General features: G+C 55.7%; 92 protein-coding genes and 1 riboswitch (2 of these 93 cut by a window edge). Of the genes, 15 read left to right on the forward strand and 77 right to left on the reverse strand.

The window, feature by feature from the left end:
* The 6 genes from ACZF99_RS18215 to ACZF99_RS18240 all read right to left on the reverse strand — a co-directional run.
* Window positions 1-203 carry the beginning of an ABC transporter permease gene (locus tag ACZF99_RS18215; RefSeq protein ID WP_483606480.1) on the reverse strand. It extends 739 nt beyond the left edge of the window, so 203 of the gene's 942 nt are visible here — the first part of the coding sequence; its start codon is at window positions 201-203; its stop codon lies beyond the left edge, outside the window.
* A gap of 229 nt (window positions 204-432) precedes the next feature.
* Window positions 433-2,193 (reverse strand): extracellular solute-binding protein, encoded by a 1,761-nt coding sequence (locus tag ACZF99_RS18220; protein ID WP_483606482.1) that lies wholly within the window; start codon window positions 2,191-2,193, stop codon window positions 433-435.
* Window positions 2,194-2,367: 174 nt separating this feature from the next.
* Entirely contained in the window at window positions 2,368-4,179 is a 1,812-nt protein-coding gene (locus ACZF99_RS18225; protein ID WP_483606483.1) for a cache domain-containing sensor histidine kinase, read from the reverse strand.
* Window positions 4,176-5,810 carry a response regulator transcription factor gene (locus tag ACZF99_RS18230; RefSeq protein WP_483606484.1) on the reverse strand — a complete coding sequence of 545 codons (1,635 nt, stop codon included), beginning with the start codon at window positions 5,808-5,810 and terminating at the stop codon, window positions 4,176-4,178. The genes ACZF99_RS18225 and ACZF99_RS18230 overlap by 4 nt, the downstream gene beginning before the upstream one ends.
* Window positions 5,811-6,005: 195 nt before the next feature.
* Window positions 6,006-6,875, reverse strand: a complete 870-nt coding sequence (locus ACZF99_RS18235; RefSeq protein WP_483606485.1) for a diguanylate cyclase domain-containing protein — start codon at window positions 6,873-6,875, stop codon at window positions 6,006-6,008.
* A gap of 19 nt (window positions 6,876-6,894) precedes the next feature.
* Complete coding sequence (locus tag ACZF99_RS18240; protein ID WP_483606486.1) at window positions 6,895-7,977, reverse strand: GGDEF domain-containing protein; 1,083 nt, start codon at window positions 7,975-7,977, stop codon at window positions 6,895-6,897.
* A gap of 157 nt (window positions 7,978-8,134) precedes the next feature.
* Between ACZF99_RS18240 and ACZF99_RS18245 the strand changes: the two genes are divergently transcribed.
* Window positions 8,135-11,236: a hybrid sensor histidine kinase/response regulator gene (locus tag ACZF99_RS18245; protein WP_483606487.1), complete on the forward strand. Its 3,102-nt coding sequence runs from the start codon at window positions 8,135-8,137 to the stop codon at window positions 11,234-11,236.
* A gap of 21 nt (window positions 11,237-11,257) precedes the next feature.
* On the opposite strand, the gene ACZF99_RS18250 is transcribed toward ACZF99_RS18245, so the two are convergent.
* The 11 genes from ACZF99_RS18250 to ACZF99_RS18300 form a co-directional block, all read right to left on the reverse strand.
* Window positions 11,258-12,427, reverse strand: a complete 1,170-nt coding sequence (locus tag ACZF99_RS18250) for a response regulator (protein ID WP_483606488.1) — start codon at window positions 12,425-12,427, stop codon at window positions 11,258-11,260.
* A gap of 443 nt (window positions 12,428-12,870) precedes the next feature.
* Window positions 12,871-13,773 carry a transposase gene (locus ACZF99_RS18255; RefSeq protein ID WP_483606489.1) on the reverse strand — a complete coding sequence of 301 codons (903 nt, stop codon included), beginning with the start codon at window positions 13,771-13,773 and terminating at the stop codon, window positions 12,871-12,873.
* A 263-nt stretch (window positions 13,774-14,036) separates the two neighbouring features.
* Complete coding sequence (locus ACZF99_RS18260; RefSeq protein WP_483606490.1) at window positions 14,037-14,744, reverse strand: PIG-L deacetylase family protein; 708 nt, start codon at window positions 14,742-14,744, stop codon at window positions 14,037-14,039.
* 45 nt (window positions 14,745-14,789) lie between these two features.
* On the reverse strand, window positions 14,790-15,665 hold the full coding sequence (locus tag ACZF99_RS18265; RefSeq protein WP_483606491.1) for a carbohydrate ABC transporter permease: 876 nt from the start codon (window positions 15,663-15,665) through the stop codon (window positions 14,790-14,792).
* Complete coding sequence (locus tag ACZF99_RS18270; RefSeq protein WP_483606492.1) at window positions 15,665-16,567, reverse strand: carbohydrate ABC transporter permease; 903 nt, start codon at window positions 16,565-16,567, stop codon at window positions 15,665-15,667. The genes ACZF99_RS18265 and ACZF99_RS18270 overlap by 1 nt, the downstream gene beginning before the upstream one ends.
* Window positions 16,568-16,578: 11 nt before the next feature.
* On the reverse strand, window positions 16,579-17,871 hold the full coding sequence (locus ACZF99_RS18275) for an ABC transporter substrate-binding protein (RefSeq protein ID WP_483606493.1): 1,293 nt from the start codon (window positions 17,869-17,871) through the stop codon (window positions 16,579-16,581).
* Between the two features lie 65 nt (window positions 17,872-17,936).
* On the reverse strand, window positions 17,937-18,899 hold the full coding sequence (locus ACZF99_RS18280) for a GNAT family N-acetyltransferase (protein ID WP_483606494.1): 963 nt from the start codon (window positions 18,897-18,899) through the stop codon (window positions 17,937-17,939).
* A gap of 25 nt (window positions 18,900-18,924) precedes the next feature.
* Complete coding sequence (locus tag ACZF99_RS18285; protein ID WP_483606495.1) at window positions 18,925-20,094, reverse strand: serine hydrolase domain-containing protein; 1,170 nt, start codon at window positions 20,092-20,094, stop codon at window positions 18,925-18,927.
* A gap of 534 nt (window positions 20,095-20,628) precedes the next feature.
* On the reverse strand, window positions 20,629-22,272 hold the full coding sequence (locus ACZF99_RS18290) for an MDR family MFS transporter (RefSeq protein WP_483606496.1): 1,644 nt from the start codon (window positions 22,270-22,272) through the stop codon (window positions 20,629-20,631).
* Between the two features lie 18 nt (window positions 22,273-22,290).
* Window positions 22,291-22,728 (reverse strand): MarR family winged helix-turn-helix transcriptional regulator, encoded by a 438-nt coding sequence (locus ACZF99_RS18295; RefSeq protein WP_483606497.1) that lies wholly within the window; start codon window positions 22,726-22,728, stop codon window positions 22,291-22,293.
* A gap of 202 nt (window positions 22,729-22,930) precedes the next feature.
* Entirely contained in the window at window positions 22,931-25,966 is a 3,036-nt protein-coding gene (locus ACZF99_RS18300; protein WP_483606498.1) for a glycoside hydrolase family 2 TIM barrel-domain containing protein, read from the reverse strand.
* Between the two features lie 115 nt (window positions 25,967-26,081).
* Between ACZF99_RS18300 and ACZF99_RS18305 the strand changes: the two genes are divergently transcribed.
* Window positions 26,082-26,963, forward strand: a complete 882-nt coding sequence (locus tag ACZF99_RS18305; protein ID WP_483606499.1) for a helix-turn-helix domain-containing protein — start codon at window positions 26,082-26,084, stop codon at window positions 26,961-26,963.
* 37 nt (window positions 26,964-27,000) lie between these two features.
* On the opposite strand, the gene ACZF99_RS18310 is transcribed toward ACZF99_RS18305, so the two are convergent.
* From ACZF99_RS18310 to ACZF99_RS18340, 7 genes are read right to left on the reverse strand one after another with little or no spacing between them, the layout of a single operon-like run.
* Window positions 27,001-27,978, reverse strand: a complete 978-nt coding sequence (locus tag ACZF99_RS18310; protein ID WP_483612829.1) for a pectinesterase family protein — start codon at window positions 27,976-27,978, stop codon at window positions 27,001-27,003.
* Between the two features lie 36 nt (window positions 27,979-28,014).
* Complete coding sequence (locus ACZF99_RS18315) at window positions 28,015-28,932, reverse strand: dienelactone hydrolase family protein (protein WP_483606500.1); 918 nt, start codon at window positions 28,930-28,932, stop codon at window positions 28,015-28,017.
* Between the two features lie 15 nt (window positions 28,933-28,947).
* Window positions 28,948-30,546 (reverse strand): glycoside hydrolase family 43 protein, encoded by a 1,599-nt coding sequence (locus ACZF99_RS18320; protein ID WP_483606501.1) that lies wholly within the window; start codon window positions 30,544-30,546, stop codon window positions 28,948-28,950.
* Window positions 30,543-31,928: a glycoside hydrolase family 28 protein gene (locus tag ACZF99_RS18325; protein WP_483606502.1), complete on the reverse strand. Its 1,386-nt coding sequence runs from the start codon at window positions 31,926-31,928 to the stop codon at window positions 30,543-30,545. The genes ACZF99_RS18320 and ACZF99_RS18325 overlap by 4 nt, the downstream gene beginning before the upstream one ends.
* A gap of 15 nt (window positions 31,929-31,943) precedes the next feature.
* Window positions 31,944-33,041, reverse strand: a complete 1,098-nt coding sequence (locus ACZF99_RS18330; RefSeq protein WP_483606503.1) for a glycoside hydrolase family 88/105 protein — start codon at window positions 33,039-33,041, stop codon at window positions 31,944-31,946.
* A gap of 50 nt (window positions 33,042-33,091) precedes the next feature.
* On the reverse strand, window positions 33,092-34,654 hold the full coding sequence (locus ACZF99_RS18335; protein ID WP_483612831.1) for an extracellular solute-binding protein: 1,563 nt from the start codon (window positions 34,652-34,654) through the stop codon (window positions 33,092-33,094).
* A gap of 41 nt (window positions 34,655-34,695) precedes the next feature.
* The gene (locus tag ACZF99_RS18340; protein ID WP_483612833.1) at window positions 34,696-35,631 is read right to left on the reverse strand and encodes an ABC transporter permease; all 936 of its coding nucleotides are present in this window, start codon (window positions 35,629-35,631) and stop codon (window positions 34,696-34,698) included.
* Window positions 35,632-35,940: 309 nt separating this feature from the next.
* Here ACZF99_RS18340 and ACZF99_RS18345 point away from each other — a divergent pair, with 309 nt between their 5' ends.
* On the forward strand, window positions 35,941-36,825 hold the full coding sequence (locus ACZF99_RS18345; protein ID WP_483606504.1) for a carbohydrate ABC transporter permease: 885 nt from the start codon (window positions 35,941-35,943) through the stop codon (window positions 36,823-36,825).
* 109 nt (window positions 36,826-36,934) lie between these two features.
* Here ACZF99_RS18345 and ACZF99_RS18350 read toward each other — a convergent pair whose 3' ends face one another.
* Complete coding sequence (locus tag ACZF99_RS18350) at window positions 36,935-39,181, reverse strand: helix-turn-helix domain-containing protein (protein ID WP_483606505.1); 2,247 nt, start codon at window positions 39,179-39,181, stop codon at window positions 36,935-36,937.
* A gap of 168 nt (window positions 39,182-39,349) precedes the next feature.
* Here ACZF99_RS18350 and ACZF99_RS18355 point away from each other — a divergent pair, with 168 nt between their 5' ends.
* The 4 genes from ACZF99_RS18355 (at window position 39,350) to ACZF99_RS18370 (ending at window position 44,120) form a co-directional block, all read left to right on the forward strand.
* On the forward strand, window positions 39,350-40,351 hold the full coding sequence (locus tag ACZF99_RS18355) for a LacI family DNA-binding transcriptional regulator (protein ID WP_483606506.1): 1,002 nt from the start codon (window positions 39,350-39,352) through the stop codon (window positions 40,349-40,351).
* 97 nt (window positions 40,352-40,448) lie between these two features.
* Window positions 40,449-41,876 (forward strand): tagaturonate reductase, encoded by a 1,428-nt coding sequence (locus ACZF99_RS18360; protein WP_483606507.1) that lies wholly within the window; start codon window positions 40,449-40,451, stop codon window positions 41,874-41,876.
* Complete coding sequence (locus ACZF99_RS18365) at window positions 41,873-43,360, forward strand: UxaA family hydrolase (RefSeq protein WP_483606508.1); 1,488 nt, start codon at window positions 41,873-41,875, stop codon at window positions 43,358-43,360. The genes ACZF99_RS18360 and ACZF99_RS18365 overlap by 4 nt, the downstream gene beginning before the upstream one ends.
* 31 nt (window positions 43,361-43,391) lie before the next feature.
* A complete protein-coding gene (locus ACZF99_RS18370; protein WP_483606509.1) occupies window positions 43,392-44,120 on the forward strand; it encodes a rhamnogalacturonan acetylesterase in 729 nt (242 codons plus the stop codon).
* A gap of 104 nt (window positions 44,121-44,224) precedes the next feature.
* Here ACZF99_RS18370 and ACZF99_RS18375 read toward each other — a convergent pair whose 3' ends face one another.
* Window positions 44,225-44,398 (reverse strand): hypothetical protein, encoded by a 174-nt coding sequence (locus ACZF99_RS18375; protein WP_483606510.1) that lies wholly within the window; start codon window positions 44,396-44,398, stop codon window positions 44,225-44,227.
* 214 nt (window positions 44,399-44,612) lie between these two features.
* Between ACZF99_RS18375 and ACZF99_RS18380 the strand changes: the two genes are divergently transcribed.
* Window positions 44,613-44,954, forward strand: a complete 342-nt coding sequence (locus tag ACZF99_RS18380; RefSeq protein ID WP_483606511.1) for a cupin domain-containing protein — start codon at window positions 44,613-44,615, stop codon at window positions 44,952-44,954.
* 82 nt (window positions 44,955-45,036) lie between these two features.
* On the opposite strand, the gene ACZF99_RS18385 is transcribed toward ACZF99_RS18380, so the two are convergent.
* The gene (locus tag ACZF99_RS18385; protein ID WP_483606512.1) at window positions 45,037-46,167 is read right to left on the reverse strand and encodes a glycoside hydrolase family 88 protein; all 1,131 of its coding nucleotides are present in this window, start codon (window positions 46,165-46,167) and stop codon (window positions 45,037-45,039) included.
* A gap of 189 nt (window positions 46,168-46,356) precedes the next feature.
* On the opposite strand from ACZF99_RS18385, the gene ACZF99_RS18390 reads away from it, so the two are divergent.
* Window positions 46,357-47,226: an AraC family transcriptional regulator gene (locus tag ACZF99_RS18390; protein ID WP_483606513.1), complete on the forward strand. Its 870-nt coding sequence runs from the start codon at window positions 46,357-46,359 to the stop codon at window positions 47,224-47,226.
* Window positions 47,227-47,235: 9 nt separating this feature from the next.
* Here the strand turns inward: ACZF99_RS18390 and ACZF99_RS18395 are convergent, their stop codons facing one another.
* The 9 genes from ACZF99_RS18395 to ACZF99_RS18435 form a co-directional block, all read right to left on the reverse strand.
* Window positions 47,236-48,504, reverse strand: a complete 1,269-nt coding sequence (locus tag ACZF99_RS18395) for a glycoside hydrolase family 125 protein (protein ID WP_483606514.1) — start codon at window positions 48,502-48,504, stop codon at window positions 47,236-47,238.
* 135 nt (window positions 48,505-48,639) lie between these two features.
* Window positions 48,640-49,737 carry a glycoside hydrolase family 76 protein gene (locus tag ACZF99_RS18400; RefSeq protein WP_483606516.1) on the reverse strand — a complete coding sequence of 366 codons (1,098 nt, stop codon included), beginning with the start codon at window positions 49,735-49,737 and terminating at the stop codon, window positions 48,640-48,642.
* 17 nt (window positions 49,738-49,754) lie between these two features.
* Window positions 49,755-50,828, reverse strand: coding sequence for a glycoside hydrolase family 76 protein (locus ACZF99_RS18405; protein ID WP_483606517.1), 1,074 nt, complete (start codon window positions 50,826-50,828; stop codon window positions 49,755-49,757).
* Between the two features lie 28 nt (window positions 50,829-50,856).
* The gene (locus tag ACZF99_RS18410; protein WP_483606518.1) at window positions 50,857-51,783 is read right to left on the reverse strand and encodes a carbohydrate ABC transporter permease; all 927 of its coding nucleotides are present in this window, start codon (window positions 51,781-51,783) and stop codon (window positions 50,857-50,859) included.
* Complete coding sequence (locus ACZF99_RS18415) at window positions 51,780-52,667, reverse strand: carbohydrate ABC transporter permease (protein ID WP_483606519.1); 888 nt, start codon at window positions 52,665-52,667, stop codon at window positions 51,780-51,782. The genes ACZF99_RS18410 and ACZF99_RS18415 overlap by 4 nt, the downstream gene beginning before the upstream one ends.
* A gap of 27 nt (window positions 52,668-52,694) precedes the next feature.
* Window positions 52,695-54,011: an ABC transporter substrate-binding protein gene (locus tag ACZF99_RS18420; RefSeq protein ID WP_483606520.1), complete on the reverse strand. Its 1,317-nt coding sequence runs from the start codon at window positions 54,009-54,011 to the stop codon at window positions 52,695-52,697.
* A gap of 1,129 nt (window positions 54,012-55,140) precedes the next feature.
* On the reverse strand, window positions 55,141-56,325 hold the full coding sequence (locus ACZF99_RS18425) for a GntR family transcriptional regulator (RefSeq protein WP_483606521.1): 1,185 nt from the start codon (window positions 56,323-56,325) through the stop codon (window positions 55,141-55,143).
* A gap of 190 nt (window positions 56,326-56,515) precedes the next feature.
* Window positions 56,516-56,680, reverse strand: coding sequence for a hypothetical protein (locus ACZF99_RS18430; RefSeq protein ID WP_483606522.1), 165 nt, complete (start codon window positions 56,678-56,680; stop codon window positions 56,516-56,518).
* Window positions 56,661-56,816 (reverse strand): hypothetical protein, encoded by a 156-nt coding sequence (locus ACZF99_RS18435; RefSeq protein ID WP_483606523.1) that lies wholly within the window; start codon window positions 56,814-56,816, stop codon window positions 56,661-56,663. The genes ACZF99_RS18430 and ACZF99_RS18435 overlap by 20 nt, the downstream gene beginning before the upstream one ends.
* A gap of 91 nt (window positions 56,817-56,907) precedes the next feature.
* On the opposite strand from ACZF99_RS18435, the gene ACZF99_RS18440 reads away from it, so the two are divergent.
* Window positions 56,908-57,765, forward strand: a complete 858-nt coding sequence (locus ACZF99_RS18440) for a M15 family metallopeptidase (RefSeq protein WP_483606524.1) — start codon at window positions 56,908-56,910, stop codon at window positions 57,763-57,765.
* A 12-nt stretch (window positions 57,766-57,777) separates the two neighbouring features.
* Here the strand turns inward: ACZF99_RS18440 and ACZF99_RS18445 are convergent, their stop codons facing one another.
* The 10 genes from ACZF99_RS18445 to ACZF99_RS18490 all read right to left on the reverse strand — a co-directional run bounded on the left by ACZF99_RS18445 (window position 57,778) and on the right by ACZF99_RS18490 (window position 73,834).
* Complete coding sequence (locus tag ACZF99_RS18445) at window positions 57,778-58,734, reverse strand: 3'-5' exoribonuclease YhaM family protein (protein ID WP_483612835.1); 957 nt, start codon at window positions 58,732-58,734, stop codon at window positions 57,778-57,780.
* Between the two features lie 151 nt (window positions 58,735-58,885).
* A complete protein-coding gene (locus ACZF99_RS18450; RefSeq protein ID WP_483606525.1) occupies window positions 58,886-59,947 on the reverse strand; it encodes a protein-glutamate methylesterase/protein-glutamine glutaminase in 1,062 nt (353 codons plus the stop codon).
* Window positions 59,948-59,971: 24 nt separating this feature from the next.
* Window positions 59,972-60,787 carry a CheR family methyltransferase gene (locus ACZF99_RS18455; protein WP_483606526.1) on the reverse strand — a complete coding sequence of 272 codons (816 nt, stop codon included), beginning with the start codon at window positions 60,785-60,787 and terminating at the stop codon, window positions 59,972-59,974.
* Between the two features lie 3 nt (window positions 60,788-60,790).
* A complete protein-coding gene (locus tag ACZF99_RS18460; RefSeq protein WP_483606527.1) occupies window positions 60,791-62,602 on the reverse strand; it encodes a methyl-accepting chemotaxis protein in 1,812 nt (603 codons plus the stop codon).
* A 28-nt stretch (window positions 62,603-62,630) separates the two neighbouring features.
* Window positions 62,631-63,125, reverse strand: a complete 495-nt coding sequence (locus ACZF99_RS18465; protein WP_483606528.1) for a chemotaxis protein CheW — start codon at window positions 63,123-63,125, stop codon at window positions 62,631-62,633.
* 24 nt (window positions 63,126-63,149) lie between these two features.
* Window positions 63,150-64,469: a chemotaxis protein CheA gene (locus ACZF99_RS18470; RefSeq protein WP_483606529.1), complete on the reverse strand. Its 1,320-nt coding sequence runs from the start codon at window positions 64,467-64,469 to the stop codon at window positions 63,150-63,152.
* Window positions 64,450-65,271 (reverse strand): Hpt domain-containing protein, encoded by an 822-nt coding sequence (locus ACZF99_RS18475; RefSeq protein WP_483606530.1) that lies wholly within the window; start codon window positions 65,269-65,271, stop codon window positions 64,450-64,452. Before ACZF99_RS18475 ends, ACZF99_RS18470 begins: the two co-directional genes overlap by 20 nt.
* 143 nt (window positions 65,272-65,414) lie before the next feature.
* A riboswitch (cyclic di-GMP riboswitch) is annotated at window positions 65,415-65,500 on the reverse strand.
* 159 nt (window positions 65,501-65,659) lie between these two features.
* A complete protein-coding gene (locus ACZF99_RS18480) occupies window positions 65,660-67,885 on the reverse strand; it encodes an FMN-binding protein (RefSeq protein ID WP_483606531.1) in 2,226 nt (741 codons plus the stop codon).
* Between the two features lie 361 nt (window positions 67,886-68,246).
* Complete coding sequence (locus tag ACZF99_RS18485) at window positions 68,247-71,756, reverse strand: WIAG-tail domain (RefSeq protein WP_483606532.1); 3,510 nt, start codon at window positions 71,754-71,756, stop codon at window positions 68,247-68,249.
* Between the two features lie 104 nt (window positions 71,757-71,860).
* Window positions 71,861-73,834, reverse strand: coding sequence for a glycoside hydrolase family 127 protein (locus ACZF99_RS18490; protein WP_483606533.1), 1,974 nt, complete (start codon window positions 73,832-73,834; stop codon window positions 71,861-71,863).
* A 131-nt stretch (window positions 73,835-73,965) separates the two neighbouring features.
* Here ACZF99_RS18490 and ACZF99_RS18495 point away from each other — a divergent pair, with 131 nt between their 5' ends.
* Window positions 73,966-74,847 carry an AraC family transcriptional regulator gene (locus ACZF99_RS18495; RefSeq protein ID WP_483606534.1) on the forward strand — a complete coding sequence of 294 codons (882 nt, stop codon included), beginning with the start codon at window positions 73,966-73,968 and terminating at the stop codon, window positions 74,845-74,847.
* Window positions 74,848-75,170: 323 nt separating this feature from the next.
* On the opposite strand, the gene ACZF99_RS18500 is transcribed toward ACZF99_RS18495, so the two are convergent.
* The 4 genes from ACZF99_RS18500 to ACZF99_RS18515 form a co-directional block, all read right to left on the reverse strand.
* Window positions 75,171-76,049 carry a hypothetical protein gene (locus ACZF99_RS18500; RefSeq protein ID WP_483606535.1) on the reverse strand — a complete coding sequence of 293 codons (879 nt, stop codon included), beginning with the start codon at window positions 76,047-76,049 and terminating at the stop codon, window positions 75,171-75,173.
* 100 nt (window positions 76,050-76,149) lie between these two features.
* Window positions 76,150-76,590 (reverse strand): disulfide oxidoreductase, encoded by a 441-nt coding sequence (locus ACZF99_RS18505; protein ID WP_483606536.1) that lies wholly within the window; start codon window positions 76,588-76,590, stop codon window positions 76,150-76,152.
* A 21-nt stretch (window positions 76,591-76,611) separates the two neighbouring features.
* Complete coding sequence (locus ACZF99_RS18510) at window positions 76,612-77,325, reverse strand: DsbA family protein (protein WP_483606537.1); 714 nt, start codon at window positions 77,323-77,325, stop codon at window positions 76,612-76,614.
* Between the two features lie 237 nt (window positions 77,326-77,562).
* Window positions 77,563-78,204 carry a 50S ribosomal protein L25 gene (locus ACZF99_RS18515; RefSeq protein WP_483606538.1) on the reverse strand — a complete coding sequence of 214 codons (642 nt, stop codon included), beginning with the start codon at window positions 78,202-78,204 and terminating at the stop codon, window positions 77,563-77,565.
* 233 nt (window positions 78,205-78,437) lie between these two features.
* Between ACZF99_RS18515 and ppk1 the strand changes: the two genes are divergently transcribed.
* Window positions 78,438-80,549 (forward strand): polyphosphate kinase 1, encoded by a 2,112-nt coding sequence (gene ppk1, locus ACZF99_RS18520; RefSeq protein ID WP_483606540.1) that lies wholly within the window; start codon window positions 78,438-78,440, stop codon window positions 80,547-80,549.
* Here ppk1 and ACZF99_RS18525 read toward each other — a convergent pair.
* The 11 genes from ACZF99_RS18525 to ACZF99_RS18575 form a co-directional block, all read right to left on the reverse strand.
* Window positions 80,509-82,047, reverse strand: a complete 1,539-nt coding sequence (locus tag ACZF99_RS18525; RefSeq protein ID WP_483606541.1) for a Ppx/GppA phosphatase family protein — start codon at window positions 82,045-82,047, stop codon at window positions 80,509-80,511. The two genes, ppk1 and ACZF99_RS18525, sit on opposite strands and share 41 nt — an antisense overlap.
* A 167-nt stretch (window positions 82,048-82,214) precedes the next feature.
* A complete protein-coding gene (gene ptsP, locus ACZF99_RS18530; protein WP_483606542.1) occupies window positions 82,215-83,930 on the reverse strand; it encodes a phosphoenolpyruvate--protein phosphotransferase in 1,716 nt (571 codons plus the stop codon).
* Window positions 83,923-84,198: an HPr family phosphocarrier protein gene (locus ACZF99_RS18535; RefSeq protein WP_068784674.1), complete on the reverse strand. Its 276-nt coding sequence runs from the start codon at window positions 84,196-84,198 to the stop codon at window positions 83,923-83,925. Before ACZF99_RS18535 ends, ptsP begins: the two co-directional genes overlap by 8 nt.
* Before the next feature lie 133 nt (window positions 84,199-84,331).
* A complete protein-coding gene (gene ptsG, locus ACZF99_RS18540; RefSeq protein WP_483606543.1) occupies window positions 84,332-86,395 on the reverse strand; it encodes a glucose-specific PTS transporter subunit IIBC in 2,064 nt (687 codons plus the stop codon).
* A gap of 245 nt (window positions 86,396-86,640) precedes the next feature.
* Window positions 86,641-87,486, reverse strand: coding sequence for a glucose PTS transporter transcription antiterminator GlcT (gene glcT / locus ACZF99_RS18545; protein ID WP_483606544.1), 846 nt, complete (start codon window positions 87,484-87,486; stop codon window positions 86,641-86,643).
* Window positions 87,487-87,678: 192 nt separating this feature from the next.
* Window positions 87,679-89,265 (reverse strand): flotillin family protein, encoded by a 1,587-nt coding sequence (locus ACZF99_RS18550; RefSeq protein ID WP_483606545.1) that lies wholly within the window; start codon window positions 89,263-89,265, stop codon window positions 87,679-87,681.
* A gap of 24 nt (window positions 89,266-89,289) precedes the next feature.
* On the reverse strand, window positions 89,290-89,820 hold the full coding sequence (locus ACZF99_RS18555; RefSeq protein WP_483606547.1) for an NfeD family membrane protein: 531 nt from the start codon (window positions 89,818-89,820) through the stop codon (window positions 89,290-89,292).
* A 143-nt stretch (window positions 89,821-89,963) separates the two neighbouring features.
* Window positions 89,964-91,127: an iron-containing alcohol dehydrogenase gene (locus tag ACZF99_RS18560; RefSeq protein WP_483606549.1), complete on the reverse strand. Its 1,164-nt coding sequence runs from the start codon at window positions 91,125-91,127 to the stop codon at window positions 89,964-89,966.
* A 172-nt stretch (window positions 91,128-91,299) separates the two neighbouring features.
* Window positions 91,300-92,877: a UDP-glucose--hexose-1-phosphate uridylyltransferase gene (locus ACZF99_RS18565; protein ID WP_483606550.1), complete on the reverse strand. Its 1,578-nt coding sequence runs from the start codon at window positions 92,875-92,877 to the stop codon at window positions 91,300-91,302.
* A 14-nt stretch (window positions 92,878-92,891) separates the two neighbouring features.
* Window positions 92,892-93,878 carry a UDP-glucose 4-epimerase GalE gene (gene galE, locus ACZF99_RS18570; protein WP_483606551.1) on the reverse strand — a complete coding sequence of 329 codons (987 nt, stop codon included), beginning with the start codon at window positions 93,876-93,878 and terminating at the stop codon, window positions 92,892-92,894.
* A 2-nt stretch (window positions 93,879-93,880) separates the two neighbouring features.
* Entirely contained in the window at window positions 93,881-95,059 is a 1,179-nt protein-coding gene (locus tag ACZF99_RS18575) for a galactokinase (protein ID WP_483606552.1), read from the reverse strand.
* Between the two features lie 177 nt (window positions 95,060-95,236).
* Between ACZF99_RS18575 and ACZF99_RS18580 the strand changes: the two genes are divergently transcribed.
* On the forward strand, window positions 95,237-96,109 hold the full coding sequence (locus ACZF99_RS18580; RefSeq protein WP_483606553.1) for an AraC family ligand binding domain-containing protein: 873 nt from the start codon (window positions 95,237-95,239) through the stop codon (window positions 96,107-96,109).
* Here ACZF99_RS18580 and ACZF99_RS18585 read toward each other — a convergent pair.
* From ACZF99_RS18585 to ACZF99_RS18605, 5 genes are all read right to left on the reverse strand, one after another.
* Window positions 96,106-97,125 carry an ABC transporter ATP-binding protein gene (locus tag ACZF99_RS18585; RefSeq protein ID WP_483606555.1) on the reverse strand — a complete coding sequence of 340 codons (1,020 nt, stop codon included), beginning with the start codon at window positions 97,123-97,125 and terminating at the stop codon, window positions 96,106-96,108. The genes ACZF99_RS18580 and ACZF99_RS18585 overlap by 4 nt on opposite strands.
* 56 nt (window positions 97,126-97,181) lie before the next feature.
* Window positions 97,182-97,985 carry an ABC transporter permease gene (locus ACZF99_RS18590; protein ID WP_483606556.1) on the reverse strand — a complete coding sequence of 268 codons (804 nt, stop codon included), beginning with the start codon at window positions 97,983-97,985 and terminating at the stop codon, window positions 97,182-97,184.
* A gap of 6 nt (window positions 97,986-97,991) precedes the next feature.
* Window positions 97,992-98,795 (reverse strand): ABC transporter permease, encoded by an 804-nt coding sequence (locus tag ACZF99_RS18595; protein ID WP_483606557.1) that lies wholly within the window; start codon window positions 98,793-98,795, stop codon window positions 97,992-97,994.
* Window positions 98,796-99,298: 503 nt separating this feature from the next.
* Window positions 99,299-100,045 (reverse strand): NAD-dependent protein deacylase, encoded by a 747-nt coding sequence (locus ACZF99_RS18600; protein WP_483606558.1) that lies wholly within the window; start codon window positions 100,043-100,045, stop codon window positions 99,299-99,301.
* 18 nt (window positions 100,046-100,063) lie between these two features.
* A complete protein-coding gene (locus tag ACZF99_RS18605; protein WP_483606559.1) occupies window positions 100,064-100,840 on the reverse strand; it encodes an HAD family hydrolase in 777 nt (258 codons plus the stop codon).
* A 159-nt stretch (window positions 100,841-100,999) separates the two neighbouring features.
* Between ACZF99_RS18605 and ACZF99_RS18610 the strand changes: the two genes are divergently transcribed.
* Both ACZF99_RS18610 and ilvD read left to right on the forward strand, forming a co-directional pair.
* A complete protein-coding gene (locus ACZF99_RS18610; RefSeq protein WP_483606560.1) occupies window positions 101,000-101,266 on the forward strand; it encodes a KGG domain-containing protein in 267 nt (88 codons plus the stop codon).
* A gap of 188 nt (window positions 101,267-101,454) precedes the next feature.
* Window positions 101,455-103,140, forward strand: coding sequence for a dihydroxy-acid dehydratase (ilvD, locus tag ACZF99_RS18615; RefSeq protein ID WP_483606561.1), 1,686 nt, complete (start codon window positions 101,455-101,457; stop codon window positions 103,138-103,140).
* A 91-nt stretch (window positions 103,141-103,231) separates the two neighbouring features.
* Here the strand turns inward: ilvD and ACZF99_RS18620 are convergent, their stop codons facing one another.
* From ACZF99_RS18620 to alaS, 11 genes are all read right to left on the reverse strand, one after another.
* The gene (locus ACZF99_RS18620; protein WP_483606562.1) at window positions 103,232-104,662 is read right to left on the reverse strand and encodes a polysaccharide deacetylase family protein; all 1,431 of its coding nucleotides are present in this window, start codon (window positions 104,660-104,662) and stop codon (window positions 103,232-103,234) included.
* Window positions 104,663-104,788: 126 nt separating this feature from the next.
* Window positions 104,789-106,573: a peptidoglycan D,D-transpeptidase FtsI family protein gene (locus tag ACZF99_RS18625; protein WP_483606563.1), complete on the reverse strand. Its 1,785-nt coding sequence runs from the start codon at window positions 106,571-106,573 to the stop codon at window positions 104,789-104,791.
* A gap of 206 nt (window positions 106,574-106,779) precedes the next feature.
* A complete protein-coding gene (locus ACZF99_RS18630; protein WP_483606564.1) occupies window positions 106,780-108,960 on the reverse strand; it encodes a methyl-accepting chemotaxis protein in 2,181 nt (726 codons plus the stop codon).
* Window positions 108,961-109,198: 238 nt separating this feature from the next.
* The gene (locus tag ACZF99_RS18635; RefSeq protein ID WP_483606565.1) at window positions 109,199-110,533 is read right to left on the reverse strand and encodes a peptidase U32 family protein; all 1,335 of its coding nucleotides are present in this window, start codon (window positions 110,531-110,533) and stop codon (window positions 109,199-109,201) included.
* A 382-nt stretch (window positions 110,534-110,915) separates the two neighbouring features.
* The gene (locus ACZF99_RS18640) at window positions 110,916-111,851 is read right to left on the reverse strand and encodes a peptidase U32 family protein (RefSeq protein ID WP_483606566.1); all 936 of its coding nucleotides are present in this window, start codon (window positions 111,849-111,851) and stop codon (window positions 110,916-110,918) included.
* A gap of 58 nt (window positions 111,852-111,909) precedes the next feature.
* Entirely contained in the window at window positions 111,910-112,965 is a 1,056-nt protein-coding gene (gene mltG / locus ACZF99_RS18645) for an endolytic transglycosylase MltG (RefSeq protein WP_483606567.1), read from the reverse strand.
* A gap of 88 nt (window positions 112,966-113,053) precedes the next feature.
* Window positions 113,054-113,353: a DUF1292 domain-containing protein gene (locus tag ACZF99_RS18650; RefSeq protein WP_483606568.1), complete on the reverse strand. Its 300-nt coding sequence runs from the start codon at window positions 113,351-113,353 to the stop codon at window positions 113,054-113,056.
* Window positions 113,346-113,663, reverse strand: a complete 318-nt coding sequence (locus ACZF99_RS18655; RefSeq protein ID WP_483606569.1) for a DUF1292 domain-containing protein — start codon at window positions 113,661-113,663, stop codon at window positions 113,346-113,348. The genes ACZF99_RS18650 and ACZF99_RS18655 overlap by 8 nt, the downstream gene beginning before the upstream one ends.
* 12 nt (window positions 113,664-113,675) lie before the next feature.
* Window positions 113,676-114,092: a Holliday junction resolvase RuvX gene (gene ruvX / locus ACZF99_RS18660; protein WP_483606571.1), complete on the reverse strand. Its 417-nt coding sequence runs from the start codon at window positions 114,090-114,092 to the stop codon at window positions 113,676-113,678.
* A 50-nt stretch (window positions 114,093-114,142) separates the two neighbouring features.
* Entirely contained in the window at window positions 114,143-114,403 is a 261-nt protein-coding gene (locus ACZF99_RS18665; RefSeq protein ID WP_068785346.1) for an IreB family regulatory phosphoprotein, read from the reverse strand.
* A 134-nt stretch (window positions 114,404-114,537) separates the two neighbouring features.
* On the reverse strand, window positions 114,538-115,343 hold the 3' end of the coding sequence (alaS, locus tag ACZF99_RS18670) for an alanine--tRNA ligase (protein ID WP_483606572.1). It continues 1,819 nt past the right edge of the window; only the last 806 of its 2,625 coding nucleotides appear in the window; its start codon lies beyond the right edge, outside the window — the gene reads right to left on this strand; the stop codon is at window positions 114,538-114,540.

Consider the following 115,343-nt stretch of genomic DNA (forward strand, 5'->3'; position numbering starts at 1 on the left):
CCCACAAATTCCGTCCGGCTCAGAGGGATTCCCGGGTGATAATCAAAAAAGGCATACAGCCAGCCGAAGAGAGGAACGTAATGGAAGGCGAAGGCGATCAGCAAGAAGGGAAACGTCATGCCGAGCAGAATCATCCCCTCTTTGCGAATTCGCCGCCGCTTTTTCTTAACGAGCTCCGGTTTCGTACGGTAAACAATGTCCACGTTGGTTGTCTCTCCTTATTCGCGTAATCGTGTTTCATAAGCGGTATAACCACAGCTTACCGTCCCTCCGCCCGATTCTGAATGAACGATCTAATGAATGCATTGAATTATCTCCTCCCCCTTGCCTTCGCAAGTTGAACCATTTACAGATTCGCTTGAAAAATAAAAAAGAGACGGAAGACTCTCTTCCGTCTGGAAGACTCTCTTCCGTCTCAAAAAATCCCCTTCACTACCGTTTAAGCTCCGCAGGCAAGGCTCCTACCGCCTCACGCCGTTTGGCATAATCCGAGGTGTAGAACTCCGTGACCTTGTCGACGCCGCCTTTTATAAAGGCTTCTTGCGCTTCCTTCTTGTTCCGCTCGAATTCTTCATCCGTCTTCGAGAGGATCAGCTTGGCCGCGTATCGGGCTGCCATTTCCTTCAGTTGCCCTTCCACTTTGACGAGGTCCTCGGGCAGGGTCGGCAGGCCGACGAGGCCTTCCTTGATGATTTGCTCCGGCGTAAGATCCTTCTGGACCGTGTTGGAATCCATCAGCTTGCCTTCGGCGACCAGCTTGCCGAGGACATCGCCCGGATGCATGCCTCCGTAATACTCGCTGAAATCCTTCTCCAGCTTCGTAATCCCTCTCGCCAGGGCCTCGGAAGTGGTGAACAAATCCAGCGGAGAGCCCGATTTCGGATCCGTAACGCCGCCGCCCAAACCGATCAGATTCAAATCGATACTAATGCCGGTTTTTTCCCATTCGGTTCCGCCGGCGTTTTTCAATTCGAAAACTTCATCCTTAATTTGCGGTTTGCCGTCCACGAGGTCCCAATGCACGCCCTCCGTTCCGTTGTACATCGTTCTGGCGCCCTCGTAGGAATAAATGTAGTTCAGGAACTGCATCGCTTTCTCCGGATGTTTCGAGCTTTTGGAGATCGAGTAGCTTTTGCCCGACCAGCCGAGCGGGTTCACCCCGCCGCTCCAGGCCCGTTTCCCCACCGGCAAGACAATGTAGCCTTTCCCATCCTTGGCGTACTTGGAATTGAAATCGCCCATCGCCCAGGTAGCGGGTCCCAGCACGATTTGACCGGCCGTCGCCTTGGCCAAGTAGTCGTTGTGCTTCATGGTCAGCGCGTCCGGATCAAGCAACCCCCGACGATAAGCTTTATTATAGAAATCCATGGCGACCCAGTAGGTTGACTGTTCATCGGTCAGGATATTCCGATATTGCGTTTCGTCGAGCGCTCTAGCCAATAAGTCGCTGTTGTTGGTCGTCTGTGTGGTGTACCAGGCGAACGGAAAAATATATGGCCAGAGCCCCCAATCCTGCCACATGGACACCCCATAGATGCTCTTGCCGTCCTCCGTTTGCGGATGCTTCTGGACAATCTGGTCCAGCACATTCAGCAAATCGTCCGGATTGTTAATTTCGGGAGCGCCGATTTCCTTGTAGTAGTCCCAACGGATCGTCGGACCGATGGTCAACGCCGGATAATTCACGCTGGGCTCCGACTGGATTTGCGGAGCCAGGAAAAACAGCTGATTTCGCCCCTCGCTCCAGTTTTCCCGGCTGTAATTGAGAAAATCAGGCACATTTTGTTTGATATCCTGACCATACTGCTCCAGCATGTCATCCATCGGAATGATCAGATCGCCTTCGATTAACTGTTTACCGTACTTGGCCGGTTCGGCCCTGACGATGTCCGGAAGATCTCCCCCCGCCAGCAGTACGTTAAACTTGCTTTCATCCGCCTCGACGTATTCGATTTTGACGCCGATTTGTTGGGCGATCGCTTCGGCCACCGCGCTGTCCGGATACGTGTTCCATTTCGTTCCGCTTTCGATGACCAACAGCCGTAACGTAACGACCTCCTCCGCTGTATCCTTGGAGTCTGTCTCCTTGTTGGCCGGCGAATTGCCGGATGGATTTGAACTTCCGCAGGCAGACAGCAGCATCGATAATATGAGCAGCAGGGCAATGGCTGTCGATAAACCCCTCTTTTTCATGGCGTAACCTCCCTATTTGATTTATACCGCTTGCCATTGATCATACGGCTATGCCTGGCAACTACGAATATAGAAAATAAGGATTCGGTTGAAAAATCTACAGGTTGCAAATGTCGCGGCTGAACGATTTTCGGATTCGGTTGAACAATTCCTCGCTCCCCCATGACGCCCCCCTTATCCCTCATCGGGTTTGGGCAATCGAACCTGCACTTCCGTTCCTTCGATCCGCGGCATCAGACGAATCCCGTAAGCTTCGCCATAATTGAGTTGAATCCGTTTATTTACGTTGTATAAACCAATTCCGCTCCCGGAAGCTTTGGCGGAGGAAGTGGTTCCCGATTGCAGTTGCTTGTTCAATTGCTGCATTCGAAGCGGCTCGATGCCCCCGCCGGAATCGATCACGGAGATCATGAATTCGCTATCCGTATCGAAGGTCTTGATAAGAATATGAACGGCCTGTCCTTCCTTCTGTCCGCCGAACGTGATGCTGTTCTCGACCAGAGGCTGCAGGATGAACCGGGGAATCGTCCGGTCCAAGTGCAGTTCATCCACTTCGATGGAGAAGAAAATGCGGTTGCCGAACCGCCAATTGGTGATCTTGATGTAGTTGTCCAGATATTGAATTTCATCGCGCAGCGTGCACATCGGGTCCTTGCTGGCGAACACCGGACGCAGCATGTTCCCCAAAGCGACGATGCTATGGACGATGTTATCCGCTTTGATTCCCGAGGCCATCCAGCGGATCATGTTGAGGGTATTGTACAAAAAATGAGGGTTGATCTGACTTTGCAGCGCTTCGATTTCTAGCTCACGCCGTTTCTCCTGGATTTCGTTCGTCGTTTTGAGAAGATCGACGATGCTTAGAGACATCTCATTAAAACGGCGGATAACCAGGCCGAATTCGTTGTTCGGAATTTTGGCCACCGTCACTCCCAACTCGCCCCGGCTCATATCCTGCATCTTGTGGGCCAAAATGGTCAACGGACGAGTCATTCTTTTGAGCCAAAAATAGGAGACGACGAAATTTACGATCAGACAGAGCAAAAAAACGAAAACCAGCATCGTTTGCACGGAGTAAATCTGTTCGGAAAACAGGTTAAGAGGGATTTCCTTCATCAGGTACCCATTCAGGTGCTCGAGCTTATAATAAACGGTTTGCACCTGCGCTCCCGCCTTGTGGTGATCGAAGCTGCCATAGCTCGCTTGCCCCATGTCATCCTGCGAGAAAGGGCCGCGTTGACCGATATCCTCTTTATGACTGCTTGAAATAATACGTCCCTGATAATCCATGATATACATGGTGCCCTTGCCCTCTTCCAATTCCGTCGAATAGAGGGACGAGATGTAGCCCTCATCCACGTTCAAGACGAGGACCGCCCTCGTTTGCGGCCGATAGAGCGCCTTGACGCCACGCGACATGCTGAATACGTGGCCTCCATCCTCCGTTAGCATGTACGGGTTGTAATCCGACTTGACGATTCCGCCTTCAACAACCATTTTCGGAAACTCTTCATACGATCTCCGAAAAAGAGGGGAGGCGGTAAACCGCTCCAGCCACCTGGGATCGGGATCGATCAGCGTGGTTTGATTCGTTCCTCCGACAGCCCCTTGTACCTCGCCCACCAAATAGATCGAATCCAGGTACTCATAATTGCCGACAAACCCCTCGATGCTCGAATGGACCTCCTTTTTCATTTCCGAGTATTCGATGTCCCCTTCACCCGGGGTATAGGAGAGAAATCGTTGGACACTGGCCTCAAGGAGGAAAAACTTGGATAGTGCGTCCATATCCTCAACAAATCCCTGGATGTTATGATCCAACTGTTTAAACTGCTGGAGCAGAAGGGTTTCGTTATTCTCCTTTACGATGCCGAGCATATATTGGTAAATGTAATAGGAAGCTGCGGATAACACGGTTACGCTGATGATCATGTAGCATAGGATCAACTGTGTACCCAGGCTCTGGTACCGGCGTCGGAACCTCATAGGCCCTCCCATGAACCGCCGGAAACCCACTGTTTACGGTACTCGTTGGGATTCAGGCCCGTTACTTTTTTAAATACCTTGCTGAAATAGGTGTATTCCGGAGAGAACCCTACCTGCACGGCAATGTCATAGGATTTCATTGTGGTGTGGGCAAGAAGCTCCTTAGCTCGTTCGATTCGATACAGGTTTAAATACTCCACGAAGGTGACCTGCAGCTCCTTCTTAAACAAATTGCTTAAGTATCCGGAGCTTAAATTCACATGGTCTGCCACCTGTTGAAGACTTATGTTTCGAGGATAGTTATGCTTGATGTACTGAATGGCCTTCGTAATTTCATTACTCATCTGAAGATGGGTTTGCGCCTGTTCCGCCGCTTCGATGAAATACGCATGGACATGCCGCAACATTTCCGGCAATGTCCCGCATTCGTCAAGCATCTCCGTTTTGCTGAGCAACAGGGTCTTTTCGTTCTGATGATCGTCGTACAGATGGCTGCTTACCCATTGAATCAATTGATACAATAGGATCCGGACCGCCGGCTTGGCGTTCGTCACACCATCCAGCAAACCATCCCAATACTCGTCGTATTCCCGGACTCTCATCGGACTTAGAAGATTCCTTAGTGGGGCATATTGGCGGATCTCTTCCACCTGTGTCCGAATGAGATTAAGCTCAAGCGGATCGAAGTCCGTGTGCCTTTGCCCGGGACCGGCATAGAACTTCCGCTCCAAGGCCCGACCGGACTCGGCGTACATTTTCCGCAGCGAGGAAAACCCGCTTTGAACGGAGCTGATCCCAAAGGAGACGGAACCGGACTCGGCAAAGCACGAAACCATCGCTTCCTGGACCGTCCCCAATACGGCATGCAATTCCTGCATCAACGATCGCTCGGAAATGATATCTTCAAAGCTGAAGAGCAGAAGATAACGGGTTTCATTCAGGCAGATGGTCTCCCCCCGTTGGCAGGAGTTCGTGATTTCATGAAGGATATTCAGCACCGTCAGCCGAATCAAATGTCCCTGGTCGTCCCTGAGCTTCCGCCGGATGCCGGCGTAATGGTCAACCTCCATCGTGCACGCTACCATCCGGTGAGGCGTAAGACGAATGCCGCTTTGTTCCACAAATTTCTCGAACTCGGAAACCGAGTAGATCCCGTAAAACAAAAAGTCCTTGATCACCTTTTCCTTGATGAGATCTAAATTGCCGGGGACAAGAGAGCCCTCATTCTGGGGAGGCCCTCCTCTCTCACGCGCCTGAAGCTCGGCAGCGATCCCCCCTAATATCTCCTCGATCTCTTCCTCGGTCATCGTAAGTTTCAGAATATAGTGGGATACGCCAAGCGACATGGCTTGACGGACCAATCCAAATTCCTCAAGGCAAGTTAACACAACGATTTTGATCGTCTTGTCCTGTCTTCGTATGTTCGAAATCAATTCCATGCCATCCATTCGCGGCATCCGGATATCCGTAATCATCAAATCAGGGTAGCCCTGATTCTGGCAATAATCCCAAGCCGCCTGGCCATCATGCAAATCCGCGACCACTTCCATACCGAATTTGCTCCAGTCCACGGAGTTGCGCAATCCGACCCGCACAAGCATTTCATCCTCGACGATAATCACTTTGTACATGTGATGACAGCCTCCCTTTTAACGCCGGTATCGCGGTTAATCGGTTCTCGCTTTATGTTGAAAGCCCTTACAATCTTCTCGATACAAGAATACGTGCATCCCCGGCTTCTGTAAAGCCCTGTCTGAACTCCAGACAAGCTAGCGGGTGCACGTATCGTGGAAAATTTCTATTCGAGTGTCCGTGATTCAGCCTCTTCAGCAAGCCGTCGTGTCTCGTTCCGCCCGGTCCAAGGCAAGGTCCTCGTCGCTTCCGTAAACAAAATAGCGGTTCTTCCCCAGTTTTTTCGCTTGGTACATCGCCTGGTCCGCCGTCTTTATCAGGATGGAACGATCGGAATCCCGGAGCGAACCGAGCCGGATTCCGATGCTTCCGGTCACAAGGAATTCGCGGTCACCCAGCACGAATTTTTGCTGGAGGGTCCGCAGCACGGCCTCGGCTATGCGCTCCGCCCGTTCCCGGTTGCAGGATTCGATGATCATCAGAAATTCGTCGCCGCCGATGCGGTATACCCGCTGCCCTCCTCGCGCGAAGGAATGCAGACGAATCCCGACCTCCTGGACGAGCAAATCCCCCATATCGTGACCTAAAGTGTCGTTCACCGTTTTAAATTGATCCAAATCCAAAAATAACAGCCCCAACGTTTCCTGCGTACGGCATGTATCGAAAAATCGGTTCATTTCGTTTCGGTTCGGCAAACCGGTGAGCGGATCCCGATAAGCCATCTGCTCCAGCATTCTTCGATCGGACACCAGGGTCATCCAGGAGAAGTGAAACACGAGCAACAATACCGCCGCCACGCCATAAGCCGCCACAAAGTCAACGGTCACCGCGTCCTTCGCGTCTCCGCTCCTGTACAGCTGCATGCCGGCTACGTGCCCTGCCCATACAGAGGCGCCAATCGTCGAGGCAATCCCGCAAAACATAAGCGCTCTTGTTTTCCGGTCAGTCCGCGGCGATTTCAAGATGCACGCAGTAATGCCAAGTACGGAAATCGAGGCCAATATCGCCAAGACGGTCGGAAACCCGACCGTATTCCAATCCAGTCCGCCTCCCTTGATGTTCATTATTAAATCACCTTCCACTTCAAAACTTGGGGTCTCTCGCCCGGTTCAGACTGGCTTTGGCAGCCTGAAACACCCCTTCCCCATGTTTGGGATACACCCCGATGCCCACGGCTGCCGCCAGACGGCAGGAGGGGTCCAGATTGAACGGGGTGGACTCGACCACCGCGGCCAAACTGCGGCCGAGCATGGTTGCTTCCGCCTCGGTCGCATCCCATACGAGCGCGGCGAACCTTCCTTCTGCCATTCGGCATAGCACGGCTGCACCTGTACCCGACAGACCGCAGTACAACAAATCGGCAGTCTGCTTGAGCCAGTCATCTTCAGCCACTTGGCCCAACCGTTCATGCACCGCCTGCAACCCTTCGATTTTAATATAAAGGACGGCGAACGGCCGAGGCCCGCCCTCCTCTTGACGCAAAGCCTGTTCCAGCCGTTCCCGGAAAAACGAACGGTTCGGCAGTCCCGTAATTTCATCGTAGTATATACGCCGGTGTAATTCTTCGCGCAGTTGCGACTGCTCGATCGCCAGTTTTAGCAGCCGGCCCGCCATTTCAAGCACCGCCAAGGCTTCAGCGGTCGGCGGGACGTGACGTTCGCGATGCAGTTCGAACACAGCGGCCGTGCTTCTATCCGGCGCCAGTACCGGAGCCGCCCAACATGATTTCAACTGCGGATGCTCCATGAGCAGGTCCCGGTAATGTCGGCACCGGGGGGCATCGCCGGCATCCGCCACAACGATGAGCCGTCTCTCGTAAGCCGCAGCGCCGCTTGCCCCCATCGACGGGGTGATCTCCAATCCTTGGAGCCTGCGGACATATTCCCTCGGCATCCCGGACGTAACGACCAATCGCAGCTTGTCCGCTCCGGCTTCGCCGTCCGGAAAAAAAATGGCGCAACGCGCATCGACTTGCCGTTCGATAAGCTCTGCAAGCTCCTGCAAGATTGGCTTAAGCTGATTTTCCATCGCGATCATGTCCAGGATGCGGCCCTGCTGTTCAAGCAGTTCCCGCAAGCCGTCCTTCCTAGCGCAGGGAACTGCTGCCAATCCAACGGATCCTCTTGCCAGCCGGAATAAACCGGATAGATGTTTGGAGATTCCCATAATCGCCACCTAACCTAACTTAGCACATTCTGTATCACTTCAAACGAACCGACATCTTACGCATTTTCGCACGTACAACTCTACAAATTATCGACAATTCCGAACTTTACTCGGCAAAAAAGGAGAAACGGACCGACATATCGAATTTAAATCGATTATGAAATACAAAAAAACATGGATTATCGTTGTCTTGTTCGTTATCGCTATCACCGGAATCCGGTTGGTTTGGTTCGGATTGAACCGAACCGTCGATCATCCCTCGGCGTCGGGAGGTATCTTGGATCTCAGGGGCTGGGAGCTTCCGCCCAATCATACGATTCCGCTGGAAGGGGAATGGGATTTTTACCCCGACGCGCTGATCGTTCCCTCCGGCGGGACGGAAACCGAGGGGGAGTACGACAAAACTTCGATTCCCGTGCCCGGATCCTGGCGAAAGTATTTTCCGGCAGGGCATCAGGGCTCTTATTATACCGGGACTTACCGTTTGCAAATTTTGATGGATGAGGAGGCAGCGGGGGCCTCTTATCTGTTGCGCACAGGAGATATTAAACGCGCTTCGGCCGTATACATTAACGGAAAATTAGCCGCCGGCCAGGGACGTCTTTCAGAATATGAGGATGATTTCACACCCCGCTATACTCCATACACCATCCCGGTACCCAAAGGGACGACAAAGCTGGACATTGTCATCCAAGCCGCGTCTCACACCGGGCAAGGCGGGATCGTTCAACCGATCCGCTTCGGAACGGAGAGCGCAGTAAACCATCGCATACTGTTATCCGTTAGCCTGCAAGGGCTGCTCTGCGTCGTTTTGCTGGTTCACGCTCTCTATGCACTCATGCTCTATTTTCTGGGAGCCCGTCAGAAAGGATTGCTTTACTTTTCCGCCATTATCGTTTGCGCGATTTTCTCCGTCATTGGAGCCGACGATAAACTTCTCTATATTGGGGTTCCCGGCCTTTTCTTTGAACTAGGCATTAGAATGATCATCGCCTCCTATATCGGGGTGGTGTCCTTTATCCCGCCGCTAGTGAAAAGCATGTTCCCTGACGTCGGAGATTCCAAGTTGCTGCGAATATTCACCTGGTTCTCGGCGGCGTACGCGGCGTTCGTCCTGTTCTTTCCTACCCGGATTACGCTTCCGGCGGAGCCGATGCTGCTGACCACCGTGCTGCTGACAGCCGTACTAATCACGGCCTTGATGCTGCGGAAAGCAATTCGCAATCAGGAGGACGTCATTTTCCTGCTTCTGGCATGCGCAAGCTTGGGCACCAACATCCTGTGGACCATTGTGCAAAGCCGGCTGGGCTTACACCTGATGCATTATCCGTTTGATTTGATTTTCACCGTGCTGGCCTTCGCCGCGTTTTGGTTTAGGCGGTATTTTCGAACCGCACAACAAACCGAACGGCTGGCCGGGCAGTTGCAGCAGGCCAACCGGCAAAAGGACGATTTTCTCGTCAATACTTCGCACGAATTAAGAAACCCGCTGCACGGCATCATGAATATCACCCAAAGCGTGTTGGATGACCGGGAACACCCGATGAGCGAAGCCCAGCGCGAAAAGTTGGAGGTCCAGCTGTCCGTGGCTAGACGCATGTCGCGGTTGCTCGAAGACTTGCTGGACGCTGCCCGGTTGAAGGAAAACACGCTTCGCCTGGAATTTTCCGGCGTCCGGCTGCAAACCGTCGTGCCGGGCCTTCAGCAATTGCTCGGCTATTTGCTCGACGGCAAACCGGTTCAGGTGCGAATCGGAATCGCGGATGACTTTCCATCCGTCCGGGCCGATGAGAATCGCTTGATTCAAGTGCTGTATAATCTGCTGCACAACGCCATCAAATTCACCGACCGGGGCGAAATCGCGCTGGAGGCCGAAACGCGGGGGAATATGGCGTACATTCGCGTGACGGATACGGGGATCGGCATGGATGCGGATACGTGTCGGCGCATCTTTTTGCCATACGAGCAAGGCTCATCGAATATGTCAAGAGCCGCAGGCGGATTCGGGTTGGGACTGAGCATTTGCCGCCAGCTCGTCACCCTGCATGGCGGGACGCTGGAGGTATCCTCCGTCCCTGGCCAGGGCTCCGTCTTTGCCTTTACGCTGCCTTTGGCCACGAAAACGGAAACCGAGAAGCCTTTGGATTTGGTTCGTACAGGGTCGCCCGAGCAGCCTGAGCTGCTCGATCCGCAGGAGAGTTTGGCTGAAGCTGGGTTCGCACGCGAAGCTGAGCTTCGGGATCAGCCGGTGGACCCGAAGCTCGTAAGCAGCGACAGCCCCCGTATCCTGGCCGTCGACGACGACCCGGTTAATCTGAAGATCCTGGCTGATCTGCTGGGACCGACGGAATACGACATTACCACCGCGACGAACGCGGAGGAGGCGCTTCGCTTATTGAACCGGGGAAAATTCGACCTGGTGATTGCCGATGTCATGATGCCCGACGTGTCGGGCTACGAACTGACGTGCGCGATTCGCGACCGGTATACCATCTCGGAGCTTCCCGTTCTATTGCTGACGGCTCGAAACCGGCCGGAGGATATTTTCACCGGCTTCAAGTCCGGTGCCAACGATTACGTGACCAAGCCGGTGGAGGCCTGGGAATTAAGGTCGCGGGTGCGGGCTTTAACCGAATTGAAAGTGTCGATCGAGGAACGGCTGCGTCTGGAAGCGGCCTGGCTGCAAGCCCAAATCCAGCCGCATTTTCTCCACAATACCATTAATTCCATCGCCGCGCTCAGCACGATTGATACGGACAAAATGCAGCGGTTGCTTGAGGAATTCAGCTACTATCTGCGAACGAGCTTCGATTTTCACAATTCCGACCGGGTCGTGCCAATCGCCGGCGAATTGGCTCTCATCCGCTCGTACCTGTACATCGAGAAGGAGCGGTTCGGTGATCGGCTGAAGATTCGCTGGACGATGGACGAAGAACCCAGTTTCATGCTGCCCCCGCTATCGATCCAAACACTGGTGGAAAACGCCGTTCATCACGGTATCCTCCGGAAATCTCAAGGCGGAACGGTGGAGATTCGCATCGTCCGTTCCGGCGACGAGTACGAAGTGGCTGTGAACGACGACGGTGTTGGCATTAGCGAGGAGCGGCAGCGCCTGATTTTTGAGCCTTCCCTCCGCCCCGGCCAAGGGGTGGGCTTGCGAAACACGGACCGGCGCCTGAAGCAATATTACGGCAAGGGGCTGAAGATTCGCAGCGCGCCGAATCGGGGAACCTCGGTGTCCTTCCGCATCCCCGTATAAGCAAAAAGCCTTCCCGACAGCTTAAAAATTGCTGTGGGGAAGGCTTTTTTGAGTTAGCGACCATTCACGATACCACTGCAGGATCGAGGGGCTTGGCGGTTCATTGAACTCCTCGGCCAAGACCTCTTCCAATCTGCGGTATTGATGGAGCACGAGCGCGCGTTTGTCCAGCGAAGCGTACAACTTCATCAAGGCGAAATGGGCATCTTCCGCCAGCGGGTTGCGGTCGCAAATCAACTGGTACCCCTCGATGGCCCGTTCCGAGTTACCGTGCGCCGCATGCCATTCCGCTATTTGGGAAACGACGCGAAGCCAGGACGATTTCAAACGATATCGCTCGCTTTCCGCCCACCAGTATTCGTAATCCTGCAGGTAATCCCCTTGGTAGAGGTCCAGCGCCTCTTCAAAATCGGCAACGGTCCGCTCATCAAGCGGCGTTCCCGAAGTAACAAACCGATCCCATTCCTCCACGTCCAGATCGGCGTTGGCAAGCTGCAGCACATATCCGTCCGTGGCACTGTTGATATGCATGACTCCGCCGTAGGGTTCCAGCGTTTTGCGGATATGGTACACCGCCGTATACAACTGCGAGTAGGCTCGACCGGGCTCATACTCCGGCCATAACAAATCAACCAGCACGGACTTTCGGACAAGCTGCCCCCGATGCTGAAGCAGATAAAGAAATAATTCCTGCGCTTTGGTCGTCCGCCAGCGCACCTGCAATGGCTCGCAGTTGGGAGCTTCGATCCGAAACTGCCGGAACAACCGGATGTACAACCTGTTGTCCTCATCGGAGTAGGAGTCCTCTTCCTGCTTCGCCTGTTCGTCCAAACGTTCCTGAATCCGCCGCAATGTGATTTCCAGGCGCTCTTTGGGAACCGGCTTCATGACATAATCCAGCGCATTCAGCTCGAAGGCTTTGATCGCGTATTCGTCGTATGCCGTAACGAACACCACGTTAAGCCGCGGCTTGTCCTGCAGCAGTTGTTCGGCAAGTTCGATGCCGCTGATCTCGGGCAGATGGATGTCCAGGAATATCACATCCACATCCACCTCCTTCTCAAGCACAAAACGTTTGGCCTCAAGCGGATCGGTGAATTTGCCAAGCATCTCGATTTGGGAAACTTTACGCAATTGATGTTCCATATAATTCAATGCCAAGTGCTCATCATCAACCAAGATAACCTTCATCCGGGAAACCCCTCTTGTCTGATCTTTATGTATACCTATACTTTAGTATACCTGAGATCACGGGGAATTCCATCTTAAATGATGCGAGATCAACATTCACTTTCCCAGCCCTTTACACCGCTATCCCTTTTAATCAGGTTAAGGTTAGTTGGAGGGAAAAGAAAAAGAGGAGCAGCAAGGAACTGCACCAAAGAATAGTGAAAAGACAATTGGCTTATAACCATGTCACAACACTAGATGAAGGAAGCCGGCCAGAAGAAGAGAAGAACAAGGAGAAGTGCAAAAAATAAGAGAATTAAGGGATACTAACCGTCTTTCAGATTAGAAGAAAATTTTAGATATAAAGGATTACTTCAAATATAAAGTAGAAATATAAATTAGATAGATATTTAGATCTATAGAGATAGATCAGAACCCCGCCGTTTGCAGAAATGCATACCCATTCAGGCCGCTACCGCCAAGGATAATTTCGGTTGGCGCTCGATCAGTTGGCGGTAAGGAATCGCCGAAATCGCCACGCACATTCGCAGCAGCATCCGCCGCAACGTTTCCCCAGTTCCGATCCGGTGTAGTCGGCGGCGTCCGGTATACTCGTTCAGGTACGCCTGCAGATGCTTCTGACCCAAGGCTACGTACGTATTCTTCAGCGACTTCCACGCCTCTCTCACCACTTTCCGCAAAGGCACATACAACCGATAGGCCAGAGGAAACAATTGCACTTCAGATGTGCGCGACTCCACATGATTGGTGACGAACGCGGCAAGATCGCGACGGTTCGCCCTTCTTCCATCGCCTCTATCCTGCGGCACCAAACGAATTTTGACCTGCTCCGGCTCGCCCGTTTCCGTTACCGTGCATCCCGCTACGACCGCTAACGCATGGGGATACGGAAATTGCCCCCGAGACGGATCGAACCTATACCGATCGCTGTTCACCTTCACGTCCCCGCAGAGCAGCTCCCGGGCATCCATCTCCCCAATGGCATGGCGAATTTTGTGGAGCAACAGCCACGCCGTCTTATACGTAACCCGGATCTCCCGGCACAGCCGCGTAGCCGAAATGCCATCAGGAAGCAGGAACAGCTCCAACGCCTGGAACCACTTCACTAGAGGCAATCGCGATCCTTCAAAAATCGTGCCGACCAAAGGCGACGTTTGATGTGCGCACCGTCTGCACTCGAACAGCGGAATCCGCCGGGAAGTCAGTCGACTGCACCGATTGTATGCACAGCGCGGGCAGACGAAGCCGTTCGGCCATTTCATCGCGATCACCGCCTCCATGCAGGCTCGCTCGCTGTGATCGCAGCCAACGAAGGATTGAAGATCCGATTTTGCAAGAACTGACATGTCTCTGCCCCTCCCCTAAAAAATAAACAACGGAACATTTGTTCTCTTTTATTTTACCAAACATATGTTCCTTTTTCAAGCTATATCGTATAATTTTTTCCTTGTATGCATTTATGTTTATTCTCGTCAGTTACGGCCTCCAACTCCCCTTTTCGGCTTCCTGAACAAAAGGGATAATGGTGAAAAGAGCCCCGCACAGATCCCTATCGGCCCGAAAAGCCGGAACCCAAGGTCCCGGCCAACATTTCGCCATTTCTTTCTATCTACAAAAACTGTACCCGCTTGTTCAGCGCCCCGCGCGGCACCATAAACGCCTGGGCCCGCTTGAAGCCGGCCGGCGCGCCGCGGACGATCGTCAGCGCTTTGTAATATTCGATAAAAGGGAAGCCGGACGTTTCGCCGCGCGCGTAAGCATACACGTTCATCGCCTTCACCCATGTTTCGTAGGCCTGCTCGGGGATATCCACGAACACCTCCGGCTGAAAATCGTAGGGATCCTCCCAGTTGTCGGCATAGTAAAGCGGGCCCGAATAGTGGTTCGGCAACGCCCGTTCGATCGTCTTCAATGCCGCATAAAACCGGGCGTCCTCAACGATATAATGCGTGTTCGCATGATCCTTGTGCATCGAGCCTTTCCAATGCGTGATCAGCAGCGTCGGCTTCACCTCGCGGATCACGTCGGCAACCTGATATTTTACCTCTTCATCCACCGGCAGCTCGGCGTCCTTGTAGGCAAGGAAGCGTACGTCAGCGCCGACAATCTCGGCGAACCGGTGCGCTTCTTCGATTTTTTGCTTGGCGTAGTCGTCCGGAGACAGCTTGGGATGCCCTTTCTCCCCGGGTGTCAGGTGCAAGAAGGTCGCTTTATGCCCGGCCTGTACGTATTTGGCGATAACCGCCCCCGCCGTCAAATCCATATCCCCGGCATGGCCGCCGATGGCCAAAATATGCTGCGGTTTATCCATATCCATAAGAAAAACTCCCTTCACGTCGCAATGTAATGGTACTGCCTGACTCTACTCCTTCAATCCGGAATTCATCATGCCGCGCACGTAGTATTTTTGCAGGATAATAAACACGATCAGGATCGGCACCGTCGAAATGACAAGTCCCGCCATCAAGAGCGGTTGGGTCAGCGTCGGATCAAGATGGTCCTTAAGCATATGCACCCCGACGGGGAGCACCGCCAGCTCGGGATTCACCGAGTTGATGATCAGCGCCCAAATAAATTCGTTCCACTGCCCGATGAATTCGAAAATCGCCAGGGTGGCCAGCGCCGGTCCGGTCATCGGCAGGATCAACCGGAAGTATATGCGAAACTCCGATGCTCCGTCGATGCGGGCCGCCTCCAAATAAGCATTGTTGATCGTCATCATGAACTGACGCATCAGGAAAATGCCGTACGCGCTGACCGCAAAAGGCAGGATTAGGGACAGGATCGACGTTGTCAACCCGCCTTCGCCGCCGTTGCCGAAGAAGTCGTTCCCGCCGGCCAATGGGAAATGCGTCATGATATAGAAGTTCGGGATAAAGAACAGAAAGCTCGGAATCATCATCGTCGACAAAATCAAGCGAAAAATGCCTGCTCGCCCGCGAAATCGCAGCTTCGACAGCGCATACGCCGCCATCGAGCTCGTCAGCAGCACCAGAACGGTGGTGACGACGGATTTGATCAGGCTGTTCTTAAACAGCAAAGCGATGTTCAGCGATTCGAACGCCAGTCCGTAATTGCCGAACTGGAAGGTTTCCGGCAAGAAACGGTAGTACAGGCTGTTATACTCCGCCGCCCCTTTGAACGAGCTGAAGATCATGTCCAGAAAAGGGAACAGCATCGCGAGGGAGCCGACGACGATGATCGTATAGGAAACCCAAGGCGTTTTTTTTCGTCGCATCAGTAGCTCTCCACCCCTCCCCGTTTAAAAAATCGCATCTGGACCGCCGTAATGATCATGATGCAGACGAAGAGCACAAACGCCATGGCGCTGGCGAGTCCCCAGTTGCCGAACGAAAACGCCTGCTTATACATCTCCAGACCGGCTACATTGGTGGCGTCGCCCGGTCCCCCGGTCCGCGTCATCACTAAAGTCAGCGTAAACGACTGCAGCCCGCCGATAAACGATGTAATCAGCACGAAGGTGATGGACGGTTTGAGCAGCGGCAGTGTGATCCCGGAGAACACCTTCCACAGGCTTCCTCCTTCCAAATCGGCCGCCTCATAGTAATCCTCCGGGATCGCCTTCAGCCCGGCCGACAGGATCAGCATCGAGCTGCCGATCCCCAGCCAGCCGCCGACCACGATGACCGAGGTCAATGCCGTGTTCGGGTCCTGGAGAAAGTTCTGCCTCGGAATGCCAACCCACGTGAACAGTTGGTTGATCAGCCCGTTCGTCGGGTTGTACAAGTACAGCCAGATGTTGCCGATGGCTACGACGGTCGTGACCGAAGGCAAGAAGTACAGCGTACGCCACAGTCCTTCCCAGCGAAGCCGCGTAATGAAGTAAGCGACCGCCAGCGCGCAGACAAACGAAATCGCCACCGTACCGAATGCGAAAGTAAACGTGTTGGTCAACACCGGATGCAGGAAATTCGAATCCGGGGAAAATAACGTCCGGTAGTTGGCGAAGCCAACCCACTTGATCGACGCGAGGTCGAAGCCGCCCCATTCCGTAAAACTGAGGAACAGGGAGAAGAAAAATGGGATCACCAGGAAAATCGCATAAAACGCGAATACCGGCGATAGGAACAAATAACCGACCAACCCTTCTCGATAGGCCAAACCCAGCTTCTTTTTCATCGGCCGGTCACCTATTGTCCCAACTTCGCCTGAACATCCTTTTGCGCGTTCTCGAGCGCTTCTTCCTTCGTCGCTTTGCCCGCCCACATGTTTTCGATTTGTTTATACAAGATGTCCTGGATTTCCGAAGCCGTCGCCGGGTTTTGCTCTGGGCTCGCATACTGCAGGGCATCGGAGAACGTTTTGGCGATCGGGTCCGCGGCCAGCTTATCTTGGATCGTTTTCGAGGCGAGATCCGTTTTGCGTGCAGGTACCGTATTAAAGCCTTCGATCAGGAAGTTGCCTTCCGGCGTCATATCGTTCTTGACGTTCACCGAGTTGAACCACTTGAGGAACTTCCAGGCCGCTTCCTGATGCTTCGACTTCGAGTTCACGCCGAAGGCCCAGGTGTACGCCAGGGAGCCTTGAGTCCTGCCGTCCGGCGATGGCAGCGGAGCCGCGTCGATGTCGGCGAATCCGTCCTTCATGAGCGTCTTCAGCGAACCCGCCCACCAGCCGGCTTCAATCGTCATCGCCGCTTGACCGGCGCCAAACGCCTTGGTCGTGTCGAACCCGATATCGGATATGCCGCCGTTTCCGTAAACCTTGGAATACAGCTCGATCGTCCGCTTAGCGGCGTCGCCGTCCAGGTTCGCTTGGCTCATATCTTCGGTTAGCAGCGTGCCTCCGGCCGTCGCCAGCAACCCCATGAACGGCTGCACGACCTTGCCGGCGTAGCCGCGCAGGAAGCCGAACCCTTGCAGCGTTGTTTTGCCATCCTTGTCTTTTTGCTCGATCGCTGAAGCCATCTGCAGCAATTCGTCCCACGTTTTCGGCGGCTGGTCGAAGCCCGCTTCCTTCAGCAGCTTCTTGTTGTAGAACAAACCGTAAGCCTGCACCTCAGTCGGATAACCGACGATCTGCCCGTCGATCGTTGCCGCCGCCACCGCGGATTCGGGATAATTCTCCTTAATGTCCGCGGCGACGTCTTCCGGAGCCGGGGCCAGTACCTTGTTCTTGGACAACTGTCCGCCCCACAACGTGTAAGTATGGACGATGTCGGCCACCTGGCCGGCCGTCTGCTTGGTCATCATCGTGCTGAGCAGTTGATCGAATTCGACCGGAGTCAGCTTGACCTGAATATCCGGATTTTCCTTGTTCCACTGATCGATATAAGGTTGGATGAATTTCTCGTTTTCGCCGGTGTAATGCGAGAGCAGGGTGAGGGTCACTTTCGAGGAAGAGCTCGCGTTGTTGCCGGAAGAACAGGCGGCCAATCCGAAGATACAGGCGAACGCTAAAAGCCATGCTAACGTTTTTTTCACGCTTCTCCCTCCCTGGACTTGGATTTCGCTTGCGATTGCCGCGTTATTTCATGCGATTGCGGCGATTACACGAGGTCCTTAACCATGATGTCGAAGGTTCTTGTGATCGAAAAGCCGGTTTGCTTGTACAGATGCCCGGCCGGGCTTTGTTCGCCGGTCCACAGGAACCAGGCGCCGTGCAGCGCATGGGCGCGCATGCTCCGGAGAGCATCGTGCAGCAGGATTTTGCCGATGCCTTGGCCGCGTTGATCCGGGTGAACGCCAAACGGCCCGAACCGCTCCCGGACGCCCTCGTATCCGCCGAACAAGCAGAAGCCCACGAGTCGTCCGCGTTCGCGGGCCACCATAATCTGCTCCAGGGTCAGACTCTGCAGCAGGCCCTCGCGGATCGCCCTGGCCCAGTCAGGGTTGAAGAAATCCAGGTTAAAACGAATCAGTTCCGTAAGGTCCTCGTCCCGCGCCGTTCGGAAAACATATCCCTCCGCCTCCCTTTGCCGTTTGAGCGCGGCCACTTCCGCCGGGGTTTCGTAGCCGACCAGGCTATAGTCCATCGCCACGGCCGAATACTGTTTGATGAAGCCGTTTTTGCGCAAAAACGCAGCGCCCTTCGGATATCCCGCCGCGTCGATGCCGGGTACGATGTAGTTTGGGGCATAGGAAGCGAAGAACAGCTTCTTTCGTCCATGCCCGCGCAAGAACCCCTCGGCTTCGTCCAGCAATCGGCTGCCAATGCCCTGGCGTTCGGCTTCCGGGTCCACGAAGAAAAACGGAATCCAGCCATGGTCCGGCTCCAGCTCGGTGCCGTTCATCGGCAGCAAACGGCGGACGGCGTACACGCAACCGACCAGCTTGCCGGCCTCGTCGTCAAACGCCAGCCGCATCCCTTCCGGGTCGAAATTGGCGTCCAGCAGCACCAGATTGCGGAACCGCTTTGCCGTTGCCGGATCGAGAAGCAGCGTTCGGTTCCAAAGCTCGACGATCCGCGGTTCGTCGCCGGGCCGGTAGCCCCGGGTTACGATTTGTCCCATCTTGGATCTCCTCCTGTTAAGCTCATTATTCGGCGATCGCTGCGGCGACCGCGTTGTGGAACTTGACGCGCAAGCCGGCCACGGAGCGGCCCCGCCCGTAGTGGACGCGATTGGTGAGCAGCACGCAAGCCAGCCCCCGGGGCGGATCGACGTACAGGCTCGTGCCGGTGAACCCGGTGTGGCCGTAGGCCATCGGGGAGAGCAGGTCGCCGGCGGCGTCGAACGGATCGCCGCGCAGCACCCAGCCGAGGCCGCGGCAGCCGCCCGGCACGCCGGCCGTGCACGGCCGCGTCGCGGCTTCCACCGCCGCGGCCGAGAGCACCCGCTGGCCGGCGACGGCGCTGTAGCCGCCGGCCAGCCACAGCTCCGCGTACGACGCCAAGTCGTCCGCGGTGGCAAACAGGCCGGCGTGCCCGCTGACGCCGGCCAGGGCCCGGGCGTTCTCGTCGTGCACGACGACGGGAACGCCCGCGGGGCCGGAGCCGACCGCCGCGCCGGGCTCGGCGGTCGAGGCGATGCGCCGGCGCAGCTCCGGCGCCGGCAGGTAGCCGCTGGACGCCATGCCCAGCGGCGCGAACAGCTCCGCTGCCGCGAGTTCCGGCAGCGGCCGCCCCGCCACCTTGGCGACGATCTCGCCAAGCAAAATATAGCCCAGGTCGCTATATACCACCTTAGCGCCCGGGGCTGCCTCCGGCGGTGCCTCGCAGATGTAGTTCACGATCTCCTCCCGGCTCAAGCCCCGGGAATGAAGATCGTGAAACGGCGCGAGGCCCGCCGTATGCGTGAGCAGATGACGAAGCGTCATCTGCTCTACCGCCGCCTCCGTCCCTGGCGGCCGCGGAAGCGCGGCGGCCGCCAGGGACGGCAAGTACGACGCTGCCGGTTCGTCCAGCCGCAGTTGCCCGCGCTCGGCCAGCAGCAGGGTCAGCGGCAGCGTCACCGCGATCTTCGTCAGCGAAGCACAGTCGTAGATCGTGTCAAACGATACCGGCGTCCGCCCGGTCCCGTCGTCTACGGCGCTGCCGCAGGCGAAGCGGATGCGCCTTCCGCGCCGGGACACGACCGCGACTCCGCCGGGGATATCTCCGGCCCGCACCGCTTCGCGCAGCGTCTCCCCGATCCACGGGACCCGGGCCGGGTCCAGCCCCATCGCCTCCGCTGCTTCTATGTCCGTCTGCCAGGTCACCTCTCTCATGTCCCCCTCCTCCTCGGTCTTAAGGCAATTATAAAGACGTTGAAATTTTATTTCAATTAGAAATTATATTTTGAAATTTAATTCCGCAAAATTGTCCAATACTCTTCCCGAATCGACAAATCTCCCCTCGTATTTCTAACCCTACCGCCTGCTCTAACGCTGATGAGAAACGCTATGAAGGTCATTTCGACGCAAACCAAATTCTAACGACGCCGAGCCACGCTATTCCAGCAAAAACCCTCCGTTTCACCAGTAAAGTTGTGCAATAAGCTCTGTGATCAGCGTTAGAACCGCATAGTGCCGGGTTTTGCCGGTTTAAGGTGTGTAGCAAGCGTTAGAGCCACGATAGCGAGAAAAAGACGCAAACCTCCCCTTTCGGCGGGAGTTCGCGTCTTTATACCGTTGAGGAGGGAGCGCGGTGCGCCCAAGTGCAAGTTTCAAGCGGCGGAGGGCTCCCTCCGGTCGCAAAAATAAAGCCAGAGCATTCGCACTGGGACGCGAATGCTCTGGCTATGGATTCGTTCTCTATCCACTCTAAGCTTGATGTGGTGCGGAAGCCTGGGCCGCCTGCGCCGCGTCTTCCGCGCCGCCCTCCTTGGAGGCCAGCGGGGCCGGCGCCTGGTTGGTGGACCGAAGCGGCAGTTCCCTAAGGAAGAAGACCAGCACGAAAGCCACGACCAACACCAAGGTTCCGGTCAGGAACACGGTGGACAACGTATTGCCCAGCGCATCGCGAATGCTTTGGATCATCTGCGCGAACAGCGGCTGCGCATCCGCCGGCAAGCCGGCTTGCGTCTGCTCCAGCAGCGGCTTGTTCATCAGCGTTTGCGGATTGGCGAAAGCGTTCATCTGCTGCGCCAACTGCGGGTCCATCTTGCTCATGTCGGGCGCGGAGGACGACTGCAACGCCGCTTTCAGGTTTTTCGTCAAACTGTTGGACATGACCGTACCCATGACGGCGATCCCAATCGTACCGCCAAGGTTACGGAACAGCTGCGTCGAAGCGGTAACTACGCCCAGCTCTTTATGCGGCACGGCGTTTTGCGTGGCCAGCGAGAACACCGGCATCCCAACGCCCAGGCCTAAGCCGAACACGATCATGCTGAGGATAGCGACCGGTACGTTGTTCATGAAGATCATGATAGCCATCCCGGCAATCATGATCGGAATGCCGAACAGCGCAAATTGCTTGTATTTGCCTTTCTTCGCGATCATTTGGCCGGTGATGGCGCTCGCGACGACCATGACGATGGACATCGGCATCGTTACATAACCGGCATACGTCGGCGAAATGCCAAGCACGCCTTGCACGAAAAACGAAAGGTAAATCAAGGCGCCCATCATCCCGAAGTTCATAATGAAACCGATGATATTGGAAATCGTCACGACATCGTTTTTAAACAAATGAAGCGGCAAAATCGGATTGTTCACCTTCGATTCGACGAACACGAAGATCACAGCGGATACGACCGTGGCCGCAAGCAGACCGATAATTTGCGACGAATTCCAGGCATACGTCGTTCCCGCCCAAGAGAAGGCCAGCAGCATCGGCACGATGGTCGTCGTCATGAACAGCGAGCCCAAATAGTCGATGCTTTGGGAGCTGCCGCGTTCCATTTTCGGAAACAGCGACAAGATCATGGCAAACGCCACGATGCCAAGCGGCAGGAAAATCCAGAACAGCCAGTGCCAATCCATGTGATCGACAAGGTAACCGCCCAAGGTTGGGCCAAGGACGCTGGAAAACCCAAAGATCGCCGTCATAAATCCCATCCACTTGCCGCGCTCACGCGGCGGGAACAGGTCACCAACAGCCGTGAAGGCGGTCGATTGGATAATGCCGGCGCCGATCCCTTGAATCCCCCGGTACGCAATGAACTGAAAGACGTTCGAAGACGTCCCGGTCATAAAAGCGCCGGCCATAAAGAGCAGGATCCCGATCAGCAAAAACGGCTTCCGCCCGTACATATCGGACAATTTGCCGACCAGGACGGTGGCGATCGTGGATGTCAGCAAATAAATGTTGATCGTCCAGGTATAATAGTCCATGCCGTCAAGAATCGAAATAATCCTCGGCATGGCCGTACTCACGATCGTCTGGTTGATGGCGGCGAAGAACATCGCGGCCATAATGGCGACCATGATCGAAACTTTGCGTTTAAGTGATAAATGTTCCATGTTGTTTCTCCATCTCCGTTATGATTTATTTTCTATGTTCGCAAGCACTACGCCAAAAATCCGTCGCAAATGCTGCAAATCTTCCTCCTGCAGCTGATCAAAAATTCCCTCGAGCATTTCCTTCTGCCGTTCGGTGACCTGGCTAATGATTTCCTTGCCCTGGTCGGTAATCGAAATGTTCACCACCCGGCGGTCGTTCTCCCCGCGTTCTCGGATTGCAAAGCCTTCCGTGACTAGCCGGTCGGTAATTCCCGTAATCGCCGCCGAGGTAATTCCCAGCGCCTCCGCCAGTTGGGACACGGTACGCGTCCCGGTGACATCCAGTATGCAGAGCATTTTATATTGGGGAAAGCTGAGGTTAAATTCGCCGCCGCGTTTGTTCCACTCCTGGGTGATCGCCTTGATCAACGTTCGAAACATCGACGTCACTTCGAACAGCTCTTCTTTTTTTACCAATATCCCTTCCTCCTTCCTGCCATGAGCCGTTCGTTTATTTAATAATTTAATTAATTTACTGTTTAAATATTTCAGCGTTTAATAATATACTCCCTAATGAATCATTCGTCAAGCCTTCCGAACGCAAATAAAAAGAGCCGTTCGCCCGGCCTTGGCCAAGGAACAGCTCCTTCTGTTCTATTCTCTTCGATTTTTCTCTCTTCTATTCTTCTTCCTTAAAAACCGGTTGGATCGTCAGCTCGAAATCAAACGATTTCTCGGCAAATCGATACGGCTCCGCCAACTGCGGTCCGCAGGAGCCCGAGCCGGCCCCGCTCATCCGGTAATCGAGCGAGACAATCGTCTCGGGACGCCGCTTCAGCTCGTACGTATGTTTGGCCGCCGTCAGGTCTTCGGCCGTGTAATGCAGCGCCTGGAACGAGAACGGCTGCGCCGCCGCGAATTTCAAGCCCATCCCCAGGACGGTGGAAGCGATGGCCCAATCCGTCGCGTAGCGGGACCCGCTTTCCTGCGGCATGACGTAGTTCTCGAACATGTCGTCTACGGACAGCAGATATTTGCCTTTGCGTACGCTCGCTCGTTTGTCGATATAGCTCTCATGCGGGCCGTACCCGTAATATTCGATTTCCTCGGTTCCTTCCGGCATCGTCAACTCCAGGCCGAAACGCGGCAGGTACGGAAGATTCTCACGCACGCCGGCGTGAACCGCCAGCTTGATTTCCCCCGTTCCCGCGATCGTCCAGATAGCGTTTCCGCGCACGAACGGTTCGTAGCTGTAGCTGGCGAGCGAGAAGTTGACGCTGATTTCGACCGAAGCGTCCGGCTTTTGCTCCCAGCGGCTGTCATATACTTTCATGGCCGCATGATCAAGGCCCGCCGCCTGCCATTCTTTGCGGATGTTCATATCGTTGTCTATCGGTGCCCGCCACAGATGAAACCGGGCAGGCCGGGATAGAAGCGGAACGCCATGCTTCGACAACTGCTGCGGCATCCCAAGCTTCAGGTCAAAGACGTGCGCGAAATCGAATCCGGTCACGATAAGCAGACCGTCCTGTTCATCCGCTTTGACAAAGGCGGCGTATTCCCCGAGCTGCACCTGCTCTTGATGCAGCTCGGCCTTCACCCCCGGCAGCTCGAATTGATAGAAGGCGATCTCATACCCTTCCTCCGCCCAAGGCGTATCTTGCTGCTGCCGGACCGAACAGGTCAATACATAGGGTCCCGGCAAATCCGGCGGCAGGTCGCAAGGAATCGACAACGCCTGGGTCTCGCCCGGCCCCGCCGTGAGCGGAGCCGACCGGCCCTGCCGCAGCACTTCCCCTTCCCGCTCCAGCTTCCAGCTGACGGCCAGATGCGACAGGCTGCTGAAATCATAGCGGTTCAACACGCGGAACCGGCCTTGTCCGGCATCCTCCGCCTCGATATGAACCGGCGCAATGACCTGCTTCAATTCCAGCAGCCCGGTATGCGGCCGACGGTCCGGCGATACCAGGCCGTCGATGCAGAAGTTTCCGTCGTTCGGCTGATCGCCGAAATCGCCGCCGTATGCAAAATAACGCTGCCCGTCCGGCGTCTCGGCAGTGATGCCGTGATCGCACCACTCCCAGACGCAACCGCCCATCAGCTTCGGATACCGATAGATCACGTTCCAGTAATCCCGCAAATCGCCGGGACCGTTCCCCATGGCGTGGCTGTATTCGCACAGGAACAGCGGCTTCGCGCTGTTCTCGTCCAGGGCATACCGCTCGATTTCCTTCACCGAGGCGTACATGCGACTGTCCAAATCAAGGCATGACGTGTCCGGATCGCCGTAATAGCGGGCGTCCGCCCCTTCGTAATGCACCGGGCGGGAGGTGTCGCGCGCTTTGGTCCACTCCGCCATGGCCTTATGGTTGGCTCCATACCCGGATTCGTTCCCCATCGACCAGATGATGACGGAGGCGTGGTTTTTGTCCCGCTCGACCATGCGGACCGCACGCTCGACGAACGCTTCCCGCCATGTTGGATCCGCCGTCAGCTTATGGAAAGCCCCTTCCTCAAGCTTGCCCGTGCTGGTGACGCCGTGGCACTCCAAATCCGCTTCGTCGATCACGTAGAACCCGTATTCGTCGCACAGATCGAGAAACTTCGGATCATTCGGATAATGCGAGGTGCGAATCGTGTTGACGTTATGCCGTTTCATCAGTTTTAAATCCGTAATCATATGGTTAACCGGTACCGTTTGCCCGAGCTCCGGATGGGAATCGTGGCGGTTAACGCCCTTTAGCTTCACGGCGCGGCCGTTGATGCGGAAGATGCCGCCAGCGATCTCCACCTTTTTGAAGCCGACACGAAAACGCAGTACTTCTTGTCCGGCCGTGAGCAGCAGCTCGTACAAACGGGGCTGCTCGGCGTTCCACAGCTGCGGCTGCGGCACGTCCAGCTCAATGACCCCCTGGCCGTCGATTTGCGCCTCCTGCCGTCCAATCCGCTTCCCCGCCGGATCCCGCAGCTCCGCTTGCACCGTCAGGCTGCCCGTCGTTTCGATCTCCGAGCGAAGCTTGCCCTCGGACAGATCGGCCGACAACAGCGGTTGGTTGAATACATCGCGGACATGCGCAGTTTCCCGGGACAGCAGATAAACGTCGCGGTAAATGCCGGAGAACCGCCAGACATCCTGGTCCTCCAGATACGTGCCGTCGCACCACTTCAGGACCAGAACGGCGATGCGGTTGCGGCCCGCCGTCACGAACGGCGAAATATCAAACTCTGCCGGGATCCGGCTGCCCTGGCTGTATCCGACAAAACGGCCGTTCACCCACAAGTAGAAGCAGGCGTTCACCCCTTCGAATACGATATGGGTCTCCTTCTTCGTCCACGTTTCCGGTAAATTGAAATCCCGGGCGTAAGCGCCTGCCGGGTTGTCATCCGGCACGAACGGGGGGTCGTAAGGAATCGGGTAATTCACGTTCGTGTAATGCAGTTGATCGTAGCCGTTGGTTTGCCAGCAAGAAGGCACGATCAGGCCGTCCCAGCTCTCCAACTCCGTATCCGTCTCGAAAAAGCGCTCATCCACCTCGCGCAAGCTGCGATGGTAGCGGAACTTCCACATCCCGTTTAACGTTTGGTAATGCGGCGAGCGGCCGCGGTTCCCCGTTCTGGCCGCTTCGGCGCTGCCGTACGGAATGAAGGAAGCCCTGGCCGGCAACCGGCCGATTTGCAGGCACGACGGATTTTCCCATTCATGGTTCAGTTCCAACCTAATTCACACTCCCATAACGATTTGCTCTCATTATAGAGGTGAGATATAATCGGGCGGTAGCCACAAATCGGACAATCTACCAGACAAAACGGACAAAATGGAGTGAATCGCCATGGACCTGCTTCCGCTCAGAAGCAATTTATCCCCTTCCCATAACGAGGTTCTGCCGCTTACCGTTTATACGGTAGGGACCGAGATCCAGCCGCCGATCACGCGTATGAAGGGATTTTCGGCACATCAGCTCTTCTTGACCCTCTCCGGTGCGGGACAATTCCGCCGGCTGAACATCGACAAGGACAAATGGGACATTCTCAGCCCCGGCCAATTGCTCTTCATCCCCGCCGGCTGCGCCCACGAATATATGCCCTATGGGGAACATCCCTGGTTCGTCGGGTACGTCACGCTGCTGGAGAACTTCGGCGAAGTGCTGAATCGGTGGGGCTTCGGGGACATCCCCCGGATGCTGCAGCTCTCGGACGTCTCCCTGTTTACGGACCGCCTGCTCGACATCTGGCGGCTGTCCGGCAACGAGCACGATCCTTGGCAAACGACCGAGCTCTTGTATTCGCTGCTGCTCGCGATCCTTAAGGATACGTCGGGGCAAAGAAACCCAAGGACCGAATCGACCGTCCCGCAGGTACGGCCGGCCCCTCCTTCCGCTTCCTACCCGGCGTCGGTTGTGGATGTCGCGGTCCGCTTCCTGCACGACCACTTGAACCGGCCGATCACGATCGCCGGGCTGGCGGGCCACGTCGGCTACTCGCAAAAGCAGTTGACCCGGCTTTTCCGGAAATCGCTGGGATTGACGCCGCTGCAATACCTCCATCAGATCCGGCTAAAAACCGCCCGGATGCTGCTGCACGACCATCCCGACTTGACGATACGCCAAGCCGCCGCCTACGTTGGCCTGGAGCCGGTATATTTCGCGCGATTATACAAACGCGAGTTCCAGCGTCTCCCGTCGGAAGAGCGCCGGGAAAGAGATGGGGGATAAGAAAGAGGGGGCAAAGGGGGGCTTGTCAGAAAGCTTGTCAGTAGCCTCTTTCAAAAAAGGCCGCAGCCTCCCCGAACACCTTCTCCCGGCTCCATGCTTCCTCGCCCCGCTCGCAACATTCCGCCCAGGCGGCTCGCTGCGGGCTCAATTCGACCGCGCTGCCGCCCATCCCGTATTCTCCGTAACGGACGGTCGCTTCCTGGGAAGGATTGCCCCAATTGTTCCACCTTTGCGGATGGATATGCGGTCCGTACCGGCAGCCCACGAATGCCGTTTTGGCGTATTCCCGCCACGGTCGGCCTAAGTACACCGAACCTTCGGCGACCTCGGGCGCCGCGGTCAAAAGGCAGTCGCGGAATACGTAGCCGTACTCCTGGCCTAACGGCGTTGCAGCCGCCGTAAGATAACCCGGATCGTCTGCCGCCACCCGAGGCAAGCTGCGAATTTCGCAGCGCTCGAAATAAGCGGTCGCCCCGCCGAATATGAAATCGACATTGCCCTCGATCCGGCAAAGCTCGTACAGCTGGCGGTATTGCTCATGATGCTCCTTCAGCGGAACGCCGCCAAACGCCCCTCCCGCTCTTGGCGACGGCGGCAGGGGACCGGTGAACACGGTGTCCTGATGCCCTTTGAAGACGCAGTGGCGGAATACGGCCAGATCGCAATGCGCATATAGCGCCAGCGCCTGCCCGACCTGTTCGCCGGGACCGGCCGAATTCTCCACGGTTAGATTCTCCATGACCAACCGGCTGCCGCCCAGAAACAAAGTTGGCGTCGCAAACGTCCCGATTTCCTTTCCGCTTGCGTCGCGTAACTTAGCGTAACGACTCATGCGGATCACCGCCTGCCCGAGCCCGATCAAAGCCAGATCGGATCGGTAAATGCGCACCGCTTCCTCATAAACGCCGGGAAGAACATAAATCTTCGCCGTCCCGCTGCCGGTCTGCCGCTCCGCCGCGTCAACCGCCGCTTGAAGCGCGGAAAAATCGCAGCCCTTCTCCTTGCCCACCCAGATTTCCATCGTATCCCCTTTCCTTCGCCTGCCTCCCTTTTACCGATCCAGCAAATGCCGCTTCAAAAATTCCGGCCAGGCGGCCCGCATTTCGGCGGTTTCCATGTGACCCCCGCCGGTTACGACCGTCTGCCAATGGTCCGGCTGCCCGGCGGCCCCATAAGCTTCGCGCAAGCCCCGGTCCAGAAGCTGCACCCCTTCGAACGGGCATAACCGGTCGTTCCGTCCGACGAGACTCAGCCTCGGACGCGGCACGATTAACTTTTGAATGTCCAAAGTCGTGAAATGTTTGAGCAATCCGGGAACGTAATAGTAAAACCCGTGATGCTCCAGGCCCCGCTTGGCGATCAGCGTACCCGCATCCACCTGTCCGCAAAGGTCGATCGTCACCCCGATCCGCTCATCAAGCGCGGACAACCACCATGACATTAATCCGCCCATCGACATCCCGATCGTAGCGATCCGCGACGGATCCACATCCTTGCGCGTGCACATATAATCGATCAGACGGCGATTGTCGTACAGCATCATCCCCCACAGCACCCGACCGTTCCATAGCATTTCCTTCACCAGTTCGCCTTCGCTTTTGCCGCTACGTTCGTTGAAGGCCCACATGTCGATACAGCAGACGGCGCAGCCCAGACCGGTCAGCACCTTGGCAAACGACGGCTCCTGAAGGTAAGGGCTGCTGCGGATCAGCTCCTTGCGGCCGTTACCGTAATTGCCGCCATGGGAATGATTAAACACGACAAGCGGAAACGGCCCCTCGCCTTCCAACGGTTTGGCAAAATAAGCCGGAACGAGCTCCAGCCCGTTTATATCCAGCAGCAGCGTTTCCAGCAAAAAACCGTCGAATTCCTCCCGCTTCAGCAGTCTGACCGCGATCGGCCGATCCTCCGGAAGCTCCCCCAGCAAGCCCTGCAGCTTGTCCCGCTCCATCGCCGGATTCCATCCCATCTTTACATCGTCCTCCTAAAAGGCACAAAATCTCCCCGTATACTTGAAATAGGCAAAGTCGGCGTAGCTGCCTCCAAATTGATTCATATCGTGGGCCGCGATCCCGATAAAGTTGCCGGTAAACCCGCCCGAGAGGAACCCAACATGACGACTGTCCCCCAGTGGCTTCCACTCTTCTTCATCGTTTAGACGGTAATAGAACCGTCCGGTTACTCCGTTTACGTCTACCGCCAACCGTACCGCCCGGGTCTGCTCCACAGCGATCGGGAGCGGATCGAGCTCGAATTCGTCCCTTTCGCAGCGCATGAGCCGAAGCACCTTGCCCCGCCCCTCCTCATGACTGACGCAAGCATAAAAGTAGTTATCCTCGTTTAAATAGAGCAGGAGCCCGGCCATCTGCAAATAAGAAGCCGGATTCGACTCCACGGCCGTCTCCGCACGGAAAGACTTATCCGTCTGACGGATCGCCAAAATATGATGACCAAACAAGCTTTGCACGGATTCGCCCGCATGAATGCGCAAGTAACCATTCCTTGCGGACAACGAGCACCAGCTTTCGTCCGCCATAATGCGCAGCGTATTCCAGTTTTTCTTCAGCTCGGGCCCCGAAAAATCATCCTCAAAATCCGTTCCGGAACGATTGGCGGCTTTCGGGTAAACTCCTTTAGGCAGCGGCACCCGGAGCTGTGGCGCGTTTCCGCCCGCGGTCAAGCGGAGCCAGCCCTGCTCGTCCCAATACACTTGCTGCAGCGCGGTTTCCCTCCCTAAGATGGCGTATTGGCCTTCCGCCGGGCGCGTGCATAAATGCGCCATGTACCATTCGCCATCAGGCGTCTCGACCAGGCTGCCGTGGCCGGCGCACTGCAGCGCCAAACCGGGATCATGCCGCGAGGTCAGCATCGGATTGAGCGGATCCACCTCATAGGGGCCGAGCAGCTCCCTTGAACGCGCTACGGTAACGGCGTGCCCGCTGCCGGTTCCCCCTTCGGCGGTAATGAGATAGTAATAACCGCCATGCTTGTAGATATGGGGCGCTTCCGTTTTTTTCAGCGGCGTGCATTCAAACAATTTCTTAGGCTCTCCAACCAGCTTCCCCAAATCGGGATCATACTGTTGAATCACGATTCCGCTCGATTTGTTGCTTTCACGGATGCGGTAATCCCACAAGCAATTCAGCAGCCACTTGCGGCCATCGTCATCATGGAACAGGGACGGATCAAACCCGCTGCTGTTCAGATACACCGGCTCCGACCAAGGGCCGTGAATCGACGGCGCCGTGATCAAATAATTATGACAGTCCTTAAACGGGCGCTTCGTGCTTTTCACATCGGTGTACATGAGATAAAACAAGCCGTCACGATAACTAAGCTGAGGTGCCCAAATACTGCAGTTTTTCGGATTTCCCCGCAAATCGACCTGATGAGTCAAAAGATCGGTGCAGTGCTCCCAATCGGCCAGATTCGCCGACGCGTATACCCTGACTCCGGGAAGCCACTCGAAGGTAGATACCGCGATGTAATAAACTTCCCCCGCCCGCACAATACAAGGATCGGGGTGAAATCCCGGCAATATCGGATTTTGCACAACCCCTGCCTTTTTTCCTTCCGCAATCATGATCCTTGCGCCTCCTTGCCCGAACCTTCCGTGTCCGAATTCACCGGCGGAACCGTAACCTGTTCCATCAGCTTTTCACTGTGTTTCGCATTTCTGGACTCGCAATGCTCCACGGTCACCTGCTCTCCGTTTTCCACGTAAAAAGCCGGCCCTTCATGATTTTCGATCGTGACTCGGTTAAACCGGATTTGTCTTACATTCCCAAGGAAAAATCCGCGATTGCTCATTTCGCCCAGGCCCGCCATCATCGCCGGAATGCCCGGAACCGCGTTCTCCGCCATGGAAATATCGATATGATCGAACGTAATTTCGGAAATGTACTGTTCGGCAAGCCCGTACAAAAACCCGGCGGCGGCATGAACCCGGCGTGCAGTAATGTTTGAGAAATGAATTCGCCGAAAACGCGGCGTCTCCTCCGTCACGGGGTAACCATTTTTGTCCCAAACGTATTTGTCTTTGCCGCGCGGGCCGCAAAAATAATACAGATTCAAAATAAACGGGCAAATGACGTCCTCCATTACGATATGGCTGATGCGGATATCTTCCACGATCCCCCCGCGTCCGCGCCGCGATTTCAGCCGGATGCCGCGATCGGTGTGCTGGAACACGCACCCCGTGATCGTGACGTTGCGGATGCCGCCGCTCATCTCGCTGCCCAGCACCACGCCGCCGTGACCGTGCACCATCGTGCAGTTCATGATCGTGATATTTTCGCACGGAATCCGCTCCGCCGTCTCCTCGGTACCCGCTTTAATCGCGATGCAGTCATCCCCCACGTCGATATGGCAGTTGCAGATTCGCACATTGCGGCAAGATTCCGGATTAATCCCGTCCGTGTTCGGCGAATCGGCGGGATTATGGATGGACAAATTGTCGATCGTCACATCGGAGCAGCGGATCGGATTCACGGTCCAGCTCGGCGAATTGATCAGGTTCAAGTCCCTTAACGTTACGCGGCGGCAGCCGTCAAAGCTGATCAGCTTCGGCCGGGGAAACTCCAGTTCCTCCGGCGCGTTCCGCTTCTTGTCCCACCACGGCCCGCCGTTCCCGTCCAGCGTCCCGCTTCCCGTGAGCGCGATATTTTCCAGGCCTTGCCCGAAAATGCACGACGCGTGCACCTGCTGCAGCACGCCTTCCCATCGGGAGAGGACCGCCGGGTAATGCTCCGGTTCCGTACTGAACGACAGCACGGCGCCTGGACTTAGATGCAGCTCGGTATGGCTTTTCATGAAAATCGCACCGGTCAAATACGTACCCGCCGGTACGAACACCGTGCCTCCGCCCGCCGCGCCCGCGGCGTCGATGGCGGCTTGAATCGCCGCTGTTGCCAGCGTTTTTCCGTCCGGGACCGCGCCGTATTCGGCGATGTTATACACCTGCATCCCTTTTCCTCCTGTTCAAGGGGTCTCTTTCATGTTCGCAAGATCCTCCAGCCATTCCACCTCGGCGCAAGCCTGCAGAAACGCCCCGACTCCCTTTAAATCGTTCGTAATGATCGGCTCGCTGACGTAATAAGCGTACGTGCCGTCCCTGCGGTCCTCGCCGCCCAGCCCGGCCACCATACAGTTTTTGTTCAGATTTACCCAACCTTCCTTCGTTTCCAGCACAAATTCGGCGATCAGACCCCGGAAGGCTTTATCCAACGGTTTCCGCCATTCGTTCGCATCCAGCACCCCAAGCCGGATTCCTTTGGCGATGGCAAAGGTGATCATGCTGGAAGCCGACGCCTCCAAATAGTTGCCTTTACGTCCGCCCAAATTAATAACCTGATACCATACGCCGCTTGCTTGATCCTGATAATTTCTCAAGGCCGTCAAGGCATCCCGGAATATCCGTACCAGCTCGTTATAGTCGCGATGCTCCTTCGGCAGCAGTTCCAGCGTATCCGCCAGAGCCATGACAAACCATCCCATGGAACGGCCCCAGAAATTCGGAGATAATCCGGTGGCAGGATCGCACCAGGGCTGAACCTTCTGCTCGTCCCAGGCATGATAGAGAAGACCTGTCTTGGCATCCCGTGTATGCTTCTCGCACAGGATGAATTGCTTCGTTACATCGTCCAGCCCGTTCCCGTCTTCGAAAGTCAGCAAATACTCCAGATAAAACGGCGCGCCCATATAAAGACCGTCCAGCCAAATTTGATATGGATAAATCTTTTTGTGCCAAAACGCCCCTTCCGACGTGCGCGGATGCGCGGCCAGTTGCGATCGCAGCAGATCGGCCGCTTGCCGGTATTTCCCCAATCCGGTTTCCGTATGCAGCAAAAATAACAATTTGCCGTTATTCAGGTGATCGATATTGTATTCATCCTTGCGGTATCCCCGCACACTTCCGTCTTCGCCGATAAAATAATCCATCTGCTCCCGGATGTACTGAAAATACTTGCGCTCCCCCGTCCGTTTCCATAACAGCGCAAACCCTCTTAGCACCACACCGTAATCGTAAGACCATTTGCCGTTATACCCTTTCTCGTACAATTTCGGCGTCCGTTCCATGACGGATTCCGCGGTTTTCATAGCCCATCCCATCTGATTAACACATCCTCTTAAGAGTTCGCTTCCTTGTAGGCCGCTTCATATTCGCTGATAATCTTGCTGCCTCCGGACTGCTTCCATTTCTCGACCTCCGCCTTGAAGCCGTTCAGGTCGAGGGAGCCGAGAATGAACTTATAGGTGGCATCGGTAATAATCTTTTGCAGCTCCGAACCCATCATTGAATAGGTTTCCGATTCCAGCGAAGCAGCGGGATTATAGACCGCGTATTTCTCATTTTCCAAGATGAGTTTGGCGGCTTCGACCTTTAACGGATCCGAATCATGGATTTGATACCCCGGCTCCTTGGGACGGGAAGAAGAGAAGGGTTGAACCTCCTGTTCCCACTTATCCTGATCCAGAATCGTAACGGCCTTGTCCGCGTCAACCGAGTAATGCACTCCTTCAATGCCATAGGTCATCAAAGTAAAGATTTCTTCATCCATCAGATCGTTTACAAATTTCAACATCCGCTTCAATTCGGCTTCATCCTTGACTTCCGATTTGGGGAAAGCCAGCAGTCCGCCGATTCCGCCATTCCCCGTCCAAATGGCCCGATCGCTTTCGTTGCCGGTGGAAGTAATGTCGTTGACAAGCGCAATCTCCATCCTATCTTGAATCCCTTTAGCGCCATTGAGCAGGTTCTTGCCGTCAAACAAGGCGCCGACATAAATACCGGCCTTTCCTTGCGAGAAACCGTCCTGCTGATCCTTCTTGGCCGTAACGGCAAAATCCTGGTTAATATAGCCATTATCATATAATTCCTTCATATAATTCATCGTTTTGACATATCCTTCGGTTTCAAACTCCGGGATAAATTTGCCGTCTTCGGTGACTTCCCAGTAACTGGGGGTGCCAAAATAAGAACTCAACGTTTTAAACGCTCCGTAAATCAAGTCGCTGCGGTCGATAAATCCGAAAGTGTCCTTTTTCCCGTTTCCGTCCGGGTCCTGCTCGGTGAACGCTTTAGCCACAGCCATTAATTCATCGGTGGTTTTAGGTACTTCCAGGCCCAGCTTATCCAGCCAGTCTTTGCGAATCACCACGCCATTACGGGCAATGTCCTTCAGGTAGGGCACCCCGTATAGTTTGCCGGCAATCGAAGCGGCCCGCCGTTGCTCCTCCGAGATCGCCGCCAGATTCGGAAATTCGTCCAGATAAGGCTCGACTTCCCAGAACATCCCCGATTTAAGCGCGTTGCGCACGGAGGCGTTCTCCAGGAACGTCAAAGAGACGATATCCGCCAGCGAATTGGACGCAAGCGCGGTATTAATCCGTTCCTCCTTTGAAGCGTCCGGGACCCAGGAAAACTTGATTTTCGTATTCGTCTTTTCTTCAATCAGCGATTGCACATCCCCCGTCGGCGTAGAAGCCGTATGCAAAATATTCATCCACGTGATCTCAAACGGCTCTTCCGCCGCCGCGTTTCCGCCGTTGCTTACGGACCCGGAGGTTCCGCCGGTTCCTTGGGCGCTGTTGCCGCCCTTGGTATTCGATCCGCAAGCGGACAGCAAAAGGAGGCTCGCTAACAAAAGAACGGACAGTTGTTTCATCTTCATTTTCAACTTCATCTTCATCATCTTTTCTACCCCTTTTCGAATTTATATGGGTCGCAGCCTTAGTACACGCCTTCTTCTCCGAATTTCTTGGCCAGCTTGTTGGAGAGCATCACCAAAATCAATCCGACCACCCCTTTAAACAGTCCGACGGTTGTGCTGAAGCTTAATTGTCCGTTCTTCAGCCCGGCCGTATAAATATAGGTGTCGAAAATTTCGGCAACCTCGCGGTTCAAGGAATTCAACAGCAGGTACATATGCTCGAAACCCAAATCCAAAGTGCTTCCGATCTTCAGAATCAACAGCGTAATAATGACGGGACGGATCGCCGGCAGGGTAATATGCCAGGTCTTTCTCCAGCGTCCGGCGCCATCCATTTCGGCCGCTTCGTACAGCTGCGTATCCACGACCGTGATGGCCGCCAGATAAATGATCGTCGACCAGCCGAGCTCCTTCCAGATGATTTGGACAATATAGATTGTCCTGAGCCACTCCGGAGAGGTCAGAAAGCTGATCTTGTTAAAACCAAGCGCGGCCAGAAATTCATTGATGATTCCGCCATCCACGTTCAGGAGCACGTACGAGATCGAGACGATGATCACCCAGGACATGAAATGCGGAAGGTACATCATGGTTTGCACGGCGTTTTTAAACCATTTCGTCCTTACCTCGTTTAGCATCAACGCTAAAACGATAGGCAGCGGAAAGAAAAACACGATGTTCATGCCAAACAGAATCAACGTATTCTTTAATAGCATGAAAAAAGTAGGCTCCGTAAACAAACGCTCAAAATGCTTCAATCCCACCCAAGGGCTTTCCGCAATCCCCAGGAAAGGCTGATAATCCTGAAAGGCGATCACCAGCCCCCCCATCGGCAAGTACTTAAATACAATGAAGTAGACGAGTCCGGGAAAAATCATCAGGTACAGAAGCTTGTTGCGCCTTAAGCTTTTAAGAACCGGAGGAGCCTTGCGCCTGAGTTCCGGCTCCAATCCCATCCCCATCGGTGCGGCACTTGATGCTTTCACTGAACAACCTCCTTGCGCTTTCTTTTTTTCGTTGATAAGCGTACTTGACGGGGCGCGTTCCGTATATAATCATCAGATGACAGCGTTTGCAAAAACCGGTTGGAATCGGGCTTTTTCCGCTGATCGCCTCATTTGATGATTACGGGGTAAGCTGAGGAGCATTCGTTGCCGGAACTGTTTTTTCACCGTTTGAAAAGACCTCAAGTGAGGATTATATACGTAATTCTCCTTTGGTTGTTAAGGTTAAATTGCCAAACGACTAATGAGGAGGAAAACAATATGGCCCAAAAGTTGCGCAAGAAACATTCCATCGGCGATCGGTTCTTTACCTGGATCAACGGAGCTTTGCTAACCCTGATCGCCATCGCTTGTCTCTTGCCTTTTGTCAATGTCATCGCCAGTTCTTTTGCTTCAACCCAGGAAATCGTGGAAAAGCGCTTCATCCTGTTTCCAACCACGTTTTCGCTCGATGCTTACAAGTACATTCTTTCCACGCCGACGATCTTTCGGGGATTGGGCGTTTCGATCGGAGTCACTTTGGTCGGAACTCTCCTGAGCATGGCCCTTACTGCGTTGATGGCTTACGGTTTATCGCGCAAATATCTTTACGGCAGAAATCCCATCAATTTTATCGTGGTATTCTCCATGCTTTTTAACGGCGGGATGATTCCTACATTTTTGGTCGTAAAAAGCGTCCATTTGATTGATTCCTACTGGTCGATGATTATTCCGACCGCGATCAACGCTTTCAACCTGATCATCATGCGCAACTTCTTCCAGTCGCTGCCGGACAGTCTGGAAGAGTCGGCCAAAATCGACGGAAGCACCGATTTCGGAGTTTTCTTCAAAATCATGCTGCCGTTGTCGCTGCCGTCGATCGCGACCATTTCGCTCTTCTATGGCGTCGCTTATTGGAATACGTACATGAGCGCCGTTCTGTATCTAAACGACTCTCTTAAATGGCCGATTCAGGTGTTGCTGCGCCAGATCGTCATTGTTTCCAGCGGCATGCAGGGGGATAACAGCGTCGTGGATATCGTTCCCCCGGCGCAAGCTATCAAGATGGCCGTCATCGTCGTCGCCACGCTGCCGATGCTCATGGCTTATCCATTCGTGCAGCGCCACTTCGTTAAAGGCGCCATGCTCGGCTCGGTCAAAGGGTAAAAAAAAGCTGACATCGATCGAACCGACGCCAGCTTTACGTCCAAAGACTTTTCATTTTTCCGCAAAACAGAAGCTTGGCCACGGCGGCAAGCTTCTGTTTTACATCCCTCTACATCGCTTGTCTGGCTTTCCGGTACTCTCCCGGAGTGACATGTTCTTTCTTGCGGAACGAGCGAATAAAGTTTTGCGGTTTGTGGTATTGCAGCCGCTCCGCGATCTCTCGGATCGTCATATCCGTCTCGACCAGCCACTTTTTGGCCATTTCCAGTCTATAATTCATCAGGTAATCGCTGAAGGTCGTGCCATACTCCCTTTTGAAAATATTGCTTAAATAGTTCGGGTTATAATGCAGCCGGTCGGCAATTTGCTCCAGCGTCAATTCCTGATCGTATTCGGACCTGACGATCACGGCGATTTCTTCGGACAGGCAACGGAACTGTTTGTTCGTCTTGTCCTTCATGCTCCTTACCATCGGAAAAATCACCTCGTCCACCAGCATCCGTTCAATTTCTTCGGGGTTTCTCGTATCGAGCAGCACATGATACAAGGCATAATTGTCCTGTTTAAGCAGAACCTCGATGCCGAGAAGCTGCTCCAGTTGGATCAGATTGTTCACGAACCGGACTAACGCCACCTCGAAATTCATGGAGTTGTTATTTTTCTTCATCATCTCCGCCAACAGCAAATATAACGTTCGGCTGACCTGATTCTCGTCGCCGAGCCGAATGGCATCGAAGAGCTGCGACTCCAGCTCCACCGGATAGTGTAGCAGTACCGGACCGGAGATGACCCGTGAAATATCCTCGTAGAAAATGATCGATTCCTTGCCCAAATTGAGGCGGTGATGCAATGCCTGCTTGCCCATTTCGCAGGCTTCTTTACTTTTCAGCAAGCTGTCGTACGTTTTGCTGATCCCAATGCTGATGGACACTTTTAAGTACTCTCTGGCCCTTTTCATCAAAGACGTAGCTTGTTGAAGCAATTGCTTGCGTATTTCCGGTTCGGTTCTGTCCGTAAACCTCAGGATCGTGGCCTGGGTCTTATCGTTCAGAATAATCGGAAGCATCCGCTGTTCGGGCGGAATCTGCTCCTCCACCAGTTTGTTGACCGCCAGCAGCAATATATCCTTGCCGGAGGCCTCATGTTCGCCAAAGTTATCCAATTGGATCAGCATCGTGACGTAAAGACAGCGGTCCAACTGCCGATACCCAAGCCGAGGCAGCCTCATGGCCAGTTCATCCTCCGTGACGCGCCCCCGGAACAGATTCATGATCAACTGCGTTTCAAGCTGCGGCATTTCCGCTTCCATCAAGTTCTCCAGGCTTTCTTTCTCGGTCAGTATCGTATCGATGGAATGAATAATCGTTTCGACTTCATTGGGGGAGGCGGTCCGGTCGTCCAGCGACAGGCTGCGTTTGATTTGCCGGATCGGTTTGGTGAAGTTAACGGCAAAGATGTAGGCCACAATAACAATCAAAAACGCCAAAACCGCCGCCAACGTAATAATTCCGAACTTGGTCAGCTTAAGGGCACCCGCGATTTCCTTTTGTTCCAGCAGAGTCAGGTAGATCCAATTGTTATATTCCGATTTGGCATAAATGATTTTTGAAGCATGATCGCCGAACTTGGATAAGGGCAATATGCCGGTTTGCGCAGTTTCCTTCTCGATTCGGGACAGCATGTCTTTCCATTCTTCAGAGGTCCACGCGGAGTCCGCAGGATTGCTCTCGTACATAAGCTCGCCCTGCTTATTCAATATGTACACCATGCTATCGTCTTCGGCCCGAATCGTCTGATCCAGCGTCTCCAGCGAGATGTCCGACAAGGCGACGGCTTGCTTGTTTTTGGAGAACACGGGCAGCGTATTGACAAAGCGGATTCCCGTATCCGTCTTGATCCAGAACAGGCTCTGGTTTTGGTTTTCGACATAGGTTTGGATCAGTTCTTCCCGTTCTTCTTCGCCTAGCTTCGTCAGTCTGCCGTTGGATATTTTCCAGTCTTGCACCAGGCTGATCAGCGCGTATTCCGTTCGATCCATGCCCATCGTGGCAATGTAGTTAAGTTGGCTATTCACGTTCCGGTACGCGATGAAATCCTGTACCGTGATCGGATTTTTGACGACCTCGCTAAACGACGTCGTTGTGCTGTACGTGTCAAACGCATATTCGATCGAACGGATCTGCTGCTCCAAATTGTTTTTGGTCTGTGCGATAAAGTTTTGCTTGCTGCCGGCAATCCGCTCATTCACGGAATTGACGGTGCTGAAATAGATGTAACTGGCAAAGCTGGCCACAAGACCGATTCCGAGAATGAGGATAGGAATGAATATTTTATAGAACAATCTTCCTTTGTGCATATGCGCTACTCCTTTACTCCAATGATCACTTTATTATAGCGCTTTCATAAATTGACGAACAATAACTATTTTAACGTGTGCATATCACAAAATCGTTGACTTATCCAGGAAAGTGAGACTACAATGTAATCGTTAAATCCAATCATTATTCCAGATGGAAGAGGTCCTATGGTCACAATCAAAGACATCGCAAAAGTCGCTGGCGTTTCGCATACGACGGTTTCCAGAGCGCTGAACGGCAATCCGCTCATCAAGAAAGAAACCCGGAGCAAAATTGAAAAGATCGCCGCCGAATTGAATTATGTGCCGAATTACAGCGCCAAAAGTCTCGTTTTGAAAAAGTCGTATACCATCGGATTGTTTTTCTCAAGCATCGATCAGGGAACCTCAGCCAGCTTCCTTGTTGATGTCATTAAGGGAATCAACCATGTTTTGGATGAAAATTATAGTTTGACTGTGCACGGGATCGACAGCATCAAGCATTTGGACGGCATCTCGCCGCACCGTTTCGACGGGATTCTGGTAATGAGCCAAAGCGATGCGGACAATGAATTTATTTACCATGTCAAAAGAACGGGGATCCCTTTCGTTGTTCTCAACCGTCATCTGGAGGATCCCGGGATCATGAACGTCGTTGCCGATGACAGAGGCGGCGTGCGGGAAGCCATCGACTATGCGATCAAGCTAGGTCACCGCAAGCTGGCGATGATCGAGGGCAAAACCGGATTCAAGTCGTCCGCGGAACGCAAGCAAGGTTTTCTTGACAGCCTGCTCGTCCACAGCCTGGCTTCCAGCTCCGATTATTTTGTTACCGGCGATTACAGCCTGGAGAGCGGATACCAAATGATGAATGTTTTGCTTGCCCGGCCGATCCCTCCATCGCTCGTGTTTTGTGCCAACGACGATATGGCGATCGGTGCGATGAATGCCTGTTACGCGGCCCGGATAGCTGTTCCGGATGAGATATCCTTCATCGGCTTTGACGACATCGTGTTTGCGCGGTACACGAACCCCGCACTGACTACCGTGCGTAAGCCAATCGCGGATATCAGCGAGCTGGGTACCCTGAAACTCATCGAACTCATGCGGGAGCCGCGGACCCAACCGGAGCAATCCTTGGTAAAAACGACGCTAATGATCCGTCAAACCGTGGCGAAATTGGAAGCATGAACAAAAAACGGTTTAAAGAAGAGTTTTCTCTTTTTTAAATAAAAATGTTAACGTGTGCACTTGTATGATTAACCTTTGCTAAAGGAGAGACATGATCATGACACTAACGCTTTCCCGAACCACTTTTCCTGATTTACCCTCCTATCCCGAACGAGTAATCCAGTTCGGGGAAGGAAACTTTATGCGCGCCTTTGTGGATTGGCAACTGCAGCAAATGAACAACAAAGGGTTGTTCCAGGGCAGCGCGGTCGTGGTTCAGCCGCTCCAAACCGCCCCGAGCCATCTTTTTGCCGAGCAGGACAATCTCTACACCGTACTTTTGGACGGCATTCTGAATGGAGAAACCGTGAACGATCGGGAAATCATCACGAGTGTCAGCCGTCTTATCAATCCGTATTCGGATCATGACCGTTTCCTGGCCTTGGCGGAGAATGACCGGCTAGAGTTCATTACCTCCAACACGACCGAAGCCGGAATTGCCTACCACCCCGGAGACCGTCTGGAGGATGCGCCGCAACAGAGCTTTCCGGGAAAACTGACGGCATTGCTTTACAAGCGCTTCCAATTAGGCAAAAAGGGCTTTGTCATTATCCCCTGCGAGCTGATTGACCGCAACGGCGAGAAACTGCGCGACATCGTCCGGCAATATGCCGAGGAATGGCGTTTGGGAGCCGATTTTCTGGAGTGGCTGGACCGGGAAAATACGTTTTGCTGCAGTCTGGTTGACCGGATCGTACCGGGCTACCCGCGCGACAAGGCGGAACAGTTGGCGCAGGAGTTGGGTTACCGGGACAACCTGATGGTTGCCGCGGAACCGTTCCTGTTCTGGGTGATTGAAGGCCCTGCCTGGCTGGCCGAGCGCCTGCCTTTGGCCCAAGCCGGATTAAATGTCGTCGTCACCGAAGATATGACCCCTTACCGTGAACGGAAGGTTCACCTGCTTAACGGCCCGCATACGGCTATGGTTTCCCTCGGATTGCTGGCCGGCCTGGAAACCGTAGAGGACGTCATGAATGACGAGGTTTTCTCCGCTTTCGTCAAACAAATGATCCAGGACGAACTGATCCCTATGCTGGACCTTCCGCACCAGGAATTGCAGTCCTATGCCGAAGCGGTGCTGGAACGTTTTAGAAATCCGTCAATCCGGCATGAACTGAAGTCCATTTATCTCAACAGCATTTCGAAATTCAAGACTCGCCTGCTGCCGATCCTTTTGCGTTATCAAGCGGAACGAGGCCAGTTGCCTCCGCTGATCACGCTGGCCTTTGCCGCGCTTTTGCTTAGCTACCGGGGGGATAAGGTCAATCGGCAGGACGGCGTGGAGGTGATCGCCCGCTTCGATCGAGCCTGGGCCGCCCCGCAAACCTTCGTAACGACGATCCTGAAGGAAAACAGTCTGTGGGGAATGGATTTGACTGCCGTGCCCGATCTGCAAATAAAGCTTCAAGCATGCCTGACTTTGCTAGAAGAACGGGGAACCCGCTCGGCTTTGACACAGGCAAGGATAGGAGGAGGAGGAAGATGAAAACGCTCATGAAAATGAATCCGCGCGATACGGTCGCCGTGGCGCTCCGCCCCATTCGGGCGGGGGAAAAACTCGCGATCGACGGGCATGAACTGCAAGCGGTGAATGAGATCGCGCAAGGCCACAAAATCGCCCTCGCTCCCCATGCCCCCGGGTCGGACGTGATCAAGTACGGCTACCCGATCGGCCATGCCGAGGCCGACATCGCCGCAGGCGAATGGGTGCATACGCACAATATTAGAACCAATCTGGCAGGCGAAGAGCAATACGAATATGTGCCGGATCTCAATCCGGTCATCCATCCGAAACGCCCGCTTACTTTCGAGGGGTATCGCCGCGAAAACGGCAGGGTCGGCATCCGCAACGACCTTTATATCGTTCCTACGGTGGGATGCGTGAACGGGATCGCCGAACTGTTGATCGCCGGATTTAAGGCGGCGCATCCCGATCTCGGCCCCTTCGACAACATCACCGTTCTGAAGCATCCGTACGGCTGTTCGCAGCTTGGCGACGACCACCGGATGACCCGGAGCATTTTGCTCGATGCCGTGAATCATCCTAACGCGGGCGGCGTGCTTGTGTTTGGCCTCGGCTGCGAGAATAATATCGTCGCCGAATTCCGCGAAATGCTGGGCGATTATGACGAGAGCCGGGTGAAGTTCCTGGTCGCCCAGGAAGTTGGCGACGAAGTCGAGGCCGGACTTTCGCTGCTCGAGGAATTGTACGAGGCGGCCCGGAATGACCGACGCGAGCCGGTTCCGCTCAGCGAGTTAAATGTCGGCCTGAAATGCGGCGGGTCCGACGGTTTCTCCGGCATCACGGCCAATCCGCTGCTCGGCGCCTTCTCCGATTTTCTCGTTTCTCAAGGAGGCTCCACCATCCTGACGGAAGTGCCCGAAATGTTCGGCGCCGAAAAAATGCTGATGGCTCGGGCGGAGAACCGGGAGGTTTTTGACAAGATCGTTGCCCTGATCAATAACTTCAAGCAGTATTTCCTGTCCTACGGCGAACCCGTGTACGAAAATCCGTCGCCCGGGAACAAAGCGGGCGGCATCAGCACGCTGGAGGACAAATCGCTGGGCTGTACGCAAAAGGCGGGAACCGCTCCGGTCGTCGATGTGCTGCAATACGGCGAGAAACTGCGCAAGAAAGGCCTAAGCTTGCTGCAAGCGCCGGGCAATGATCTAGTGGCCAGCTCGGCCCTGGCCGCTTCCGACTGCCAGCTCGTCCTGTTCACGACCGGCCGCGGCACCCCGTTCGGCAGCTTTGTGCCGACCGTTAAAGTCGCAACCAACAGCGAGCTTTTTGCCAAAAAAGGACATTGGATGGATTTCAACGCGGGTCCGCTGCTGGAAACCCCGATGGAAGAAGTGTTGGAACAATTTATCGCTTACATTATCGAGGTGGCCAGCGGCCGCAAAACGCGGAACGAAGAGAACGAGGTGCGGGAATTGGCCATTTTCAAAACCGGAGTGACGTTGTAATCGCACCCTTATGGGGAAGGAGATACTGAGAATGCCGTTTACCGTGTTTATTGCCGGCGATTCCACCGCTGCGCCAAAAGGCCCTGCCGAGAAGCCGATGACCGGCTGGGGAGAATACCTGCAGGATTACTTCAGCTCTGCCGTTCGCATCGATAATCGGGCCGTCAACGGGCGCAGCACCAAGTCGTTTCTGGCGGAAGGCCGGCTGGAGGCGATCGAGCGGGATTTTCGGGCCGGAGATTATTTGTTCATCCAATTCGGCCACAATGACGGCAAACGGGAGGATCCCGCCCGTTACGCCGATCCGGAGCAAGCGTACCGGGACAATCTGGCCCGGTTTGTCGCCGCCGCCCGCCGACTGGGCGGGACGCCGGTGCTGCTTACCTCCGTCAGCCGCCGGCGGTTTACGGCGGACGGCGCCCCGGACCCGCTCGCCGTCGGCGCTTATCCGGCGGCGATGAAAGAGGTCGCTGCCGCCGGCGGGACGGCGCTGCTCGATATTTTTGCCGCCTCGCAACGGTTGTACCGGGCGCTCGGCGAAGAGGGCTCCCGCCATCTGTTCATGCATCTGCCGGCGGGAGCCCATCCGAATTATCCCGACGGCATCCGGGACGATACGCATTTCTCCGATCCCGGCGCCCGCCATATCGCCAGGCTGGTCGCCCAAGCCATCGGGCAGTCGGAAGCGCTGGGGGAACTGAGCCGGCAGATGACCGGAGCGGCGGCGGCCGATTTGGACCTCCCTTCTAGCGAACCGTAATGATGTTAAGGACAGCAAAAAAGCCATTTCCCGGCCGCTTCAGGTCAGGCAATGGCTTTTTGCGTTATCTTATCATTCCATATATGAAATGCAGCTGCGTCAAATCACCCGGTGAGCAAGGCCAACCTGTCGATTTGCTGGTATAAGCGCTCCGCCTCGTCCGCCAAGCTGGGCTGATTCAGCCGGATCGACATGGCAAGCAAACGGTCGGCTTTCTGTTTGAGCCGCTTGATTTCCATCATGACCACTTCTTGGTCCATCCCCGGATAACGTTTCACGAGCGTTACTCCTTTCGCCACATTTTCAAAAAACATCCATTGGTCTTTCTCCAATTTACTTCATTTTGCAGTAGAGTCCATTTCCGGGAGTTTTGAAATAGGACAATATTTTTCCGATCTTGATCTGGATCAAGAATAAGCCGGCGGCTGGGTGTTAACATAGGAACATACGAAATATCCGGTTCGTACGGCCGGTTCAAGGAGGAACCTATCCATGGAAAAGTTAGTGTTATCCGAGCTTCAAGACTACCAAACCGAGAAATTCACCAAACGCATCGCCTTCAAAAAGGGAGAAAGCGTCGTGTTCGTGCTGAACTTTATGCCGGGGCAAGAGCTGCCGACCCATACGCATCCGAATACCGATGTGTTTATCCTTGCCTTGCAAGGCAGCGGGGCCGTTACGGTGGACGGAGCAACCTCGCCGCTCGTTCAGGGCGAAGTGCTGCATCTGGAGGGAGCCGAAGCTTTCTCCTACCGCAATGACGGAACCGAGCCCTCCAGCCTGTACGTCGTGCTGACCAAAGTCCCTTCGCCGGAATACGCGCAAAACATTTAACGGACATGCAAAAACGGGGCGTCCTGCGGTTATCGAAATCAACCGCGGAACGCCCCGTTTGTCGTGATCATTGCGGAGCAGTCTAGCGTCCGTACCAGTAGCCGGGAAGCCCCTTCTCCAGGCGCATGAGCGCTTCCAGATAGAAATAGTCGCCCCAGATCGTGTAGTCGTCGGGCGAGGCTCCGCCACGGACGGAATAAGAGCCGTGCCGGATAAAGCCGTGGTCGCCGGAAGCCGGGTCCGGCGCATAGTTTCGCGCGAGCGAAGACATCGACCGATGCACGGCCTCCTGCAGCTCATCCCTAAGCGGATCATCCGCCGCCATATGCCCGATCAATTCCAGCATCCCGGCGGCCGCAATCGCGGAGGCCGAGCTGTCGCGCTTCGTTTCCGGGACCTGCGGAGCGTCAAAATCCCAGTAGACAACGTGGTCTTCGGGAACACGGTCGATAAAATACCGGGCCATCCGTTTGGAGGTTTCCAAAAATTCCGGCCGTCCCAAAGCGCGGTAAGCCAAAGCAAAGCCATAAATGCCCCAGGCTTGCCCCCGCGTCCAGGTGGAACCGTCGCGGTAGCCTTGATGCGTTCCTCCCCGCACGGCATCCCCGGTAAGCGGATCGAAATAAAACGTATGGTACGAGGAATCGTCCCCCCTTACCAGATAACGCCGGCTTTTTTCGGCATGGATTCCGGCAATCTCCCGGTATTTCTCCTCGCCGGTTTGCTCGAAAGCCCAGTACAGCAAAGGCAGGTTCATCAGGCAGTCGATAATGATCCGGCCGCCGTTCTCCGGGTCGTTCTCCGGCCCCCATGCCTGGATCAGCTGCGGCTTCTCCCGCCAGCGCTTCAGCAAAACGTCCGCCGCCTGCAGCGTGAGCTGTCTGGCCGCTTCGTCCTTTTCGATGATCCAACCGGCTTGGCTCGACAAGGAATACAGGAAGCCGATGTCGTGATGGTCCAGACTGGCCGGGTTCTCCTCCAGCCGGCGGCGGAAACTATCCACCGTGCGCACTGCCGCATCGCGGAACCGCCAATCTCCCGTATATTCGTAGCTGAGCCACAAAATGCCCGACCAGAACCCGTCCGTCCAATCGGTATTCGCGTTAAGCTCATAATGGCGGCCATCCTTGCTTACGTGGGGGAACTGCTCCCCGAACCGTTCGATATTGCGTTTCGTTTGCTCGACGGCTTGTTGAATCGCTTGTGCCCACATGACTCTTCCTCCAATTCGGGTTGTCTCATTGCTTTTACCCTCATTATAATTGGAGATCCATTGCGTTGAGTTGTGTGATTATATCGCTAAATTGCGATTTCAAGCGGTTTGGCCGGCCTGTACCGTTTTGTCATTTAACCTGTTATGATATAGAGAAATCTTGCTTTTATTTAACGGGAGGATCATGGCATGGAATATCGCGAATCCATGGATCTCGGAGCGGACGGCTACACGTTCGCTTATCGAACGGAAACCAGAGAAATCCATTGGAAAATGGTTCATGCCCACCAGGGAATCGAAATGCTTTACGTTCATCAGGGGGCCGGCGAGATTGCCGTGGAGGACGTCACGTATCCTTTGCAAAGCGGAACGCTTGTCTTCTTTCAGCCCTATCAGCTTCACCGCGTGGAAGTGCCCGCTCACGGGGAGGCATCCTACATTCGCACCAATCTTACCTTTAACCCGCATCTGGTTGAGCCCTGGCTGGCTGCGTTCCCGAAGCTGCGTTTCTTCTTCAGAAAAGTGTGGCGGGGCGTTTTGCGGCAGCAAGTCTTCCAACTGCAGGCGGATCAGCGGCTGCCGAATTTGCTGGAAGACTTCGAGATGCTGCGGTCGAAGGAGCCGGCAACCATCGAGGAAGAGCTGGGACTCTTCTTCCTGGCGCTGTTAAGGCATCTTCAACTGCACGTATTCGCGGACGGAGTCGCCGCCGATGCCGGGCAGGGGAAAGCGACGCAGCATGTCGAGCACATCATGGACTGGGTTGAAGCCCATTTCAAGGAGCCGTTCAGGCTGCAGCGCATCGCCGAGGATCTCCACCTGTCTCCTTACCACCTGTCGCATTTGTTCAAGCAGCATACGGGACGCACGCTGTCGGACTATATCGCGGCCCGGCGGGTCAGGGAGGCTTGCGCCCTGCTCATGTTGACCTCCAAGTCGGTCAAGCAGATCGGCCGTGAGGTGGGCGGGTTGGGAGAAGCGTATTTTTGCCATTTGTTCAAAAAATGGAAAGGCATAACCCCGCAAACCTACCGCGATACCGTCCGGCAGTTTTATTGACGTAAGGGCTTACTTCATCTTGATCTCCAAGCCGCACATGCTTAACACGTATTCGACGAACATGGCGTTGGACCAGGAGAACCACTCCCGCGTATATTTCTCCGGGTTATCCTTATGGAAGCCTTCATGCACCAACCCTGTACCGGCATCGGTCCGCTCGAACATGTCGAGCAGCGCGTTTTTCTCCGCCTCGTTCGTTGCCGTAATGCCTTGAATGGACAAGGCAATATGCCAGATATAATCGGCCGGTGTATGCGGGCTGCCGATCCCTTTGGCATAGGTTCCTTCATAGTAGTAAGGATTGCGGCGGCTAAGGATCATCCGGCGCGTGTTCAGATATACCGGATCGTCTTTGCTGCAGTAATCGAGATAAGGCAACGACAAAAGACTTGGCACATTGGCATCGTCCATGAGATTCACGCCGCCGAGGCCATCAACCTCGTACGCATACACCTTTCCGAACTCCTCGTCCTCGATGACGGCATGCCGTTCTACCCCCTGTCGGATGTCCTCCCGCAGTGCGCGCGCTTCCCCGGCGAATTCGTCGTCTCCGTAAAACCGTTCATTGATCTCCAGCAAATACCCCAGCACCACGATCGCAAACAGGTTCGACGGCACCAGGTAGCCGTATTTGCAAGCATCATCGCTGGGACGGAAGCCCGACCAGGTCATGCCGGTATAGGCGACCTTGCCCGGGAGGGTGTTGGTTTCTCCGCCGTTTTCCCTGACGAACGTATACTTCGACTGTTCCTCGTGCCGCTGTTCGGTCCGCCACGTTTGCAAAATCAACTCGGCAGCCCGCTTGAATTCCGGCGTGAAATGCTTCGTTTCGCCGGTGTTCTTCCAATACAAGTACGCCAACTGAATGGGGTAACAAAGCGAATCAATCTCGTATTTGCGCTCCCAAATCCAACCCGACATCTCGGTGAGGTCCTGGTGATGGCCGCGGTAATTGTCAAATTCATTAAAAGCGTTGGCATAAGGGTCTCTCAGAATCGACCGGCATTGCGTTCTCAGCACGCCTTCGATCACGTCCCGCAGTCCGGCGTCGTGCGCGGCCGGGATCAAATAAGGCCGAAGCTGGTTGACGGAATCCCGCAGCCACATGGCCGGGATATCCCCGGTCAGCATGAAGACGGTGCCGTCCTCATGGCGGTGAATCGTCGTTTCCAGCGTATTCTCGTAACACTTCTTGAACATATCGACGATCTTCGGGCGATGCTGCATCTTTTCTTCGACGAATGCGATGATATCGGCTTGGGTTAAGTGTTCTGTCATGGACTATTCTCCTTGTATTCGAAAAATTAGGATGTATTGCCTCCTTCCTCAATGTATCACATCCTGTTCCAAATTTTAACCCTATTTGTTATATTGAATATTTCATTTATTTCATTCATCTTCCGCCGTCTCCTTTCAGGCTTGATCTCGGACGGTGGCTTCCAGCGCGGCCGCCGCTTCCAGCAGCATCAGGCCGCTGAGCTGCACGCTAAGCTGTACCGGAAGCTGCGGCGGCGCCTTCCAATCCGGCCCGCACAGCAGCGGCGACTGCCGCATGCCTTCGCTCCACAGCCGCTTCGCATTGGCCATAATCCCTTCGGCAACGCGCGGATGATCCGGGTCCGCCCATAGCAATTCCAGCAAATAGCGGATCAGAATCCCCTTGAACAGGCCGGTATCGTCGATCCCTTCGTCGGGCAGCAGCCCGCTGTCCGGCTCGGCAAGCTCGTCGAAGCAGGCGGCCGCGGTTCGCCGGGCATCCTGCAGATAACCGGGATTGCCGGTGCATCGGTACAGTTCCACGCCCGCGCCGATGAACACCCCTTGGCAATACGTAAATTTCCAGTCCTTGTCGATCCGGCCGTCGCCCAGCCGGTTCAGGCCGTCCCAAACAAAGCCGGTCGTCGGATCGACGAGATGAGCTTTGTTCCACTCGTAAATGCGTTTAGTCCAGGCGAGATCCGCTTCACGGCCGAATCGCCGGTAAAGCCGGGCCGCCAAAATGGCGGCCGGCGCATTGGCCGGCGTATTTTTGTAATCGAGCTGGTCTTTCTTCCAGGCCATCCCGCCGCCGCAATGTTCGTTCCAGGCTGTTTGGATATCCGCCCACAGCTCCAGCGTTTTCTCCCTGTACCAGGGATCGCCCAATGCGTCGTACGCCCGCAGCAGCGCCAGCGCCGTCCATTCCATGTCGTCGTAATAATGATGGATAAACGTGCCGCCGTTATAGCGTTCCAAACTGCGGCAAAACCGCCCGATCCGCTCCGGCAGCGCGGAGTCGCCGCTTCGCTCATAGGCGTCCGTCAGCACGTCGAGGACGTGGGCCTGCCACCAGTAGTAGAAATTTTCGCCCGCCCGGCCCGCCGCGCGGGGAAACCATTGATCGAGAATGCCGGTATCCTCGTTCATATAGCAGGCGAACAAGTCCCGATGCATCTCTTCCGCCCGGGCCGCCCAAACTCCGGATGGCCTTGTCGGCTGTCTGCCTTCGCCTTCGCCTTGGTTTTCGCTCATTCCGCTTCCTCCTCCCTTTAATCCGGCAACCCGGGATGCAGTGCCGCCGCCATCTCCAGCAGCATGACCCCGCTCAGTTGCGCACTGAGCTGGACGATCTCGCCTTCGCCGGGCGCTCTCCCCCAATCGGTGGCGAAGAGCGGCAGCGCCGCCCCGTCTTGCGTCTTCCAGGCCGTTTCCGCCTGGCGGCTGATGAAAGCGGCCACTTCTTCCGGCGCCCCCGGAATTTCCCGGGCCAGCTCCGCCAAATAGCGAATCAGGATGCCTTTGAACAGCCCGGCGTCGCCGCCCCCTTCCTCCGGCAGCAGACCGGTTTCGCCGGTGGCAAACTCCTGGAGAACGACGCGAAACGTGCGAAGCGCCGCCTCCAGGAAGACCGCTTCTCCGCTTACCCGGTACATTTCCACCGAAGCTCCAATAAAGACGCCTTGGCAGTAAGTGAACTTCCAATCCTTGTCGATCGCGCCGTCCCCCGTGCGGTTCATGCCGTCCCACACCAGGCCGGTGGCCGGGTCGACCAGGTTCGCCGCCTGCCAATCGTAAATTCGCTGCGCCCAAGCCCAATCGTCCGGATCGCCAAACGCTTGGTACAACCTGGCCGCCAGGATGACGGCGGGGGCGTTGGCCGGCGTGTTTTTATAGTCGAGCTGCGATTTCTGCCAGGCGATTCCGCCGCCCATCTGCTCGTTCCACCCGGTTTGGATGTCCTGCCACAGCAGCAGGGAGGCCTCCTTGTAGCGCGGTTCACCGGTAGCCTGATAAGCGCGCAGCCAAGCAAGCGCCATCCACTCCATATCATCGTACAGCTCATTGGGCCAAGCCCCGCCGTTACGCCGAAGGAGGCCGTCGTACAGCGTTTCCAGCCGCTTGGCATACCGCCGTTCCCCCGTGCGCCGCAGTCCGTCAGCCAGCACGTCAACCGCATGCGCCATCCACCAGTAATGAAAAATCTCGTTGCACGCCCCGTTTTCGCAAGGCGTTTGAATATTGTACATCCGGATCGCTTCGTTCCAGAATCCTTCATCCAGCGCGGTCTGGGCCAGATCGGCCCGTTGCCGCCGCAAGTCGGTTTCCTTCGTGGTGGTCTTCATGTAATCTCTCCCATCTGTCCTTCTGTCCCTATCCTTTGATTCCGCTAAAGGCAATGCCCTGGATAAAATACCGCTGCAGCAGCAGGAACAATACCAGAATCGGCAGGATCGCCACCAGCGCCCCCGCCATCATCGGCCCATAGTCCGTCTGATAGTTGTACGAAAAAGCCTGCAGCCCCATCTGAATCGTGGCCTTCGCCGGATCGTTCAGCACGATCATCGGCCACAGGAAGCCGTTCCAGCCTGCTTGGAACGTGAAAATCCCCAGCGTGGCCAGCGCCGGCTTGGTCAGCGGCAAATAAATGCGCCAGAAGATTTTGAACTCGCCGCAGCCTTCGATCCGTGCCATTTCCATCATGTCTTTCGGCAGCGTCAGGAAAAACTGGCGCATGAAGAAAACGGCAAACGTGCCGGATGCTCCCGGCAAAATAATCCCCCAAAACGAGTTCATCAGCCCGTGCCCCCCGCTGCCGAACAGGTCATTCCCCCCGACCAGCGGAATATGCCGCAGCACGTAAACGCTGGGGATCATCGTGACGATTCCCGGCACCATCATGGAAACGAGCAGAACTCGGAAGAACGGCTGATTCATCCGGAAATTCAGCTTGGCGAACGCATAGCCGCTCAGCGAGCCGAAGAACAGGTTGAGCAACACGCCGACCGCCGCCAGCAGAAAGGAATTCCAGAAATAAAGCCCGAAAGGCACGGTCGTAAACGCGTTGTAATAGTGCTCGAAAGTCAGGTTGGTCGTGAACCATTTAATCGGCATGGAGAACATCTCTTCATCCGGTTTAAAGGAAGTGAGCACGCTCCAGTAAAAGGGCAAAAACATAATGACCGCGATGATGGCGCCAACCGTATAAAACAGCACATTGGCTAATCTCTTCCGCATCGGAACGCCAAATTGTACGTGACGGGTGCCGACGCCGGTTCTCGTCGTTTCTGGATTCCTCATACGATCGGCTCCTCCGCTTTGGTGATTTTCATGCTGATCATTGAAAATACGAGAATCGCCATCGCCAGCACGAACGCCTGCGCTGAGGCATACCCCATTTGCAGTTGGTTAAAGCCCTGCTGATAGATCAGGTACACCGGGGTTTTGGTGACGTTCGCCGGGCCGCCCTGCGTCAGCACGAACGCCTGGTCAAACAGCTGCAAGGCGCCGATGATCGACAGGACGCTGACGAGGAACGTCGTCGGGCGAAGCTGCGGCCAGGTGATGTAGCGGAAGCAGGCGAACCGCGACGCCCCGTCCAGCCGGGCCGATTCGTACAGGTAATCCGGCACGCCCTGGAGGCCGGCCAAATAGATGATCATATTGGAGCCGACCGACTGCCACAACGTCATGACGATGATCGACAGCATGGCCGTTTCCGTCTGCGACACCCAGGCCGGGCCGGTGATGCCGATATATGAGAGCAGCCCGTTGATCAGCCCGTATTCGGGATGCAGCATCCAGATCCACACGGTGGCCGCGGCGACGGCCGAGGTCAAGGTCGGCAGGTAATAAAACGTGCGGAACAGCTTGACCCCGCCCTTCTTTTTGTTGAGCAGCATCGCCAGCAGCAAGGAAATCAACAGATTGAGCGGCACGAAAACGACCGCGTAATAGAACACATTCATGAAAGTCTGCCAGAGCAGGGTGTCCCCGATCAGGCGGCGGTAATTGTCCAGCCCGACCCAATCGTTGCTGCTCAGCACATCATAGTTGGTGAAGCTGAGGTAAAGGGCCATCACGACGGGGATGACCATGAATACGGCAAACAACAGCATGGTTGGCGTGATGAACAGATAGGCCATTCGGGCCTGATGCCGTTCAAGCTTATGGACGGATGCCATTCTTCGCTCCCCTTTCAGAGGCCGGATTTAGTTCGCGACCGCATTTTCCGCAAGCAGCTTGTCGCCTTGCTCCTGGGCTTTTTTCAGCGTATCGTCGATCGATTGCTTGTTCTGCAGCAGCAGCTCCAGATTCGGGATCAGCGCGTTCTCCTCCATGACCGAATAACCGGGATGCGTCGGACGCGTCTTGGCGAATTCCAGCGTCTCCGTAAACGGCTTCCACAGCGGGTCCTCGGTGAAGAACGCGTCCTGCAGCGCCGGTTTGAAGCCCGGCAGGTTCAAGCTCGTCTTGGCCCACAGCAAGGCGTTGTCTTTGTTCGCCGTCCACCACTTGATGAACGCCCACGCTTCGTCCGGATGCTTGGAGCCTTGCGGAATAACGAGCCCGAAGCCGCCCATAACGCTGCCCTTGTCGCCGTTTGGACCTGCCGGCGGCGGAACGATGCCGTATTCCAGATCCTTGCCGTATTTATTGTACGTGCTCATCATCCACGGTCCGGTATACAGCATCGCGACCTTGCCGGTCACGAACGCGTCGGTCCCTTCACCGAGACCTTCCTCGAAACCGACCTTATACACTTTGTCTTCGTTCAGCAAGCGCTGCCAAAACTCCAGTACCTGCTTGCCCTGCGCATTGTTGAAATTGGTTTTGCCGTCCTCGCCGAGCATTTGCCCGCCGGCTTGCTGCAGGTACATGTTAAACAGCCCCGGATCGGCCATCGAGAAACCGGCGGTTTCGAGCTTGCTGCCGTTCCATTTCGTCAGCGTCTTGGCGGCCTGCTCCAATTCGTCCCACGTCGTCGGCGCCTCCAGGCCCGCATCCGCAAACATCTTCTTGTTGTAGAACAACGCGCGAGCATCCACCGTCAACGGCAGGCCATATAATTTGTCGCCATACGTCAGTTCCTTTAAGGACTCGTCGTAGAAATCTCCCTTGTTCACGCCGTCGCGCTCCAGGTAATCGTCGATCGGGCGAAGCACGTTTTTCGGAGCGTACAACGCCGTTCTCCAGCGGTCCCAGAACAAAATATCCGGCGATCCGCCGCTTGTCGCGGCCGTCAGAAACTTCGTGACCATATCCTGCTGCAGCACGTATTTGACTTCGATCTTGTCCTGCGACTTGTTGAAGGCGTCAACCATCGTTTCGAACTGCTTTTGCCCTTCTCCGCCCCAGTCGCCCCAGAACGTCAGCTGCACTTTCTTGCTATTGCCGCCATCTCCGCCGTCTCCGCCGCTGTCGCTGCCACTGTCGCCACTGTTTCCGCTGTTGCCGCTTCCCCCGCAGCCGGCCAGCATCGCGCCGAACAAAACCGTCGCCAGCATGACAAGCATCCACTTTTTCATCCCATAAACCTCCCCTTTTCGTATCGAATCGCATCGCAATTAAAGCGTTTTCAACAAATATAGTATATTGGTATCATATTATTATGTCAATAAGGAAAAAGGGCGATTACACTGATATATGAAATACATGCCAAACTCCTCCTCCCCTCTTTCCGACATGACAAAAAAGGCCCTTCCCGTACGGAGGTCCTTGTTTGAAAGTTTCAATTTTTACTCCATTCAGCTTCCCTTTTCGTTGCCTACACTTCCAACCCTCTGTCCTTTTCTTCCTAACAAACCGTTTATTCCATTTACTACTAACTTCTATTTACTACTAACTTCTATTTACTACTTACTTCTATTTACCTCCATCTACTTCTGCATCTACTGCTTCTGTTACTTGTGTTACTTGTGTTACTTGTGTTACTCCTGCTATTTTTGCTACTTCTGTTACTTCTGTTACTTCTGTTACTTCTGTTACTTCTGTTACTTCTACTACTTCTACTACTTCTAATTCCTCTACTTCTGCTATTCACTTCTCTTTCTCTTCACTTTCCTTCTCATTCCTCCTTCGTTCCCTCTCCCCCCTCTTTCACCTCTTTCACCTCCTTCACCTTATTGCCCCTTTCTGCCCTTTCCGCTTTATCCCCCAGGAGCGACTTAACCGTCAAATGCAAAAGTGCAGGCGATTATCGGCAAAAAGTGCTTAAGGCGGCTTTCAAATGCGAAAGTGCAGGTAATTTTCGCTCAGATCGGCTCCTTCAGCCGAATCGCCATTAATCAGATGCACTTTTGCATTACAAAAGCCCGGTAACGCAAAAATGCCGGAAATTAACTGCAGTTTTGCAGTTGACCGGCATTTGAGAACGGGAGTTGGCCGGCTCGGGGGCGTCGTTAGCTCCGTTCAGCGAAGGCCTGTAGTCGCCACCGCCTTGCAAGCCTCATCAGCTCCGCCCCATGGGCTTCTGCCGTTGTCTGCCGCCGCGGAGGCGGCCAGAGCTCCGCCCACGGGCCGCTGCTGCTATCTGCCGCTGCAGAAGGCGGCAAGGGCTCCGCCCACGGGCCGCTGCTGCTATCTGCCGCCGCGGAAGCGGCAAGGGCTCCGCCCATGGCCGGCAGTTGCCGACCGATCGGGCGGGCGAACCGTCCGCTACTTGCGGCTCACCCTGGCGGGGCCGGTGGATTCTCCCGGAACGAGCGCGGCGGGCAACTTGATTTTGTTGGCCGCCGGCCGGTTCTCGAGCAGTGCCAGCACGTTCTCTACGGCCAGCTTGCCCATGTCTTCTTCGCTTTGGCGCATATGGGTGAAAGCATACCCTTCGCCGATGCGAAACTGCGGGCTGTCGAAGCAGATGATCGACACGTCCTCGGGAATACGAAGCCCGAGCCGTGTCACGGCGGCTTTGGCCAGCAGCGCAATGTTGTACTCGATGGCGAAAAACGCCGTAATCGACGGATGCGCTTGCAAATGCCGCATGATTTTGTCAATGTCCCGCTCGATATTTTCGTCGCTGAACGAGTTCGGCAGAGTGGAGGTCAGATCGCTGATCCATAGCTCCCGATCCGCCGCGATGCCGCGGCCGGCGTGCGCCTGCACGAACCCTTCGATCCGTTCCTCGACGGCAGACGTGTCGATCGGTGGCGGGGACAATAACGAAATATGGGCGTGCCCGAGATCGAACAAATACTCCGCCGCCTCCTGCGCCGCCTTCACGTTGTCGGTGCTGATGGAGGCCGCGGCCACGCCCTTCAATTCCCGGTCGATCAGCACCAACGGGAAGCGTTCGATCACCATCTTTAGGATTTCCGCATTGAAATACTCCCCCTGTGCCGGAAATACGATCAATCCGTCCACGCCGAGCCGGAACAGCTTGCGAATCGTCTCCTCCTCGTTCTCTTGGATGCCGAAAGTCCGCTTCAGGACGAGATAACATTCCTGCTCCCGCGCGGCATCCTCCATGCCGTAGATTAGCCGGGTTCCGTAACTGCCGGCGAAATCCGTCAACACGACGCCGATCAGCTTCCCGGCGACTTCCCGGCCCGCACCGGTTCCGCCGTATGCTCCCTCCTGCCGGCCCTGTTCCGCCACGCCTCTCCCATCAGCCTCCGGTTCGGCGACAAACGAGCCGCGGCCCGGCTTTCGCACGATGATGTGCTCGGCCGCCAGCATTTCGAGCGCTCTTTTGCTCGTAATCCGGCTCACCCCATACTCGTCGGCCAACTCCTTCTCCGACGGAATCCGGTCGCCGGGCTTATAGCTTTGCTCCAGGATTTGCCGCTTCACATCATCGAAGATTTTCTCGTACATCGGTTTGGACGAGGTGCTTTCACTCATGACGTTCCTCCCGCGTTTCCTCACTAAAAAGGACATGATATATATTATAATATATCATGATATATATCGATTGTCGAACCATGTTTGATTCTGCCTGCGAAACCGTTGCCCCCAGGGTATCAGTTGCGGCTCGCCAGGTCTTCCAGCCTCTGGGTCGCGCCCCATTTCGCCTCGCCTAAAGCGGCGGCATTCACATCCGTACCCAGCCATAGGGAACGTTAAATTGCGATTTTAACTTGCCCGGCTTTGGCGTTGTCGTCACATGACCGTAACGGGCGCAATCCGGATCCAGGCCCAGCGGGCCAAACGAACCTAAGCCGAACACTTCCGCGTCTTTATCGGTGAAATAGGCCATATCCCGCTCCAGGGTCGGTTCCGGAAGCTCCGTCGGGAACCGGAAACAAGATGCTGACTTCGATCTCCCCCCCGCTCATTCTTTCTCTGCCGCACACGAACTTCGTTCCGCCGGCTTCAATCGCTCCGCTCCGCATATGAATCTCCTCCTTCAAACGTTTGAGATATGCTATAATCATAGAACTCAATCGTTATCTATATCATTCTAACCGCGAAAGGAGCAGGATCATGCCTTTCCGTAAAACCAACCGCGCTCAATACATGCTCGCGGAGCCCGATAGCCGCGGTTCTGTCCCCTCTCCACCGAACTTATCCCGGCCATCGCATAAGATCGGCTTTATCATTCTGGCCGCCCTGATGCTAATGTCCTGCGTAAGCGCGGCCGACACGGGGGATACCGCTGCTGCCTCCAAGCCAACCGAGCCACCGCCCTCCTCCTCCAATGCCGCCGGAGTCGTCAAGAAATATCAACTGCCCAAAGGGAAGGGCTTCGTTTACCTCGACGAGGTGATCCCGGACGCCGTCTACGATCTCCGCTATTATACCGGCGACAACTTCATCGGGGAACGGATCGACGGATATAACGCTCCGTTCGCCATCCTGACCTTGCGGGCGGCCCGCGCTTTGAACAAGGTCAACGAAGACGTCAAAAGCCAAGGCTACCGTCTAAAAATCATCGACGCCTACCGTCCGCAAAAAGCGGTCGATCATTTCGCCCGATGGTCCAAGGATCCGCTCGATACCGAGATGAAGGAACTTTTTTATCCCGGCGTGGACAAGAAAAATCTATTCAAACAAGGCTACTTGTCCTCCAAATCCGGCCATTCCCGCGGCAGCACGGTGGATCTTACCCTGGTTTACAAGAAGACCGGCGAAGAGGTGGACATGGGCAGCCGGGTCGATTTCCTCGGCCCGATTTCCGCGCATGGCGCAAAGGGGCTCACTAAGGCGCAGCGTACGGCCCGCCATATCCTCAAGACGGCGATGGTAAAGCAGGGTTTCAAGCCATACGCCAAGGAATGGTGGCATTATACGCTGAAGGATGAGCCGTATCCTTCGACTTATTTCGATTTTGACGTGGAATAACTCTGGCAGGGCTCACCACTTCAACCGGTAGATCCCCTTGTTCTCCAGGCCCCGAATCAGCGGCGTCCAGGCTTCGGACTCCGGCGTCGTAGCGAGCGCGTCCTCCACCATCTGCAGCTTGGCGTCCAGCGCATCGATATGGTGCAGGGCGACCGCTTCCGGCGTCTGAGGCTGCACCGGGCTGCCCCATTCCCCCAAGTTGTGGTGGGACAGCACCAAATGCTGCAGCCCCAGCACCTTCGGCGAATCGAGCGGGATGCTAAGCCGGATCGCCGCTTCAGTCACCCACTGCGAAGCCATGGAGATATGGCCGAGCAGCTTGCCCGGCGTGCTGTACTCGGACACGATGCCCAATTCGGCCACCATTTCCTCCGGCTTGGCGATATCGTGCAGAATGATGCCCGCCTTCAGCAGGTCCGGGTTTAGAAACGAACGCTGCCCGCACAAGAAATCCCCGATTTCCAGCATCCGCACCATATGGTAAGCCAACCCGCCGAAATAAGCGTGATGATGCGTTTTGGCCGCCGGATAATGGGCCAGCTTCTCCTCCACCTTGCCGACGCAATACCGGACGATCGCCTGGATCTCCTCATCGGCGATATCGCTGATTACGCCTTGGATCGTATGGATCAATGCTTCCGACGAAATCGGCGCGGAACGGATAAATTCGGTTAATCTCACACCGTCTTCCGGCTTGGCCGGCCGGATTTGCAGCACCTTGACCTGCAGCTTCTCCCGGTAAGTCTGGACTAGCCCCCGCACCTTCACGAGTCCCATCGGAAAAAACGTCTCTTTGTCGGTCGGCGAAGCATCCCAAAATTTGGCCGGCATCTCCCCGGTCGCATCGCACAACACGATATCCAAATAATCCTTCGGCGGATTGGCGTTCGTCTGCTTCACCTCCAGTTCCTTGAGCAGATAAAAGCCCACAAACTCATCTTGGTTTTTTAATTGGTTAATTTGCGTCACCCATAATTCCTCCAAATCCATGATAGACCCATTATACTATGTGACCGCCGAAACCTCAGCGCCTTTTCTCCTCCGCCCGCCCCTCTCATTGCAAAAAAAGAACGCCTCCCCGTGACGGACCACGGAGCCAGCGCCCAATAGCTAACGTAAATTACGATTCTCGTGTCGATTTCGTTTCCTCGATCAGCATGGAGCATAATGCCCGCGGCAGCAGCTCCAGCGAGACCTGCTTCTCCACCGCGCCCAATTCGTAAGCGACCTTGGGCATGCCGTACACCACCGATGAAGCCTCATTTTGCCCCAACGTCCGAGCCCCCTTGCGGCGCATCGAGAGCAGACCTTTCGCTCCGTCATACCCCATGCCGGTTAAAATAACGCCGACAGCCCGCGAACCGCATTCCTTGGCGACCGATTCGAACAGAATGTCGATCGACGGGCAATGCCCGTTCAGCTTGTCGCCTTCAAAGCAGTCGACCCGGTAGCGGCCGTCCGCCTTGCGCAGCCGCATATGACGGTCGCCCGGAGCGATCAGCACTTTGCCCGGCTCCACGATATCGCCTGAAGCCGCTTCCTTTACGGTAAAGGAAGTACTTTGATTCAAGCGGTCCGCAAACATCCGCGAAAATACGGGCGGAATATGTTGAACGATCACGATCCCGGGAAACGACGAGGGCAACCTGCCTAGCAGATAAGAGATCGCTTCGGTCCCCCCGGTGGACGCGCCGATGGCAACGACCCCGCCGGCTTGAAATGGGCGCTCCGGAACCGGCAACCCCCCGGATCTCCGCTCCCCGTGATCTCTGACGGGCGCCACGTTCGTCTTGGCGGCCATCTTCACCTTATCGATCAGGTCGCGGATGAACCCTTCAACACTTCTGGGCGACTTTGGATCCGGCTTGCACACGAAGTCGACCGCCCCCGCCTCCATGGCGTCGAAGACGGCATCGCTGATCGTGCTTACGACAATGACCGGGAGCCTATATTGCGGAAGCAGGCGGCGGAGAAATTCGATTCCGTTCATTTTCGGCATCTCCACGTCGCAGATCATCACGTCCGGATGAAACCGCAGGATTTGATCCCGGGCATCAAACGGATCCTTCGCTTTGCCGACGATTTCGATGGCCGGATCCGAGGACAGCCCCAAAGCCAATACCTCGCGGTACATCATGGAATCGTCGACGATCAACACGCGTAATGTCAAGTGGTCTCCCATAGGCTCTCCCCCCTCGGTATCCCGTTACTCCTTCCGGTATATCGCCGGCTTGACGTATTTGAACGGCGTCGTTTCCCGCTGCAGCGATTCGGAATGGCCAATGAACAAATACCCTCCGATCTCCAAATGCTTGTAGAACTTGTCCACCAGCGCTTCCTTCGTGGGATTGTCGAAGTAAATCATGACATTCCGGCAGAAAATCACGTGGAATTTGCGCCTGAACGGAAACGTAGGTTCCATCAAATTGAATTTCCGGAAAATCACTTCCCGCTTGAGCTTGTCGTTGACCGTGAAATGGTCGCGTTCCCGAACGTTGAAGTACTTCAATCGCCAAGAGGAAGGCAAGGCCGATAAGTCTTCCGCCCCATACTCACCCTGCTGCGCTTTGGCCAAAATTTCCGCAGAAATGTCCGTTGCCAGCACTTTGGCATCCCATAGCGGTTTGCCCGCGCCGAAGTATTCGTCCAGTAGCATCGCCAGCGTGTAAGGCTCTTGGCCCGAGGAGCAGCCCGCGCTCCAGATTCGCAAATCCCGGTCTTTCACCACCGCTTCCAAATACGGCAGGACGCGGTCGCGCAAAAACTCGAAATGATCATACTCCCGCATAAAAAACGTATGGTTGGTCGTAATTTTGTCCACCAGCGTCATCACGGCTTCTCCGGTACGATCCGAAACGACATATTGAAAATATTCCTTAAAGCTGGTGAAGCGTTTGCTGACAAGAACCTGGTGCAGCCTCCCCATCACCAGCGCGCGTTTCTCTTCCTTCAAATAAATCCCGTAATAGTGGCGGATATAATCCGATAACTGACGAAACTCCTCGTTCGTAATGGTGATCATGGCTTAATACTTTCCGAACTCCGAGTCGCTGAGCAAAATTTTCGGATTGCCGGCTCCAGGGCCAAACTCGGTTTTCCGCGATTCATTCATTTGTTCCAATACGCGCAGCACCTCGGGATTCATTTCCTCCCGGCTGGCATAATCGTTATAACTGCTGCGCTTCAACTTAAACCGCGCCACCTGTTGCTTCAACAGCCCCGCTTGGCTCGACAGTTCTTCGCTGGCCGCGGCGCTTTCCTCCGAAGTGGCGGAATTGGTCTGAATGACTTGGGAAACCTGAGATATCCCTTGATTAATTTGCGTAATCGCAGCCGCCTGTTCCGTGGAAGCCAGGGCAATTTCGCCGACCAGGCTGGCTACCCGTTCGATGTCGCCGACGATCGATTTCAGCGCTTCGGCCGTTTGGTCGGCGATTCGCGTGCCTTCCTGCACCTTGTTGATCGAGCCTTCGATCATATCGGTCGTCTCTTTGGCCGCGTTTGCCGAGCGGGCCGCCAGATTGCGGACCTCCTCGGCGACGACGGCGAAGCCTTTGCCGTGCTGCCCCGCCCGCGCGGCTTCCACCGCGGCATTCAGAGCCAGGATGTTCGTCTGGAACGCGATTTCGTCGATAACCTTGATGATCTTGGAAATGCTGCTGGACGCCTCATTGATTTCACGCATCGCTCCCAGCATATCTTTCATCTGCTCGTTGCCCTGCAGCGCGCTTTGCTTGGAATCGGCCGCCAATTGATTCGCTTCATTGGCGTTTTGCGCATTCAGCTTCGTCTGCGTGGAGATTTCCTCCAGGGAGGCGGTAAGCTGCTCGACGGAGCTGGCTTGTTCGGTAGCGCCTTGAGATAACGCGATGCTGGAATCGGACACCTGTTTCGAACCGGAAGCCACTTGGTCCGCCGCCGTATTGATGCTGGACAAGATCTCGTTGTTGCGTTCGACCATCTCCTGCAGCTTGATCCCCATCAGGTCATGTTCCGATCTTACCTTCACCTGAACGGTTAAATCGCCGTTAGCTACCTGTTCGACGACCCGCGCTTGGTCGCGAATGCTGGTGATCATGCGGGAGAAGGCTTGCATCAACTGACCGACTTCGTCTTGACTGTTCGTATCCACGCTGACGTTGACATCGCCGAGCGACAACGCTTCAGCCGCTTTCGACAGCTTGCCGATCGGCTTCGTGATGCTCAGGACGATCAGAAAGGCAAGGCCGATAGCGATCAGCGTGATGACGATAATGATGGTGATCAGGACCGTGATGGTGTCGGCGTACGTTTTATCGCCGTCATCGCTCGCATTTTGCGAACTCGTCTGATTGAATTTCACCAGTTCGAGCAAGGCATTCGTGGCCTGATCAAACTCCGATTTCGATTGCCCGCGCATAAGTTCCATCGCGGCGTCGCTCTTATGCTGATCAACAAGCCCGATGATCTGCTGACTCAGTTGCATGTATCCGATCCATCTCTCTTTAAACGTATCAAACAACTGTTTGTCCTGACCGGCTTTCGCCCTTTGTTCATAACCGTTGATCAGTTGCTGCATTTTCCCGTTTTCCGTGTCTAAACGATCTTTCATGTCTTTGAGATCCTGCGGGTCGCTCACCGCCAGAATAATTCGCAGCTCCGTGATTCGGTAATCGGAGATCAGCGTATTCATGGAATGCGCCAAATCCATAGAGGGAAGCCAGTCCCGGGTGATGACCGTGGATTGAAGATTGACCCGGTCGACCGAGTTGATCGAATACATTCCAAGGCCGGCCAGAGAAAGAACCATAAGGCTAAAAGACAGGATAAGTCTTGCTTTGATCGTCAGCTTCATCATTTTCCATAACCCCCGTTGTCGTTTTCGCTTACAGTTGACTTAAACTTTCGGCTTCATCATGGTGCAGCAGCTTGTCACCGTCCAGCAGCAGCTTGACTTCGCCGCCCACTCTTCCGACCCCTTTAATAAAACCTTGCTGGCTGCCGTTTTTGATTTCCGGCGGAGGAACGATATCCTCCTCCGCAATCGTTGCGACCTCGGCCACGCTGTCGACGATAAGTCCGATCGAAATGTCCTTCATGTCCACGACCACGATGCATGTCCGATCATTGTACTCGCGGAACGGCTTCTTGAAGCGCAGCCGCACATCCATAACCGGAATGATTTTGCCGCGCAAATTAATGATTCCGCGAATATGCTCGGGGAGTTCAGGCACCTCCGTAATGGCCTGAATTCCGATGATTTCCGTGACATACCGGATTTCGATGCCGTATACGTCGGTTCCAATCAGAAAAGTAAGGAACTTTCCCGACTGCGTATCGTCCTCTTGCTCTGTTTGCAACTGTGCGTTTGGGTCTGTCATGGCCTCGTTCTCTCCTTTATTTTTTTAGGATGTAAGAGCAAGTCCGCCAACGTCGAGGATGAGGCTGATGCTTCCGTCCCCAAGCATCGTGCAGCCTGCCAACCCCCGAATGTTGCGGATTTTGCGGATGTAGGACGGCAGGCTTTTCACGACGACCTGCTGTTGACCGAGCAATTCGTCGGCAAAGATGCAGAAGGTCCGATGATCCTGCTCCACCATGATCAAAATGCCTTCCTCCATATCCGTAACGTCGGTCGTGACTTGAAATCGTTCGTACAAGCGGAGTACGGCGTAACACTGCCCCCGCACCATCACCATTTCGTTTCCTTCGGGATCGACCACGACGCTGCTTCGATCAGGCCGGAACGACTCCTTGATCGCCGTGGTCGGGATCGTATATCGGGACCTTCCAACCTTGACGTTCATCCCGTCAATAATCGCCAACGTCAGCGGGATGCGAATCGTGATCGTCGTTCCCTCGCCTGCGGCGCTGTCGACGGAAACGCTGCCGCCAACGCTTTCGATATTCCTCAGCACGACGTCCATGCCGACACCGCGGCCACTGAATTCGGTAATGACCTCCTTGGTTGAAAACCCCGGCAAAAAAATCAGATTATAGATGTCGCGATCGCTCATCTCCGCTTCTTCCCGAAAGATCAAGCGGCGCTCCCGGGCCCGTTGTAGGATTTTCTCCCGGTTTAATCCGCGACCGTCGTCGCGAACGAGGATCAGCACCTCGCCGCCGACGTTTTTGGCTTCGAGCGTCAGCGTGGCAGTCTCGTTCTTCCCGGCAGCAGCCCGCTCGTCCGGGACCTCGATGCCATGATCGATGGCGTTGCGTACCAGGTGCATGATCGGATCCGAGATATGCTCGATAATATTCTTGTCGACTTCCGTATCCTCGCCGACCAGTTGGAGCCGTACGAGCTTCTCCTGCTTCCTGCACATATCCCGGACGATGCGGTGCATTTTCTGAAACGTGTTCACCAGCGGAACCATCCGGATGGACATGACCTTATCCTGAATTTCTCCGGTAATTTTGCGCAGTTGCCGCGCCGCTTTCCGGAACTGTTCCAGCTCAAGGCCCGCCAATTCGGGATTTTGCGTGACCATCGATTCGGCGATAACCAATTCCCCAACCAGGTCCATCAACTCGTCCAGCTTGGTCAAATTTACGCTGATGAAACTGGACTGCTGCGTAGTTGCGGTCGAAACGGGCGGCTTGGCCAGCGATTGCGACTCCTCCGGCGGAAACGACGCGACGCCGGAGGCTCCGGGGGACGGCCGCTCTTCGACAAGCGGCGGTTCGATTGCGGAGTTGCTCTCAAGAATAACCTCCGGCATGGAATCCGCCAGGAGCGCGGGTTTCCGGCAAGTCCCCGCGGGCTGTATACTCGCTGATCTCAAGATGTTTGAGACAAGGAGCTTGCGAAAGATAGGCGGTGATGGTTTCGGCGCTTTCCCCGTTGCGGAAAAACAACTGAAACCCCTGCTCCTTGATGATTCCTGCGGAGTCCAGGTTGCTTTCAATGTCATCAGGCCAGTAGCTGAAATGCTCGGTCCACTCCTTCAGACTATGGACCACCTGGTATGCACGTACATTTTCCATATTGTAGTCGTCGTCGAAGAACAGGACTGCTTTCAAGCGGGCACCATGTGCGGCGAGGGCGGTACTCTCGTCCAGGCTCCCGCTGTCGGCTTGTTTGGAGACGGGAGCGTCCCGCCCGCCGTCATGCCGGTGCTTAAGCTCTTCCAAGTGGTGGCGGATGCTGCCCATCAGCGGCGCACAATCGCCGTCGGGCGAATCGCCCTGCCTGATCTTATAAAGCTCAAGCTTGATAGAGTCCCCACCTTGGAGCACCAAATCGGATAATGCCGAATAATCGGTTACTCGGGGTTGATGTTCGCGGATATAAGCAAACAGATCCTCGATGACGTGAGACAATGCCGCAATATTGTCGAAGCCCATCATCGTGGAAGAACCTTTGATCGTATGCATGATACGGAAGATGACATCGATCGCGGCGGAGGAAAACGCATTCGCTTCCTCGCATTCCAAAATGCACTGCTCCAGCTGTTCCAGCAGTTGCGAATTCTCGTGAAGATATATCTCCAATAAAGGATCCGAAGCACCAAATTCTCCCATGATATGTTCTCCCCGTCACATCAATTTTCGACAATTTTACTTATTATTCGACAAATTCTTCGTACAAAAAAACTCTTTCTCGAGAAAGCTGCATTTTCGAAGAAAGAGAACTGTTTGAAAGATAGAATCGCATCCACAAGTTACCATGAAACCCGGCTGCCCTGGTAACGGTTACGTTAGGCCCGTGGCTTTGCGTCCTTGACTTTCGGCAAGTTTGCCCTTCTAGTAAAATTGCTATTTTTTAGTTAATTTATACTAGCATGCAAGGACAGAAGTTGTAAACTAGGAATTTTAAATTTCTCCATGCGCACGAACAAAAGCCCCCTCGAACGATTCGAGGGGGCTTTACGCACCAAGCCTTTAGGCTTGCCAAATCCGGCAAAAGCGATTATCTGCCGGCGTTCTCCAGCGCATTCTTCACGGCGTCCACCACTTGGGCAGAAACGGCTTTCATGCCCTCCGTATCGCCGAAGGCTGCCGGACGATACCCGTATTTATGCAAGGCTCCTTCGGCAGTCGGCGTTTCGAACTCCGTCTTGACGGCTTTCTCGTCGACGGTCAATTGATCTTCCGTCTTGATTTTCCCGTTCGCGTCAAGATAGAACACTTCCATTTTGAACGGCACGTTGTTTTGCACCGTTACCATAACGTAAACGGATTTGTCTTTGTTGATCCCGGCAAAAATGCCATTGATGTAGGCTGTTTTGTACGACTCGTTGATTTCTGCCTTCTTATAAGCATTTTCGACGGCCGTTTTCAAAGCGGTACTGCTGCTGGTTGCGCCGGATACCACATCGACCTTCGCCGCTTGCTCTCTCGTTCCGGCAAACAGCAGATCGCGGGTCAAGATCGGGATCGCTCTGATAACCTCAGGATAAGCTGAATCTCCGCGGTCAATCATATTTACCCCAACGCGATACAGCTTCAGACCAACGATGACGCCGTTGCGTAACGTAACGTCGGCACGGTTCGTCCCTTTGTCATAAGCGTCGCCAAAGGCGGTGTAGGTGCCGTCTTTGTAAGTACCTTGCGTTGTTGACGCGTTGTTCAGCAGGTCGGCAAATGCCGCTCTGGCCGCGAGGGACAAGTCCTCTTGAAGTACGATCGGCGTCATGTTCACGCCTTTTTGGGTCAAGCCTTCGTTCAGTTGAGCAACAACGGTTTGTTGCTCTTCCGTCAGCTTGTCGGCTGCGATCAATTTACCATCTGCACCAAACAGATGTACATTTACGTTCGAAACTTGGTCCGCCTTGATGTCGGCCAGAACCAGCAGTTTGGACAGGTTGTCGACACCGGCGAAGGTGCCTTCAAAATATTTCGCTTTGCCCGACACTTTCAACGCTTTTTCAAAAGCTCTTTCCACGGCCACGTTCCAGCTGTGGCTACTTTCGGTTGCGCCGGCAATCGCGTCGACGCCGTCGCTGAAGTTCTCGATGTACGAGCCGTTGGCGAGCAGTTTCGCCGTCATCGGAGCATTGGCTTTCACCACATCGGCATATGCCGTGTCGCCCCGATCGATCAGGTTGGAGCCCAGTCTGTACAGCTTCAGGTCAACCAGCTTGCCGTTGCGGATGTAGACGTCGGCTCGCTCCACGCCTTTATCGCGCGCTGCGCCGTAAGCGGAATAGAACCCGTCGATGTATTTCGAATCGTTGTTTACTTTCGCATTTTGCTCCGCGTCCCAATAAGCGTTCACAGCCGCCTTAAACTCGGCTTCCTGGCCTTTGGGTCCTACGGCGTCCGTCCCTTTCGCCAGCAGCTCGGCAGCGATGGATTTCACCAATGCGGCTTGCTCTTCGGTCAGGTTCGCTTCTTCGACGGCATTGCCGCTGGCGTCAAGCGCATACAGCTTGACGGCCGTACGCTTCGTCGCGTCGAACGTAACGAAGATCATATATTTACCTTCCGGATCAACGCCCATGTGCTCGCCGGCAAAATAGGTTACGCCCTGCGGTTTCTCTTTCAACGCTCTTTGGAAAGCGCGATCGACGGACAGCTTCCAGCCGTCGCACGAACGGGTCGCGCCGGACACAACGTCCACTTTGGCTGCCTGCTCCTGCGTTTTGCCAAGCAGGTTGGTCTTCATCGTCTCATAAGCATTCCAGAGACCGCTGTAATTGTTGCGGACATCTCTATCGATCAGCTTAGGGCTCGTTCTGAGCAATTCGATCGCAGCGACCTTGCCGTCCTTGATCGTGACTTTTGCTCCTTCGGTCCCTTTAGAATAAGCGTTTCCATAAGTGACGTACACACCGTCGGCATAAGGATTCTCTACCGGTTTAACAACCGGAGCGGTTGTTTTGGCAGGCGTTGTCGTTTTGCTGGGTGTTGTTGTTTTGCTGGGTGTTGTTTTCTTGCTGGGTGTTGTCGTTTTGTTAGGTGTTGTTTTCTTGCTTGGGGTCGTTGTTTTGCTTGGCGTAGTCGTCTTGCTTGGCGTCGTTGTTTTGCTTGGCGTAGTCGTCTTGCTTGGCGTTTCTTTGACTGGCGTTTCCGTTTCCGATGCGGCGGATACCACGTCAATGCCGGTCAGTTTGTAACCGGATACACCGACAGTAAGCGACAAGGATGATAATACCAATGTTGCGCTTACCGTTAGGCTAATCAGCTTTTTCAAATGCGATCCTCTCCCTTGTGAATTTCACCAAGCTATGTAAATTACATAACCTGCTTCTTCTTGATGATATCGTCTCTTTGTTTTTCGACTGTGCTCGGAAACGATACACCGCCTTCCAAGCGACCCACGCCCCTCCCTCTTGCACGATGTCTATCCCGAAAACCGCACCCCACATCATCGTGAATGATTTCACATAACAGAGCAACAAAAGCTGCGCGGTTTCCATTAGATACTAGGTAATTTGGCGCAAAAAAGCTGTACGCAAAATCACACAGCCTGAAATATTTGTCACTCCATCTATGGGAATACGCAGAAAAACAGCCGCCGGAACGATCCGGCGGCTGGCGCATGATACGTCGTCCTACCGAACGCTGCCGATGGCCATCCACGTCACAAACCCGTAGTTGACGCTGCTATCCTTAAGTTTGGAGATCGCGATTACGGCCGATTCGGGCGACTGCTCCTTCAGCGAGGCGTAATACGCGGAGTGATTGGTCATGACAACGATGACGTAGTCGGATGAATCGAACGGAGCGTCGAAAGCGATCGTGATCGTTGTCTCCTCCTCATGGCCCTGCAGCAAAAATGCGGACATGCCGAACTGCAGCTGTGCCGGCTGGCCCGGCAGGGTTTGAACCGGAGTGAAGCTTAACTGCCGCACCCCGACGGCGCCCGGCTGCAGATGGCGGGTACCGACGGCTTCGTCGGTCAGTTGGCTGCTCCCGACCGCATCCGCTGCGAGGTGGACGTTCCCTACGGCAGCTGCCTGCAGATGATCGGCCCCCACGGCGCCCTCGGCCAATGTTCCGGCATCCACCGCGCCCGGCTGCAGATGCCCCCGGCCGATAGCGGACGGGCGGATGTCCTTGCCGCCGACGCCATCCTCGGGCAGAAGGCCGCGCTGCTGAATTTCAGAAGACAAATGCCATACGTTTACCGCTTCGAGCGAGATATGGTGGGCATGAACCGCCGCATCGCTCAGATGCCGGGACTCCACGCTGTCCGCCGCCAAATTTGCCGCTTGCACCACGTCTGCACTCAAGTGCCGGCTTTGCACGGCCTCCTCCGCCAGATGTTCGCTTTGCACGGAACCCCTCTGCAAATGGCGCGAGTCGACCGCGCCTTCGCCGAGGTGGTGTTCCGACACGCTGCCTTCCGCCAAATGCCCGCCTTGCACCGCACGAGGAGCCAGGTTCCGGCCCTGGACGGACGCCTCCGCCAGATGGCCGTTTCGTACGGAACCCGCCTGCAAATGACCGCTTCCGACCGCCGCATCGCCGAGCGCTTCGGCACCGACCGCGCCGGCCTGCAGATGCCGGCTTGCGATGGACGCCGGTTGCAGGGCTTCCCCGCCGACGCCGCCGGCGGGCAGCAGCCCGCTTTGCCGCAGCGCGGGGGTCAAATGTGTGGCATTGATCGATTCGGCGGCGATATGATAGGGGCCGATCACCGCTATGCCAAGATGGCGGTCGGTCACGCTGCCTTTGGCCAGATGCTCGCTCTGCACCGCATCTTCAGCCAAGTGTTGGCTTTGTACGGCCTCCTCCGCCAGGTGGCCGCTTTGCACGGAAGCCGCCTGCAAATGGCCGCTTCCGACCGCCGCATCGCCGAGCGCTTCGGCACCGACCGCGCCGGCCTGCAGATGCCGGCCTGAGATGGACGCCGGCCGCAGGGCCTCCCCGCCGACGCCCGCCTCGGGCAGCAGCCCGCTTTGCCGCAGCTCGGCGGACAAATGCGCGGCGTCGATCGCCTCGGCGGCGATATGGCGGGAACCGACCGCCGCGTCGCCGAGGTGGCGCTCCGTCACGCCGCCTTCGGCCAAATGCGCGCCAAGCACTGCGCCTTCGGCCAAGTGCCCGGCAGTTACGGCGCCGGCCCGCAGCGCCCGCGACGTCACCGCCGCGTCGGCCAAATGACCCGATTTGACCGCACCGGACCGCAGATGAGCGGAGGCGACCGCTCCCTCGGCCAGATGCTCCGCCTGCACGGCACCGGCGGCCAACGCCTCGGACCCGACGGCGCCTTCGGCCAAATGTGCGGCGTTCACGGCTTGCGCCGCCAACTTGGATCCGGTCACGCCGCCCTCCGCCAGCTTCGCGGCCGTCACCGACAGATCGCCAAGCTTATCCGTCGTTACGCTTTCCGGCGACAGTTTCAAACCGGTGACCGCATGATCCTGGAGATGCGGCGAAAAGACGACGCCAATGCCCAGATGCTCCTCCCGAACCGCGCCAGCCCCAATCTGGCTGCGGTTGACGGAACCCGGCGCCAGGTGCCGGGCCTGCACAATGCCCAGCCCCAGATGTTCGGCCGTAATTTGCCGTGCGCCGATGGCCGCCTCCGTCACGGCCCCCGGAGCGATCGCCCGGCTCGTCACGCTGTCTTGCTCCAGTTTGTCGGCCGTGACGCTCCCCGGCTGCAGGTGGTCCGCCGCAACGGCCCCTTCCGCCAGGTGCTCCGCGGTCACCTCGGCGACCGCCAGCTTCTCGCCGGTCACCGCGGAGTCGGCCAAATGCCATTCCTGTACCGCCTCCGCCGCAAGGTGACCGCTTTGCACAGCTCCTTCGGTCAGATGCCAACCTGCAACCGCGCCTCGGGCAAGCTGCGCCGATTGGACAGCGCCTTTGGCCAGATGTCGGGCCAATACGGCTTCATCGGCGATTTTGCCCGGCAGTACGCTTTGATCGGCGATTTTGGACGATGTCACCGCTTGTTCGACGATGTGCGACGTACCAACGGATTGGTCGGCCAGCTTCGTGGCGGGGATCGATTTATCGGCGAGATGCCGCGCGAAAATTTCCCCGTTCGCTAGCTGCTCCTGACCGATACTGCCCGGCTGTACATGCCCGCTGCCAACCGCCCCGGGCGCGAGGTGGCGGGATTCGATCACCGCATCGCCCAAATGGGCCGGCTTAACGCTTCCCTCCTGCAATTGCTCCGCGCCGACGCTGGACCAGGCCAATTGCTCCTGACCGATTAATCCGGGAGCCAAGTGGCGCGGACTAATGATTTGATCTGTCAGATGGCGGCTTTCCACTGTTCCGTCCGCCAATTTGTCCCCCGTCACGGAGCCGTCGCGCAGCTTGGACGTTGTCACGGAGGCGTCCCCCAGCTTGGAATTGTCGATCGCTCCGTTGGCCAAATGCTGCGCTTTCACGGCTCCGCTGCGGATTTTCTCCTCCGATACGGCTTGATCCTGCAGCAGTTCGGACGTCACGATCCACTCCGCCAGATGGCGGCTCTCTACCGCCCCCTCCGCCAGCTTCTCTCCGGTGATCGCCCGATCGGCCAGCTTCTCCGGCGTCACGCTGCCATCCGCCAGTTTCTCCCCGCCGATGGAATGGTCCCGGATCGCCCGTCCTTCAATCGCACCGTCCACCAAATGGCTGCCGTTCACCGACAAAGGCGCAATTTTGCCCGAGGTTACCGCCCGGTCGGCCAGCTTGATGTTCTCCACCGCGTAGTCGGCGATCCAAGCCGAGCCAATGGCCCCCCGCATGATCCGCGAGGCGTCGATCGTGAACGGGGCGATTTTCTCCCGGGTTACGGCCTCATCGATGATATCGTCGGTATAAATGATGCCTTGCTCCTGGTAGGGTGCGGTTTTTTCGATCAACAACTCCTGAAGGGCCCGGCTGCCGTCAACCGTCTTCGGCTCCGGCTCCGCCTCAGGCGTTGCCGCCGCCGTGTTCTCCTCGCCATGAGCCGGAAGTACGGGCGCTGCGGTTTCATGAAGCCGAAGCTCCTTGTCCCCGGATGACGCCTGAATCTTTCGTTCCTCCAACAGCTTTAATTCGTTCATTTCCGGATTATCTACGTAATAGAGCGATTTCCTCGCTCTGCCGGATTTCGCAGGTTTTTGTCTTTTCAAGAGCCGCCCTCTCCTTTGCTAAAGATGATCATCTTGGGTATCATATGCGGGCGTTTAGGCTCTTGTCACAACGCTTCCGGCTGGGCCGCTCGCAGCCTTTGATTTTACCGTTCGCGGACCCATACCGTCATTTCTCCTGCGCCGCGGTTGGCCCAGGCGTAATAAGGAATAAACTTGACCGCCGCCGGCTTCTCCAGCAGGGGGGACGACGGTCTGTACAACTCGCCGTCCCCCTCCGATCCGGTGAGTCGGACTGCCTCGGCTTGGACGGTGACGAGGCCGCCAAGCAATCCGGTTTCGCGTTCGGCGCGAAGCTCCGCCTCCCGAGGCAGCACCAGCTCGTGCAGATTCGCGCCATTGTCGGCCTGCTCCAGGCAATAAACAAGCGGGCCGCGCTGCAGAGCGACTTTTCCGGCGTTCGCCCGCACGAGCGGGTGGCTGCACATGCGCGTCACCGGCATTGCCAGCTTGAGCTCGACGACATCCCCCTCACTCCACTGCCGTTGCAGCCGGATATATCCGTTCTGGATGAATCCCCCCTCCAGCGCCACAGCCTCCCCGTTCACCTTGAGGCTCGCTTCCGGGCACCAATCCGGCAGCCGCAGCGCCAGCGTAAAGCGTCCCTCACCTTCCGGCGCTACTTCGAAACGCACACGGCCGTTCCAAGGGTAATCCGTCGTTTGCGTCAGCTTCACCTTGCCGCCGCCAACCTGCAATTCGGCTTCCCCGCCAATATAGAGATGGGCATATACCGTGTCGCCTTGGACCGTATAAATATATTCGCCAAGCGATGCCAGCAGCCGGGCGATATTCGGCGGGCAGCAGGCGCATCCGAACCATTCCTGACGGACCGGCTTAATGTGGTCGTATTTGTGATTCGCGCCTCCGCAAGCCTTCGGGTCCACCTCCAGCGGATTCACGTAGAAGAAATGCTTGCCGTCCCGGGCCATCCCGCCGACGACGGTATTGTATAAGGCCCGCTCCATGACGTCGGCATACCTCGACTCCGGCGAAATTCGCAGCATCCGCTGGGCAAAGAAGATCAACCCGATCGATGCGCAGGTCTCCGCATATGCCGTGTCATTCGGCAGATCGTAATCGAACGAAAACGCCTCGCCTTGCGGCATCGAGCCTACCCCGCCGGTAATGTACATCTGTTTGCCGACGATGTTGTCCCACAGCTTGCGGCAGGCCGCCAGCAGCGTCTCATCTCCGGTCAAGCCCGCCACATCGGCCATCCCGGTCAACATGTACAGCAGCCGAACGGCATGGCCCACGGCGGTCTCCTGCTCCCTTACCGGCAGATGTGCTTGATGGTAAGCGAGATCAACGCGCTGGGCATTTCCTCCCCAATGAGATTTGCCGCCGCGACGCTTCAGCTCCTCCTCGAAAAAGGAAGGCTGCTGCCCCCGCTGATCGAGGAAATAGCGGCTCAGGCGCAAGTATCGCTCCTGTCCGGTGGCCTCGTACAGCTTGACGAGCGCCAGCTCGATTTCCTGATGGCCGTCGTAACCGGGGAGCTTGCCGGGTTCCGTGCCAAACACGCTGTCGATGTAATCCGCGAATTTCGCGACCACGTCCAGCAGCTTTCTTTTTCCCGTGGCCCGGTAATAGGCGACTCCCGCTTCGATCAAATGGCCCGCGCAATACAGCTCATGGCAGTCCGTCAGGTTCGTCCAGCGCTTGTCCGGTTCCTTCAGGATAAAATACGTGTTCAAATACCCGTCTTCCCGTTGCGCCTTGGCGATGATGTCGATCACCCCGTCGGCGATGCCCTCAAGCTCCGGGTTTGCATCCGCTTCCAAAAGATAAGCCGCCGCTTCCAGCCATTTGGCCAAATCGCTGTCCTGAAATACAAATCCGTAAAATTCGCCTTGCGACAGGCCCGCGGCAATCCGAAAGTTGCGCACCGCCCCGCTGGGTTCCGCCCCTTCCACCCGGTCGTTTAACGCCTCCCATTGGTAGGGAATGACCACATTCTTGACCAATTCGATATAGTAGCTCCAAAAATCGTCGCGAATCCGTATCCGGTTCAGCGCGACCCTCTCCGAACGCGGCATTTGCCCGGCTATGTCCATCGTATAACGTCCTCCTTTTTTGAAAAATCATACTGACAAAACTCATTTTATCTCATATATTTAGATCAAAATACGAATGTCAGCAACCTCAAAGTTATAATATTTCACACTCGATATGGAGGTGATTTCTTTTGCCGAAACCCTCGGTTCTGGTGCAGCTTACGGCTCCGCCCCTGCCCTATTTTCTCGAATGCGGGCATTCCTTGTATCAGCCCGGAGACGAGCATCCCAACCGGCGCAATATCGGGATTTTCGACTGGATCGCGGTGGAATCCGGCACGTTATTTATCGGCGAGGAGGGGCAAGCCTGGAGCCTGGAGGCCGGTCAATCGCTGCTGCTGCTGCCCGATCGGCATCATTACGCGGTGAAGCCTTGCGAGGAGCCTACGTCTTTTTACTGGATGCATTTTCATACGGTCTGCGCCTGGCAGCAACTGCCGGCGGAGGAAGCGGACCGTCATTATCCCGAAGCGGACGAACATTCCGACCGTTTCCTGGCTTCGCCGTATTCCCTTCAACTCCCGAAGGTGTGGGACCTCCCCTCTCCCGACCCGATGTTCCGCTTGTTCCGGCAGCTTCTGGAGAGCCTCGGAGAACGCCAGTCCCGGGCGTTTTGGAACCGCCAGCAATGGTTCGAGGAGTTGCTCCGCGCAATGGACTTAAGACAACTGGAATCGCACGTTTCCCCGGTGGTGACCGTCGCGGAGAAGGCCGAAGCCTACATCAAGAGCAATTACCGTTCGGAGCTCAACAGCGGTCAAATGGCCGATGCGCTGCATTACCACTACAATTACATCACCCGCTGCATGAAGCAGGTGTACGGCATGACGCCGAACGACTACCTACTGCACTACCGGCTGGAGCAGGCCAAGCTGCTGCTGCTCAAAACGGAGCGGCCGATCGCGGACATCGCCGCTTATGTCGGATTTAACAGCACCCCGTACTTCTCGAACCGGTTTGCGCTCAAGAACGGCTGCTCGCCGCGTCAGTTCCGCAAGCAATTTACCTCTTGAGGAGTCGCTTGGATTATGCGATGGGGTGCGGCGCCGAGTCCATCCTCAAAATGTTGTATTTCGTACAACATTTCAGAGATTATATCGCCTCGCACCCAGAAATTGTTGTACTTTATACAACATTTTTAGGTATTTTCCCCTTTGGTGGGTGAATTTGTTGTACTTTATACAACATTTGGCCTGCTCCCTCCAAATCTGGCGGAGAATGTTGCACTAAATACAACATTTCTTCTCTTTCACTCTCTTCATCAAAAAACCGCCCGCTGCAGGAGCCCTGCACGGACGGTTTTGCTTGTTGTTTTAAGACTAGCTCGGGTGTCGGGTTAATCCGTGGCCACCGTTGTGTTTATGGACGCGAAGGCCAGCGGACCAAAGCCTTCCGACGCTTCGCCGTGCGGCATGTTGAGCAGGAAAGCGAAGCCCTGACCGCCCATATTCTTGACGATGTATTCCTGAGTCAAGCCGTCGCCCTGAGCGATGAGGAACAGCTCGGCATCGCGCATCGTCACGTAAACCTTGTCGCCGGACAACTGCTCGACTTTCCCGTTCTTGGCCAAGTCATCCTTAGCCGCCTTAGCCAATTCTTCGATATCGTAGCCGGATGGCAGCTTGGTGATCGCAACATGATACCCCGGGTCGTAATTCATCGTTAACTTGTTGGCTCCGGCATCAAACGAAAAGCCATCGAACATGTAGAACGCATATCCTTCCCCCTTCGCAAGCTTGGCGGTTCGCGTCTCCTTCATGCCTTCCAGCTCAACTTCGATCGGTTTCTCGGCCGGCAGATCCGGCGTCGCGCCGGAGTCCGTCGCCCCTTTGGCGGGCTCCGCCTCCAGCTTCGTCAATACCAGCTGTTTCAGCGAAGCATCGCCTTCCACCGCCCGTTCCACGTATTCGAAAGACACGCGTGTCCCCTGCTCCAGGTTTTGCGCCACCTCGCTTAACGCTTCATCCAATTGAAATGCGGTTGGCGTCCCTTCCCACTCAATCTCCGCCGAGTGGTTGTCGATCAGACCGACGAAGGCGCCCGTTCCCTGTTTCGTTTCGGTCGCATCGTCAACGGGCGCCGGTTGGTTCCCGTTCGTTTCGCCGCCTGCATTCATGCCGGGCTTGGCACCGTTCCCGGTGCACGCCGTCAACGATAGCGCCAGCAGGATCATGCCCAGCCACCCTGCCGTTTTCCCCCATTTATGTTTCTTCAAGCTCCTGTTTGTCAATATCAACACCCCCGTCTACACAGACGGCCCGAACCTTCAAAAGGTTGCCGGCACGGAGCAAATTCCGCATATTTCCTGCTCCGCATTAACGTTCCCCGGCCTCCTCCTTTTTCCCGCGAGCCGCCAGCAGCAACCAAACGATCAAAACGAAGGCGACCAGCGCCATGAACGGAATCGTTATAAATCCGAGCCAGCCCTGGCCCAGATAATCCACGTTGCACGGCACGCCGACTTTGCAGGGAAGCAGCTTGGCCAATGCGGGAATTTTTTGCTCGCTGTAGTGGTAGATGGAGATCGAGCCGCCGATGATGCTGAGCGGGAGCACGTACGGAATGATTTGTCGGTCGTTCTTGTAGGCGGCGATCCCCAGCAAAATGACCTGCGGGTACATGAAGATCCGCTGAAACCAGCACAACCGGCACGGTTCATAATGCAGTACTTCGCTCAGATACAGGCTCCCCGCCGTCGCAACCAGCGCGACCAGCCAGGCGAGGTAGATGCCGTAATCCTTCAAAAAAGCCCGCATCTTCCGTCCTCCTCTCCTTCTTTACTTCCCGGCCAATTCGTTGTCGAGCGTCTTCTTCAGCGCTTCGTAATCGCCGAGGTTGCCGGCGTATTCCACCCCATTGATGAAGAACGTCGGCGTGCTGTCCACGCCCAGCTTGTCGCCTTGGGACAAATGCGCTTCAACCTCGTCTTGGTACGTCGCCTCCGCAATATCCTTCTGCAGCAAGTCGTAGTCGATCGGCAGCTCCAATTCCTTGGCGAGACTCACCAGGAATTCGGGCGAAGCCCAACCGCTGTTTTCCGCACCTTGACGTTCGAAAATCGCATCGAAATACGTCCAGAACGCTTCGTTGCTTTGATGGTACACCGATTGCGCGGCCAGTGCGGCCGTAAACGAGTCGGAGCCGAGAAACGGCAGATTCATGAAATAAAAAGCGACCTTGCCCTGATCTATATAATCGTTCACCAAATTCGGCTTAATCAGTTCATTTACATGTTTGCAAGACGGACATTGATAGTCCCCGAACTCCAGGATTTTGACCGGTGCGTCGGCTTGTCCCAGCATGGGCAGAGCGGCGTAATCAAATTCGGCCGCCTTCGGCTTCGGCTGTATGGTCAGCACGACGATGATCAGGACCAGAAGCAGCCCCACCGTCGTAAACCAGATTAGGCGTCTTCTTTTCATTTGCTGCTGCTGTTTCAGCTGTTCGGCTTTGCGCTTGGCCAAAGCGTTGGTTGCGGTTTTCGGCGGCATGCGACCCCTTCTTTCTTATGAGATGGATAGATTCGAGTGAGATGGATAGATTCGAGTTTCGTCTTTTCCTGCAACCATTCTAGTTACAAAAGCGAGATTCGTCAAGGCCGGCTCCATCCGCAACTCCCCCTTTAAGACTTCCCCCGGCAACATCAAAAGAGAAAAGGGCTACCCCGAACGCCCAAGGCGCCGGAAATAGCCCTTCTTCAAAGATCCCAACTGGCGGACCCCCGCGAATTATTCCGCGGTTTCGCCGCCCGTGCCAACCGTGCCGGCCGGTTCCCCGTCAGCCGCGGCATCCCGGGCCAGATCCGCATCCGCCACCCGCGGCAACACGATCGACGCCAGCAGTTCCTCCGGCTGGGAATGCATCGTAACCCCTGCCGGCAGCTTCACGTCTCCGGCCAGCAGCTTGTCTCCCGCATCCAGCGAGGTGATGTCTATATCCAAGGATGCCGGCAAAATATCCGGCAAACCCTCCACTTCCAGCTCCGTTTCCTGAATCTGCAGAACGCCGCCAACCTTCGTTCCTGCCGCCGTACCGGTATAATGCAGCGGGATTTTCACGCGAATCGGCTTATTTTGGGATACCTGCTGAAAATCGACGTGCAGAATCTTCCCTTGCTGCTGCTGGACTTCCTTAATCAATGCCGGAATCGTTTCGCCCCCTTCCACCGTCAGGTCAAAAAATTCCGATCTTCCCGTACGCACGACCTTCACAAGCTCCTTCACATCCACATGAACCGCGAGGTTCCCGGACTCCGCTCCATATACGACCGCCGGAACGCGTCCATGTTGTCTCAGCTGGCGCAGCGACGAACGGCTGAATTCCGTTCTTGGCGTGGCGTTCAGTTGAAACGTGTGATGGTTCGTACTCATCTTGCAACAACCTCCTTGAAATTATGCCTGTTTGGCGATTGGCGATAGACGCCATAAACGTATATTACCCATTTTTTCCGCCAATCTAACCAGAAGAACCCAATTTCATCAAACGACTTTACATAGAGTTATAATTTTTACATAGAATTTACAAAACCAAGCATTTCAACGCCTCGCGGCATAGTAAAATAGATAGCATAATAGATACAAAATTAGGCGGAGGTCATACGTACATGGCGGATATGATGATGAAAAAACAAGGACCGCGATATTTGAACCGCGACCTCAGCTGGGTGGAATTTAACCGCCGCGTGCTGCAGGAAGCCAAGGACTCCGGTACGCCTTTGCTGGAGCGAGCCAAATTCCTGTCCATCGTCTCCAGCAATTTGGACGAGTTCATGAGCGTACGCGTCGCCGGCATTCAGGATCAAATCCGCGCCGGCTATACCAAAAAGGATTTTACCGGCTACACTCCGGCCGGCTTATATCGGCGGCTGATCCTCCGGATTTCGTCCATGGTCGCCGAGCAATACCGCACCTACCGGGAGCTATCGAGGCAGCTCGCCAAAGAGGGCATTCAGTTTCTCAAGTATGACGAACTGAACGGAGCGCAGAGGAAATCGATGGAGACGTATTATCACGATATCGTCTATCCGGTGCTGACGCCGATGGCGGTGGACCAGAGCCGCCCGTTTCCGCTCGTGCACACGGGATTCGTCTATTTGGCCGTCGTGCTGACACGGAACGGGGCCGCGCTGACGGAGGAAGAGGAGAAGGAGCCTTACTTCGCCATCGTGCAGATTCCTTCGAACCTGTCCCGGATTATCCCGCTGCCGCATCATTCCAACAGCAAGAAGCAGTCTTTCATCCTGATCGAGGAACTGATCCGCCATCATATTCAAACGCTGTTCAGCGGGTATACGCCGCTTGCCGTCGACGAATTCCGGCTGACGCGAAACGCCGATCTGGCGTTTGACGAAGAAGGGGCCGAGGATTTGCTGGAGGAGATCGAGAAAGAGCTGCGCAAGCGGCGCTGGGGTGCGCCGGTCCGCCTGGAAATCCAGAGGGGCATCCACCCTTACGCGCTCGAGGTGCTGAAGGAAGAATTTGAGATTACCGACGCCGTCTTCGAAATCGACGGTCCGCTCGATCTGGGCTTTCTCGGTCGGCTCCCGGGTGCGGTCAAGGGTTATCCCCGGCTGCGTTACCCGCAAGTCGATCCGGTGTATCCCCGGGAATTCGACGAGAATGATGACTTTTTCGAGGTATTGAAGCAGAAGGATGTGCTGGTGTACCATCCGTACGAGAGCTTCGACGCCGTGACCGATTTCATCGATCAGGCCGCGGAAGATCCGGCGGTCATGGCGATCAAGATGACGCTGTACCGCGTCAGCGGCAACTCGCCGCTGATTCAAGCGCTGGCGCGGGCCGCGGAATCCGGCAAGCAGGTCACCGTCGTCGTCGAGCTGAAGGCCCGGTTCGACGAAGAGCGGAACATCGCGTGGGCGCGGACGCTGGAAAAAGCCGGCTGCCACGTGGTCTACGGCCTGATCGGGCTGAAAACCCATGCCAAAATCCTGCTGGTCGTGCGCCAGGAAGGACGCGACCTGAAGCGATACGTCCATGTCGGGACCGGCAACTACAACGATATCACCGCCCGGCTCTACACCGATATCGGGTTGTTTACGACCGATACCGCGATCGGCGAGGACGCCTCCCAGCTGTTTAATCTCATTACGGGTTATTCGGAAGCCGAGCAGTGGCAGGCGTTGACCGTCGCGCCGACGATCATGAAGGACAAGCTGTTCGAGCTGATCCGGCGGGAAGCCGAACATGCCGCCGCCGGACGCCCGGCGCGGATTATCGCCAAGATGAACTCCTTATCCAATCAGGAGATGATCGACGAATTATACGACGCCTCCGCCGCCGGCGTCCGCATCGACCTGATCGTGCGCGGCGTATGCTGTCTGCGTCCCGGCGTCGAGGGATTGAGCGAACGGATCACGGTGCGCAGCATCGTCGACCGATTTCTGGAGCATTCCCGCATCTATTATTTTGAGAACGGCGGAACCCCCGAGGTTTGGTTGTCCAGCGCCGATTGGATGACGCGCAACCTGACGCGCCGCCTGGAGCTGATGTGTCCCGTCACCAAACCGCAAACCCGGGAGACGCTGGTACGGATCCTGATGTTGTCGCTTGCCGATAACGTGAAAGCGAAACGTCTGATTCCCAGCGGCAAGTACGAGCCGATCCACAGCGGCCCACAAGCGGCTCCTTGCCGGAGCCAATTCGCCGCCCGGGAGATCAGCGCATGGAAGATGGACGAATCTCCCACTCCAATCTAAGGTCCCACGCTTTCTTGAAGCTCTTGGCCGCAGCCTCGAGTTGCCTGGTTTCCAGGTAAGCTTGGCTGCGGCATTTCAGCTTCAGCAGCAGGGCTTCCCCTTCCCGAACCATCTCCGCCGCTTCAACCGTCTGCGTTTCACTGGCATCAAGGGCAACCGCCACTTCGAGCAAGGCTCCGAGTCTTTGAACCAACTCGTCATCCTTTTCTTGCAGCAGATCGCCGTACTCCCCCAAGCCTGATTTTTTGCCGTGATTGGCCGGATAATCGGCAATGAGGCTGCAAAGTACGGCTTCCCTGTGGGTCAATGCGCCAAGCGGAGCTTGCGTCAGCCAATACAACGTGTGCTTGTCGTGTTGGTGGTAACGGATCGTGCCGCCGATTTTGTACAACATCGCCGCCGTATGAATCAGTTGGGTTTGCTCCTTGCCTCCAAACTCATTCGCCAGCAATCGATATAACTGCTTCGCATATCGGCTTACCTGGCGGTGATGCGCAGCCGGAGCCAGCGCATGGAATGCCAGCAGCGTGCCGGCTTGGCGATCCAGCACCTCATCGGCAGCCGGCACGCCGAGGCCCAACGTATCCTGCAGCAGCCCTTCGCGCAAGCCCGAGCCGCTGACCAGACAGCCCGATGCCCCAATACGGTCGAAGACCGCCTTCAGGATGAGCGTACCCGGCACAATAATGTCCGCCCGGGCTTTGGACAAACCGTCGATCCGCTTGCGTTTCTCCAGCGGCATTTGCGGCAGCGTTTCGGCGTAATGCCGGAGACTGTCCGGCTCCAGCCGGTAATGATGAGCCAAGCGGAGCGGATATTTACGCCGCCGCTGATCCAGCTTGCCCAGCGTACGTATCGTTCCCCCCAGCCCGATGAGCGGCAATCCCGGGTGGGCTCCGATCCAGGGCAGGGCATCCAGCATGCGCGCGACTTCCGCCTGAAGCCGTGCGATCCGTTCCGACGGCCAAGGCTCCTCCGGCAGCCCGAATTTCACCTGGGCGTTGACCGCACCGATCGGCAGAGAGACGCTCTCCATCAACTGTCGATTGCGGAACAAGGTAATTTCCGTGCTGCCTCCCCCGATATCGATAATAAAGCCGTCCTCGGTCGCCATACCTCCGGCGACGGCGATAAATCCGAAATAGGCTTCCCGTTCGCCGGACAGGATTTCGATCGGCAGTCCGGTCTCTTCCTCCAACAGTCCGGCGATTTCCCGCGCATTCGCCGCGTTCCGGATAGCCGCCGTCGCCGCCACCCGGACGGTCCGGCAGCCGTACGCTTCGCACACCTCGCGGAATTGGCGCAGAATCGGAACGATCGAACGGACTTCCTTCGCTTCCATCGCCCCTTCGGCATTCATTTTTTCGCTTAGGCGCGCCGATTCCTTCAGTTCGTTAATCAGTCGATAGTGCCCTTGCGGGGTCGTTTCATAAATGGCCAAACGGATGGAGTTTGACCCGATGTCGATGATTCCGATGGATTCATGGTTATTTTGCATACGAACTCTAGCTCCCGTAGTGTATAGAAGTTGTCCAACAGGCCTTGCAGTTTACCTCACTTTATCCCAAAATCGGGCAAAAATAAACCTTACTCGCGAAAAAAACCGGCGCCTAACGGCACCGGTCTAAGAAGAAACCCGCAAATTCGGTTGGAAAAGATCTTGTATTACTCCGCTTCGATGGCGCGAACCAGTTCGACGACCTGCTGGGCGGTCTGCATTTGCAGCGCCTTGGCCGCCAACCCCTCCATTTCCGCTTTGGACAATTTGGAAATCTGCGAACGAGCCGGCAGAATCGAAGTCGCACTCATGCTGAACTCGTCCAGCCCCAGTCCCAGCAACAGCGGAATCGCCGTGGCATCACCGGCCATCTCGCCGCACATGCCGGCCCATTTGCCTTCCTTGTGGGCGGCGTCGATGACCATTTTCACCAGCCGCAAAATCGCCGGGTTATAAGGTTGGTACAAATAAGATACGCGTTCGTTCATGCGATCGGCTGCCATCGTATATTGAATAAGGTCATTGGTTCCAATACTGAAAAAGTCCACTTCTTTGGCGAACTGATCGGCCAGGACGGCAGTTGATGGAATCTCCACCATGATCCCGAGTTGGATCTCGTCGGAGACCTGAACGCCTTCGGCTTTCAGCTTCTCCTTCTCCTCCAGGAGCAGCGCTTTGGCCGCGCGGAATTCATCCAGCGTCGCGATCATCGGGAACATGATGCGCAGCGAGCCGTAGACGCTAGCCCGCAGCAGGGCGCGCAGCTGTGTGCGGAACAGATCCTTCTGCTCCAGACACAAACGGATGGCGCGGAAGCCCAGGAACGGGTTCATTTCCTTCGGCAGATTCAGATACGGCAGCTCCTTGTCACCGCCGATATCCAGCGTCCGGACGACGACCGGCTTGCCTTCCATTTTCTCAAGCACGGTCTTGTAGGCGGTAAATTGGACCTCCTCGGAAGGCAGCTCGGTTCGGCCCATGTACAGGAACTCCGTCCGATACAGGCCTACGCCTTCTCCGCCGTTCTCCAATACGCCGGCTACGTCGTTTGGCGTTCCGATGTTGGCCGCCAGCTCCACATGGACGCCGTCCTTCGACGTCGTTTGCACTTCGCGCAGTTTCTTCCACTCTTCGATCTGCTTCAGATGCGTATCGCGTTTCGCTTTGTATTCGTTCAGGACGTCCTCGGTCGGATTAATGATGACGCTGCCGTCCAGCCCGTCCACGATCACGAGATCGCCGCCGTTCACCTTGTCCAGCACCTCTTTGGTACCGACAACCGCGGGGATTTCCAGCGAGCGGGCCATGATCGCCGAGTGCGACGTACGGCCGCCGATATTTGTCGTAAAGCCCTTGACGTAATTGCGGTTCAACTGCGCCGTATCCGACGGCGTCAAATCTTCCGCGATCACGATGACTTCCTCGCTGATGTCCGCCGGATTGACGTAGCTGAGTCCGAGCAAATGCGTGAGCACGCGCTTGGTCACGTCCCGCATATCCGCCGCGCGTTCCTTGAGGTAGGCGCTTTTCATATTTTCAAACATCGCGATAAATTCGTTGGCCGTTTCGTTCAAAGCATATTCCGCACTGACTTGGTCTGCGGCGATTTTGTCGCGGACCGGCGTCAGCAGCTCGGGATCGTTCAGAATCAACAGATGGGATTCGAAAATCTCCGCCTTCTTCTCGCCAAGCTCTTGAAGCGTGCGCTCTTTGATCGCCTCAAGCTCCTGCTGGGATTTCGCCAAAGCCTCGTCCAGGCGTGCCAGTTCCGCTGCCGAATCGGAAGCATCCCGGCGATGGATCGTATAGTCGGGATGCTCCAGCTTGAAGGCTTTGGCGATGGCTACGCCGGCCGAAGCGGCAATGCCGCCGATCTTAAGCATTCACTTCCCCCAGCCCTTCGTTAACCATCACTTCGGTGAGCGCTTGAAGTGCTTCTGCGGCCTCTTCTCCTTCAACGATCAGCTTCAGCGAATCGCCTTGCTCCAGACCGAGCGACAATACGCCGAGAATCGATTTGAGCGTTACTTTTTTGCCGCCCGCTTCCGCGAAGGATTCGGCTCCTTTGAATTTATTGGCCGTATTGACCAGGGCTGTTGCCGGACGTGCATGAATTCCGTCTTCATCCGTAATTTTGAACATTCTTTCCATGATTGATCCTCTCGCTTTCTGAATTGATGATTTTGAAATATCTATATAAAATACGCTCCCTATCCTATTGTAAGGGATCGCGATTACCAAATCCAAATGCGCCGCCGCCGTGTCAACGGCGGCGCGCCGGAACCTACTTAATCGTGACGATATCGGCCTCGCCTTTTGGCAGCTTGCCGGTCTTGTGCAGCGTCACGGACGCGCCTTCCGGCAGGTTTGAGAAGACGATCGGCGAAATGATCGAAGGCGCATGCTCCCTCACATAATCCAGGTCCACTTCCAGGATCGGCTGTCCGGCGGCGACCAGATCGCCTTCCTTGACCAGCACATTGAAGCCTTGGCCTTTCAGCTTCACGGTATTGACGCCGATATGCACGAGGACTTCCTTGCCGCCGTCCGACATAATGCCGATGGCATGTTTGCTCGGGAAGACGTTAAAGACTTTTCCGTAAACCGGGGAGCCGATCACGCCGTCGTGCGGCAGGACCGCGAACCCGTCGCCGGTCATTCTTTCGGAGAACACCGGGTCCGGAACCTTGGAGATGTCCATCAGTTCCCCGTTCACCGGCATTACGATATCTTCCTTGATGATCGCATCGCCATCTTGGGCGGCTTGCTGTTCGACTTCGGCCGGTTTCGCCGTCTCCGTCTTTGCAGCGGGCCGTGGAGCTTTGCCGTTCATAATGTCGGCGATTTGCGACTTGATCGTATCGGAACGCGTTCCGAAGATCGCCTGAATATTGTTGCCGACCTCCAGCACGCCGGAGGCGCCCAACTTCTTGAGCGTGTCCTTGCTGACGTTGCCTTTGTCCTTGACTTCAACCCGCAAACGGGTGATGCAAGCATCCAGATGAGCGATGTTCTCCTGCCCGCCGAGCGCCGACAAAATATTGTGCGGCAGATCGTCCTGGCTAGGCGCGCCGCCCGCTTCCGCGCCTTCTTCCGCCCCGTTCTCCGGATCTTCGCGTCCCGGGGTCTTCAGGTTGAACTTGCGGATCACGAAACGGAAACCGAAGTAGTAGATCACCGCCAGAATCAAGCCGACAATGATGACGTTCCACCAAGGCGTGCGGTTGGGGATGACCCCGAAAATCAGGAAATCGATCAAACCGCCGGAGAAGGTCATCCCGATCTTCGTCCCCAGCAGATGCATGGTCATAAACGACAATCCCGCAAAAACCGTATGAACCGCAAACAGCAGCGGCGCGACGAACAGGAACGAGAACTCCAGCGGTTCCGTAATCCCCGTCAGGAAGGTCGTCAAAGCGGCCGAACCCATAATCCCGGCCACGTATTTCTTATGCTCCGGTCTGGCTTCGTGGTAAATCGCCAGCGCTGCCGCCGGAAGCCCGAACATCATGAACGGGAATTTACCGGTCATGAACGTACCGGCCGTAAACGGCACGCCGTCCCGCAGTTGCGCCATAAAGATCGACTGGTCGCCGCGCACGAGCTGACCGGCATGGTTGACGTATTCGCCAAATTCGAACCAGAACGGCGAATAGAAGATATGGTGCAAGCCGAACGGAATGAGCGCCCGCTCCACCACCCCGAAGATAAGCGCGGACAACGTCCGGTTCTGCTCCAGCATGAAGTGGGACGCGGAGTTAAGTCCGCCCTGGATCGGCGGCCAGATGAGCACCATCAGCAGCCCGAGAAGAACCGAGGTGGCCGCCGTCATAATCGGGACGAAGCGCTTCCCGGCGAAGAAACCGAGGTAAGACGGAAGCTCGATCCGGAAGAAACGGTTATACATGGCGGCGGCCAAGATCCCTACGATGATCCCGCCGAACACCCCGGTGGCCAGCGTCGGGATTCCCAGCACATTGGCGTAAGCCGGATCGGTCCCGATCATTGCCGGCGTCACCCCGATCACCGTCCCCATCGTCACGTTCATGACAAGGTAACCGATGATCGCGGCCAGACCGGCAACGCCTTCGCCGCCGGCCAGGCCGACGGCAACGCCGACCGCAAACAGCAAGGCCAAGTTTGTAAAGACGATTTGGCCGGCGTTCATCATGACCGTGGCTACGGCATGTACGCCATGGTTATCCAGGGCAGGCACCAGCTCCAGGAATTCCGGGCTGACCAGCATATTTCCGATCCCGAGCAGCAGCCCTGCCGCAGGCAGAAGCGCTACCGGCAGCATCAACGCTTTGCCTACCCGTTGTAAAACACCAAACAAACGCTTGAACATAAACACCCTCCTGTATGAGATAGTGCAACGAACTAAAAAAAGCATGAGCTAATATCGGTTATTGGATTTGGACCGTTGTCGCTTACGGATATAATACCCCGTAACCGCCTAATACAATCCAAAATAACCTTTATCAACTCATGCCTGATCGAATCAGTCACACATTGTGATTTATGAAGTTGTTGCCTATGCACTTAGGCATTATAGCAGAGCTTTTTTTTTCGCGCAAGCAAACGGCTGCAAAACTACTGAACATTCGCCGGGGCTACCCGGTGCAAATGCATCGTCAAATAGCTGACCTCCGCCTGATAGACCGGCATCTTGAGCCGCTGCTCCATCACTTTGGTCAATTTGTAAGCAAGCGAATACAAAACCGGGTATTCCTGCTTCAGCAGCATTTCCAGCTTGTCGACTTCGCCGACCTGCTCGCCCCGCCGAATCCGTTCAATCGCAAACCGTAAATGGGTCAGCAGACGCGAATAATCCAAGGAGTTGCGGAGGATGGAAAAATCAAGCTCCGACTCGATGATGCCGACCAGGTCAGCGATTAATTGAGCGTGTCCGCGGACCTCGCTGATATGACGGTTGGTCATGGCGCTGTTAATGTGGAGCGCAACGAAGCCGATTTCATCCTCGCCGAGATCGACGCCAAGCCGCTCCTTGATCAAACGGATGGCGTATTCCGCCAGTTCGAATTCCATCGGGTAGATTTCTTTCGTCTCGAACAAAAAAGGGTTATGAAAAGCGATATCCTGTTCCGCCCGCTTAATCGCAAACGCCAAGTGGTCGGTCAGGGCGATGTGGATATGCTCGTTCAACTCGGTCTGCGTCTTCCCGGAAATGTACATGATAATTTCGCCGATAATCTCGATCAACTGTTCATCCACCTGCGGTACGAGCTGTTTGTATTGCTCCTGCTCCTGCTGGTTCGTGAGAATGAACATTTTCTCGACCGCTTCAAGCGGAATGGACTCCCCCGTTTTACGGTTAAATCCGATGCCTTTGCCGATCACGACGACCTCGCCTCGCTCCGGGTGATTCGCGATAATGACATTGTTATTCAACACTTTGGCCACGCGAAGGCTGTTCACAACATAAGCACCTCTTCTTCCTATTCTCCGAAAACGGTTAAGCCCATTATAATTGATTTTCCGGTTCAAGTCAGCCGCTTCCCGGGCATTTCAAAGGCGTCCTCGCCCAAAGACCGGGCGGGACGCCGATTTTCCTTTAGTCCTATGACAAAGTACACGGATTGAAGACGATTGTCAAGCCGTCCGGAAGGCCTACTCCGGGTCTTGCTCCGTTTCCTGCGAAGCGGCGGTTTCCAGAACGACGGGCTCCTGCGCCTTCGCGACAGGCGCCGGCTTCGCCGATGCCACCTCGACAGCCGGCGGCGCGGCGGCAACTTTGCCTTTGGTCAAGCCTTGGATTAATCGATCCAATTCAATCCCCGAGACGCTCTTCAGCATGTCGGGCGCTGTGGCCATCAGCTCGGTGACGTAATTGCTGACGCGGGCGGCTCCCTCGCCTTTGCCGGTATCGACGACGGTCAGCTTGTCGATCGTGGACAACGGCGCCGCGATTTTGCCGGCCAGCTCCGGCAGCATCTTCGTCACGATATCGAGGATTGCGGCCTCGCCGAATTTCTGGAACGCTTCGGCCAGCTTCTCCTTGGCTTCGGCTTCGGCCAAGCCGCGAAGGCGGATGATTTCGGCATCCGCCGTCCCTTTGGCCCGTTCGGCCTCCGCGATCGCCAGACCCTCCAGGCGCTTCTGTTCAGCGGATGCCTTAGCTTGCGTCTCGATCGAATACTGCAGCGCGTCGGCCTCCCGCATTTTCCGCGCCTTTTCGGCTTCGGCCGCCTGCTCGACCGCATAACGGTCCGCATCGGCTTTCTTCTTCACTTCGGCGTCATATTGCTTCTGGCGGACGGTGATTTCCTTGTCCTGCAGGTCGATTTCGCGCTCCTTGCGCACCAGCTCGACCTTCATCTGCTCCTCGACCATCGTCTGCTTCGCCCGCGCTTCCTGAATGTGGTAAGCCTGGTCCGCTTCGGCCTTCGCGGTGTCCTGCTCCTTCTTAAAGGAGGCGACCTTCAGCTCTTTGTCCTTCTCCGCCTCCGCGATATTCGTATCGCGCACCAGCTCCGCCTTCTGACCGGCTTCCTCGGCCAAGGCCTTCTGGATCCGCGCATCCCGCTGGGCTTCCGCCTCGGCGATGTCGGCGTCCCGCTTAACCGCCGCAATCCGCGGCTTGCCGAGCGCCTCCAGATAACCGTGTTTATCCCTGACATCCTTAATCGTGAACGAAACGATCTGCAGTCCCATTTTCTTCAGATCCCGGGCTGCCACGCCTTGCACTTCCTGGGCGAATTTATCGCGATTGCGGTACACTTCCTCGACCGTCATCGAACCCAAGATCGAACGGAGATGCCCTTCCAACACTTCCTGCGCTTCGCCCTTCAGCGATTCGATTGGCTTGCCCATGAATTGCTCGGCGGCCGTTGCGACATCCTCAATCGAGCTGCCCACCTTGATGATGGCCACCCCGTCGGCGGATACCGGAACCCCTTGCTCGGTGTAGACTTCCGGCGTCATGACGTCCAGCTTGTGGGAGAGCAGCGACATGAACTCGGCTTTTTGGAAAATCGGCCAAATAAACGCCCCGCCGCCCCGCACGATTTTGATTTTACGGCCGGATTGGTCGTCGGAAATGTTCTTCCCCCCCAGAAAAGAACCCGTGACGATCATCGCTTCGTCGGGACTCACCGTTTTGTATCTGGCCCAAAACGCCAGGCCGAGCACGATAATGACGGCGATCACGATCAATGGAATCATCAGGAAATCCGGAATACTTTCGAACAATAACATCAGCTCCCTCTTCTTATTTGGGTTCTACATCGGGTGGGGATATAGCTCGGAAACCTGGACGGTCCCGTCCTTCGCCGTCTCGATAACGACCACGGCCGTTCCGGAGGGGATCTCCTTCCGGTCCCAGCTTGAGGCGATATGGAGCGTATTGCCCCCAACCAGCTTCACCATGACTTCGCCGTAGCCTTGCGCCGGAATGGGCACGGTCACTTCGCCGATTTTGCCGGGCAGCTCCGCTTCGGAAAATCCCGTGGAATTTTCACTATTCTCCATCGGTTTGACATATGTGAAGTACACGACGACCGACAATACAACGGCGACCCCTATCGCCAGAATAACGACGAAGACCGCTCCGAGCCCGGTATATCGGTCCAACAAAATGCCCGCCCCGCCGAAGGACGTAATCGCCGATGCCGTGATGATCGGCTTGAGAAAATCCGCGGACAGGAAATCGAACACGCCGTCCAGCCAGCTTCCGACCAAGTCGCCAAGCAATGCGCTAATGACGGCAAACAAGGCGCCGCCGACGAAACAGCCCCAAAACAGCGCTTCCATCCTGATCCTCCCTCTACCCAAAATATTAATGAACTCTACAATTACATACGTAAATTGGAGAAATTTGTTTCGAAAAACGAAAAACCGGCCCGCGGCATTGTGCCGCGAAACCGGTTGGGAAATGAAATCAGGCAGATGCGTGACTACAGGGACATCCGATAAATTTCGAGCACGTCCGCTTTGTCCAGCACGGCAAAATTGCCGAACGGACCGAAGCGCACCGCCTTATCGGCCATGACCTCCAACTGGCTGACGTCGATACCGTAGTCGGCCAAGCGGCTCGGAGCGCCGATCGAGTTCCAGAACGACCGCAGTGCGTCGATGCCCTCGAGAGCCACCGCTTCGTCGCTCTTGCCGGCGGGATCGACGCGGAAGACGTTCACCGCCAGACGCTTGAAGCGGGCGACGTCCTGCTTCAAGTTATATTTCATCCAGTTCGGGAACAGGATGGCCAGGCCGCCGCCATGCGGGATATCGTAAACCGCCGACACGGCATGCTCGATGTTGTGGGTCGCCCAGTCCCCGGACATGCCCATGTTCAGAACGCCATTCAGCGCCATTGTACCGCACAGCAAAATCGTTTCCCGAAGGTCGTAATTCTCCAAGTCTTGCACCAGCTTCGGCGCGGTTTCGATCACGGTCCGCAGCAGCGCTTCGCAAAATTCGTCCTGCAGCGGAGTGTTTGGCGTCTTATGGAAATAATGCTCGAACACATGGGACATGATGTCGACCATGCCGTACACCGTTTGTTCCTTCGGCAGCGAAGCAGTGAACTGCGGATCGAGGACGGAAAACGCCGGATACGCCAGCTTGCTGCCCCAACCGAGCTTCTCCTTCGTCGCTTCGTTGGAGATGACCGAGTTGCCGTTCATTTCCGAGCCGGTCGCGGCCATCGTCAGTACCGTGCCCAGCGGCAGAGCCGCCTTCGGAACGGCCTTCCGCTCCGCAAAATCCCACATATCGCCGTCGTATTTGGCGCCGACGGCAATCGCCTTCGAGCAGTCCAGCACGCTGCCGCCGCCGACTGCAAGCACCAGCTCGATACCGTTCGACTTGCACAGCTCGACTCCGCGGTGCACCGTCGACAGGCGCGGGTTCGGCTCGACGCCCGCAAGCTCCGTCACTTCGGCTCCGATTTCCCGCAGGATTGCGGTCACTTGATCGTATAGCCCGCTGCGTTTGATGCTGCCGCCGCCATAGACGAGCAGCACTTTTTTGCCGTAAACCGGTACCTCGGTCCGCAGCGATTCGAGCTGGCCCTTGCCGAAGATCAGCTTCGTCGGGTTATGAAATACGAAATTATCCATGCCAATTCCTCCTAAGTGAATATATGTAAAAGGGGTTATGCTGCCTATAGCCTCTTCGTACTTCAAAACTATTATACTTCCAACTGTAACGGAAAAACAAACAGAAACAAGGGCCGCCTCAGCCCGTTTGGGCTTGAAGCGACCCGATCCATCGCGATCCGCTGTAATGAATTTACTGTCGGCGATAACCTATTGAAACGACGAAGCGCTCGAAAGCTTCGCGGCCTTCCGTCGACGCTTTGAAGACGCCGGCATGCCCAAGGATCTCCGCGAACTTGCTGCCCACCTCGTCGCGAAGCAACGCTTCGGCCTCCTCGCGAGCCAGCGACATGCCTAAGCGGGCGACCAGTTCCTTCACCCAATCCGCGTGCACGGCGAGACGGGCCTCCGGCTCGGATAAGGTCTGCTCGTAGAGAACCTTGTTCCCGCTAAGAATGTCGGCAACCCCCGCCAGCTCTTCCTTCAGCCGGCCCGGCAGGATCGCCACGCCCATGACCTCAATCAGGCCGATGTTCTCCTTCTTGATATGATGCATCTCCCGGTGCGGATGAAAGATCCCCTCCGGATGCCGTTCATCCGTCCGGTTGTTGCGCAGCACGATGTCGGCTTCGTAACCGCCATCCGCGCTGCGCCGCACGATCGGCGTAACCGTGTTGTGCGGCACGGATTCGCCGTTCTCCTCGGAGAAGGCAAGGACGCCGGCGGACGGATCACTGTACCGCTTCCATTTCTCGTACAGATCGTTCGCCGCTTCGAGCACGGCCTCGCGGTCCCGGCCGTTCACCCGCAGCACGGACATCGGCCATTTTACCATGCCGACGGTCACGCCGTTCAAGTCCGGGTGCGTGAAAACAGCTTCCACCGGGGCTTTCTCCAAGGGAAACGTATGACGCCCCCCTTGAAAATGGTCGTGCGTCAGGATCGAGCCGCCGACAATCGGCAGATCCGCGTTCGATCCGATGAAATAATGCGGGAACAACGCCGTGAAATCAAGCAGCCGCTTGAACGTGTCGCGCGTCAGCTTCATCGGCACGTGATCGTGGTGGAATACGATACAATGCTCGTTGTAATACACATAAGGCGAGTACTGGAAAAACCAAGGTTCTCCGTTCAGCGTCAGCGGAATGACGCGCAGGTTCTGGCGGGCCGGATGATTGAGTCGCCCGGCATAACCGACGTTCTCGCGGCACAGCTGGCATTTGGGATACACCGGCGGCGGCAGCAGCTTGGCCATGGCGATTTCCTTCGGATTTTTCTCCGGTTTGGACAGATTGATCGTGATTTCCATGTCCCCGAACGAGGTGGGCTGCTCCCAATAGATGTTCTGGCGGACCCGGTCCATTCGGATATAATTGCTGTTCACCGACAGCTTATAGAAGGCGTCTGTCGCGGCGCGGATTCCCCGCTCGCTTTCCGTTTTGCGGAAGGCGGCGATCGTTTCCGACGGGCGCGGCATCAGCAGACCCATGATTTTGGCGTCCAGCAGATCGCGGTACGTGGCGGTGTCTTCCGGAATCAAGCCGATTGCAAGCCCGTAATCGATCAGGATCTCAAGCGGCTCCTGCGGTCCGGACAGCGCCTCCTCCCCCACCGTACCGGCGAAGGGCTCATCGAACGAGAACAGCTCCAGCAGGCGGTTGCGCGAGTAATCCGCGTCCCACCAATCAATCATCCCTTGCTCCAGAGCGTAATTCACCAGCCGTTCGATGGCATGAAGCGCCTCCTGGCGATTTCTCTCATCTGCTCCCATCGCATAACACTCCCTTAGTCGTTATAGCCGTTCGGATGGCTGTTATGCCACTGCCACGCGCTTTCAATGATGTTCGCCAGCTTATTGCGGGTCGGATTCCAGCCCAGCACGCGGCGGGCTTTGTCCGAGGAAGCGATGAGCACCGCCGGATCGCCGGCCCGGCGCGGGCTGATGACGACCGGGAAGTCGCGGCCGGTGACATCCTTAACCGTTTCGATGACCTCCTTGACCGAAAAGCCTTGCCCGTTGCCCAAGTTGAACACGTCGCTCTCCCCGCCGCCGAGCAGATGGTCGACCGCGCGCAGATGAGCGTCGGCCAAATCGCTTACGTGAATATAGTCGCGAACGCAAGTCCCGTCGGCCGTGTTGTAATCATCGCCGAAGACCTGGATGGACGGGCGCTGCCCCAATGCCGCCTGAAGGATCAACGGGATCAGATGGCTTTCCGGGCGATGGTCCTCGCCGATTTTGCCGCTCTCATGGGCCCCGGCCGCGTTGAAATAGCGCAGCGACACGTATTTGATCCCCAGCACCTGATCGAACCAGGCCATCATCCGTTCCATCGTCAGCTTGGTTTCTCCATACACATTCGTAGGTCGGGTCGGATCGGTTTCCTCAATCGGCACCTTTTCCGGTTCACCGTAAGTTGCCGCCGTGGAGGAAAACACGATTTTGCGCACGTTCGCCTGATCCATCGCGTCGAGCAGGCAAAGCGTCCCGTACACGTTATTGTCGAAATACTTCACCGGGTCCTTCATGCTTTCCCCGACCAGAGAGTTCGCGGCAAAATGAATCACCGCTTCGATCTCGTTCTCGGCGAACAGCTTGGCCAGCAGCGCCTTATCGCGCAGATCCCCTTCATACAGCTTGCCGCCGAGCAGCGCCCCGCGATGTCCGGTCTGCAGGTTGTCGACGACGACAACCTCTCTTCCTTGCTCCAACAACGCAGCTACCGTATGCGAGCCGATATAGCCCGCTCCCCCCGTTACCAATATCGCCATGATTATTTGTCTCCTTTCATCTCATGCACACCTTCGCCCACGCCGCATACGTAGAATTCGCCTTCCAGCCCCGTCCGTTCTTGGTAAGCCCGGCCTACCTCGGCCACGAAGCGTTCCACGGAGTCCTCGTGCACCAGCGATACCGTACAGCCGCCAAACCCGGCTCCGGTCATCCGGGCGCCCAAGGTGCCCTCGATCTTCCGCGCCTCCTCGACCATCACGTCCAGCTCCAGGCAGCTCACCTCGTACAAATCGCGCAGCGAATCATGCGAAGCGTTCATCAGCTCGCCAAAAGCCTTCAAGTCGTTTGCGCTCAGCGCCTCGACCGATCGGAGCACGCGTGCGTTCTCTTCCACTACATGCTTAGCCCTTTTCAACAAGACTTCGTCCGTAAAATCCCCTTGCCACTGCTCCAACTGCTCCGGTTTCAGATGGGCCAAAAACTCCAGCCCCGGTACGCGTTTTTGCAAAATGGCCAACGCTTCATCACATTCGGAACGGCGCTCATTGTATTTGGAGTCAACCAGCCCTCTGCGTTTCTTCGTATTGCCGATCACCAGCTTATACGCGCCCGTCCGGAACGGCACCAGCTTGTATTCCAAGGTGTCGCACATCAGCAGGATCGCCTGGTCCTTCGCCCCGTTCGCAACGGCAAACTGGTCCATGATGCCGCTGTTCACGCCGACGTATTGATTCTCGGCCCGCTGGGACAACCGGGCGATCTCCACCTTGTCGGTCTCTTTCCCTTCCATGCTCAGGAGGGCGTAGGCCGTCACCACTTCGATCGACGCCGAGGAGGACAACCCCGATCCGTTCGGAATTTCGCCGTGGAACAGGAGATCGTATCCGCTCGTCAGCTCGATTCCGAGCTTCTTCAGCTCGACGCAGACGCCGATCGGGTAATCGATCCATTCGTCCGTTTTGCCGGTGCCGAGCTCCTCCAGGGCCAATACCGCCGTATACGGCAGGTTGCTGGAGGCGAAGGCGACTTTGCGGTCGGCTCTTTTGCGGATCGCCAGCGTGGTCCCGAATTCCAGCGCGGCCGGGAACACATACCCCCCATTATAATCGATATGCTCGCCGATTAAATTGACCCGGCCCGGCGCGTTAAAGACGCGCAGCGGCTCCGAGCTTTCTCCATACTTCGATATAAACAATTGTTCCATTTCCTGCTTTTTCATTAACGTCCACCCCATCGTCATGGAATCTTTGATTCTTGTACCCAGTATAAAGAAAACGCCTCGCTTTGATAATGCAACTTTGCGTGAACAATATAGATAAATGTGACTTTTCGGAGTAAAATGTGAACAGATATCCTTCGGGGCGCCTTTCGTCCCAGCCAAAAGGAGACAAGATCCATGAAACAAGAGACCTACAGTGCGGCGGCCAACCCGGATTTGTTCGAGGCGGAGGATCTGCATGTCCTGTTCGCCGGCGAAAGCCAGACCCTTCCCGATCACCGGCTGGGCCCGAAAGTGTACGATTATTTTCTCCTGCACTTCGTGGAGCAGGGCAAAGGTTATTTTCGCACGGAATCGGCCTCCTATGAGCTCAGCTGCGGGGACGGCTTCCTGATTCTCCCCGATCAGCTCGTCACCTACGCTTCCGATGTGGCCGAACCTTGGCGGTACCGCTGGATCGCCTTCACCGGGACCCAAGCGGCGGAACTCGTCGAGCGGGCCGGCTTCACCCCGAAGCAGCCCGTGTTCCGGCACGGCGGGAACAGCCCGATCCCGGCCATGCTGAGCGGCGTGCTGCAGGCCTTTCAAGCCAAAAAAAACAGCTCCCATTTGCTTTCGCTAGGGCTGCTGCATCAAATCATGGCCGAAGCCCAGGAGACGCTGGGCATGGCATCCGCGCTGCCGTCGGGCGAATCCGGCGTGCAGCGGATCGTGAAACAAATGATCCATTACATGGCCAGCCAATACGCGCATCCGGTCTCGATCGAGCAGATGTGCGCTTCCCTGGGGTATAACCGGGCTTATCTCTCGCGAATTTTCAAAAAAGAAACCGGCTTCCCCCCCGTCACCTACCTGCTGAAGCTGCGCATCGATAAATCCCGCCAGCTGCTGCGCGAACGTCCGGAGCTGTCGATCGAGCAGATCGCCGCTTCCGTCGGGCTTACCGATCCGCTTTATTTCTCGCGGCAATTCCGCCGCTTTCATCACGAATCGCCGAGCGAATACCGCAGAGCGGTAACGGGAGCGGACAAGAAGCCGCGGCAACGCTAGGCGGGCGAAGCCGGAGTCCGACCGTGTCCGGTTTGGCGGTTCGCCTCCCGGTACAAATTGCCAACGGCTTCCTCGATTTCCGGCTCCTTGATCTGCAGATCGACGAGGTCTCCGCACCGGCTCAAAATCGCCAAAACTTCGTCCATTCCGATCCGTTCTTTATCGAAGCGGAGGACTTGGCGTTGCCCTTCGCTTTTCACGATTTCCAGGCGCGGGTCGTCAAACGGCAAAGGCTCGCGCTTGAAATCGACCGTCAGGACATGCCCGGCCGAAAACCGTTTTTTGAACTGCTCCCGCGATCCGTCATAAACGATTTCGCCGCGGTCGATCGTAATAATGCGGTCGCAGATTTGCTCGATATCGTCCATGTCGTGAGTCGTTAAGATCACGGTCGTGTTTTTTTCGCGGTTCACTTGACGGATGAATTCCCGGATCTTCTGCTTGACGAGCAGATCCAGCCCGATCGTCGGTTCGTCCAGATACAGGATTTCCGGATCGTGGAGCAGGGCGATCACCAGCTCGGCGCGCATCCGCTGCCCCAAACTGAGCTGCCTTACCGGCGAGCGAAGCATGTTCGACAGATCCAGCAGCTCCACGTAGAAATCCAGGTTCCGCATAAAGCGGGCGCGATCCACTTTGTACATTTTCCGGTACAGCTCGAACGTTTCTTCGACCGGCAAGTTCCAATAAAGCTGCGACCTTTGCCCAAACACCACGCCGATCTTGCGGGCGTTTTCCTTCCGGTTGCGATAGGGCGCCCGGCCGTCGATCAGCACCGTTCCTTCCGTCGGCACCAGAATCCCGGACAGCATCTTGATCGTCGTCGATTTTCCCGCTCCATTGGAGCCGATGTATCCGACCAGCTCCCCTTTGGCGATCGAAAAAGATACGTCGTTGACCGCCCGCTTGATCTCGTATTTGCGGTGCAGCAGCGATCCGAGCGCGGCTTTGACGCCTTTTTCCCGCTTGAAAATTTTGAACTCCTTGCTTACGTGCTCCAATTCGATCAGAGACATTGCGCGTTTACGCTCCTATCCAACGAGCCGGCCCGCCGGGATATGCCCCTAAGCGGTTAAGAGCCCGTGCTTTTATAGTTGTTGACGCCGATTTGCCAGAACAGGCAGGCAACCAGAAACAAGAGCAGTCCGACCAGCGGCGTCGCGTACTGAAACAGGGGATGAAACATCAGAAAATCCCGCTTGTCCAGAAAATATTGCGCCGGGTAAAAGTTCAAAAACGCATACGGCAGAATCAGCGTCAGCACAATTTGAATAAAGCCGCTGTAAATCGATATCGGATAGCGGATGAAATTTTTGACCTGAAAAAACAATATATCCCGCAGCCCCCGGTTCTCCACGATCCAAAAAGCGGGCACCGACGTCAGCAGCAGGCCGGCCCCTTGAATGAGGGCGCCTCCCAGCAAAACCAGGATGAGAAAGAACAGGCTTCCCGCCGAAAGTCGATAATCCAGTTGCCGAAAAGAGATTCCGATTACGGCGAGCGACAGCAGCAAATGGCTGAAATACCCCGTGTTAAACTCCCGGCAGACCAGGTATGGCAAGCTGCTGAGCGGTTTCGTCAGCACCTCGTCAAACGTGCCGTTCTTAATCATCTCCGCGAGTCCGGTAGCGGGATTAAAAAAGACGAAGCCCGCCAGGGCATAGGAACCGAGATTCAGGCCGTAAAGAAGCAGCACTTCCGGCGAAGTCCAGCCGTTGATTGTCCGAAACTGGCCCACGATGATCCAGATGAGCATAAATTCCGCTCCGTAAGCGGCGATCTGGGCGATCGCCCCAATGACAAACGCCTTGCGAAACTCGGCGATCGCTTGCAGGCGCAGCTTGATAAACTCCAGGTACAGCATCACATAATGCACGATTTGTCACCCTCCGTTTACGATGACCTTTTTTTGCGCCCTCGACCAGACGAATCTTTCCAGACCGTATAATGCCGCAAGCCATAAAATCTGCATACAGACGATCCCGGCGGCGCCCGACGCATCGTATTTTCCGAGGAAAATGGAGATCGGCTCAAAGAAGGCGAAGCGGAACGGCAGCAGGCGGCTAACGGTTTGAAGCCAGTCCGGATAGAACCACAGCGGGATCGTCGAACCGGAGAACAATTCGAACAAAGCTTTGATAAAAAACGGGATATACCAGGAGGTTTCCAGCCAGAAAGCAAGCAAACCGATCATGTATTTCAAATAAAGGGAAATCAGCATGCCCAGGATGACGCTTAGGGCAAACCATAGCGCCTCCTCCGGCCGCAAGCCGGGACGGAAGCCGTAGACGATGGCTCCAAGCGCCACGGAGGGCAGCGCGATATACAAGGTCCGGAACAGGTTGCTCCCCAAATCCTCGGCGAAAATATAGTTTTTGAAGTTGAGCGGCTTGCAAAAGTCGGAGACGATCGTGCCGTTTTCGATTTTTCTGCCGATTTTCTCCGCCGCTTCCGATTGGGTCAAACTGTACAGGAGGGTCGATACGAGTACATAGGTAATCATCGACGACAGATCGGCGGCTTGTCCTCCGCTTCCTCCCGCCGCGCCGTACCCGTACAGCGCCCGCCACACGCTGATCTGCACAAACAAGACCATAACGCTCGCCAGGATGGAAACAAAGAAATCGAACTTGTAGGCGTATCTTTCTTTAAATGCCAATTTGAAAAACTGGATAAACAGTCCCATGCTGCCTCCTTGCCATTTGCGGTTCCGAAAGCGCTCTCAAACCAAGGATAGCAGCAATGATTAGGGGACAGAACCTAAATAATTCCATCTTTTTTACCGGGTAAATTAGTGAAACCCTTTAAGTTCATGTTCAAAAAGTCAGGTTGGGAGGACCGAGAAGGTTGGGAGCACGGCTGCGTAACGGACCGTAATGACCTTATTTGTCCATTTCCCGGCTATTTCCCACCGTAACGGACTCCAGAGGTCTTATTGGTCACTCATACGGCCACTTAGCCGTTTTTTACTGAAATAAGGTCTTCTCGGTCCGTTAGAGTCGGGAACTGCCCCAAAGCAGGCCAATAGCGTTTCTGGTGTCCGTTAGCTTGCTGGAAGCTACATGAGCAACGAAAATGTTTCCGCAGAAACATGCTCCGCAAGCATCCGCTTGGACCGGCTGAATTCAAGATTCGATGCCGAATCCGCTTCTGTGCATGAGCTTCGTGATCCAAAGATGACTTTTTGAACTACCTCTTTAAAAGCCGCTCGCCGACGGCGCCGAGCACCGTTCCGATCGGCTTGGTGATCAACAGGTCGGCCCGGTGATCGTATGCGGTGGACGAAGCATTGATCAGCACCGTCCGTTCGCCACGGAAATAGGTGACCAGATGCGCTGCCGGCTGCACCGTCAGCGAAGTGCCGCCGATCAGCAGCAGGTCGGCGCCGGCAATCGCGGCGACCGTGTCCTGAATGACTTGGTCATCCAGGCTCTCCCCGTACAGCACCACGTCCGGCTTGATGATTCCGCCGCAGGCGCAGCGCGGCACGACGTCTTGGCTGCGCATCACCGCTTCCAGCGGATAGGCGCGGCCGCAATCCATGCAGGTGTTGCGATGCACCGATCCGTGCAGCTCCAGTACGCGGCGGCTTCCCGCCTGCTGATGGAGCCCGTCGATGTTTTGCGTGATCACGGCACTGAGCTTTCCGACTCGCTCCAGTTCGGCGAGGAATTGGTGCGCGGCGTTCGGCTGCGCTGCCTCATGGATCATTTTCGTTTTGTAGAAATCGAAAAACACCTCGGGATGGCGGTCAAAAAACCGCCGGCTTAATATTTCCTCCGGAGCGTAAGGCGAATCCTGCTCCAGCTGATAAATGCCCGCCGCCGAGCGGAAATCGGGGATCCCGCTTTCCGTCGATACCCCGGCCCCGCCGAAAAATACGATATTATGGCTCTCCTCGACCCACGCCGTCAAAATGTCGATCTCCTTGGTCATCCGAATCCAACCTCCTAATTAGTGTATCGTTAACTCGCCATAGCCGGCGATGATAACGTCCGCGTCCCGCAAGTAACTCGCTCCTTGTTCGTCTTCGCTGTAGTCCTCCGCCACGCCGATGATCATGCCGACTCCCGCGCGCTTTCCCATCTGCATATCGGCGTTGCTGTCGCCGATAACCACGGCTTCGCTCGGCAGAACCCCAAGCTCGCGGCAGGCCAGCAGCGCCATGTCCGCCCCCGGTTTGCCCCGGGTGACGCGGTCGCGCCCGACCACGCTCGCGAATGCCTCTCGAATGCCCATCCATTCCAAATGCTCCAGCGCCTCCGACGTCGAATCCGAGGTAACGACCGCGAGCTTCACCCCCGCCTCCCGACAGCTCTGCAGGAACTCGCGCAGTCCCGGCAAAGGAACGGCTTCCCGCCGCCGTTTGAGGTCCGTCATGGCCGCCGCATTCAATTCGCGAACGGTCGTGACCGCCTCGTTCCAGGGAACCCCTGCAGCATACAAAGTTGACGCCAGCAACGCGATCACCTCCTCTTCCGTCCCCATCGCGACCGGGCCGGTTTTGTCGTAACCGATCACCCGGTTCCGCTCATCCGTTTGAAGGCCCAGCAACACGGCTTTGTTCAAACCTCCGGGCGAGCCCAATTCGGTCAATTTCCGCTCCATCAGATCGGTCAAGGCCGCCGCCCAGCTCCCCCACAGGCCCATGAAATTCAGCAGCGTCCCGTCTTTATCGAACAGAATGGCGCGGCATACCGCCTTGTGTCCATGTGCTTCAATCGTGGCCATAGCCGTTCCCCTCTCCTTATGCACAATTGTCCTTATTATACCATTTTCAGGATATCTTTTTTTTGGATATCTTCAATTTTTTGAATAAACTCGTTTCATCTTGGAAAACCGTGGTAAATAAAACATACGTACTCCAAAATAAGATCAAGGAGGGATTCGATGGCACGAAGCCAAAGCAAAATGACCCGGGAAGAAGCGGGGCGTTTGGGAGGACTGGCCACGGCCAAAAATCACGGCAAAGCCTTTTACCAGGAAATCGGACAAAAAGGCGGCGAAGCGACCTCGAAAACCCATAACCGCGAATTTTATCAGGAAATCGGCCAGAAGGGCGGCGAGGCGACATCCCAGAAGCACGATAAGGGATTTTATCGGGATATCGGCCGCAAAGGCGGGGTCGCCCGCAGCAAGCCGGGAGTAAATGGATGAACCTTTCGAAGTCTCCGGAAATCCCGGGGACTTCTTTTATTTTCATAGATTAGGAAGGCGCTCCGTCCTAAACCCGCTCCCTGTGATCTACGGTAGAAAATCATAACTACTTGTGATAGACTTTAGAGAAAACCTTTAGCGGTGTAAAGCTCCAAAACTATAACTAACTCATGGGGGGATCGGAGATCATGACAGCCAAGAAGATGCGTTCCGATATGATCAAAAAAGGCTTCGACCGCGCGCCGCATCGCAGCTTGCTGCGTGCCGCCGGCGTGAAGGAAGAAGATTTCGGCAAACCGTTTATCGCGGTCTGCAACTCTTATATCGATATCGTGCCCGGACACGTGCATTTGCAGGAGTTCGGCAAAATCGTCAAGGAAGCGATCCGCGAAGCCGGCGGCGTACCGTTCGAGTTCAATACCATCGGCGTGGACGACGGCATTGCGATGGGGCATATCGGGATGCGTTATTCCCTGCCCAGCCGGGAGATCATCGCCGATTCGCTCGAAACCGTCGTTTCGGCACATTGGTTCGACGGCATGGTTTGCATTCCGAACTGCGATAAAATCACGCCCGGGATGATGATGGGCGCGCTGCGCGTCAACATCCCGACCGTCTTCGTCAGCGGCGGCCCGATGAAAGCCGGCGTGGACAGCAGGGGACGGAAATTGTCTCTGACTTCCGTCTTTGAAGGCGTCGGCGCGCACCAAGCCGGACAAATCAGCGACGATGACCTGCTCGAATTGGAACAATACGGCTGTCCGACCTGCGGTTCCTGTTCCGGTATGTTCACCGCCAACTCGATGAACTGCCTGGCCGAAGCGCTTGGCCTGGCGATGCCGGGGAACGGCACCATCCTGGCCGTGGCTGAGGAACGCCGCGAATTCGTGCGTCAGTCCGCTCGTCAGCTAATGGAATTAATCAAGCTCGACCTGAAACCTCGCGATATCGTCACCAAGGAATCCATCGACAACGCGTTTGCCCTGGATATGGCGATGGGCGGGTCCACCAACACCGTGCTTCATACGCTGGCCTTGGCCCAGGAAGCCGGCATCGATTACCCGCTGGATCGCATCAATGAAGTGGCGAACCGCGTACCGCATATCGCCAAACTGGCGCCGGCGTCCGATATTTTCATTGAGGACGTGCATCGCGCCGGCGGCGTCAGCGCCGTCCTCAACGAGCTGCTGAAGAAGCCGGGGGCGATTTTCGGCGAGCAAATGACCGTTACCGGCAAGACGCTGGCGGAGAACGTCGCCGGCTGCGAAATCCTCGACCCTAACGTCATTCGTCCGATCGACAAGCCGCATTCGGAAAAAGGCGGACTCGCCATCCTTTACGGCAATCTGGCGCCGGAAGGCTCGGTCATTAAAGTTGGGGCCGTAGATCCTTCGGTCGGCGGATACCACAAAGGTCCGGCCATCTGCTTTGACTCCCAGGAAGAGGCGCTCGAAGGAATCGCCGGCGGCAAAGTCAAAGAAGGTTGTGTCGTTGTCATCCGTTATGAAGGACCGAAAGGCGGACCGGGCATGCCGGAAATGCTGGCTCCGACCTCGCAAATCGTCGGCATGGGCCTCGGCGCGAAGGTCGGCCTGATCACCGACGGACGTTTCTCCGGCGCTTCTCGCGGCATCAGCATCGGTCATATCTCTCCGGAGGCTGCCGAAGGCGGACCGATCGCTTTCGTCGAAGACGGCGACATCATCGAGCTTGACCTGAATAACCGCAAGATCGAGCTGCATGTCAGCGATGAAGAGCTTGCGCGCCGCAAAGCGAATTGGAAAGGCTTTGAACCGAAGGTCAAAACCGGTTACTTGGCCCGTTATTCCAAACTGGTTACTAACGCCAGCTCCGGCGGAGTTATGAAAATTTAATGAGCTATTATCTAACGAAAGGGCCGTATCCGATCAGGTTGATCTGGATACGGCCCTTCTTTTATTTTGGATGATGCATGAACATGATAACTTAACGGGTAGGCAAGGAAACTCGGAGCAAAGACTCTTCTTCCAAAGGTTCCACCGCGGGCGCCGGCTCTTCCATGGCCGAGCGGTTGCGATGCGAGCCGTTTTCGGCGAACCGCTCCAGCAGCACATCCATCGGCATCACGATCATTTTAGGCACCAGTTCTTGAGATTGCTCTTTTAGTCTCGACGTTCCTGCAGGATGGATGACGCGCATCAATAATTTCAAATAAATTTTCGTCGAGCTGGCGAACCAGCCTTTTGGCAAATCCGTAATGATAAAGCCGAATTGCTCCGGCCCTCGGTTAATCATGCTGACACCGTATAGCGCCTTAACCTCGCTTAACTCGGGATGATCCATCACGTACTGGGCTAACAAGGGCAATGTCTTCTCCACTCCGCGGATCATTTGAATCGCCAGTTGGACGGTTGTCCTGGAGCGTGTCCCGATTTCGTACAGCTTTTTGTTGTCAAAATGGATTTCCATGACCTGATCGCCAGGCTGCAAGGCCTTTCCGTCGTTCATCGCCACCGGCTCCCCATGATAAGGCCGAATGCGGAAGTGGAAGATCGGGTCCTCGGGGTTGGGGGTTTTCAATTGGAACAGGACATGGAAAATCTTCTCCCATACCAGCCACAAAGCCACAATACTTCGTTTGAACCAGGAAACCTTCACGGGTCTTCTCCCTTTCGGTGCGGGGGGTTCGGCTTGTTTGCCTTTATTCCGGGCCTCTTCCGTCACTTGAATCAACTCGTCGATGCGAATGCTGCGCAATCCGCGGCGATCCGCTTCTGTCAGCACGCGCTCGAGCGCGGTCAGCATTTCCGCCGGCGCTCCGGTGTTCGCGCCTAAGGTGGCGCCGCAGTCGTGCAGCAGAAACACCTCGCCGCCGCGCAGCTTCTTCATCATGCGCTTCGTCAACCGGTCGGCCCCAACCTTCGTCCGCCAATCGCCGAACATGGCCGACCATAGAACGATTTGCGTGTTGCCCCGATTCGCGAAATCAAACAAGTTGACTATTCCCCACGGCGGCCGATAAAAATGGGACTCAACTCCGGTTACGTCGTAGATAATCTTGTTCGTTTTTTGAATCTGTTGCTTGACCGCAGCCGGCCCCATCAGCCAATTCGTTTTGTGCACATAATTGTGCGTCCCGATCAAATGGCCTTCCTCGTGAATCCGTTTAATCAATTCGGGATATTTCTCCGCGTTCGAACCGACCAGGAAAAACGTCGCTTTCGCTTCGTGACGCTTGAGCAAATCAAGCAACTGCGGAGTATAATTCGGATCGGGGCCGTCGTCGAAGGTGAGCGCAAACGCCCGATCGCTGGTCCCGTGCTTAAATACGCGAAAACCGAAGATCCGTGTGATCAATCCGGGTATAAAAGCGTACAACGTAGAGATATAAAATAACCATAGCAGCAAAGTCTCCATATGCTTTCCCCACTTTTCTATGATCAATGACTTTGGCATGCTCCGTGAAAAGCATAGCATCTACACTATTTTATCACAGACGTCCGTGATTTAGGCGCACTTTTTTGGGGAAAGCTAGGAAATCCGTTAACTTGAAGAAGCCAATAAATCCATGGTCCGCCGAAACAACTCGACTGCGAGATGCCGGGATCCTTCAGGGCGGTTCTGCACCAGGACGGCCACGGCGTACTTGGGTTCATCCACCGGTCCGTAACCGATGAACCACTGGTGATTGAGTTGCCTGCGGTCCTTCACCGCTTCCGCCGTTCCGGACTTGCCGGCCAACGGCCACTTGGCCCGTTGCAAGGAGCGGCCGGTTCCATCCGTTACCACCCGCCTCATCCAGGACAACAGACGGTCGGCCGTCTGAGGGCTAATCTGTCCGGAAGGGGAGGGCGATCGTTGTATCGGCAATTCGGTTAGCAGAGAACCGTCTTTGTAACGGATCTCGCGAACTAAGCGCGGCGCCGTGACTTGCCCGCCGTGAAGCAGGGTTACGACCAGATTCGCCGCTTGAAGCGGGGACACCCGCACATCCCGTTGGCCGATCGCCGTTTGCGCCCGGGCGCCGCCATCCGCGGCGGTCAGACTGCTGAACACCGCCCCTGCTTCCTCTTGATCCAGCGGGCGCAATGCGTCTTCGCCCAAGAAAGCGGGATCGCGCCAGCCGACGGGGCGCCCCACCCCCAGCTTGGCGGCCGTCCGAGCGATCGCGTCCGCGCTCAATCTCTCTCCCAACGAGGCAAACACGATGTTGCACGACTTGGCGAATCCCTCTTCCAACGTAAGTTTTCCGTGTCCGCCATCCTTCCAGCAAGCCAAGCCGTATTTTCCGTAATGTCCGTCACAGTGAAACATCTCGCCGGGAACTGCCGCATGCTCCTCCAGCGCCGCTGCCGCAATCACCGTCTTGAATATGGAGCCGGGAACCGCGGCCTTGACCGCTTTATTGCCCCAATTCGCCGCCTTCGGATCAACGTGGTGCGGATCGTAAAAAGGCAGCGACACCATCGAGACGATATCGGCCGTATTTGCGTCCAGCACGACCACCGCTCCTTCCGTCACGTTCATCTTCGCTGCCAAGCGTTCAATCTTCCGCTGAAGCTCATCGTCCACTGTCGTTTGAATTTGCAGCGGATAATATCGGCTGGCCGCCGCATTCACCCGCGTACCCATCCCGCCAAGCGGGTCTTTACAGCCATCGACCGTATAGGCGGCGCGAACGCCGCCAAGCCCGCGCAATAGCCCATCCAGCGTTTTTTCCAAACCGGAGGCTCCGACCTGCAAGGTCATCGCGTACTCCGGTTGGTGCCTATTCTCCCGCAGCTTGCGGATAACATCCGGCCGCTGCGTCACGAATCCAAGCCACTGATTGCCCCGTTCGCCCGGTCCGTAGCGCGTCATGTAAGGCAGTACCTCGAATCCTTCAAGCTGCGGCAATGTGCGGGCCGCTTCTTCATCAAGCCGGAGCGGCTGGCCTGGTTCTCCCCCCGGCTTCGGCCAGACATAAGGCCGCTCCAACTGTTCCCACCTGCGCCGAAGTTCGGGCACCGTCGTCTCCAGCCCAACTGCCAATCCGGCAAGCCGGCTGTCATCGGGCAATGTGCGGACCGGAAAAAGTACCGGCGCCCAAGCCATTTCTCCCGTCAACGGCTTGCCGTTACGATCAAAGATATGGCCTCGACCCGGGTCCAATTCGATGCTTTCTTCCCGCTGTCGGACCGCCAATTCGTTGATCGTCTTGCCGCCGACGGTCACGGCTTTAAACGCAGAGGCCGTCTGAATCCAAGCGATGCGCAGCGCGAACAGCCCGACCACGGCCGCAAATGACAATAGTAAGTAAAATATCCGCTTTTTGCGCAATAACGACATCGTTCACCCTCCGTTCTGTTCCCATTATTTCCTGGGAAAAGTCGGCGTAAACCGCCGCTCGTTAATGCGCTTCCGTAAGCTTGCGCTGCCCCCGCACACGCAAAAACCCGGCAAAACCTGCTTTCGCAGATTTGCCGGGTTTCTTCCCCGTTCCCCGGAACCCTCGGAGATTGGGGCGAACTCGCCTTTTGGCGCCAAGCCTATCTCTATACGGTAAACTTCGACAACGATTCTTTCAAGCCGCTGGACACATTCTCCAGCTTGCTCGACAATTGCACCAACTGGTCACCAACGGTTTGCTGCTCGCTGGAGAGCGATGCCACCTCTTCGGACGTGGCGGACGATTGCTGCGCAACCGCGCTGACGTTGCTCATCGCTTCGGACAAGACCGATTGCGATTCGTTCAGTTGATCGATGGAAGCCGTCACGGAATCGAGATGACGGACGAAGCCTTCCATTTGTTGTTGCACGGACACGAAAATTTGGCTCGTCTCCTGTACCGACGCGATTTGCTCCTGGAAGATCGGACTCGCTTCGGACAAAGCTTTGACCGTCTCGTTCATCTCTTTCTGGATCGTATCCGTAATTTCGCCGACCATCGTGATCGATTGGCGCGATTGATCCGCCAACTGGCGAATTTCGTCGGCAACCACCATGAACCCTCGACCGGCGGCGCCTGCGCGGGCCGCTTCGATCGTCGCGTTAAGCGACAGGATGTTCGTTTGCTGCGTAATGTTCTGCATCACGTCGAGCACTTTCATCACGGAGCTTGTGCTTGCTTTGAGCGAGTCGACTTTGGCGGTCAAAGCGTTGATCATCTCGACCGTCATATTGGTTTTGTCCATCAATCCGCTCAAATACTCGGTTCCTTGCTGACTGGATTTCTCGACCTGACGGGCCGAAGTTTCCATCTCTTTATTCGTTTGGATTACCCGTTCCATCTGGCGTGAAATATTCTCCGTCAGCTCGTTGCCGCGTTCGGCTTCGTTCGCCAGGCTGGTTGCCCCGTTTGCGATCTCTTCGGTGGCTACCGCGATCTCTTTGGCGGACAATGCCGTTTTGTTCGATGCTTGCGTCAATTCGGAAGCCGTATCCAGTACGTCCTGTGCCGAGTGATTGGTTTGTTTGACGAGGGCGGTGATATTCTCCATCATGACGTTAAAACTTACGGTCAACTGACCGATCTCATCCTTCGCCTTCGTGTTCATTCTTACGTTCAGATTCCCTTTGGAGCCTTCCTCCATCAGGTTTCTAAGTTTGCCGAGCGGATGAGCGATCATCCGAACCATCCAAATACCGAGCAGAACCGCGATGATTGCCACGACGATCAGGGAGAAGATCGTAGCCATCAAGATACGGTCCGCACTCTTCGTCAGTTCCGCCGTATCCACGGTTCCTACAAGCTTCCATCCCGAGACCTGCGTATTATAGGCAGCCAAGACGGAATTGCCGCTGGCGTCTTTAGTATGGAACGTACCGGAAGGCTTCCCTTCGGATTTCGTCATGTCGAATTCGCTCGCTAATCCCTCATCGCCTGCCGCGGAGGAACCAACGACGATGTTGTCCTGCGTTAACATTTGCAGCTTGGAGTTATTCCCCAAGTTGACTTCCTTCAAATAGCCGTTCAACACATCCAAATTGACGTCGGCAATAAGCACGAATCGTTTCATGCTGTTCACACTTTGAACCGAGCGCGCTAAACGGAATACGGAAGAACTTGAACCTTCCGAAGGAACTTGGAGCCACATGACTTTGGTCGATTCGCTGAGCTCTTTAAACCAAGCCTCACCGCGAACCTGCTCCATAAGCATGGCATTGGCGCTGCCTGACGTGACATCATCTATGATTTGGTCAACCGACAACATATAAATTGCCGAAATCCCCTTCATCGAGAATGTCAGCGTATTCAAGCGTGTTCTCATCTTGTTGGTTGCGGTAAATTTGTCGTAGTCCGTGATGTTCGACAAGGAAGCATCCATGATTGCACTCTGCATTTCGTCATCCAGGAACATTTGCTGCAGGTTTTCCTCATACTTTTGCAAGACGATATCCAGCTTCTGCGAGGTTTGGACAATCGTCTGCAGATTAGCTTTTTCCGCGTTGTCCTGAATCGTCCCCTTCGCCATCTGGGAAGACATAATCCCGATCGTCAGCACGAAAAACATAATGGCGACAAAGAAAATCAGGAACAACCGAATGCCCACCGATTTTGAGGGGTTGATTTGTTTCGGCAGCTTGTCCCGCAGTGTAGCCAATATCGCATTGAAATTCAGCGGCGCCTTTCCCGATGGGTTCCCCCCCTTTGACTTGGTCCGTTCTCCCTTTTGTTTCTTTTCCTTCTTCTTGTTGTTAGCCGCCTGGTCCTCGTTCTTTGGAACCATACTCATGTTGATCACCCGCCACTCTTAATAGTTGCAGACCCAAGTTTTTGGGCTTGAGGTCATGCATAATGCAATTCATTGTTCGCATCTTTCGTCAGCTATTCAAAATATTCGACAATAGCAGACGTTCTCCTTTATAATATCGGTTTCATTTCTGTCGGATTTTAAATGTTATTTACAAAAAGCGCAAAAAAGGGCCTTTCGTCCTAGAGACGAACAGGCCCTGAAGCATATTGATTTTTCTTCATTTCTTTTTGCGCATCATATCGAAATAGGCCACCGGCCGATCTACTTTCATTTTAATCCGCTGCAGCGGATGACGCGCCGCATCCAGTTCATTGCCGGATTCATCGTAAATCGTCCCCACCTCTTGCTTAAAAAACGTTCCCCCCGGGCCAAAAAACTCCACTTCTTGTCCGGGTTTAAAATGATTCCGCTGCTGAATGGTCGCCATCCCTGTGGTTTCGTCGTACTCCATGACCAATCCGGCGAAGTCGTACGGCGCTGCCTTTTCCTCCGGCTCGTAAATATGGTCTTCATGATCCGGCGTACCGTAGAAAAAACCGGTGTTCAGCGGCCGGTTAGCCGCCTTGTTGATCTCGTCGATCCACTCCGGCTTCAGAACGTAATTTTCCGGATCCGCCATGTACGCATCAATCGCTTGGCGATAAACATTGACGACCGTCGCCACATAATGGATCGACTTCATCCGCCCTTCGATCTTGAAGCTATCCACGCCGACATCGATCAAATCGGGCACATGCGCGATCATGCACAAATCCTTCGACCCCATCGTAAAAGCATGGTCGTCTTCCTCGAACAGGGGCAGCTGCGTTACTCCAAGGCGGAACTTCTCCAGCATCTTGTTATTGCGGGCCTCTTCCTCGGAGATCCACTCGCTCTCCGCGCGCGCATCCGTAAACAAGTCGTATTTCCAGCGGCAGGATTGGCAGCAGCCTCCCCGGTTGGAGTCGCGGTCGGTGAAATGATTGGACAATACGCAACGCCCCGAAAAAGATGAACACATCGCCCCGTGGATAAACGCCTCGATCTCGATATCTACATGGCGTTTGATTTCTTCTATTTCTTCCAAGCCGGTCTCGCGCCCCAATACGACCCGCGGCAAGCCCTGGTCCTTCCAGAATTGAACCGCCTGCCAGTTGACGGTCGACTGCTGGGTACTGAGGTGAACCTCCAGCTCCGGCACGACCCGCTGCGCGGTCTCGATAATCACCGGATCGGCGACAATGATGGCGGCGATGCCTGCATCGTACAAATTGCGCAAATAATCCTCGATGCCCTCCAAATCCTCGTTATGGGCGTAAATATTCGTGGCGACAAACACCTTGGCGCCGTATTTTTTGGCAAATTCCACGCCTTCCCGCATTTCTTCGAAACTGAAATTGTCCGCATTGGAACGAAGGCCGTATTGTTGTCCCCCGATATACACGGCGTCGGCGCCGTAATGGACGGCGAATTTCAGCTTTTCAAGATTGCCCGCCGGAGCGAGCAGCTCGGGTTTCGCCAACCGATAACGTTGTCCCGCATATTTCGGGATGTGTTTCTCCGCAGTCTGCATCTTCGTTCACCTCTCGTTTTGTTCGTTTTTTAATCATGTTGTGTCTTATAACTTAAATCAGGTCAAAAAGTCGGGTTTTCAGCGCCGAGAAGGTTGGATGAAGCTAGGGACGCCCGGTTGCACGGCTGCGTAACGGACCGTAATGACCTTATTTGTCCATTTCCCGGTTATTTCCCACTGTAACGGACTCCTGAGGCCTTATTGGTCACTCACGAGGCCACTTAACCGTTTTTGACTTGGAATAAGGTCTTCTCAGCCCGTTAGAATCGGGAACTGGCTCAAAGCAGGCCCATAGCGTTTCTGGTGTCCGTTAGCTTGCTGGAGGCTACGTGAGCAACTGAAATGTTTCCGCAGGAAACAAGCCGACTTTTTGACTTCCTCGTTAATAGACTTGTTCTTTGTAGAAGAAGCCGAAGGTCAGCTCCCGCTCCGGGTCCTGTACCTCGCGGATCGCCTCGACCCAGCTCTCATCGAACTCGTACCCGTCCGGGTTGCGGAAATAAGCTTCGATGGCTTGTCGATACGAAGCAATCACAACTTCGTTATAGGCCGCCGGCTTCAGCAGCGTCTCGATTTTGAAGCTGTCCACGCCGGAGGCCATCAGCACGTGCAAATCCTCCAAGATGCAGATATCGTCGGAGCTCATAATATGCGTTCCGTTGGCATCCTCGAAAATCGGGAACTTCTCGTCCGGGCGTTCCGCCTCGACCAGGAACAATCCGCGGCTCAGGCCGAGATCGCTGCCCGGCTCAAGCGGCCGTCCTTGATGCGTCATGTAGCTCTGCACCAAACGGCGCTTGGAGTGATAAATATTGGTCATCCCATGCACCTGAACCTCCGCTTCGACGTTCAGGGATGCCGGCATGGCGGTGATTTCGTCCATGTTCAATTCGCGCGCCAGCACCACGCGGGAGGCGCCCTTCGAACCCCAATAATTGGCTGTGGCATAGTTGGTGGAGGTCATCTCCGCATTCCAATGCAGCTTCAACTGCGGCGCAACCTTGCGCACTGTCTGAAGCACGGCCGGATCGCCGAATTCGACCGCATCCACGCCGCACACCGCCAGTCGCTGCACGTAATCGGCCAAGCCGTCCAGTAGCGGATGGGTCATTAGGTTATTGACGCTAACGTAAATTTTCGCTCCGTATTCGCGTGCCGTCCGAACCGCATCGGCGATATCCCGGGTCGTCATGTCGCCGGGAAGGCGCATGCCGTACCGGGTCTCGCCGATCAAAGCTGCGTCGGCCCCCGCCGCGAAATAACGCTTCAATTCTTCCAGCGAACCGGCAGGGACCAACAGTTCCGGTTTTTTGCTCATATGGTTACTACCACCTTTAAGAGGCTGTTCCAACAGTCATCTATCGACTTCCGTTTGATTACTGATTGGCCATAGCCTTGCTAGTCTCAATGTTCTTCAAATGTTCCTTATAGGTTTTGGCGAACAGGTGCTCCCCGCTGCCATCCTTCTTCGTCACGTAGAACAGGTACTCCGAAGCTTTCGGTGCCAGCGCCGCTTCGATCGATTTGAGGCTTGGCGCCGCGATGGGGCCCGGTGGCAGCCCTTCATACAGATAAGTATTGTATGGACTGTCCACGCTTCTTAAATCGGAATTGAGCAGACGCTCCTTCGGCTTATCAAGGACATACTGCACCGTGGCGTCAATCTCCAGCTTCATGCCGTCCTTCAGCCGGTTATAGATAACCCCGGCCACCATGGGCCGCTCGGCATCGACGACCACTTCCCGCTCCACCAGCGAAGCAACCGTCATTAATTCGCCCAGCGTAAGGCCGCGTGCCTCCAGCTTTTGCGCAAAATCGGGGATACCCTCAAGCCGCTCCCCCGTCTCCTGCAACATGCGGGCAATAATATCCCGCTCGTTGCTGCCCTTTTTCAACTCATAGGTCTCCGGGAACAAATATCCCTCCAGCCGGTACGTCAGCCGCTCATCCGCCGGGATTTGGGTCAACAGCTCATCGTCCAGTCCCGCGGCATCCTTCGCCTGTTGCAGAAACGCCGTTTTGTCCGCCAGGCCTTCCTCAGCCAGCTTGTCTGCCATTTGCTTGACGGTAAAGCCTTCGGGAATCGTAAACCGGATCATTTCCGCTTTGACGACGTCGCCGCTGTTCAGTTTGGCGATAATCTCGTCATACGTCACGCCCGGTTTCATCTCGTAAACCCCGGCTTGGAACCGGCTGCCTTCCGACTTCCATTTTAAATAGGAAACGAATAAAAAGGAATTTTTAATTAGTCCCTGGTTTTCCAGCAACTCCGCGATCCCCACTGTCCCCGTTCCCGGTTCGATCGTGAACTTGACCGGCTGCTCTTTCGCCTCGACAGGCTGCATGCCAGCGTAAACATAAATCCCGGCCGCTCCCGCTCCAATGATCGCAAGCAACAGCAGGATACTCAGCCATTTCAGCGCTTTCTTCAAGCCGCTTTCCCCCTTAACAGCCAAAAAGAGCGGCAAAATCCCGCTCTTCCTTGACCCGATCTATCGTGCTCCCGCAACGCCATCCTGTTTACTCCGGAAAGGTCAATTCGTCATAAAGCTCGGATACGTTCTCCCATTCCTCGTCGTCGTCGATCGTTACCAGTTCAAGCTCGCCACCGGTCGTCACAATCTTGAAAATCTCCGGCTCTTCATCCTTGGAGGCGTCCTCCGGCAATAACACCGCATAGGCCGCTCCAGCGACATCAAACTCCCGAACGACTTGATAATAGGAGGCATGGCCCGACTCGTCCTCCAGCTCCACAATCGGACCGAAAGCGTCGCGAACCCGCGACGTCATGACCGCTTGACCTGCCGTAAAATCAGTCATCGCCATCTTCTCCATCAAACTCGTCAATGAGCGTATTAAACGTCTCCTCGACGATTTCCCATTCTTCGTCGCTTTCGATTGTGTACAGCTTCAGGTCATCGCCGTCTTCCTCGTAACGGAACGCATATACCTCTTCGCTCTCTTCATCTTCATTCCCATCGGAATCCAAAGGAACGACCATCATATACTTGGCGTCCGAACCGTCGACTTCGAATTTCATAATGACTTCGAACTCTTCTTCATTGCCCTCTTCATCGGGGATATAAATAATTTCCGGTTCTTCTTCATTTCCGATACGATCTTTAGACATACGCGATCACCCTCACTTTATACTCTTAGAGTCCAAATAGTTTTGCAAAATCAAGCTGGCGGCCATTTTGTCGACGACGCCTTTGCGCTTCTTCCTGCTTACGTCCGCTTCCAGCAGCGTCCGCTGCGCGGAAACGGTGGTGAGCCGCTCATCCCAGAGATGCACGGGCAGGTTCAGCCTGCTTCGCAAGTCCTCGGCAAAAGCCATGCATATTTCTCCACGGGGGCCGATCGTGCCGTTCATATTCTTCGGCAGACCTACAACGATTTCTTCCACATCGTGCAGCTTCGCCAGCTCGGCGATGCGGTCGAACTCACCGCCTTCCCTGCGGCGTTCGATGGTCTCGACGCCTTGGGCGGTCCAGCCGAAGCTGTCGCTCACCGCCACTCCGATCCGCCGGTCCCCGTAATCCAGACCCATAATTTTCATGACTTGCTCCTTACATCCGCTTCTCGTCCTGCTCTGGATCAAAAGCCGCTTTATCGGTGACCCGCCATGTAGAAGCGCACCAACTCTTCGATCAGTTCGTCGCGTTCCTTCTTGCGGACCAGGCTTCTCGCATTGTTATGACGCGGGATATAAGCCGGATCTCCCGACAATAAATAACCGACGATCTGGTTCACCGGATTGTATTCTTTCTCCTGCAATGCCTGGTAAACCGTAAGAAGAATTTCCTGCGCCGACGCTTCTTGTTCATCGCCTTTGACGTTAAATTTGACGGTTTTATCCATGGAGTCCATGATGACACCTCGCTTCTTCGACATACGCCTTTATGATCGCAGCTGATTTCCTCTTAGCCTAATCATACTATACCATATCATGGGTTCCATAAGGAAATGTTTCGGCGGTTCGCTCCGTCAAATTCGCCGCTGATTCAGGCTTGAGAAGCAATCCATTCCGCCGCTTTCTTCAGGGCTTCATCCAACTTGCCGGCATCCTTGCCGCCGGCCTGGGCCATATCCGGCCGGCCGCCGCCGCCGCCGCCGCAGACCGCCGCCACTTCTTTGACGAGCTTGCCGGCATGAAGTCCACGGTCCACTTCCTCTTTCGGCACGACGACGACAAAGTTCACCTTGTCCTCGCTAGGCGCGCCAAGGACCAGTACCGCATCCGGCAGCTTCACCTTCAGCTCGTCGGCCAGCGTGCGAAGCGCCTCCATGCTTCCGGCTTGTACGCGCGCGGCCAACAGCCGGGTCTGCCCGACGGTAACCACTTGGCTCGTCAATTCGCCGGCTTCGATCACGCTCAGCTTGCTCTGCAGCGATTCGTTCTCGCGGCCAAGCTCCTTCAACTGCTGGAACAATCCTTCGACCCGTTTCGGCACGTCGTTCACGTTTGATTTCAACAGGCCGGCCGCTTGCTTCAACAGATCAAGCTGTCCGTCCATGAACAGATAAGCGCCGCGCCCGGTCACCGCCTCGATCCGGCGCACGCCGGAGCCGATGCCGCTTTCGCTGACGATTTTGAACAGACCGATCTCGGCCGAGTTGGTTACGTGGCAGCCGCCGCACAGCTCCAGGCTGTAATCGCCGATCTGCACGACGCGGACGATGTCCCCGTATTTCTCGCCGAACAGGGCCATCGCCCCCATGGCTTTGGCTTCATCGATCGGTTTCAACGAGGTCCTCACCGGTAAAGCGTTCCATATCTGCTCGTTGACACGGCGCTCGATTTCCGTCA

It is taken from the genome of Paenibacillus sp. JL3B1040 (genome assembly GCF_057063165.1).

What these genes read in the sequence shown, in the direction of transcription:
- ACZF99_RS18305 (WP_483606499.1), top strand. Translation starts at nt 26,082, where the DNA reads ATGGACCTGCTTCCGCTCAGAAGCAATTTATCCCCTTCCCATAACGAG.
- ACZF99_RS18380 (WP_483606511.1), top strand. Translation starts at nt 44,613, where the DNA reads ATGGAAAAGTTAGTGTTATCCGAGCTTCAAGACTACCAAACCGAGAAA.
- ACZF99_RS18285 (WP_483606495.1), bottom strand. Translation starts at nt 20,094, where the DNA reads ATGAGAGAGGTGACCTGGCAGACGGACATAGAAGCAGCGGAGGCGATG.
- ACZF99_RS18280 (WP_483606494.1), bottom strand. Translation starts at nt 18,899, where the DNA reads ATGGGACAAATCGTAACCCGGGGCTACCGGCCCGGCGACGAACCGCGG.
- ACZF99_RS18450 (WP_483606525.1), bottom strand. Translation starts at nt 59,947, where the DNA reads ATGGGAGACCACTTGACATTACGCGTGTTGATCGTCGACGATTCCATG.
- ACZF99_RS18585 (WP_483606555.1), bottom strand. Translation starts at nt 97,125, where the DNA reads ATGTCTCTGATCGAATTGGAGCACGTAAGCAAGGAGTTCAAAATTTTC.
- ACZF99_RS18420 (WP_483606520.1), bottom strand. Translation starts at nt 54,011, where the DNA reads ATGAAAAAGTGGATGCTTGTCATGCTGGCGACGGTTTTGTTCGGCGCG.
- ACZF99_RS18595 (WP_483606557.1), bottom strand. Translation starts at nt 98,795, where the DNA reads ATGGGACTGTTTATCCAGTTTTTCAAATTGGCATTTAAAGAAAGATAC.
- ACZF99_RS18465 (WP_483606528.1), bottom strand. Translation starts at nt 63,125, where the DNA reads ATGACAGACCCAAACGCACAGTTGCAAACAGAGCAAGAGGACGATACG.
- ACZF99_RS18555 (WP_483606547.1), bottom strand. Translation starts at nt 89,820, where the DNA reads ATGGAAGCGCTGTTTTGGGGCTGTTTCGTCGGCGGCGCCTTGTTTGCC.
- ACZF99_RS18230 (WP_483606484.1), bottom strand. Translation starts at nt 5,810, where the DNA reads ATGTACAAAGTGATTATCGTCGAGGATGAAATGCTTGTGCGGGTCGGA.
- ruvX (WP_483606571.1), bottom strand. Translation starts at nt 114,092, where the DNA reads ATGAAAATTATGGGTCTGGATTACGGGGACCGGCGGATCGGAGTGGCG.
- ptsG (WP_483606543.1), bottom strand. Translation starts at nt 86,395, where the DNA reads ATGTTCAAGCGTTTGTTTGGTGTTTTACAACGGGTAGGCAAAGCGTTG.
- ACZF99_RS18460 (WP_483606527.1), bottom strand. Translation starts at nt 62,602, where the DNA reads ATGATGAAGCTGACGATCAAAGCAAGACTTATCCTGTCTTTTAGCCTT.
- ACZF99_RS18415 (WP_483606519.1), bottom strand. Translation starts at nt 52,667, where the DNA reads ATGGCATCCGTCCATAAGCTTGAACGGCATCAGGCCCGAATGGCCTAT.
- ACZF99_RS18505 (WP_483606536.1), bottom strand. Translation starts at nt 76,590, where the DNA reads ATGCGGGCTTTTTTGAAGGATTACGGCATCTACCTCGCCTGGCTGGTC.
- ACZF99_RS18235 (WP_483606485.1), bottom strand. Translation starts at nt 6,875, where the DNA reads ATGAACATCAAGGGAGGCGGACTGGATTGGAATACGGTCGGGTTTCCG.
- ACZF99_RS18635 (WP_483606565.1), bottom strand. Translation starts at nt 110,533, where the DNA reads ATGCAGACTGCGGAGAAACACATCCCGAAATATGCGGGACAACGTTAT.
- ACZF99_RS18665 (WP_068785346.1), bottom strand. Translation starts at nt 114,403, where the DNA reads ATGGACTCCATGGATAAAACCGTCAAATTTAACGTCAAAGGCGATGAA.
- ACZF99_RS18575 (WP_483606552.1), bottom strand. Translation starts at nt 95,059, where the DNA reads ATGAAAAAGCAGGAAATGGAACAATTGTTTATATCGAAGTATGGAGAA.
- ACZF99_RS18335 (WP_483612831.1), bottom strand. Translation starts at nt 34,654, where the DNA reads ATGAAGATGAAGTTGAAAATGAAGATGAAACAACTGTCCGTTCTTTTG.
- ppk1 (WP_483606540.1), top strand. Translation starts at nt 78,438, where the DNA reads ATGGCGGATATGATGATGAAAAAACAAGGACCGCGATATTTGAACCGC.
- ACZF99_RS18240 (WP_483606486.1), bottom strand. Translation starts at nt 7,977, where the DNA reads ATGGGAATCTCCAAACATCTATCCGGTTTATTCCGGCTGGCAAGAGGA.
- ACZF99_RS18320 (WP_483606501.1), bottom strand. Translation starts at nt 30,546, where the DNA reads ATGATTGCGGAAGGAAAAAAGGCAGGGGTTGTGCAAAATCCGATATTG.
- ACZF99_RS18535 (WP_068784674.1), bottom strand. Translation starts at nt 84,198, where the DNA reads ATGGAAAGAATGTTCAAAATTACGGATGAAGACGGAATTCATGCACGT.
- ACZF99_RS18405 (WP_483606517.1), bottom strand. Translation starts at nt 50,828, where the DNA reads ATGAAGACCACCACGAAGGAAACCGACTTGCGGCGGCAACGGGCCGAT.
- ACZF99_RS18490 (WP_483606533.1), bottom strand. Translation starts at nt 73,834, where the DNA reads ATGGACATAGCCGGGCAAATGCCGCGTTCGGAGAGGGTCGCGCTGAAC.
- ACZF99_RS18325 (WP_483606502.1), bottom strand. Translation starts at nt 31,928, where the DNA reads ATGCAGGTGTATAACATCGCCGAATACGGCGCGGTCCCGGACGGAAAA.
- galE (WP_483606551.1), bottom strand. Translation starts at nt 93,878, where the DNA reads ATGGCGATATTGGTAACGGGGGGAGCGGGCTATATCGGCTCGCATACG.
- ACZF99_RS18620 (WP_483606562.1), bottom strand. Translation starts at nt 104,662, where the DNA reads ATGGAGACTTTGCTGCTATGGTTATTTTATATCTCTACGTTGTACGCT.
- ACZF99_RS18430 (WP_483606522.1), bottom strand. Translation starts at nt 56,680, where the DNA reads ATGGCCTATTTCACCGATAAAGACGCGGAAGTGTTCGGCTTAGGTTCG.
- ACZF99_RS18250 (WP_483606488.1), bottom strand. Translation starts at nt 12,427, where the DNA reads ATGAAGGTTATCTTGGTTGATGATGAGCACTTGGCATTGAATTATATG.
- ACZF99_RS18315 (WP_483606500.1), bottom strand. Translation starts at nt 28,932, where the DNA reads ATGGGATGGAATCCGGCGATGGAGCGGGACAAGCTGCAGGGCTTGCTG.
- ACZF99_RS18265 (WP_483606491.1), bottom strand. Translation starts at nt 15,665, where the DNA reads ATGCGACGAAAAAAAACGCCTTGGGTTTCCTATACGATCATCGTCGTC.
- ACZF99_RS18400 (WP_483606516.1), bottom strand. Translation starts at nt 49,737, where the DNA reads ATGAGCGAAAACCAAGGCGAAGGCGAAGGCAGACAGCCGACAAGGCCA.
- ACZF99_RS18515 (WP_483606538.1), bottom strand. Translation starts at nt 78,204, where the DNA reads ATGAGTACGAACCATCACACGTTTCAACTGAACGCCACGCCAAGAACG.
- ACZF99_RS18370 (WP_483606509.1), top strand. Translation starts at nt 43,392, where the DNA reads ATGCCGTTTACCGTGTTTATTGCCGGCGATTCCACCGCTGCGCCAAAA.
- ACZF99_RS18260 (WP_483606490.1), bottom strand. Translation starts at nt 14,744, where the DNA reads ATGGATATGGATAAACCGCAGCATATTTTGGCCATCGGCGGCCATGCC.
- ACZF99_RS18655 (WP_483606569.1), bottom strand. Translation starts at nt 113,663, where the DNA reads ATGTCTAAAGATCGTATCGGAAATGAAGAAGAACCGGAAATTATTTAT.
- ACZF99_RS18290 (WP_483606496.1), bottom strand. Translation starts at nt 22,272, where the DNA reads ATGGAACATTTATCACTTAAACGCAAAGTTTCGATCATGGTCGCCATT.
- ACZF99_RS18245 (WP_483606487.1), top strand. Translation starts at nt 8,135, where the DNA reads ATGAAATACAAAAAAACATGGATTATCGTTGTCTTGTTCGTTATCGCT.
- ACZF99_RS18440 (WP_483606524.1), top strand. Translation starts at nt 56,908, where the DNA reads ATGCCTTTCCGTAAAACCAACCGCGCTCAATACATGCTCGCGGAGCCC.
- ACZF99_RS18330 (WP_483606503.1), bottom strand. Translation starts at nt 33,041, where the DNA reads ATGGAACGGACGCCGAAATTGTACGAGAAAGGGTATAACGGCAAATGG.
- ACZF99_RS18510 (WP_483606537.1), bottom strand. Translation starts at nt 77,325, where the DNA reads ATGCCGCCGAAAACCGCAACCAACGCTTTGGCCAAGCGCAAAGCCGAA.
- ACZF99_RS18600 (WP_483606558.1), bottom strand. Translation starts at nt 100,045, where the DNA reads ATGACCAAGGAGATCGACATTTTGACGGCGTGGGTCGAGGAGAGCCAT.
- ACZF99_RS18355 (WP_483606506.1), top strand. Translation starts at nt 39,350, where the DNA reads ATGGTCACAATCAAAGACATCGCAAAAGTCGCTGGCGTTTCGCATACG.
- ACZF99_RS18560 (WP_483606549.1), bottom strand. Translation starts at nt 91,127, where the DNA reads ATGGATAATTTCGTATTTCATAACCCGACGAAGCTGATCTTCGGCAAG.
- ACZF99_RS18610 (WP_483606560.1), top strand. Translation starts at nt 101,000, where the DNA reads ATGGCACGAAGCCAAAGCAAAATGACCCGGGAAGAAGCGGGGCGTTTG.
- ACZF99_RS18255 (WP_483606489.1), bottom strand. Translation starts at nt 13,773, where the DNA reads ATGTCAGTTCTTGCAAAATCGGATCTTCAATCCTTCGTTGGCTGCGAT.
- ACZF99_RS18605 (WP_483606559.1), bottom strand. Translation starts at nt 100,840, where the DNA reads ATGGCCACGATTGAAGCACATGGACACAAGGCGGTATGCCGCGCCATT.
- ptsP (WP_483606542.1), bottom strand. Translation starts at nt 83,930, where the DNA reads ATGCTTAAGATCGGCGGCATTGCCGCTTCGGCCGGCGTAGCCATCGCC.
- ACZF99_RS18225 (WP_483606483.1), bottom strand. Translation starts at nt 4,179, where the DNA reads ATGAGGTTCCGACGCCGGTACCAGAGCCTGGGTACACAGTTGATCCTA.
- ACZF99_RS18565 (WP_483606550.1), bottom strand. Translation starts at nt 92,877, where the DNA reads ATGGGAGCAGATGAGAGAAATCGCCAGGAGGCGCTTCATGCCATCGAA.
- ACZF99_RS18345 (WP_483606504.1), top strand. Translation starts at nt 35,941, where the DNA reads ATGGCCCAAAAGTTGCGCAAGAAACATTCCATCGGCGATCGGTTCTTT.
- ACZF99_RS18650 (WP_483606568.1), bottom strand. Translation starts at nt 113,353, where the DNA reads ATGACTGATTTTACGGCAGGTCAAGCGGTCATGACGTCGCGGGTTCGC.
- ACZF99_RS18390 (WP_483606513.1), top strand. Translation starts at nt 46,357, where the DNA reads ATGGAATATCGCGAATCCATGGATCTCGGAGCGGACGGCTACACGTTC.
- ACZF99_RS18475 (WP_483606530.1), bottom strand. Translation starts at nt 65,271, where the DNA reads ATGGGAGAATTTGGTGCTTCGGATCCTTTATTGGAGATATATCTTCAC.
- ilvD (WP_483606561.1), top strand. Translation starts at nt 101,455, where the DNA reads ATGACAGCCAAGAAGATGCGTTCCGATATGATCAAAAAAGGCTTCGAC.
- ACZF99_RS18435 (WP_483606523.1), bottom strand. Translation starts at nt 56,816, where the DNA reads ATGCGGAGCGGAGCGATTGAAGCCGGCGGAACGAAGTTCGTGTGCGGC.
- ACZF99_RS18220 (WP_483606482.1), bottom strand. Translation starts at nt 2,193, where the DNA reads ATGAAAAAGAGGGGTTTATCGACAGCCATTGCCCTGCTGCTCATATTA.
- ACZF99_RS18340 (WP_483612833.1), bottom strand. Translation starts at nt 35,631, where the DNA reads ATGGGATTGGAGCCGGAACTCAGGCGCAAGGCTCCTCCGGTTCTTAAA.
- ACZF99_RS18385 (WP_483606512.1), bottom strand. Translation starts at nt 46,167, where the DNA reads ATGTGGGCACAAGCGATTCAACAAGCCGTCGAGCAAACGAAACGCAAT.
- ACZF99_RS18455 (WP_483606526.1), bottom strand. Translation starts at nt 60,787, where the DNA reads ATGATCACCATTACGAACGAGGAGTTTCGTCAGTTATCGGATTATATC.
- ACZF99_RS18410 (WP_483606518.1), bottom strand. Translation starts at nt 51,783, where the DNA reads ATGAGGAATCCAGAAACGACGAGAACCGGCGTCGGCACCCGTCACGTA.
- ACZF99_RS18625 (WP_483606563.1), bottom strand. Translation starts at nt 106,573, where the DNA reads ATGTCGTTATTGCGCAAAAAGCGGATATTTTACTTACTATTGTCATTT.
- ACZF99_RS18350 (WP_483606505.1), bottom strand. Translation starts at nt 39,181, where the DNA reads ATGCACAAAGGAAGATTGTTCTATAAAATATTCATTCCTATCCTCATT.
- ACZF99_RS18270 (WP_483606492.1), bottom strand. Translation starts at nt 16,567, where the DNA reads ATGAAAAAGAAGCTGGGTTTGGCCTATCGAGAAGGGTTGGTCGGTTAT.
- ACZF99_RS18525 (WP_483606541.1), bottom strand. Translation starts at nt 82,047, where the DNA reads ATGCAAAATAACCATGAATCCATCGGAATCATCGACATCGGGTCAAAC.
- ACZF99_RS18425 (WP_483606521.1), bottom strand. Translation starts at nt 56,325, where the DNA reads ATGAGTGAAAGCACCTCGTCCAAACCGATGTACGAGAAAATCTTCGAT.
- ACZF99_RS18365 (WP_483606508.1), top strand. Translation starts at nt 41,873, where the DNA reads ATGAAAACGCTCATGAAAATGAATCCGCGCGATACGGTCGCCGTGGCG.
- ACZF99_RS18630 (WP_483606564.1), bottom strand. Translation starts at nt 108,960, where the DNA reads ATGAGTATGGTTCCAAAGAACGAGGACCAGGCGGCTAACAACAAGAAG.
- ACZF99_RS18550 (WP_483606545.1), bottom strand. Translation starts at nt 89,265, where the DNA reads ATGTTATTGTTCGAAAGTATTCCGGATTTCCTGATGATTCCATTGATC.
- ACZF99_RS18360 (WP_483606507.1), top strand. Translation starts at nt 40,449, where the DNA reads ATGACACTAACGCTTTCCCGAACCACTTTTCCTGATTTACCCTCCTAT.
- ACZF99_RS18640 (WP_483606566.1), bottom strand. Translation starts at nt 111,851, where the DNA reads ATGAGCAAAAAACCGGAACTGTTGGTCCCTGCCGGTTCGCTGGAAGAA.
- ACZF99_RS18395 (WP_483606514.1), bottom strand. Translation starts at nt 48,504, where the DNA reads ATGACAGAACACTTAACCCAAGCCGATATCATCGCATTCGTCGAAGAA.
- ACZF99_RS18580 (WP_483606553.1), top strand. Translation starts at nt 95,237, where the DNA reads ATGAAACAAGAGACCTACAGTGCGGCGGCCAACCCGGATTTGTTCGAG.
- ACZF99_RS18470 (WP_483606529.1), bottom strand. Translation starts at nt 64,469, where the DNA reads ATGCCGGAGGTTATTCTTGAGAGCAACTCCGCAATCGAACCGCCGCTT.